Source organism: Kitasatospora sp. NPDC001540 (assembly GCF_042894345.1).
Classification (GTDB): Bacteria; Actinomycetota; Actinomycetes; order Streptomycetales; family Streptomycetaceae; genus Kitasatospora; species Kitasatospora phosalacinea_C.
The window spans coordinates 1-112,033 of the sequence record NZ_JBIAVO010000012.1 but is presented as its reverse complement, the minus strand read 5'-3'; the positions used below and the strand labels follow the sequence as shown (position 1 = coordinate 112,033).

Here is a 112,033-nt window from a genome sequence, read left to right as displayed (position 1 = left end):
TGGAGGTGCTGGCCAAGAAGAAGAACCTCCGGGTGCTGCGCGCCCCCGGGGCGCCCGCCGACGCGCTGGAGTCCCGCCGGATCTCCGGCGGCCTGCTGCTCCAGCAGGTCGACCGGGTCGACGCGGCCGGTGACGACCCGTCCACCTGGACGCTGGCCACCGGCGAGGCGCTGTCCGCCGAGGAGCTCGCCGAGCTGTCCTTCGCCTGGCGGGCCTGCCGGGCCGTCAAGTCCAACGCGATCCTGCTCGCCAAGGACGGCGCCTCGGTCGGCGTCGGCATGGGCCAGGTCAACCGGGTCGACTCCTGCAAGCTCGCCGTCGAGCGGGCCGGGGAGCGCGCCCGGGGCTCCTACGCCGCCTCCGACGCGTTCTTCCCGTTCGCCGACGGCCTGGAGATCCTGCTCGCCGCGGGCGTCAAGGCCGTGGTGCAGCCCGGCGGTTCGATCCGCGACGAGGAGGTGGTCGCGGCGGCCGAGAAGGCGGGCGTGACCATGTACCTCACCGGCACCCGGCACTTCTTCCACTGACCGGTCGGCCACGCGCGAGGGCCCCGCACTCCGAACTCGGAGTGCGGGGCCCTCGGGCGTCGCGGCGCGGTTACCTCTTGACCACCAGGGTGCCGGCGGCCCGGTCGTGCCAGCCCTGCAGCTTGCCCGAGTTGTCGAAGAACGGCGACACCCAGACCAGCAGCATGCCGATGAAGCAGACCAGGTAGCCCACCCACGGGATGACGAAGCGGACGAACCCGGCGCCCAGGCCCGGGTGCTGGCCGGTGTTCTCGCGCACCACGCGCAGGCCCAGCGCCATCTTGCCGACGGTCGCGCCCGCCAGGCTGATCAGCAGCCACTCGTAGAGCAGGCTGAACGCGATGATCACCGCGAACATGATGAAGAACGCGGCGACCGCGCTGTTGCTGGCGTCCGCCACGCAGCTGTCGTAGTTCGAGCTGGTGTAGTCGCACTTGTCGGCCTTGTTGGCCAGGCCGACCGCGCCGGCCAGGCCCGCGAACATGGCGATGGTGATGACCACACCGGTGACCAGGGCGTCCAGCAGGCGGGCCAGGAAACGCATGCCCATGGTCGCGACCTGCACGGTGCCCAGGTTCGGGACGTTGATGTAGCCGTTGTTGGCCTGGAGCGTGCCGGGCGCCGGCGGGTAGCCGTAGTTGGCCTGCGGCGGCACCTGCTGCGGGTAGCCGTAGGGCTGCTGCGGCTGCCCCTGCTGCGGGTAGCCGTAGCCCGGGGGCGGCGGCGCCTGCTGCGGGTAGCCGTAGCCGGGCGGCGGGGGCTGCTGGCCGTACGGGTTGTTCGGGTCGGGCGGGTAGCTCAACGGTGCCTCCGGGCAGGAAGGAGCGTGGACGGGACAGGGAAAACGCGGGGACGGGCGGGCAGGGACACCGACCGCGGGGCAGAGTAGCGAACCACTCCGACGGAACGCAGGTCAACGCTCACAGCCGCACCGCCCGTTCAAGGCCGCACGGTGCCCGCCGGACGCCACCGGCGGGACGCCGCAGCAGCGGCGGGCGGGCGCGGGGCGGACGCCCCGACGGCGTTCACGGCCCGGCGGGGGCGCGGTACGACGCGGCGGCAGCCGTGCCGCGGACGCCCTGCGGCCCCGGCTGGTGCGGTTCGCTCACTGTCGTTCTTCCCCCGGCTGTCGTCCCCCGCCGGCGACAGCCCGTCACCAGGGCCCGGCACGGCAGGGATTGCCCCGCCATCGTCGTCCGTACCACGCCGCGCTGTCCAGCCGCCTCCCGCAACCCGGACCGGACCGTGGCGGAACCGCAACGGGCCCGGTACGCTCCGTGGTCCCGCGCCGACCCCCGGTGGCGGTCGGCGGCGCGCGGGTCCGGCAGGCGGTCCGGCGGCGCGGCCCGCACCCCGGATCCGGGAGAATGGGTCCATGACTGCCCAGATTCTCGATGGCAAGGCCACCGCGGCCGCGATCAAGTCCGAACTCGCCGTCCGCGTGGCGGCCCTCAAGGAGCGGGGCGTCGTCCCCGGCCTCGGCACCGTCCTGGTCGGCGACGACCCGGGCAGCCGGTGGTACGTCAACGGCAAGCACCGGGACTGCGCGGAGATCGGCATCGCCTCCATCCAGCGCGAACTGCCCGCCACCGCCACCCAGGAGGACGTCGAGAACGTCGTCCGCGAGCTCAACGCCGACCCGTCCTGCACCGGCTACATCGTCCAACTGCCGCTCCCCAAGGGCCTGGACGCCAACCGCGTGCTCGAACTCATGGACCCGGACAAGGACGCCGACGGCCTGCACCCGACCTCGCTCGGCCGCCTCGTCCTCGGCATCGACGGCCCGCTGCCCTGCACCCCGCTCGGCATCGTCGAGCTGCTGCGCCGCCACGAGGTCGCCATCGACGGCGCCGAGGTCGTCGTGGTCGGCCGCGGCATCACCGTCGGCCGCTCCATCGGCCTGCTGCTCACCCGCCGCAGCGAGAACGCCACCGTGACGCTCTGCCACACCGGCACCCGCGACCTGGCCGCGCACCTGCGCAACGCCGACGTGATCGTCGCCGCCGCCGGCGTCCCGCACCTGGTCAAGCCCGAGGACGTCAAGCCTGGCGCGGCCGTCCTCGACGTCGGCGTCTCGCGCAGCGAGGGCAAGATCGTCGGCGACGTGCACCCCGGCGTCGCCGAGGTGGCCGGCTGGATCTCCCCCAACCCCGGCGGCGTGGGCCCGATGACCCGCGCGATGCTCCTCAACAACATCGTCGAGGCGGCCGAGCGCCGCGCCGGCGTCTGACACCGGTGCCCGGCGTCACGCGGCGCGGCCGTCGCCGCCCACCCGTCACCACCCAGGGCACCCTGCCCCCGGAGGGCTCGGCGGCCGCGCTCGGCCGCGGCCACACCCTGCCGTTGCGGCAGTGGCCGATCACGCTGGTCCTCCTCGTCGCCGCGGCGGGCCTGCTCGTCACCTGGCAGGGCCACTTCCGCCTCGGCCTGCTCGCGGTCGGCGCGGCCCCGCTGCTCGGCGCCCTGCTCAGGCTGGGCCTGCCCGACGTCGGCATGCTCGCCGTCCGCAGCCGGTTCACCGACGTCGCGCTGATGTTCGTGCTCGGCGGCGTGATCGTCCTGCTCACGCTGGTGGCCCAGCCCGACCCGTGGCTGCGGGTGCCGGTGCTGGAGAACATCGGACGGCTCATCGGGCACCCCATGGGGTGACCGGTGGGCGAGGCAGGGGGCGCGGGGAGCCGCGCGCGGCGGCTCTGCCCGCGCCCCTGGCTTCGCGCCCTCCGGCCTTGCGATAGCCTTGCCCAGGTCTCTCGATATCGAGAGATCATCCTCGGCCCCAGCGCGCCGGTGTGCCTGGGGCACCTGGCGATCGCAGGAGAAGGCTGAAATGACTCGCACCCCCGTCAATGTCACCGTCACCGGAGCCGCCGGCCAGATCGGCTACGCGCTGCTGTTCCGCATCGCCTCCGGTCACCTGCTGGGTGCCGACGTCCCCGTGAACCTGCGCCTGCTGGAGATCCCGCAGGGCGTGAAGGCGGCCGAGGGCGTCGCCATGGAGCTGGACGACTGCGCGTTCCCGCTGCTGCGCGACATCACCATCACCGACCAGGCGAACGTCGCCTTCGACGGCGCCAACGTCGCGCTGCTGGTCGGCGCCCGTCCGCGCACCGCGGGCATGGAGCGCGGCGACCTGCTCTCCGCCAACGGCGGCATCTTCGGCCCGCAGGGCAAGGCGATCAACGACAACGCCGCGGACGACATCAAGGTCCTGGTGGTCGGCAACCCGGCCAACACCAACGCCCTGATCGCCCAGCGCAACGCACCGGACGTGCCGGCCGAGCGCTTCACCGCGATGACCCGCCTGGACCACAACCGCGCCGTCGCCCAGCTGGCGAAGAAGGCCGGCGTGACGGTCGAGGACGTCAAGAAGGTCACCATCTGGGGCAACCACTCGGCCACCCAGTACCCGGACCTGTTCCACGCCGAGATCTCCGGCAAGGCCGCCTTCGACGCCGTCGGCGCCGACCAGGAGTGGGTCGAGAACTTCTTCATCCCGAAGGTCGCCAAGCGCGGCGCCGAGATCATCGAGGTCCGCGGCGCCTCCTCGGCCGCCTCGGCCGCGAACGCCGCCATCGACCACGTGTACACCTGGGTCAACGGCACCCCGGCGGGCGACTGGACCTCGATGGGCATCGTCTCGGACGGCTCGTACGGCGTGCCGGAGGGCCTGATCTCCTCCTTCCCGGTCACCACCAAGGACGGCAAGTTCGAGATCGTCCAGGGCCTGGACCTCTCGGAGTTCGACCGCAAGCGGATCGACGCCTCGGTCGGCGAGCTCGCCGAGGAGCGCGACGCGGTCAAGGAGCTCGGCCTCATCTGAGCGCCGCCGCAGGATGGCTGAACGGCCGGGTGCCCTCGGGGCGCCCGGCCGTTGCGCTGCGGGCGCCCTACACTCGGGCCGTGAGCGAAACCCTGCAGGACGCCGCGCTCGTCCTGGTGTTCATCATGTTGGGCGGCCTGTTCAACGTCGCGGAGATCGCGCTGATCTCGCTGCGCGAGGGGCAGATCCGCACCCTGGAGGCGGCGGGGACGCGGCGGGCCTCGCGGGCCGCGCACCTGGCGGCCGACCCGAACCGGTTCCTGGCGGCGGTGCAGGTCGGGGTGACCTGCATGGGCTTCCTGTCGGCGGCCTTCGGCGCGGACACCCTGGCGGGCAAGCTGGCGCCGGTGTTCGTCCGGGCGGGCCTGTCGGAGGGCGTCGCGGACGCGGTGGCGCTGGTCGGCCTGACCCTGGTGATCTCGTACGCCTCGCTGGTGCTGGGCGAGTTGACGCCCAAGCGGATCGGCCTGCAGCGGGCCGAGTCGATCGCGCTGCTGGCCGCGCCGGTGGTGGACGTGATGTCGGTGGTGCTGCGGCCGGTGATCTGGCTGCTGGGGCACTCGACCAACCTGATGGTGCGGCTGCTGGGCGGCGACCCGAGCGCCGGGCGCGGGGTGATGAGCCCGGAGGAGCTGCGCGGCCTGGTCGCCGCCAACACCGAACTCGGCTCGGACGAACGCGAGTTGATCAACGAGGTGTTCGCGGCGGGGGAGCGCCAGCTGCGCGAGGTGATGGTGCCGCGCACCGAGGTGACCTTCCTGGACGGCGACCGCGCGGTGGCCGAGGTCCGGCACGAGACCGACTCCGCGCCGCACTCCCGCTACCCGGTGGTGGACGGCTCGTACGACGCGGTGACCGGCTTCGTGCACGTCCGCGACCTCTACGGGGCGCGTGGCGAACAGGCCGTCCGGGTGCGGGAGTTAGCCCGCCCGGTGAAGCTGCTCCCGGCCACCAAGCGGGTGCTGGAGGCGATGGGCGAGATGCGCCGGGAGGGCCACCACCTGGCGATCGTGGTCGACGAGTACGGCGGCACCGCGGGCATCGTCACCCTGGAGGACCTGGTCGAGGAGGTGGTCGGCGAGATCCGCGACGAGTACGACGCCCAGGACACCACCGCCACCCGGCGGCTGGCGGGCGGCGGCATGGAGATCGACGGGCTGCTGAACCTCCCCGACTTCGCCCAGGAGACCGGGCTGACCCTGCCCGAGGGCCCGTACGAGACGGTCGCCGGGTTCGTGGTGCGCGAGCTGGGGCGGCTGCCGCACAAGGGCGACCAGGTGCTCACCGACACCGGGGCGCGGCTGACCGTGGCCCGCCTCGACGGGCGGCGGATCGAGCGGCTGCGGGTGAGCACCGTCACACCCGCCGACCCGGCGGGCCCGGAGGTTTCCTGACCGACCCCGGGAACTGGAACAATGGCCCCATGGTCAACGCAGCGGTCACCGGTCCCGTGAAGGACCGTCCCCGGGTGCTCTCCGGCATCCAGCCCACCTCGGGCTCCTTCCACCTGGGCAACTACCTCGGCGCGGTGCGCCAGTGGGTCGACCTGCAGGAGGCCAACGACGCCTTCTACATGGTCGTCGACCTGCACGCGATCACCGTCGAGCAGGACCCGGCGGTGCTGCGCCAGAACACCCGGGTCTCCGCCGCCCAGCTGCTCGGCGCGGGCCTGGACCCGGAGCGCTGCACCCTGTTCGTGCAGTCGCAGGTGCCCGAGCACGCGCAGCTGGCCTGGGTGATGAACTGCCTCACCGGCTTCGGCGAGGCCTCCCGGATGACCCAGTTCAAGGACAAGTCGGCCAAGCAGGGCAGCGACCGCACCACGGTCGGCCTGTTCACCTACCCGGTGCTGATGGTCGCCGACGTGCTGCTCTACCAGGCCGACGCGGTGCCGGTCGGCGAGGACCAGCGCCAGCACCTGGAGCTCACCCGCGACCTCGCGGACCGCTTCAACACCCGCTACGGCCGGACCTTCACGGTGCCCGAGCCCTACATCCTCAAGGCCACCGCGAAGATCCAGGACCTGCAGGACCCGGCCGCGAAGATGAGCAAGTCCGCGGCCACCGACAAGGGCCTGGTCAACCTGCTCGACCCGCCGAAGGCGAGCGCCAAGAAGTTCAAGAGCGCCGTCACCGACACCGACACCGTGGTCAGCTACGACGAGGCGGCCAAGCCCGGCGTCTCCAACCTGCTGCGGATCCACTCCGCGCTCAGCGGGCTGTCGATCGACGAACTGGTCGCGCACTTCGAGGGCAAGATGTACGGCGCCCTGAAGACCGAGCTGGCCGACCTGTTCACCGAGTGGGTCACCCCGTTCCAGGCCCGCACCCAGCAGTACCTGGACGACCCGGCCGAACTCGACCGCGTCCTCGCGCTGGGGGCCGAGAAGGCCCGCGCGGTGGCGTCCGAGACGCTCGCCGAGGTGTACGACCGGGTCGGCTTCCTGGCGCCCAAGCGCTGATGCCGACGGCTGCCGCTCCCGGTGGTGACGGCCTCGACGAGGCCGTCACCATCGGCGTGTCCATACACGTCCCGGAGCCGTACGGCAGCCGGCTGCAGGACGCCCGGGCCGGGTACGGCGACCCGCTGGCCAGGTCGATACCGACCCACGTCACCCTGCTGCCGCCGACCGAGACCCACCCGGGGCGGCTGTCCGACATCGAGCGCCACCTGCGGGCGGTGGCCGCCGGACAGCGGCCGTTCCGGATGCTGCTGCAGGGCAGCGGCACCTTCCGCCCGGTCTCCCCGGTGGTGTTCGTCCGGGTCGAGGAGGGGGCCCAGGAGTGCCGGGTGCTGGAGGCGGAGGTCCGCTCCGGCCCGCTGGCCCGCGAGCTGGCCTTCCCCTACCACCCGCACGTCACCGTCGCGCACGGCCTGTCCGAGGCGGACCTGGACGTGGCGTACGAGCGCTCCAAGGGTTTCCGGGCGGTCTTCGAGGTCACCGAGTTCGTGCTGTCGCGATTCGGGGCGGACGAGGTCTGGCGCCCCCGGTCGGCGTTCCGCTTCGGCGGCGCCTGACCGTTCACCTGCGGGTTCTGGCAGTTGACTGGGAATTGTCCGGTTTTGCTTCGTCTGCGATTCCACTGTTGTTAGCGTCGCCGTGGTTCCGGCGGGCTCAGGAGTGACATGGCGACCAGGCAGGCAGTTCCCCGATCCGTTCGGCAGGCGGTCGGCCGGGCCATGCGCCGGTGCGGACTGCTGTCCCCGCCCCCGCCGCCCGCCCCGGTCGACCCGCAGCGCCTGCGCGAGGACGAACTGGCCGGGGCCCACCCCGCGCTGGTGCGCCACCGCGGCCGGTTGGCCGAGGTCCCCGACGACCTGCTCGACCCGCGGGCCAGGGAGGCCAACCTGGCCGCCGTGGCCGAGGCGCTGGACGCCGCGGGCGTCCGCTACCTGCTGATCCCCGACCGCGGCACCCGCCACCGCCTGGGCGTGCCGCCGGGGTGGCGCGCGGCCGCGCTGGCCGCCGTCGCCGAGGCCTTCCGGGGAACTCCCGGGTACGCCGCGATGCTCGGCCACGGCCGGGTGCACGGCACCGTCCTCGCCGAGTTCCTCCCGGGTGCCGTCGCCGAGCACGAGGCGCCCCCGCCGCCGCCCCGGACCCCCGAGGGCGAGGAGCCGCCCCCGCCGCCCCCGGCCCCGGAGCCGGTCAAGGGCGTGCGCCTGTACCGGCCGGTGGTGACGAGCGGCCGCACCCTGTACTACGGCGAGGAGCACGGCTGCGACCTGGAGTTCTGGGACGCCGCGGAGGCCTCCACCGGAGGCGTCGCCTCGATCGGTGAGACCCCGTACGGGTGGTGGCTGCCGTCGATGGAGGCGGCCGGCACCGTCCGGGTCGGCGAGCGCGACTACCCCGTCGCCGAGGCGTTCCTGCACCACCTGCCGGAGGACGTCCGCTTCCCGGTGGACGCCGTGTTCACCTGGGTCGACGACGGCGACCCGGCCTGGCGGCGCCGCCGCGCCGCGGCCCGCGCCCGACTGCTCGGCGACGGCGGGCCCGCCGAGCGCGACGACGACGACCACCGCTACCGCAACCGCGACGAACTGCGCTACGCCCTGCGCTCGATCGCCATGTACGCCCCGTGGATCCGCCGGATCTTCCTGGTCACCGACGACCAGGTGCCGCACTGGCTGGACACCGGGGTGCCCGGGCTGACCGTCGTCCCGCACCGGGACGTGCCGCCCGGGGGGCCGGTGTTCAACTCGCACGCCATCGAGACCGGGCCGCACCGCGTCCCCGGCCTGGCCGAGCACTTCCTGTACTTCAACGACGACATGTTCCTGGGCCGTCCGGTCCGTCCCGAGGACTTCTTCCTCGGCAACGGCCGGCCGAAGGCGTGCCGGGACAGCAGGGTCGTCCCGCCGTCCGGGGCGCCCGGCCGGCCCGACGTGTACACCGCCTCGCAGCAGAACACCCGGCGGCTGCTGGAGGACGCCCACGGCCGCTCCTTCACCCGCGTGCTCGCCCACGTGCCGTACCCGCTGCGGCGCAGCCTGCTGCAGGCGTCCGAGCGGTGCCGGGGCGCGGAGCTGGCCGCCACCGGCCGCTCGGCCTTCCGGGCCGCCACCGACGTCGCCCCCGTCACCCTGGCGCTCTACCACGCCCAGCTGTCCGGCGGCGCCGTCGACGGCGCGCTGCGGCACCGCTACCTGGCGGTCGACCGGGCCGACGGCCGGGACCGGCTGGAGCGGCTGCTCGCCGACCGCGACCACGACGCGTTCTGCCTGGCGGACGGGGCCGGCGACGGCAGCCCCGTCGAGGAGCAGGACCGGGCGGTGGCGGCGTTCCTCGACGCGTACTCCCCGGTGCCCGGACCCTTCGAGCGGCCCGGCCAGGGCTCAGCCGCCGGCGCCGAGGGCGAGCATCCGGTCGACCGCGCGGGCGGCGGCCCCGCCGTCGTCCAGGGGGCAGAACCGCTCCCGGAACCGTCGGCGGGCGTCCCGGTGCCGCGCCTGGTCGAGGTCCCGTAGCGCCGCCACCAGCCGCTCGGAGCAGGACAGCAGCGGGCCGGGCGCCCAGCGCTCGAAGTCGAAGGTGAAGCCGCGCAGGGTGTCCCGGTAGTGCGCCAGGTCGTAGGTGAAGAACAGCATCGGGCGGTCGGTCAGCGCGAAGTCGAACATCACCGAGGAGTAGTCGGTGACCAGCACGTCCGCGACCAGCAGCAGGTCCTGCACGTCCGGGTAGTCGGCGACGTCGCGGACGAAGCCGTCGTCCGGCAGCGCCCCGCCGACGTGCACGTGCGGGCGCAGCAGCAGCACGTGGTCGCGGCCCAGCGCGGCCCGGGCGGCGGCCAGGTCGAGCCGCAGGTCGAGGGCGTGCCGCCCGCCCGGGCCGGGCCGGTCGTCGCGCCAGGTCGGGGCGTACAGCACCACCCGGCGGCCGGGGGGCAGCCGGAGCCGGCGGCGGACCGCGGCGGCCTCGGCCGGGTCCGGGCGGGCCAGCCGGTCGTTGCGCGGGTAGCCGGCTTCCAGCACCTCGCCCCGGTACCGGAAGGAGTCGCGCAGCTCCGGGGTGGCGAAGGGGCTGGGCGACACCAGCAGGCTCCACTGCCGCACCTCGTGCTCCAGCCGCCGCAGGTACCCGTCGTCGGCGGCCCAGCCGGGCGGCAGCCGGTGCGCGATCCGCTTCAGCGGGGTGCCGTGCCACAGCTGGACCACCACCTGGCCCTCGCGGCGGCGCAGGAACTCGGGGAAGTGCGTGTTGCCGACCAGGTAGCGGCAGGTGGCCAGGGCCTCGTACCACTCGGGGCTCCACTGGCGCACCGCGCGGACGCCCGGCGGGGGCTGCTCCTGGGCGTCCTCGACCGTCCACAGGTGTTCCAGGGCGGTGCCGCGGCGGACGAGCTCGGCGTGTACGGCGCGCGGGTTGCAGGCGTACCCGCGGCCGCCGAACACGTCGTACAGCACCGCTTCGCGCAGCGGCCGTCGGCGGGCGGCCGGGTAGGCGACGGTGCGCAGCCGGTGCTGGCGGTACGCGCTCCGTTCGGCGGCGGACAGGACCGGGAGGCTGTCCACGATCAGGGTGTCGTGCCAGCGGCGCTGGAGCAGGAAGGACTTGCCGCCCACCGCGGCCCGGGCGGGCAGCAGCGGGAGCACCGAGGGGTGCAGCCGCACCGGCCGCCCCTCGCCGTCCGGGCCGGACGGCCGCAGCAGGGCCTCCCAGACGCCCTTGGCGAGCGGCCGGGGCGTGCCGTCCGGCCCGGGGGGCGCGAGCGGCAGCCGGGCGGTGAACCGGCCGTCCGCGGCCGGGTGGACGGGCGCGCGGCGCTCGCGGCCGTCGCCGGTGTGCCGCAGGACCAGTTCCAGCGGGTGGTCCGCGGCCCCGGGGAACTCGCCGGACAGCTCGAAGGCGGCGTCGGCGGGGGAGATCCGGTCGACCCGCGGTTCGGCGGACCGTACGTGGAACTGCAGCCTGTCGTCGGCGAGTTGCTTGGCCTGCAGGGTCAGTTCCCCGTCGGGGAGCGGGAGTTGGCTGGGGATGCCGGGCGGTCGCCGCAGCAGCAGCGGGACGGGCCCGCCGGGCAGTTCCAGCGCGGCGTCCCAGTGCCCGGGGGAGGGGCGCGGGACGGTGCCGACCACGGCGGTGAACTCGTTCCCCCGCCAACGGGCCTGGGTCTGGATCAGTTCTCCGGTGTCGCGGTGCCGCAGCACCAGCGGCCCGTCGGCGCCGTCGGCCGCGGTGCCGCGCAGTTCGAAGCCGTCGGGGCGGGCCAGGCAGGAGGTGACCTGGGCGGTCGGCCGGTGCGCGGTCAGGTGCAGGGCGCCGTCGGCGGTCGAGGCGGCCAGGTGGACGCCGGTGGCGCTCCAGCCGGCCGGCGGGTACTCGCCGCCGCCGCACCAGTACGGGGTGAGCGGAGCGCGGGCCAGGAGCCGGCCGCAGGCGACGGCGGCCTCGACCCGCCAGGTGGTGCCCGCCCGGCCGGGGCGCGGGCGCAGCGCGGCGGGGTCGAGGACGGCGGTGAAGCCGGTCCAGTCGAGGCCGTGCCGGGTCTGCGTGCTGTCGTCGGTGGCCTCGGGGAGGTAGCGGGGGGTGGTGCGCAGTCTGACGGCGCGCCGGGAGCCGTCGAGGGGGCGCAGTTCCAGGACGATCCGGATCTGGTCGGGCCGCTCCCCGGGGTGGCCGGCCAGTCGGCCCTCGCCGTGCAGCACCAGGACGCCGCCGTCCCAGGCGGCGTGGCGCAAGGTGGCGAGGGCGGCGGGGAGGGGCATTTGCGATATCCCAGCGCAGGGGTCCGGGAAATGTCAATTCCACCCACTCCGCAGAGAGTGGGTGGAATTGAAATAATTTTACATTACTTACCTATTTTGAATGGTTCATTCGGTCGGGGCGACGGAGCCCTGCCCGCCCTCGGCCAGCAGCGCGTCCACCACCCGGGCCGAGGCCCGGCCGTCGTCCAGGTCCGCGTACGCCTCGCGGAAGGCCGCGTACTTGTCCGCGTACTCGACGGCGATCCTGGACACGTCGCCGAGCGCCGCGACGACCTCGGCGGAGGTGCGCAGCAGCGGACCGGGCGCCTGGGCCTCGAAGTCGAGGCTGAAACCGCGCAGGTTGTCGCGGTAGTGCTCCAGGTCGTAGGCGAAGAACAGCACCGGCCGACCGGTGTTCACGAAGTCGAACACCGAGGCGGAGTAGTCGGTCACCAGCACGTCGGCGATCAGCAGCAGCTCCGCCGTGTCGGGGTAGGTGCTGACGTCCCACACGTAGCCGTTCCCGGCCTCGGCGATCTGCCCGCGCACCACCTCGTGGCTGCGCACCAGCAGCACCTGGTCCTCGCCCAGCGCGGCGCGGGCCGCCTCCAGGTCGAGCTGCAGGTTGAACTGGTAGCCGCCGTCGGGCAGTCGGCGGTCCTCCCGGAAGGTCGGCGCGTACAGCACGACCTGCTTGCCCTCGGGCAGGCCCAGCTGCTCGCGCACCCGCTCGGCGGTCTTCTCCCGGTCGGCGGCGAACAGCAGGTCGTTGCGCGGGGCGCCGCTCTCCAGCACCTTGCCCTCGTACCCGAAGGCGCGCCGCAGCACCGGCACCGACCAGCGGTTGCCCGCGGTCAGCAGGCTCCACTGCGGCACCTCCTCCTTGAGGTGCTCCAGGTACCCGGAGTCGGTGAACCAGACCTTCTCGAAGTCGGTGCCGATCCGCTTCAGCGGCACGCCCTGCCAGGTCTGCAGGACGACCTGGCCGGGGCGGCGGCGGAAGTACGTGGGCAGGTGGGTGGAGGTCACGACGTACTTCGCGGTGGCCAGCGCCTCGAACCACTCGGGGGAGCGGTGCCGGACGCACTCGGCGGTCTGCGGCAGCTCGGCCTGCAGGTCGTCGGAGGTCCACAGGTGGCGCAGCGGCAGGCCGCGGCGGACCAGCTCCTCGTGCACGGCCCGCGGCGAGTCGCCGTACAGGCCGCCGTCGACGGTCCACCAGTCCTCCCGCACGGTGTGGTACAGCACCGTGTCGGTCAGCGGGGCGTCCGAGCGGTCGGCGTAGGCGAGCCGCAGCTGCCGCTGCCGGTAGCCGCTGCGCTCGGCGGAGGACAGCGGGTCGTGCGACTCCAGCGTGAGGGTGTCGAACAGGCGGCGCTCCAGGTCGACCTTCTTGCCGCGGGCCTCGACCTCCAGCGGCAGCGTGTCGAACGTCCGGTGGGAGAGCACCGCGGCGGGCCACAGGCTGTCGATCGGGGCGTCGGCCGGGCGGAACAGCACCGTCCAGGTGCCCTTGTGCAGCGGCACCCGCCCGGCGAAGGACGCGGTCGGGACGGCGGGCAGCGCGGCCCGGAACCGTCCGTCGGCGATCTCCATCGGGTAGGCGTGCTCCTCCTGGCGCTTGGGGTGCCGGATCACCAGCTCGTAGCGGTGGGTGCCGGGCAGCGGGAAGGAGCCGCTGAGCACGAAGCCCTCGCCGTCGGTGGCGCGCGCCACCTCCTCGATCACCGGCTGCAGCACCTGGTCGCACAGCTGCAGGTAGCCGGACGGGGAGGGCTTGGCGTACAGCGCGCGGCCGTCGCCGGGCAGCGGCGCGTGCAGCTGGACCGGGGCGGCCCGGTCGTCCAGCACCACGGGCAGCGTGCTGCCGTCGGTGAGCTTCAGCTCCAGGTCCCAGCGGTCCCGGGTGCGCTCCTCGGCGGTCGGGTCGAGGGCGTCCCAGGCCTCCCGGACGGCGGCCAGCTCGGACAGCCGCACCCGCGCGGCGAACGGCAGGTCGCGCCCGGCCGGGGTGCCGAGCTCCAGCTCGGCGAACAGCTCGCGGTCGGACTCGACGTGCTTGAGCCTCAGCTCGGCGCCCGCCAGGTCGGGGCCGGAGCGGACCAGGCCGCGCAGCTCCAGGGTGCCGTCCTGCACCGAGGCCGCGACCGCGCGGGCGCGCACCCGCTCCACCCGCAGCAGCAGGTGCCCGTCGCGCGACCAGGGCACGATCCGGACGTCGTCCTCGACCCAGTGCACCGGCGGGTACTCGTTGCGGTCGTGCCAGCCGACCGACACCCGGCCCTTGTACACGCCGCCCTTGCCGACCCCGGCCACCAGCACCCGCCAGGAGCCGTCCTTCCACGCCCCGCGGGACTTCAGCCGCTGCGGGTCGATGGACGCGCTGAAGCCCGCCCAGTCGCAGCTGTACAGGTCGTGCGGGGAGCTGGCGGTGGCCTCCGGGGAGTACTGCGCCTTGGTCTGCACGGCCACCACGCCGCGGCCCTTGGCCTCGCGCAGGACCAGCGCCTTGACCATGTCGTGCTTGTGCTCGGCGCCCAGGTGCTCGGGGAAGGCGTGGCCGCTGAGCCTCAGCTTGCCGCCCTCCCAGCGGGCCTCGTACAGCCGCGAGCGCATCACCAGGGCGTTCTTCAGCCGCAGCACGTCCGCCGGGACGCTCTTGCGGCCGCCGCGCAGGAACGGGTAGTCGGCGTACGGGCGGAGCAGGCCGCGGGCCGGGGCGGCGCCGTTGCTGTCCTTCTCGAAGCGGAGCTGCTCGATCAGCTCCTCCAGCCGGTTCTGCAGGGTCAGGTGGTACTTCAGCCGCAGCGGGGCGCGCAGCTTGCGGACCTGCTCGGGCCCGATGGCGCGCAGCAGCCGGCCGACCGACTCCAGGTAGGCGGCGTTGTACTCCGGGTCGTTCTCCAGCACCGAGCCGAAGAACATCGGGATCTCCTCGACGAGGTTGTTCTCGTCGTAGGTGCGCAGGTACTTGCGGAACTTCGGGTCGCTCTGCGCCGAGAGCCACTCCCGGACCAGCTCCATCGACCTGACCCGGTCGATGACGCCCTTCGGGTTGGTCTTCATCTGGGTGATCGACATCTCGCCGACCTCCCGCTCGCGCCAGTGGTAGATCGGCTCGGCGAGCACGTCGACCCGGCGGGCCAGGAAGTGGTGCGGCACGCTGACCGGCGCGTCCTCGTACAGGATGCCCTCGGGGTACAGCACGCCCGCCTCGTCGAAGAAGGAGCGGCGGTAGACCTTGTTCCAGGCGGTGCGGTCGGTGATCAGCGCCGGGATCTCGGTGATGTGGGTGCGCAGCCGGGTCGCCGCGAACGGCTTGCGGTGGCCGCCGGACTGGTAGTGGCCGACCGCGCGGAAGCGCAGCACGTTGCCGGTGCAGAAGTCCGAGCCGGTCTCGTCCAGGGTGCCGATCATCAGCTCGTACGCGGACGGCGGCATGGTGTCGTCGCTGTCCACGAAGGCCAGGAACTCGCTGCCCTCGGAGATGTTCCGGTAGCCGGTGTTGCGGGCCGCCCCCAGGCCCTTGTTCACCTGCTGCACCAGCCGGAACCGGGCGTCCTTGGCGGCGTAGGCCCGCGCGATCTCCGCGCTGGAGTCCTTGGAGCCGTCGTCGACCATGACGCACTCGAAGTCCGCGAAGGTCTGGGCGGCGATGGAGTCCAGGCACTCCTCGAGGTAGCGCTCGACGTTGTAGATCGGAACGACGACGGAGAGACGGGGGGCCATCGGAAGCGCGGTGCCTTTCCTCGGAGGGTGCGGCCGGCGAGTCCGTCGAAACGTGCGAAAGCGGACGGTCACCGGCGGCGATCCTACCCCTCCGGGCTTGCTAGTCTGCGCCAGGCCAGGTCAGGTCGGGAGAGTGAAGAGATGCCGCGGTTCAGTGTGGTGGTGCCGGTGCACGCCGTCGAGGAGTACCTCCCGGCGTGCCTGGAGTCGGTGCTGACACAGTCCTTCGCCGACTTCGAGCTGATCGCGGTGGACGACCGCTCGCCCGACGGCTGCGGCGCCCTCCTGGACGCGGCCGCCGCCCGCGACCCGCGGGTCACCGTCCGCCACCTGCCCGAGAACGTCGGCCTCGGACCGGCCCGCGACGCGGGCGCGGAACTCGCCACCGGCGAGTACCTGCTCTTCCTGGACAGCGACGACACCCTCGTTCCCGGCCTGCTCGCCGAGGTCGACGCCCGGCTGCGCGCCACCGACGACCCCGACCTGCTGGTGTTCGACTACGCCCGCACCTACTGGGACGGCCGGGTGGCCCGCTCCGCCTCCGCCCCGGTCTTCGCCCGGCCCGGTCCCGAGGTGTTCACCCTGGACGAACGGCCCGACCTGCTCGACCTGCTGCAGGTGGCCTGGAACAAGGCGTACCGCCGCGGCTTCCTGACCGACCACGGCCTGTCCTTCCCGCCCGGCTACTACGAGGACACGCCGTTCACCTACCCGGCGCTGCTCGCCGCCGGGCGGATCACCCTGCTCGACGTGGTCGGCGTCCACTACCGGCAGCGCCGCGAGGGCGGCAACATCCTCGCCACCGCCTCCCGCAAGCACTTCGACGTGTTCGCCCAGTACGACCGGGTGTTCGCCTTCCTCGACGCCCGCCCCGACCTGGACCGCTGGCGCCCCGCCGTCTACCGGATGATGCTCGGCCACCTCGCCACCGTGGTCTCCAAGCCCGGCCGCGTCCCGGCCGGGGACCGCCGCGAGTTCTTCCGCCGCGCCGCCGAGCACTGCGCCCGGTACCGCCCCGCCGGCTACCGGCCCGCCCCCGGCCGGGAGGGACTGCGCGGCGAGCTGCTCGCCCACGGCAACTACCTCGGCTTCCAGGGCCTGCGGGTGCTCTCCCGGGCCCGCCGGGCCGTCCGGCGCTGAGCCCCGCCGTCCGGCGCCGGGTCCCCGCCGTCCGGCGCCGGGTCCGGACGGGCGACGCGCCGCCGGACCGCCCGGCTCCGCCCTCGGCGGCCCGGACGGCGGTATACAGCCAGGCGTGGACTTCCTCACCAAGCTGCCCGTGGTCGGCCCGCCGGTCGCCCGCCTGCTGCGCAGCCGCCCCTACCGGGTGTACCTGCTGTTCGACGACGTCCAGGGCAACCGGCTGGCCGGCGCGGTCACCTTCTTCGGGTTCCTGGCGCTGTTCCCGCTGCTCACCGTGGCCCTGGCGATCGCCCTGGCCACCCTCTCCGACGCCCGGGTCCGCCAGCTCCAGGACAAGATCACCGAGCAGCTGCCCGGCCTCGCCGACTCGCTCGACCTGAACGCCATGGTCGCCAACGCGGGCACCGTCGGGCTGGTCTCCGGCGCGCTGCTGCTGGTCTCCGGCCTCGGCTGGGTCGACACCATGCGCGGCGCCGTGCGCGCCGCGTGGCGGCTGCCGGACGACGGCGGCAACCCGGTGCTGGTCAAGGCCCGCGACTGCGTGGTGCTGCTCGGACTCGGCCTGGTCTGCCTGGCCTCGCTGGCCGCCTCCGCGGTCGCCACCACCCTCGCCCACCGGCTCGCCGACGGCCTCGGCCTGGACGGCGGGGCGGCCCGCTGGCTGCTGTCCGCGCTGGGCTTCCTGATCGCGGTCTGCGCCGACCTGCTGCTGTTCGCCTACCTGCTCGGCCCGTTCCCGCGGATCCGCGGCCAGCACCGCCGGGCCCTGCTGGAGGGCGCGCTGATCGGCGCGGTCGGCTTCGAACTGCTGAAGCTGCTGCTCTCCTCGTACCTGGGCTCGGTGGCCGGCCGCAGCCTGTACGGGGCGTTCGGCGTGCCGGTGGCGCTGCTGCTGTGGATCGACTTCGTCGCCCGGCTGCTGATGTACTGCGCGGCCTGGACGGCCCTCGCCGACCCGGAGGAGGCCAGGTCGCGCGCCGTCCGGCAGGCCGAGCGGGCCCTCGAAACCGCTGGGAAGACATCCCCCCCAGCCACTGTCCGGCATCCGGACGAGTGACTATGATCCCGCTCACACCCCGTCCGGCTTCGGCCGCCGACCGCACCCCGCGGCGTTCCGCACGCCCCGGCCCGCACCCAGGAGACCGTGTGTCCGCTCTAGACACCAGCGCCGCTCCCACCGCTCCCGCCACCCCCGACGACGTGCCCGGGTGGTTCTTCCGGGTCGACCAGGAGGTGTTCTCCCACCTGCTGGACCGGCAGACCGCCGCCGGGACCAGCGGCGACCTGCTGGAGATGGGCGCCTACCTGGGCCGCTCGGCGATCCTGCTCGGCAACCACCTGCAGAGCGGCGAGACCTTCACGGTCTGCGACCTGTTCGACCTCGACGCGCCCGACGACGAGAACTCCGCCGAGATGAGCATGTCCTACCGCGACACCCTCACCCGGCGCGCCTTCGAGACCAACTACCGGGCCTTCCACGCCGAGCTCCCGGTGATCGTCCAGGCCCCCACCTCGGTGCTCTCCGACGGCCGGATCGCCGCCGACAGCTGCCGCTTCGTCCACATCGACGCCTCCCACCTGTACGAGCACGTGGCGGGCGACATCCTGGTCGCCCGCGACGCGCTCGCCAAGAACGGCGTCGTCGCCCTCGACGACTACCGCGCCCCGCACACCCCCGGCGTGGCCGCCGCGGTCTGGGAGGCCGTGTTCACCCTCGGGCTGCGGCCGGTGCTGATGACCCCCGAGAAGTTCTACGGCACCTGGGGCGACCCGGAGGCCGTCCGCGCCGACCTGCTGGCCCGGGACTGGCGGGCCGAGGGCTTCCGGCTCGACGAGGAGCACCTCGCCGGGCAGGTCTGCCACCGCCTCGCCTGGGACGAGCCGGAGACGCCCCCGCAGGCCCGCCGACCGCGCTCGCTGTCCCGCCGGGTCGCCCTCGACGTGCTGCCGCCGTTCGCCGCCCGCGCGGTGCGCCGCGCCCTGCGCAACGGACGCAGGGCCGCCTGACGCGCCGCCCGGCCCCGCCCGCTCAGTCCTCCGCGCGGGCGGCGGCCCGGCGGCGCAGCGCCCGCAGCCGCAGCAGTCCCACCGCCGCGACCGCCGCGCACAGCCCCACCGCCGACCAGGTCACCGGGCCCGGCCCGGAGGCCGCCGCGTGCGCCGCCCGCCCGCTGTCCGGACCGGGCGCCGCGCCCGCACTCGTGCCCGCGCCCGCGCCCGCGCTCGGCCCGTCCGCGACCGGCTTCGCGGCGGGCGCCGGGGAGGACTGCTCCGCGCCGCGGTCCTCGGCCAGCACCCCCACCGGCTCGACCTTGCCCGCCGCGGCGAAGCCCCAGTCGAGCAGCGCCGCCGCCTCGTCGTACACCTTCGGGCTCTCCGCCGGGTGCATCACCGTCACCAGCAGCGTCCGCCCGTCGCGTTCGGCCGCGCCGGTGTAGGTCGCGCCCGCGTTGGTGGTGTAGCCGTTCTTCACCCCGATCAGCCCCGGGTACTTGCCCAGCAGCCGGTCGGTGTTGGCGATGCCGAAGCTGCCGCGCTGCCCGGTCTTCTTGTCCACCGCGCCCGGGAACTGCGCCGAGCGGGTCGCGCAGTACGCCCGGAACTCCGGATTGCGCAGGCCCGCCCGGGCGAACAGGGTCAGGTCGTACGCCGAGGTGACCTGCCCGTCCATGTCGTAGCCGTCCGGGCTGACCACGTGGGTGTCCCGGGCCTGCAACTGCTCCGCCCGGGCCTGCATGTCGGCCACCGTCTTCGCCACGCCGCCGTTCATGTTCGCCAGCACGTGCACCGCGTCGTTGCCGGAGGAGAGGAACACCCCGCGCCACAGGTCCTCGACCTTATAGTCCAGGTCCTCCTTGATGCCGACCAGGCTGCTGCCCGCCCCCATCCCCTGCAGCTCCGACCAGGTCACCCGGTGGACGTCCGAGGCGTTGAAGCGGGGCAGCACGGTGTCCGCGAACAGCATCTTCAGGGTCGACGCGGGCGGGAGTTGCGCGTGCGCGTTGAACGAGGCCAGCACCTGACCGCTGCCCGCGTCCGCGACCACCCAGGACTTCCCGGTCAGGTCCTTCGGCAGCGCCGGGGCCCCCGCCGCCACCTGCACCCCCGCCGCGCCCAGCCGCTCCCCGCCGACCACCGCGGACGGCGGCGGCGCGTCCCCCGCCGCGGCGGGTCCGGCGGACAGGACGGGCACCAGCAGCAGGGCGGCAGCGGACGAACCGTGGAGAATCCGGCGGATTATCAGCATTCCGGGAAAGTAACCCGCCCGGGCCCGGCCCCCCTCCGACACGACCGCACGCCACCACGAACGTGTACCGCCCGCTGCTCCGATCGGCGGGCCCCGCATACTGGACGGGCACCCCGTCTGCCGCGAAGGACCCGCCATGAAGCTCAGCCGCCCGGTCTCCTGGTTCCTCACCGCCTTCGGCGTCTGGTCGGTCTTCATCTGGACCACCTTCGTCAAGAACCTCTGGAAGGACTCCGGCGGCCAGGCCTTCGTGAACGGCGACCACTCCCAGCCCACCGCCTTCTTCTGGGTCCACCTGCTGCTCGCCGTCACCTCCCTGCTGCTCGGCCTCGCCATCGGCTGGATCGGCGTCCGCGGCCTGCGCGCCCTGCGCCGCCAGGCGTCCACCGCCACCGCCACCGGCGCCGAGTAACCGCGGCCCGGACGCGGCCGGGGCGGGGCCAATCCGTTTGCGTCCCACCCCCGTTCCGGAGCAGGATTCCCCGCCGGGCGACGATCTCGTACGCCCGCACACCGTCTTCCTGGGGGATCCTTGTCCCGTTCCGTCCCGCCGCGGCTGCTCGCCGCGTGCGCCACGGCCGTCCTCGCCGCGGGCCTGTTCGCCGCGCCCGCCGCGCAGGCCGAACCCGGCCCGGCCGTCACCGGCCCGACCGTCCTGCCCGGCACCTACCTGGACACCGGCCGCACCGACGGCTGCAACGCCACCGGCACGCCCGGCTGGATCGGCATCAGCTACCCCGGCCCCGAGCTGTCCGCGCGCACCACGGCGCCCGCCGCCCGCTTCAAGGTGTGGGACGCCACCGGCGCGAAGGTCCTCGACACCACCGCCGACGCCGACCTCGGCGCCGTCCGGACCTCCGCCGCCGGTCTCCCCGACGGCGCCGGCTACACCTGGCAGGTCTGGCCGCAGTACCGGCCGGGCTCCGGTGAGCCCACCGGGACCTGCCGCTTCGGTGTCGACACCACTCGGCCCGCCGCGCCCACCGTCCACTCGGACGACTTCCCCGACAGCGGCGGCGGCAAGTACGCCGGGCAGCCCGGCACGTTCACCTTCTCCGCCTCCGACACCGGCTCCGGCCTGGCCTGCTTCCGCTACGCGCTGGACGGCACGGCGGGCGTCGGCGGCTGCGACCCGGCCGACCCCGACGTGGTCCTGCCGAACGCCGACGGCACCGCCACCGTGACCCTCAAGCCCGCCGGGTGGGGCACCCACGACCTCCAGGTGCAGGCCGTCGACCACGCGGGCAACGCCACCTATCCGGTTCGCTACGGCTTCTTCGCACCGTCCAACCCCAACCCGCCCAAGGCCCTCGGCGACGTGGACAACGACGGCGTCCCCGACATCCTGCTGCCGGACTCCCGGGGCAACCTGCTGGTGATCAGCGGCGACGCCGCGGGCACCACCCCCACCACCGTCGTCCCCGCCGAGCGCGCCCCGCTCGACGGCGGCTGGAGCGGTCTGCAGGTGGTCCACCGGGGCTGGGGCAACAGCGCACCGGCCGACACGGTCTTCGTCCGCGGCGCCGCCCCCGGCAACAACGGCTACCTCTACATGTACGCCAACCAGGGCGCGTTCCCGATCGGCACGCGCAGCCCCGCCCTGGTCGAGCACGCCAGTTCCTGCAGCGACCTCGCCAACCTCCCGACCGACTGCCCGGACGGGAGCAGCGACACCTACCGGGACGTCCGGCAGCTGGTCGCGTTCGGCTCGATCGACCAGGCCCGGCCCTACGGCCTCAACCTGCTGGACGTCGAGCAGGGCGACCTGTGGCTGCAGCGCGACCCCTCCCGGTTCGGCAGGCCCGCCACCCGCCTGACCACCAGCGGCGCCTGGAACGGCTACGACCTGATCGCCCCCGGCCCCGACGCCGCCGGCAACCTCGCCCTGTGGTCCCGCGAGCAGTCCACCGGCCTGCTGCGCGCGCACGCCGTGCCGAAGCTCGCCGCCGGCGGCTACGACTTCTCCGGCCTCGCCGACCCGGCCGCGGGCACCGTCCTCGGCACCTTCCCGGTCGCCGACTACCCGACCCTCGGCAGCTCCGGCGACCTCGACGGCGACGGGCAGCCCGACCTGTACGCCGTCACCGCCGACCGGCACCTGCTCGCCTACCACGGCGCCGCCGCCCCGAAGGACCGCGGCCCGCTCGCCTGACCGCCACCGGGGCCCGGGGCGTTCCACCGCCCCGGGCCCCGGACGGGGGCCCACCGTCGGGCCCGGCCACTGACAGGCGCATATGCATGCCCTCTTCAAATGGCCGAATCCCGCTGCTAGCCTGCCCGGCACCAACTGTGGGGGAGGGCTTCGGCGTGAGCACCAGTACCACCCTCGACGAGGTGCGCCCGGAGTGGGCGCGGCGCCAGGAGCGGGCACGGCGGCACCGGCGGGCCAAGTCCCGGCTGCGGCTGCCGTTCGCGGTGGCGGCGGCCTGCTGGGCGGTGCTGCTGCTGTGGTGGGCGGCGACGTACCCGGCGTACACCGGGACGGCGCCCGACGGGTCGGCACCGCTGTACGCGGCGGCCGTCCGGGCCGTGCACGCCGGGCCCGCGACGCTGCTGCAGACCGCGGCGGCGGCCTTCGCGCTCGGGTACCTGGTGGCCGCGCTCGCCCGGTTCGGGGTGCGCGGACGCCACAGCGGGCCGGTCGCCCTCGCGCTGGCCGCGCTCCCGCCGACCGCGACCCTGGTGGTCTCGGCCACGCCCGGAGCGGTCGCCACCGTCGCCGCGCTGCTGCTCACCGGGGCGGGGCTGCGGCTGCTGGTCCGGCGGGCCGAGGGCGGCCTGCACCTCGGCGGGCCCGTCCAACGGCTGGATCTGGCCGTGCTGTTCTCGGCCGTCTGCGCCCTCGGGCTGACCGGCACCCGGGGCGCCGGGACGGCGCTGGTCGCGGTCGCGGTGCTGCTGCCGGCCCTGCCCGGGGCGCGGGTGCGCCTGGTGCTGCTGGCCGCGTTCGCGCTCGCGGTGCCGGTCGCGCTCGGCCTGCTCGGCCACCCCGCCGACCGCGGCGGCGACCTGCACACCCTGCGGGCCGCCGACCTGGCCCTGGCCCAGCACCGCGCCCCCACCCCGCTCGGCCCCGCCCTGACCGCCGTCGCCCCGCCCGCGGCCTGGGAGGCGGCGGGCGCCGACTGCTCCGCGAGCGCCGCCCTCACCGGGCCGTGGGACGCCGCCGCGGCCCGCCGCGCGGAGGGCGAACTCACCGCCGCCTGGCGCCGTTTGCTGCGCGACCACCCCGACCGGGTGCTGGACGCCCGGCTCTGCCGGGGGCGGCTCGCCTGGGGCGTCTGGGCGGGCAGCAGCGGCCCGCACGCCGCCACCGAGGTGCCCGGCCCGGCGGCCGGCTCCCGCGGCCTGTGGCACCCCCTGCACGCCGCCGCGAGCTGGAGCCGCACCCTGCTGCGCGCCCCGCAGCTCGACTGGCTGCTGTGGCGCGGCGCCCTGTGGGCCTACCTGGGCCTGGCCGCCGTCGTCCTGTACGCCTGGCGGCACCGGCTGCCCGCCCTCGTCCCGGTGGCGGGCGCGGCCGTCCTCGGCACCCAGCTCGCGCTCACCGCCTCCGCCGCCGACCAGGACTACCGCACCATGGCCGCCGCCCTGTTCCTCGGCCCGCTGCTGCTCACCCTCGCCACCGTCCGCACCCGCCGCCCCGCCTGACCGCGCCCGGCAACGCCGAGGGGCCCGCCCGGAACTCCGGACGGGCCCCTCGGACGGAAGGACTAGAAGCGACGCGTGACGAGCGCGCGCTTCACCTCCTGGATCGCCTTGGTGACCTCGATGCCGCGCGGGCAGGCCTCCGAGCAGTTGAAGGTGGTGCGGCAACGCCACACGCCCTCACGGTCGTTGAGGATCTCCAGGCGCTGCTCGCCGCCCTCGTCGCGCGAGTCGAAGATGAAGCGGTGCGCGTTGACGATCGCCGCCGGGCCGAAGTACTGGCCGTCGTTCCAGAACACCGGGCACGAGGAGGTGCACGCGGCGCACAGGATGCACTTGGTGGTGTCGTCGAAGCGCTCGCGGTCGGCCTGCGTCTGCAGGCGCTCGCGGGTCGGCTCGTTCCCCGAGGTGATCAGGAACGGCATGACGTCCTTGTACGCCTGGAAGAACGGGTCCATGTCCACGATCAGGTCCTTGAGGACCGCCAGGCCCTTGATGGCCTCGATCGTGATCGGCTTCTCCGGGTTGACGTCCTTGATCAGGGTCTTGCACGCCAGCCGGTTGCGCCCGTTGATCCGCATGGCGTCCGAACCGCAGATGCCGTGCGCGCAGGAGCGGCGGTACGTCAGGGTGCCGTCCTGCTCCCACTTGATCTTGTTGAGCGCGTCCAGGACGCGCTCCTTCGGGTCCATCAGGAGCTGGTAGTCCACCCACACCGGCTCCGGGTGCTCCTCCGGGTTGAACCGGCGGATCCGGAAGGTGACGTTGATCAGCTGGACGCTGCCCGACTCGGCCGCGTCCAGCGCGGCGGAGTGCGTCTCGACGGTCGGAGTGGACATCAGTACTTACGCTCCATCGGCTGGTAGCGGGTCTGCACGACCGGCTTGTAGTCGAGGCGGATGGAGGTGGTGCCGTCCTCGGCCACCTCGCGGTACGCCATGGTGTGCTGCATGAACTTCACGTCGTCGCGGGTCGGGAAGTCCTCGCGGTAGTGACCGCCGCGGGACTCCTCGCGGGCCAGCGCGGAGACGACCAGGACCTCGGCCAGGTCGAGCAGGTTGCCCAGCTCGACGGCCTCCAGCAGGTCGGTGTTGTAGCGCGCGCCCTTGTCCGCGATCGAGACGTTCTTGAAGCGCTCCTTGAGCGCCGACACGTCCTCGAGCGCCTGCTGCAGGGTCTTGCCGGTGCGGTAGACGGACACGTTGGTGTCCATCGACTCCTGCAGCTCCTGGCGGATCTTGGCGACCGACTCGGTGCCGGTGGACTCCCGCAGGCCCTCCACCAGCGCCTCGACCAGCGCGCCCGGGTTCTCCGGGAGCGGCACGAAGTCGTGCTTCTCGGCGTACTCGGCGGCGGCGATGCCCGCCCGGCGGCCGAACACGTTGATGTCCAGCAGCGAGTTGGTGCCCAGGCGGTTGGCGCCGTGCACCGACACGCACGCGACCTCGCCCGCGGCGTACAGGCCCGGGACGACGTCGGTGTTGTTCCTCAGGACCTCACCCTCGACGTTGGTCGGGATGCCGCCCATCGCGTAGTGCGCGGTGGGCTGGATCGGGATCGGGTCCGTGTAGGGCTCGATGCCGAGGTAGGTGCGCGCGAACTCGGTGATGTCCGGCAGCTTGGCGTCCAGCTGCTCCGGCGGCAGGTGGGTCAGGTCCAGGTAGACGTGGTCGCCGTCGGGGCCGCAGCCGCGGCCGGCCCGGATCTCCGAGTAGATCGCCCGGGAGCACACGTCACGGGACGCGAGGTCCTTCATGACGGGGGCGTAGCGCTCCATGAAGCGCTCGCCGTCCTTGTTGCGCAGGATGCCGCCCTCGCCGCGGGCGCCCTCGGTGAGCAGGATGCCCATCCGCCAGATGCCCGTCGGGTGGAACTGGAAGAACTCCATGTCCTCCAGCGGCAGGCCCCGGCGCAGTGCCACGGCCTGGCCGTCGCCGGTCAGGGTGTGCGCGTTCGAGGTGACCTTGAACATCTTGCCGGTGCCGCCGGAGGCGAACACCACGGCCTTGGCCTGGAAGACGTGGATCTCGCCGGTGGCGAGCTCGTAGGCCACCACGCCCGCGGTGCGGCCCTCGTTGATCAGCAGGTCGAGGACGTAGAACTCGTTGAAGAACTCGACGCCGTGCTTGACGCAGTTCTGGAACAGCGTCTGCAGGATCATGTGGCCGGTGCGGTCCGCGGCGTAGCAGGACCGGCGGACCGGGGCCTCGCCGTGGTTGCGGGAGTGGCCGCCGAAGCGGCGCTGGTCGATCCGGCCCTGGTCGGTGCGGGAGAAGGGGAGGCCCATCTTCTCCAGGTCGAGGACGGCGTCGATGGCCTCCTTGCACATGATCTCGGCGGCGTCCTGGTCGACCAGGTAGTCACCGCCCTTGACCGTGTCGAAGGTGTGCCACTCCCAGTTGTCCTCCTCGACGTTGGCGAGCGCGGCGCACATGCCGCCCTGCGCCGCGCCGGTGTGGGACCGGGTCGGGTAGAGCTTGGTCAGGACCGCGGTGCGGCTGCGCTGCGTCGACTCGATGGCCGCACGCATGCCGGCGCCGCCGGCTCCGACGATGACGGTGTCGTACTGGTGAATCTGCATGGGGGTCAGTCGCCTCTGGTGGCTCGTCAGATGTTCGGGTCGAAGGTGAAGATCACCAGGGTGCCGAGGAGGACCGTGAAGACGGTCGCGACGCCCAGGAGACCCTTCAGCCACAGACGAGTGGCGTCCTTCTCCGCGTAGTCGTTGATGACGGTGCGCATGCCGTTGGCGCCGTGCAGCATCGCCAGCCACAGCATCAGCAGGTCCCAGCCCTGCCAGAACGGGGAGGCCCAGCGGCCCGCCACGAAGGCGAAGCTGACCCGCGAGACGCCGCCGTCCAGCATCAGGTTGATCAGCAGGTGGCCGAGGACCAGCACCACCAGGACGACACCCGACAGGCGCATGAACAGCCAGGCGAGCATCTCGAAGTTGGTGCGGGTGCGGCGCGGGGTCTTCCTGGTGCGCGTCCGGGCGGGCTCCACCACGAAGGCGTCGGCGGGGTTGCCGGTGCCCAGGCCCTTGCCGGTGTGGGCGTGGACCGAGGTGACCACCAGGTCGTTGGTGTCAGTGGACATCGCGATCAGCCCCCGAACCAGGTGCGAAGGGTGTGCTCAAGGACGGGGTAGAACGAGCCGGCCATCAGGACGACCCAGATGCCCACGACGGTCCACAGCATCTGCTTCTGGTACCTCGGGCCCTTGGCCCAGAAGTCGACCGCCACGACCCGCAGGCCGTTCAGGGCGTGGAACAGGATGGCGGCCACCAGGCCGTACTCCATCAGGTTCACCAGCGGGATCTTGTACGTGGCGATCACCGAGTCGTACGCCTCGGGCGACACCCGCACCAGTGCGGTGTCGAGGACATGTGCGAACAGGAAGAAGAAGATCAGGACGCCGGTGACTCGGTGAGCCACCCAGCTCCACATGCCTTCCCGGCCGCGGTACAGCGTTCCAGCCGGCACGGAAAACCCTCCGGAAGCGGTTCGGGGGCTCGGCCGGCGTCGGTGTCGGTCGGCCCGGCCGGATACGGTCCACCGGCCGCCAGCATCCTATCGACGCGCCATCGACAACCGGCCCCGGGGGCCCCTGGTGTGATCAATCAGGCACGCACGGCCTAATCGGGGCGGGAACTGTGACGCAGGGTGACCACTCGACCGCGCTAAGGTGCGCCTCCCGCTCCCGCCGCCCCGCAGAGAGGCCCGCCGTGCGACCCCTGCCCGCCCTCGCCGCCCTCGCCGCCCTGGCCCTCGCGGCCGGCTGCGCGACCGCCCCGCCCGCCCCCTCGGCGGACACCGCCGCCGCGCCGCCCGGGTTCGGCACCGGCGCGACCCCCGAGTACGACGCCGCCGCGGTGCGCGCCCTCGCCGTCACCGACGCCGAACTCGCCCCCGGCTGGCACGTCACGCTGATGCAGCCCGGCCAGCACGACATCTCCAGCCCCCCGGAGACCGCCGACGTCCCGGCCTGCCAGCCCGTCCTGGACGCGCTCACCCCCTCCAAGGGCGCCGCCGGGCCGCTCGCCGAGGCCGACCTCGACATCGCCCGCGCCGGGGACGGTCCGGCCTCCCTCTACACCGCGATCCTGGCCTTCCGGCCCGGCCGGGCCGCCGCCGTCCACACCGGGCTCGACCGGGTCCTGGACCACTGCCGGGCGTTCGGCTCCACCGCGGGCCGCCACCGGCTCGCCCGGGTCGACACGCCCACCCCCGAAGGAGCCGACGCCGCGACCGCGTTCACCCTCACGGATGAAACCGGCGGCACCACCATCGCCCAGCGCGCCCTGGTCGCCCGCAGCGGCGACGTCCTCGCGGTCTTCACCACCCTCGACGCGACCGGCCGTCCGGCCCCGGAGCCGGACCGGGGCGTGGTGCGGGCGCAACTGGCGAAGCTGAAGGCCCGGTAGGGCCGTGGGGCTCCACCGGGCCTTCGAGGCCTTCGACGGGGGCGGGTTCAGCTCCTGACGGCCACCAGGTGCTCCAGGCGGCTGAGCGCGATCCGCCGCAACTCCTCGGCGGAGACGAGGCGTTCCTCGTCCGGGTCGTTGGCCAGCCGGGTGCGGATGGAGGTCAGCACGGTGTCGAGCATCTCCTCCGGGTCGACCCCGTCGAGGCAGACCACGAAGACGTGCCCGAAGCGGGCCTCGTAGGCGGCGTGGGCGGCGCGCAGCGCGGTGCGCGCGGCCTGGCTGCCGGGGGCGCGCATGCCGAGCAGGGGCTGGGGCATCCAGCTCTCGTCGGCGAGGGCCTCCGCGAGGTCCGCCGGGCGCAGGTCGTAGCTGGCCTCGCTGGCCGCGGCGAGCAGGGACTCGATGTCGGGGTACGGGCGGTGGGCGGTGAGGCGGAGGGCCCAGCGGTGGCTGCCGCAGCAGGCGAGCAGCGCCTCCTCCACCGCACCGGAGTCGGCTTCGTTGAATCGGTGAAGTCCCAGCAGGGACGGCTCCGTCCGCACGTCCAGGCGCTGCGGCGGGATGTCGCTGGCCAGCGGATCCTCCTCGTGAGGGCGGGAAGGGGGAATGCTCCAGAGACGGGGGGTGAACCTGGTGCGACAAGGGCGCCGCGGGTGCGGCAATGCTGCCGCTCGGGGCTGACACAGCTCGGCGGGGCAGCGCCTCCACGGTAGTTGAGCACTCATCAGTTGGGGAGGCGGCGGGCCGATTTCACTCGATCGAGCTATCAAGTTGTGACCCGCCGCCCTCTCCGTTCACGCGGAGCGGATCAACTGACCCGGTGCACCTTGTGGTTGGCGGCCTGGGCGCGGGGCCGCACCACCAGCAGGTCGATGTTCACGTGGGGCGGCCGGGTCACCGCCCAGGAGACGGTGTCGGCGACGTCCTCCGAGGTGAGCGGCTCGGCGACGCCCGCGTACACCGCCTCCGCCTTCTCCCGGTCGCCGCGGAAGCGGGTCAGCGCGAAGCCCTCGGACTTCACCATGCCGGGCGCGATCTCGATCACCCGGACCGGCTCGCCCACGAGTTCGAGGCGCAGGGTCTGCGCCACCGAGTGGACGGCGTGCTTGGCCGCCACGTACCCGCCGCCGCCCTCGTACGCGGCCAGCGCCGCCGTCGAGGACATGATCAGCACGGTGCCGTCGCCGGTGGCGCGCAGCGCGGGCAGCAGCGCCTGGGTGAGGTGCAGCACACCGATCACGTTGACCTCGTACATGGTGCGCCAGTCCGCCGGGTCGCCGTTCTCCACGCTGTCCGCGCCCAGCGCGCCGCCCGCGTTGTTGACCAGGACGTCGACCCGGCCCACCTCGGCCGCGAAGGCGTCCACCGCGGCCCGGTCGGTGACGTCCAGGGTGTGGGCGCGACCGCCGATCTCCTTCGCCAGCGCCTCGATCCGCTCGGTGCGGCGGGCGGTCAGCACCACCTCGAAGCCGTCCGCGGCCAGGCGGCGGGCGGTCGCCGCCCCGATGCCGCTGCTGGCGCCGGTGACCACGGCCACCTTCTGTTCGGTCATGTCGTGCACTCCTCGTGTGTCCGGTCGGTGCACCGATCATCCCAAGGGGTGGGGCGCGGGTGTTGTGAGCAAGCTCCCAGCCGTGGCATCTGTCTGCTCCCGGGGGGCGCGACTACATTGCGTATCCAGCTGACCCGTTAATCAGCGCTAACCCACGTACCGTTCCCCGCGGAGGACACCCATGGCAGCCGAGCCCCGCCGCACCGAGTCGGGTCTGCCGATCGAGCCGGTGTACGGCCCCGAGACCCTGGCCGACTTCGACGCCGCGACCCGCCTCGGCGCGCCCGGGCAGTACCCGTTCACCCGCGGCGTCTACCCGACCATGTACACCGGCAAGCCGTGGACGATGCGCCAGTACGCGGGCTTCGGCACCGCCGCCGAGTCCAACGCCCGCTACAAGCAGCTGATCGCCAACGGCACCATGGGCCTGTCGGTGGCCTTCGACCTGCCGACCCAGATGGGCTACGACTCGGACGCCGCGATCTCGCACGGCGAGGTCGGCAAGGTCGGCGTCGCGGTCGACAGCGTCGAGGACATGAACGTCCTGTTCGGCGGCATCCCGCTCGGCGAGGTCTCCACCTCGATGACCATCAACGCGCCCGGCTCGCTGCTGCTGCTGCTCTACCAGCTGGTCGGCGAGGCCCAGGGCGTGCCGTCGAACCGGCTCACCGGCACCATCCAGAACGACGTGCTCAAGGAGTACATCGCCCGCGGCACGTACATCTTCCCGCCCAAGCCCAGCCTGCGGCTGATCGCCGACGTGTTCCAGTACTGCCGGGCCGAGATCCCCAAGTGGAACACCATCTCCATCTCCGGCTACCACATGGCCGAGGCCGGGGCGAACCCCGCGCAGGAGATCGCCTTCACCCTCGCCAACGGCATCGAGTACGTCCGCACCGCGGTCGCCGCCGGGATGGACGTCGACGACTTCGCGCCCCGGCTCTCCTTCTTCTTCGTCTCCCGCACCACGCTGCTGGAGGAGGTCGCCAAGTTCCGTGCCGCGCGCCGGATCTGGGCCCGCGTCATGAAGGAGGAGTTCGGCGCGAGGAACCCCAAGTCGCAGATGCTGCGCTTCCACACCCAGACCGCGGGCGTCCAGCTCACCGCCCAGCAGCCCGAGGTCAACCTGGTGCGCGTCTCGGTGCAGGCGCTCGCCGCGGTGTTCGGCGGCACGCAGTCGCTGCACACCAACTCCTTCGACGAGGCGATCGCCCTGCCGACCGAGAAGTCCGCCCGGCTCGCGCTGCGCACCCAGCAGGTGCTCGCCTTCGAGACCGACGTCACCGCCACCGTCGACCCGTTCGCGGGCTCGTACGTGGTCGAGGCGATGACGGACGAACTGGAGGCCGCCGCGCTGGAGTTGATGGCCAAGGTCGAGGACATGGGCGGCGCCGTCGCCGCCATCGAACAGGGCTACCAGAAGGGCGAGATCGAGCGCACCGCGTACCGCATCCAGCAGGAGCAGGACTCCGGGGAGCGCACCGTGGTCGGCGTCAACCGCTTCCAGCTCGCCGAGGAGGAGCCCTACGAGCCGCTGCGGGTCGACCCGGCGATCGAGGCCCAGCAGGCCGAGCGGCTGGCCCGGCTGCGCGCCGACCGCGACACCTCGGCGGTCGACCGGGCGCTGTCGCAGCTGCGCAAGGCGGCGGAGGGCACCGACAACGTGCTCTACCCGATGAAGGAGGCCCTGGCGGCCCGGGCCACGGTCGGCGAGGTCTGCGACGCGCTCCGCGGGGTGTGGGGGACGTACGTGCCGGTCGACCGCTTCTGAGCGCGACGCGCCGCGGGGGCGCGGGGCGGGGGAGAAGGTGAGAACGGCGGAGGGGCTGCCGGGAGGTTTTCCCGGCAGCCCCTCCGTTGCGCGGTGGTGACTACTTCTTGATGGTGAAGGACTTGAAGAAGTTCTTGCCCGGGGAGCCCAGGCCGGTGGCCGTGTCGTAGCCGCGGTTCGCGGAGAGGCCGTAGTCGGCGCCGATCTTGTAGAGGCGCACGCGGAGCGAGCCGCTCACGACGCCGAGGTCGACGACGTTGCCGCGCTTGCTGTGGTTGGCGTCGTCGTTGACGTCGTGGAAGGCGCTGGTGCCGGCGCGGTCGTAGAGGGCCGGGTTGGCGAAGCCGAGGGCGCGGCCGCCGCGGGACTGGATGGCGTTGGCGAACATCGCGGCGGTCTCCGGGGCGGAGACCGAGGTGCCGCCGTAGCCGCCCTCGCTGTAGGTGCCGCCGTCGGTGTAGCCGACCAGGGTGGCGGCGACCAGGTCACCGCTCATCGCGATGTCGGGGGTGGCGCGCAGCGGGGTCGCGGACTTGGTGCCGTCGGCCGCGGTCTTCGCGATGTCGTCGGAGACGACGCCCTGCTGGTACCAGGGCTGGGCGAAGTCCTTGGAGACACCGCCGCCGCCGCCGAAGTAGAACTTGCCGGGGAACGGGCTCCAGGACTTCTGGTCGGCGGAGAGCACCGAGCGCAGGTCGCCCATCGAGACCTCGCTGCCGTACTTGCCGGACTTGTCGCCGAGCTGCAGGGCGGTGCCGCCGACCGAGGTGACCCACGGGGAGGCGGACGGCCAGTCGGCCTGGGCCTGGTTGGTGTCGGCCTGGCAGTTGACGCCGGTGGCGGCCGCGCCGGGGGAGCTGTCGCCGCAGTCGCCGGAGGAGAAGGTGAAGCCGATGCCGGTCACCGCGCCGAGCTGGAACACCTGGTTGTCGGCCGCGACCACGGCCGGGTCGATGTCGCCGCCGGTGCCGTGCATGATCTCGCCCCAGGAGTTGGAGACCACGTCGGCCAGGTGCTCGTCGACGACCTTGGCCATCGCGTCGTACAGGTCCTCGTCGTAGCAGGAGTTGCCGCCGACGTAGACGACCTGCGCGTCGGGCGCGAGGCCGTGCACCATCTCGACGTCGAGGGCCTCCTCGCCCGCCCAGCCGGCGGGGCCGCCGCACTCGTCCTGGTGGGTCCACTTGTCCGGGGTGACGTACTCGGTGTACTGGCCCGGTGCGAACGGCTGGTCGCCGTGCAGGGTGGAGAAGTGGTTCGCGTCCTGCTCCATGCTGGACAGGCCGTAGGCGTCGATGATCGCGACCCGGGCGCCCTTGCCGGTGACCTTGGCGTCGCTGACGCCGTACGCCTTGCGCAGCTGGGCCGGGACGTACGAGCAGGGGGCGAAGGGCTCGTTCTTCTCGTAGCCGACCGGGGCGCCCTCGGCGGTCTTGGAGCCGTAGCCGTCCTCGGAGCAGGTCGGCACCTCCGGCAGGGTGGCCGGGGCCTTCTTGTCGGGGGCGGCGAGCCGGGAGGCGGCGGCCGCGCGCTCCTCGGCGGCGCGGACCGAGGTGGCGTCCGAGCTGTTCTTGTGGATCGCGTCGGCCAGGCCGGAGACGGCGAGCACCGAGTCGGCCACCGCGGCGGGGACCTTCGCGTCGGAGGCCGGGGCGCGGTGGGTGCCGTCGGCGGTGCGGTAGTTGTGGAAACCGGTGCCGAAGGCCTTGGCCATCGCGGCGGTGGAGCCGGAGACCTGCACGTAGTGGGCGGTGGAGGCCGAGACGCTCAGGCCCGCGCCGGTCACCCAGTCGGTGACGGCCTTGACCTGCTCGGGGGTGGCGCCGAACTTCGCCCGGACCTGGTCGGCGCCGAGGTACTGGCCGTAGGAGGAGGAGTTCGGGTCGGAGACCGCCTTGGCGAGCGCGGCCAGGCCGCTGGCGTCGCGGCCGGCCAGGTAGATCCGGGCGGTGGCCGGGGCGGCGGCGTCGGCGGTGCCGGCGTCGGCCTGCGGGGTGGCCCACTCGGGGTGGGTGCCGGGCAGGGTCCGGGCGCTGTCGCCCGCCGGGGTGGCGGCGGAGGCCGGGACGGCCGCGCCGAGGGTGGTGAGGATGAGTGCGGCGGCGACGGTGGCCGGAGCGATGCTCTTGGCGAGCTTGTTGCGCGCGATGGGCACGTCGGTCCCCCCTTCTCGTTCGATGGAGCGTCAGCTGCCCCTCGTGAGGGCGTGACGGGGCGCGCCGCGGGCGGAAGACCCCCCACCGCGGCTCGGAAGTTGACTGTGCGAAAGCTGTCTATTCGGACTGATGTACGCCACTCAAGAGCAGGCCCGAAAGCTTTACCCCGGCATGACCCGATCGGGGGGAAACGTTTGGCCGCCGCGCTCCGGGGCCCGCACGGAGCAACCGCCGTGTCCGATCCCCGGTGCAGGTCGTTGCACAGCGCGGAACCCGGAGCCGGAAGGGCGGGGCGAAACGAAATGGCATACCCATCTCAGCGGCCGCTATGCACCCATCCGGTGCGGACTTCTCCGGAAGGCGGGCCAAAACCCCACCACCGGCCTACCCTTGTCAAGGTGAACGATCCCCAGTCGGCAGCCGCCGCCACCGTCACCGCCGCCCGCCCCGTCGCCGACCTGCGCGCCCGGGTGGCGTCGTACCAGGCCGAGTTGATCGAGCTGCGCCGTGACCTCCACCGGCACCCCGAGCTCGGTCGCCAGGAGTTCCGCACCACCCGCCTGCTGCGCGAGCGGCTGGTCGCCGCCGGGCTGGAGCCCCGGGTGCTGCCGGGCGGCACCGGGCTGCTGGTGGACCTCGTTCCGCCGGGCACCGCGCCCGGCACCCCGCTGCTGGCCTTCCGCGCCGACATCGACGCGCTGCCGATCGACGACGCCAAGCAGGACGTGCCGTACCGCTCCACGCTCCCCGGCCGGGCGCACGCCTGCGGGCACGACGTGCACACGGCGGTGGTGCTCGGCACCGGACTGGTGCTGGCCCAGGCGCTGGCCGCGGGCGAGCTGGCCCGCCCGGTGCGGCTGATCTTCCAGCCCGCCGAGGAGATGATGCCCGGCGGCGCGCTGGACGTGATCGCGGCGGGCGGCATGGAGGGCGTCGGCCGGATCTTCGCCGTGCACTGCGACCCCAAGGTGCCGGTCGGCCGGATCGCGCTGAAGACCGGGGCGATCACCTCGGCCTGCGACAAGGTGCGGATCGCGCTGGACGGCCCGGGCGGGCACACCGCCCGCCCGCACCTGACCACCGACCTGGTGAACGCGATCGCCAAGCTGGCCGCCGAACTGCCCGCCGCGTTCTCCCGCCGGATGGACCCGCGCTGGGGCGTCTCGCTGGTGTGGGGGCGGATCGCGGCCGGGTCCGCGCCGAACGTGATCCCGCTGCACGCCGAGCTGGAGGGCACCGTCCGCTGCCTGGAGCTGGCGGGCTGGCGGGAGGCGCCCGAGGTGCTGGAGGAGCTGGTCGCGCACCTCGCCGAGACGTACCGCGCCAAGTGGACGCTGGACTACCACCGGGGCGTCCCGCCGGTGGTCAACGAGGCCTCCTCGATCGAGCAGTTGGAGACCGCGATGAACGCCCGGTTCGCCGAGGGGCGCGGCCCGGTGGTCGAGCCGACCGAGCAGAGCCTCGGCGGCGAGGACTTCTCCTGGTACCTGGAGCACGCCCCCGGCGCGCTGGCCCGGCTCGGCGTGCGCGGCCCGCACGAGAAGGACGCGCGCGACCTCCACCAGGGCGACTTCGACGCCGACGAGCGGTCGATCGCCGTCGGCGTGGAGCTGTTCGCCTCGCTCGCCCTGGAGCACGCCCGGACCTGAGCCCGGTGCGGACCGGTCCGAACCGGGACGAATGCCGGAGTCCCTCCCCCCGGAGGGCCGCTGCGTGGTCGAATCGTCGGCGCAACGATCACCCAGGGGAGGGACCGAACCATGCGCAGCACCCGCCGCGGACTCCTGTTCGCCGCCGGAGCGGCCGGAGCCACCGCCGCCGGACTGGCCGCCCCGGCCGCGGACGCCGCCGACGCCCCGGCCGCGCCGCCGGTCGACTGGATCAGCGTCAAGGCGCACGGGGCGAAGGGCGACGCCGCCACCGACGACTGGCAGGCGATCACCGACGCCGTCGCGGCCTGCCCGCCCGGCGGGGTGGTGTACTTCCCGGCCGGGCAGTACGTGGTCACCAGGACGCTGTCGGTGCCCGCCCACGTCACGCTGGCGGGCACCACCGGCAGCCGCTGGTTCGGCTACCTGCCGAAGAACGCCCAGGGCAACCCGGTGCCGCCGGTGTTCATCAAGCCGCTGTGGGGCGGCTTCACCGGCTCCGCGCTGATCGAACTGACCGGCCACGGCGCCCGCCTGCGCGACCTGGTGCTGGCCTCCGGCCGCGCCACCAGCACCACCGGGGGGAACGTCGACGGCCTGGTCGCCAGGGGCCAGGTCAAGGCCGTCCGGCTGCAGAACGTCGGCATCTTCAACTTCCAGGGCTACGGCGTGCACACCGACAGCACCGCCGACGGCTTCCCCGGCGGCTGGGAGGTCTCCCACCTGAGCCTGGAGGCCAACAAGCTCGGCGGCTGGCGCTCGGAGAACACCGGCGGGGCGGCCTTCTCCTTCGCCGACTCGGTGCTCGACTCCTGCGAGGCCGGCGCCAACGGCGGCGACGCCTGGTCCTTCGACGGCATCGGCGCCACCGGCTTCGTCGGAGTCCGGGCCACCTGGAACGAGGGCAACGGCTTCCACCTGACCGGCAAGTGCGGAACGGTCGGCTTCACCGAGTGCCAGACCGACCGCAACCGCCGCAACGGCTGGCTGGTCGAGAGCGCCCAGAACGACCCCACCCGCGCGCCCGCCCCGCACGTCGTCACCCTGACCGGCTGCCAGGCCAGCCGCGACGGCCGCAACGACAACGCCAACCCCGGCGGCTACGCGGGCTTCCGGATCACCGCCCCGGAGGGCGGCGCCGCCCTCCCGGTCGCGCTGACCGGCTGCGCCACCCACGTCTCCGGCGACGACGTGCCCGGCGGCCTGCTCGCCCCCGACTACGGGGTGTACGCCGACCGCGCGCTGCGGGTGCTGCTCACCGGCTGCGTGCTGGTCGGCACGGTGGCCAGCGTGCGCGACGACGCGGGCGCGGTGGTGGACACCGGCACCACCATGCACAACCGCACCACCAAGGACGGCGTGTCCTACGACGTCCCCTCGCCCGCGGTCACCCCGGTCGGCAACGCCCCGCAGCCCGCCGACTCGGGCTACGGCACCTGGTCCTTCGACCCGGCCGTCGCGAGCGACCAGAGCACCCGGCTGACCTCGGGCAACGTCTACCTGGTGCGGGTGGAGACGCACCAGCCGGTCACCGTCTCGGCGGTCTCGGTGCTGCTGGCCGGGCCCGGGGCCGGGTTCACCGCGGGCAACCTGGCCGGTGTGTACGACCGCACCGGCCGGCTGCTGGCCCGCACCGCGGACCAGTCGGCGGCCTGGGCGGGCGCGGCGAACCGGCTGTGCCGGATGCCGCTGTCCGGGCCGGTCACCCTGGGCCCGGGCTTCCACTGGGTGGCACTGCTGGCCAACGCGGCCACCCCGCCGTCCTTCGCCCGCGGTTCGACCTTCCCCGACCCGGGGGCCTTCCTGAACGCCGGGCTCACCCCCGCCACCTACCGGGTCGCCCACCTGGCCGGCTCCGCCACCGCGCTGCCGGACTCCTTCGCCCCGGCGCAGAACCGGAACACCACGGTGCAGATGTTCTGGGTCGGCCTGAGCTGACCGGCCCGGGGGTGCCGCGCGGACGGGAGCGGCGCGGCACCTTCTCGGGGACCGGGGGGAGGCGTACCGTGGTGGCCCGATACCAGCCGGTAATGAACACCGGGTTGACCGTGTGTGCGGCTATGTCCGGATTTGCCTGGGCGTACGACCACATTTTGATAACAACCCGGATGCCTCCGCAGGCCGTAACACAACCGTGTTCTACGCGCGTTACGGTGGCGCTCGACCACGCCAACCGGGTGTGTGAGAAGGAGAAACTCCCTTGCGCCGTTCACTCAAGCTCGCCGCGGTCGTGCTCTCGGGTTCCCTGGGCATCGCCTCGCTCGCCGCCTGCGGCGCAAAGAGCACCGACAACAACTCCACCTCGGCCGGTGCCGGCAGCTCGTCGTTCAAGGTCGGCATGGCCTACGACATCGGCGGCCGCGGCGACCAGTCCTTCAACGACTCCGCCGCGCGCGGCCTGGACCGGGCCAAGTCCGAGCTGGGCGCGACCATCAACGAGGCCGAGGCCAAGTCCGGCGAGTCCGAGGGCGACAAGGAGCAGCGTCTCAAGTCCCTGGTGACCAGCGGCTTCAACCCGGTCATCGCGGTGGGCTTCGTCTACCAGGACGCGGTGAACAAGGTCGCCAAGGAGAACCCGAACGTCAAGTTCGCGATCATCGACTCCTCCTCGGCCGACCAGCCGGAGAACGTCACCTCGCTCACCTTCTCCGAGGAGCAGGGCTCCTACCTGGCGGGCGTGGCCGCCGCCAACAAGTCGAAGACCAAGCACGTCGGCTTCATCGGCGGCGTGCAGTCCGAGCTGATCAAGAAGTTCGAGGCCGGCTACACCGCGGGCGCCAAGTCCGTCGACCCGAACATCCAGGTCGAGGTCACCTACCTGACCACCCCGCCGGACTTCACCGGCTTCGCCGACCCGGGCAAGGGCAAGCAGGCCGCCCAGGGCCAGCTCGACAAGGGCGCGGACGTCATCTACTCGGCGGCCGGCTCCTCCGGCTCCGGTGCGATCGAGGCCGTCGCGGCCGCCGGCAAGTGGGCCATCGGCGTCGACTCCGACCAGGCCAAGCAGCCCGCCCTGGACAAGTACAAGGACCACATCCTCACCTCGATGGTGAAGAACGTGGACACCGCCGTCTTCACCTACGTCAAGTCGGTCAAGGACGGCGGCGCGCTGTCCGGCGTGAAGAACTTCGACCTGAAGGAAGGCGGCGTGTCGCTGGCCACCACCGGTGGCTACATCGACGACATCAAGGCCAAGATCGACGCCGCGACCCAGCAGATCACCAGCGGCGCCACCAAGGTTCCGACCGCTCCGTAAGGCCGATCGGGCCCGCCGCGCCCCCGTCCGCCGGGCGGCGCGACGGCGGTTCCACCAGATCGCACGGCAGGGGCCCGGACGGAATGCGCCCAGGCGCGTCCGTCCGGGCCCCTGCCGGTTCCGCACCGGCCCGCCCCCTCCCCCGGGTTTCCCCCTGAGCCCTCAGCGCGACGAAGCGCCCGACGATCAGCAGGAGATCGCCATCACCCCCTCCGACTCCGTCCCGACGGACGGCACCCCCCGCGCGGGGACGGCGACGCCTGCCGTCGAACTGCGCGGCATCACCAAGCGCTTCCCCGGCGTGGTGGCCAACCACGACATCGACATCACCGTGCAGCGGGGCACCGTGCACGCGCTGATGGGCGAGAACGGCGCGGGCAAGTCCACCCTGATGAAGATCCTGTACGGGATGCAGAAGCCGGACGAGGGCACCATCGCCGTCGACGGCGAGCAGGTGGAGTTCTCCACCCCGGCGGACGCCATCGCGCGCGGCATCGGCATGGTCCACCAGCACTTCATGCTGGCCGACAACTTCACCGTCTGGGAGAACATCGTCCTGGGCGGCGAGCACCTGCACGGCATCGGCGCCAAGGCCAAGGCCAGGATCCGCGAGCTGTCCGACCAGTACGGCCTGGGTGTGAAGCCGGACGCGCTGGTCGAGGACCTGGGCGTGGCCGACCGGCAGCGGGTGGAGATCCTCAAGGTGCTGTACCGCGGCGCCCGGATCCTGATCCTGGACGAGCCGACCGCGGTCCTCGTCCCGCAGGAGGTCGACGCGCTGTTCGACAACCTGCGGGAGCTCAAGGCCGAGGGCGTCACCGTCATCTTCATCTCGCACAAGCTGCACGAGGTGCTGTCGGTCGCCGACGCGATCAGCGTGATCCGCCGCGGCACCACCGTCGGCGACGCCGACCCGCGCCAGGTCACCGCCCGGCAGCTGGCCGAGCTGATGGTCGGCGCCGAGCTGCCCTCCCCGGAGAGCCGCGAGTCGACCGTCACCGACACCGAGATGCTCAGGGTCGAGGGCCTGCGGATCGCCAAGCCGGACGCCGAGGGCGTCGAGCGCGTCGTCCTGGACGACGTGTCGCTGCGGATCCGCAAGGGCGAGATCCTCGGCATCGCCGGCGTCGAGGGCAACGGCCAGGCCGAACTGGTCGAGGCCATCATGGGCATGCTCCCGCTGGACGCGGGCACCGTCACGCTGGACGGCACCGACCTGACCGGCACCCTGACCCGGGCCCGCCGCGAGGCCGGGATCGGGTACATCCCCGAGGACCGGCACCGGCACGGCCTGCTGCTGGAAGCCCCGCTGTGGGAGAACCGGATCCTCGGCCACGTCACCGAGCGGCCCAACTCCAAGGGCGTGCTGCTCGACCCGGCCGGCGCCCGGGCCGACACCCAGCGGATCGTCGAGGAGTACGACGTCCGCACCCCCGGCATCGAGGTCACCGCGGCCTCGCTGTCCGGCGGCAACCAGCAGAAGCTGATCATCGGCCGGGAGATGAGTCACTCCCCGAAGCTGTTGATCGCCTCCCACCCCACCCGCGGCGTGGACGTCGGCGCGCAGGCGCAGATCTGGGAGCAGATCCGCACCGCCCAGCGCGAGGGCCTGGCGGTGCTGCTGATCTCCGCCGACCTGGACGAGCTGATCGGCCTGTCCGACACCATCCGGGTGATCTACCGCGGCCGCCTGGTCGCCGACGCCGACCCGGCCACCGTCACCGCCGAGGACCTGGGCAGCGCGATGACCGGCGCCGCCACCGGCCACATCGAGTCCGACCCGGAGGCCCTCGCCGAGGCCCAGGCCGTCGCCGCCGAAGGCACCGGGGCCGCGCACGACGCCCCGGCCGACGACGCGCCGTCCGACGCCCCGTCCACCGACACCGCCGACGACGAGCAGGCGGGGGAGTAGCCACATGACCAGTCCCAACCCCCCGGTCGCACCCGCGGCCAAGCGGTCGCTGCGCGAGCGCATCGACCTGGAGCGGATCGGGCTCGCCCTGGCCGCCCCCGTGCTGGCGGTGCTGCTGTCGCTGATCATCGCGGGCGGCCTGCTGGCGGTCTCCGGCCGCGACCCGTTCGACGCGTTCTCCATCATGTGGAACTACGGCACCGCGTCCGACGGACAGGTCGCCGTGCTGAACAAGGCCACCGTGTACTACCTGGCCGCGGCCGCCGCCGCGTTCGGGTTCCGGATGAACCTGTTCAACATCGGCATCGAGGGCCAGTACAAGCTGGCCATGATGTTCGCCGCGTTCGTCGGCAGCCAGGTCGACCTGCCGGCCTTCCTGCAGATTCCGCTGCTGCTGGTCGTCGCGATGTGCGTCGGCGGCCTGTGGGCGTCGATCGCCGGTCTGCTGAAGGTCTACCGGGGCGTCAGCGAGGTCATCTCGACCATCATGCTGAACGCCATCGCCACCGCCGTGATCGGCGTGCTGCTGGTGCCCGGCATCTTCGCGCCGAAGACCAGCGGCACCACCAACTCGATCCAGACCGGGAAGATCTCCGACTCCAGCCACTTCTTCTCGTTCGAGACGCAGGGCGGCACCCTGTGGGGCTTCCTCGTGATCGCGGTGCTGGTCGGCGTGGTCTTCCAGTTCACCCTGAACCGCACCCGGTTCGGCTTCGACCTGCGCGCCACCGGGCGCTCGGAGAGCGCCGCCAGCGCCTCCGGCGTCAACGTCAAGCGCATGGTGATCACCTCGATCGTGGTCTCCGGCGCCCTGGCGGGCCTGGTCGGCCTGCCCGAACTCATGCAGAACACCCCGTACTTCGGGCAGAACGTGCAGACCGGCCTCGGCTTCATCGGCATCTCGGTGGCGCTGCTCGGCCGCAACACCCCGATCGGCATCGCGTTCTCCGCGCTGCTGTTCGCCTTCCTGGACGCCTCGGGCGCCCAGCTGCCCACCCGGGGCGACTACCCGTCCGAGATCATCCCGGTGATCCAGGGCACCATCGTCATCTGTGTCGTCGTGGCCTACGAACTGGTGCGCCGCTACGGCCTCAAGCGCCAGCAGCAGAAGGTCGGCGCCGAGCTCGCCGCGCAGGCTGCCGCGGCCGCCCAGAAGGAGGTCGCGGCATGAGCACCGCTGTCGCCGGCAAGCCCAAGTCGCCGGTCGCGTCCGCGAAGCGGACCAAGCTCACCTGGCCGGTGGTGCTGCTGCTGATCGCGCTCGCCCTGGTGCTGTTCGCCGCGGTCGGCGCGGCCACCGGCAACCACGGCCTGACCTCCTCCGGCCAGATCAGCGCCGCGCTGGCCTCCGCCGTTCCGATCGCGATGGCCGGTCTCGGCGGTCTGTGGTCGGAGCGCGCGGGCGTGGTCAACATCGGCCTCGAAGGCATGATGGTGGCCGGCACCTTCTGCGGCGCCTGGGGCGGCTTCCTGGTCAACCCGTGGGTCGGCCTGCTGGCCGGCATGGTCGGCGGCGCGCTCGGCGGCCTGCTGCACGCGCTGGTCACCGTCACCTTCGGCGTCGACCACATCGTCTCCGGCGTCGGCATCAACCTGCTGATCCCCGGCATCTGCGCGTACGTCAACCGGATCTACTACAAGGACTACGTGGCCGACGGCGCGGGCGCCAACCAGTCGCCGCCCTCGGACTCGCTGCCCACCTTCACCTTCCCCGGCCTGTCCGGCTGGCTGGGCGACGTCGAGCAGCACCACTGGTTCCTGGTCTCCGACCTGGCCGGGGTCGTCCGCGGCCTGGTCACCGACCTGTCGGTGGTCACCCTGATCGCCGCCGCGTTCCTGGTCGCCAGCTACTTCCTGCTCTGGCGGACCGTGTTCGGCCTGCGGCTGCGCTCCTGCGGCGAGAACCCGACCGCCGCCGAGTCGCTGGGCGTCAACGTCTACAAGTACAAGTACCTCGCGGTGATCTCCTCCGGCGCCTTCGCGGGCCTCGGCGGCGCGTACCTCTCGCTGGTCGCCGCGCACTTCTACCGGGACGGCCAGACCCAGGGCCGCGGCTTCATCGGCCTGGCCGCGATGATCTTCGGCAACTGGATGCCCGGCGGCCTGGCCGCGGGCGCGGGCCTGTTCGGCTTCACCGACAGCCTCCAGCTGCGCGACGCCGACTCGGTGCACGTGCTGCTGCTGGTGGTCGCCATCGCGATGGCGCTGCTGGCGCTCTGGCAGTTCTACCGCCGCAAGCTCACCGCCGGTGTGATCAGCACCGTCGTCGCGGGCGGCGTGGCCACCTGGTACGCCTGCACCGACGAGGTGCAGCGCCCGCTGATCGTCGCCACCCCGTACGTGATCACCCTGGTGGTGCTCGCGCTGGCCTCGCAGCGGCTGCGGATGCCGAAGGCCGACGGCCAGGTCTACCGCAAGGGGCAGGCCAAGTGACGGCGGCCGCGGCCGGGGAGGTCGACTGGGAGGCGCTGCGGGAGGCCGCCCGGGAGGCGATGCGGCACGCGTACGCGCCCTACAGCAAGTACCCGGTCGGAGCGGCGGCCCTGGTCGAGGACGGCCGCACGGTGGTCGGCTGCAACGTGGAGAACGCCTCGTACGGTCTGGGCCTGTGCGCCGAGTGCGGCCTGGTCTCCGCGCTGCACGCCTCCGGCGGCGGGCGGCTGGTCGCCTTCACCTGCGTGGACGGCGGCGGCGAGCTGCTGATGCCGTGCGGGCGCTGCCGCCAGCTGCTGTACGAGCACGGCGGGCCCGAGCTGCTGGTCGAACTGCCCTCCGGGGTGCGGCCGATGAGCGAGGTGCTACCGGACGCGTTCGGGCCGGAGAAGTTGTAGCTGATCGGTCGGTTACGCGCGTAGAGTGTCGCGGGAGGACATCCCGCGACACTCTTCGCATTTCCCCCCTTACGGCCACCTCTTCTGGAGCACGTGTAATGGACGCCATCTCCGTCATCCGGGCCAAGCGCGACCGGGGCGAGCTGACCGACCCCCAGATCGACTGGGTCATCGACGCCTACACCCGCGGCGAGGTCGCCGACGAGCAGATGTCCGCCCTCGCGATGGCCATCCTGCTCAACGGCATGACCCCCCGGGAGATCAGCCGCTGGACCGACGCGATGATCCGCTCCGGCGAGCGGATGGACTTCTCCTCGCTCGGCGTCCCCACCGCCGACAAGCACTCCACCGGCGGCGTCGGCGACAAGATCACCCTCCCGCTGGCCCCGCTGGTCGCCGCCTGCGGCGCCGCCGTCCCGCAGCTCTCCGGCCGCGGCCTCGGTCACACCGGCGGCACCCTCGACAAGCTGGAGTCGATCCCCGGCTGGCGGGCCCTGCTCTCCAACGAGGAGATGCTCGCCGTCCTGGGCTCCGCCGGTGCGGTCATCTGCGCCGCCGGGGACGGGCTCGCCCCCGCCGACAAGAAGCTCTACGCCCTGCGCGACGTCACCGGCACCGTCGAGGCGATCCCGCTGATCGCCTCCTCGATCATGTCCAAGAAGATCGCCGAAGGCACCGGCGCCCTCGTCCTGGACGTCAAGGTCGGCTCCGGCGCCTTCATGAAGAACCTCGACGACGCCCGCGAACTCGCCCGCACCATGGTCGGGTTGGGCCGCTCCGCCGGGGTCGCCACGGTCGCCCTGCTCACCGACATGTCCACCCCGCTCGGCCTCACCGCGGGCAACGCGCTCGAAGTCCGCGAGTCCGTCGAGGTGCTGGCCGGCGGCGGCCCCGCCGACGTCGTCGAACTCACCCTCGCCCTCGCCCGCGAGATGCTCGCCGCCGCGGGCGTCCACGGCAAGGACCCGGCCGACGCCCTGCGCGACGGCTCCGCCATGGACCACTGGCGCCGCATGATCGCCGCCCAGGGCGGCGACCCCGACGCCCCCCTCCCGGTCGCCCGCGAGCAGCACGTCGTCCCCGCCCCCGCCACCGGCGTCCTCACCGCCCTCGACGCCTACGCCGTCGGCGTCACCGCCTGGCGCCTCGGCGCCGGACGCGCCCGCAAGGAGGACCCCGTCCAGGCCGGCGCGGGCGTCGAACTCCACGCCAAGCCGGGCGACACCGTCACCGCCGGGCAGCCCCTGCTCACCCTGCACACCGACACCCCCGAGCGCTTCCCGTACGCCCTGGAGGCCCTGGAGGGCGCCGTCACCGTCGCCCCGGCGGGCACCGCGTTCACCCCGGCGCCGATCGTGCTGGACCGGATCGCGTAGTCGCGCACCGGCGTCCCGCGCGCGTCAGCCGTACGTGCGCAGGACGCCGGTGTCGAGGGTCCAGGGACCGACGGTGATCGTGTCGCCGAAGACGAAGTCGGTGCGGCGGGTGTAGTTCGGTTCGGAGTAGACGATGCCGGTGCCCGAGCGGGGGTCGACCAGGAGGTAGAGCGGGACGCCCATGGCGGCGTGGTCGCGGGCCCTGGTCCAGGGGTCGAACTCCAGGAAGTGCGGGGCGACGACCTCCACCACGAGGAGGGGGCCGGAGGCCGGGGCCGGGCGGACGGCGAGGTCGGGGCGGCGCAGGAGGCCCAGGGGCGGGTGCTCCAGGGGCGGGTCCAGGTCCACCCTTGCGAGGCCGGTGAGCTGCTCGGTCAGTTGACGCCGGATCGGTTCGACGACGGCGCCGTGCCGGGGGCCCGGCAGGAGCGCGAGGTGAACCATGCCGTCGGCGATCTCCGGGGCCCGCAGGTCCGGCACCGCGGGCACCAGGTCGGCGATCGCCCGCAGCGCCGGGTAGTTGTCGGTCATACCCGGACGGTAGCGGCCTGCTCGCGGCGGGCCGCGACGGCGCGGTGGGTGGCGTAGAGGGTGACGCCGGCCGCGCAGGCCATCGCGGTGAGGGCGACGGCGGCGGTGCCCGACCAGCCGGAGGAGTGGTAGGCGTCGGCGCCGAGGGTGCCGCCGAGGCTGTTGCCCAGGTAGTAGGCGATCAGGTAGAGCGCGGAGGCCTGGGCGCGGCCGGTGGTGGCGGTGCGGCCGACGGCGGAGGAGGCGGTGGCGTGGCCCGCGAAGAAGCCGGCGGTGATCAGGACCAGGCCGAGGACCGCGCAGAGCAGGGACCCGGCCAGGGAGAGCAGCAGACCGGCCGTGGTGGTGACGATCGCCAGGTAGAGGGTGCCGCGGCGGCCGCAGCGGGCGGTCAGGCGGCCCGCCGAGGCGGAGGACGCGGTGCCGACCAGGTAGACCACGAAGATCGACGCGGCCACCGACTGCGGCAGGTGGAAGGGCGCGGCGGTCAGCCGGTACCCGACGGTGTTGTAGACCGCGCCGAACACCGCCATGAACAGCATCCCCAGCGCGTACAGCCGCAGCAGCAGCGGGTTGCGCAGGTGACCGGCGACGGTCGCGGCCAGCGCCCGGGCGTCCACCGGGGCGCGGCGGAAGTTCCGGGCGCGCGGCACCAGGGCGCGGAAGGCCAGCGCCGCGAGCAGCGCCAGCGCCGCCGAGACCACCAGCCCCCAGCGCCAGCCCCAGGCGGCCGCGGCCCAGCCGGACACCAGCCGTCCGCCCATCCCGCCGATCGAGTTGCCCGCCACGTACAGCCCCATCGCGGAGGCCAGCGCCGCCGGGTGCACCTCCTCGGCGAGGTAGGCCATCGCGGTGGCGGGCAGCCCCGCCAGGGCCGCGCCCTGGAGTGCGCGCAGCACCACCAGCGTGCTGAGGTCCGGGGCGAACGGCAGGGCCACCGCGAGCAGCGCGGCGGCCAGGGTGGACGCCGTCATCACCGCGGTGCGCCCGTAGCGGTCGGACAGGGCGCTGGCCGGGAGCAGGGCGAGGGCGAGGCCGAGGGTGGCGGCCGAGGCCGTCCAACTGGCCTGGCCGGGCGTCAGGCCGAGGTCGGCGGAGAGGATCGGCAGCAGGCCCTGGGTGGAGTACAGCAGGACGAAGGTGGCCACGCCCGCCGCGAACAGGGCGAGGTTGGCGCGGCGGAAGTCCCGGCTGCCCGGGCGCAGGCGCAGGTCGGAGGGGGAGCTGGCGGGGGCGGGCGCGGACGCCTCGGTACTGGCGGGCTGCATGACGTCGACGCTAGGACCGCGCCGCCTGATGCGTCCAATGCATCAATGGGGGATCATTGATGCCGTGCCGCATGAGAGCAGTTCCGCGCCCGTCCGCCCCGCCGCCCTCGGCCCCGACGCCGATGTGACGCTCCTCGCACCGCAGTTGGCCGAGTTCGCGGCCGTCGCCCGGCTGGAGCACGTCACCCAGGCCGCGCAGCTCCTCGGCATGCCGCAGCCCACCCTCTCGCGCGCCGTCGCCCGGCTCGAAGCCGACCTCGGCGTCGACCTGCTCGCCCGCCAGGGCCGCACCGTCCGGCTCACCCGGGCCGGCCGGATCCTGCAGGACGCCGTCGAACGGGCCCTCGCCGAGGTCGAGCGGGGCGTCGAGGCCGCCCGCGCCGAGGCCGACCCGGCGGGCGGCCGGGTCGCCTTCGGCTTCCTGCACACCATGGGCACGGACGCCGTCCCCACCCTGCTGCGGGGCTTCCGGGCCGGGCACCCGCGGGTGCGCTTCCAGCTCGTGCAGGACTACGTCGCCGCGATGCTGGAACGCCTGCGCGCCGGGGAGCTCGACCTCTGCCTGGTCTCCCCGCTCCCGGACACCCCCGACCTGGTCGCCCGCCCGCTGGACGAGCAGCGGCTCCACCTCGTCGTCCCCGCCGACCACCGCCTCGCGGGCCGCCGCCGGATCCGGCTCGCCGAGGTCGCGGACGAGAGCTGGGTGACGGTCGAGGAGGGCTACGGGCTGCGCCACATCATGGAGGGCTTCTGCGCCGAGGCCGGGTTCGCCCCGCGGGTCGCCTTCGAGGGCGAGGAGGTCGAGACCCTCCGCGGCCTGGTCGCCGCGGGCCTCGGCGTCTCCCTCCTCCCGCCCGCGCTCGTCCCCCGCCCCGGCGTCGTCGAACTGGAGGTCACCGCTCCCCGCACCCGCCGCGCGATCGGCCTCGCCTGGCACGCCACCCGCCCGCTCACGCCTCCGGCGGCGGCCTTCCGCGACTTCGTGCTCTCGCGGCGGGGGAGCATCGTGGCGCACGACTGAGGGGTTCGGCTGCGCGGGACGGGGGAGTTCGGCGTGGTGGTAGGCAATCTACGCGCGTAGGGGCTATGCTCCGGCAATGGAGAAGCAGATCACTGCGATCGCGGGCACCACGGCCCCGCGCGTGCCCACGTCCGACCAGATCGCCCGCGCCCCGAAGGTGCTGCTGCACGACCACCTGGACGGTGGGCTGCGGCCGGAGACGGTCGTCGAACTCGCCGCCGACTGCGGCTACCAGGGCCTGCCGACCACCGACCCGAAGGAGCTCGGGGAGTGGTTCCGGGCGGCGGCCGACTCCGGTTCGCTGGAGCGGTACCTGGAGACCTTCGCGCACACCTGCGCGGTGATGCAGACCCGGGCGGCGCTGGTGCGGGTCGCGGCGGACTGCGCCGAGGACCTGGCCGCCGACGGGGTGGTGTACGCCGAGGTGCGGTACGCGCCGGAGCAGCACCTGGAGGGCGGGCTGAGCCTGGACGAGGTGGTGGAGGCCGTCAACGAGGGCTTCCGGCTGGGCGAGGCGAACGCCCGGGCGCGCGGGCACCGGATCCGGGTCGGGACGCTGCTGACCGCGATGCGGCACGCCGCCCGCTCGCAGGAGATCGCCGAGCTGGCGAACCGGCACCGGGACCGCGGCGTGGTCGGGTTCGACATCGCGGGCGCCGAGGCGGGCCACCCGCCGACCCGGCACCAGGCCGCGTTCGACTACCTCAAGGGCGAGAACAACCACTTCACCATCCACGCGGGCGAGGCCTTCGGCCTGCCGTCGATCTGGGAGGCGCTGCAGTGCTGCGGCGCGGACCGGCTCGGCCACGGCGTACGGATCGTGGACGACATCACCGTCGGCGCGGACGGCCGGGTCGAGCTGGGCCGGCTGGCCGCGTACGTGCGGGACAAGCGGATCCCGCTGGAGATGTGCCCGACCTCGAACCTGCAGACCGGCGCGGCGGCCTCGTACGCGGAGCACCCGATCGGGCTGCTGGCCCGGCTGAAGTTCCGGGTCACCGTCAACACCGACAACCGGCTGATGAGCGGCACCTCGATGAGCCGCGAGTTCGCGCACCTGGTGGACGCGTTCGACTACACCCTGGCGGACCTGGAGTGGTTCACCGTCAACGCGATGAAGTCGGCGTTCCTGCCGTTCGACGAGCGGCTGGCGATGATCAACGACGTGATCAAGCCGGGGTACGCCGAGCTGAAGGCGGAGTGGCTGTTCGGCCCGCGGGACTAGCGGCGGCGGCCGCCGGGCGCGGTTCCGGCGTCCACGGAGATGGTCTGACTTATCACTCTCCGGAGTGGTCGGGCTTTGAGCGGTGCATGGTTCGCTCACTACGGTGGGCCGGTCACTGCTGACTCGGTGTGACGGCGACGTCCCCGATCCCTCGGGCGTCCGCCGGTGCACCGGCCCGACCAGGACTGAGGACGCACACATGAAGCAGGCCACTCTCAAGGCCGCCGGTACCGCCGCGCTCGGCGTCGCCTTCGCCGCGGTCGCCGCGGGCTCCGCCGCCGCCGCGCCGGTCGCTCCCGGCGGCCTCGGACTGCCGACCAGCGCGCTCACCAACCCCGGTGTGACCGGTGCGGCCACCGGCGCGGTGAGCAAGCTCCCCGGCGGCGACCAGCTCGGCACCGTGACCGGCACCCTCAACCCGGCCGCCGGTGCCCCGGCCGCCGCCCCCGCCCCCGCCGAGGAGCAGGCCCCGCCGGTCGCCGAGCAGACCGGCCCGGGCGGCGTGGACCAGGAGCGGGGCGCCCCCGCCGCGCAGTCCGCCGCGGCCAACCGGGTCGGCGGGCTGGACTCCGTCCCCGGCGGCCAGGGCCTGGCCAAGACCCCGGTCGGCGGCGTGGTCGGCACCCTGACCAGCCTCTCCCCGACCGGTGGCGGCGCCCCGGGCCTGCCCAGCCTGCCGGGCCTGGGCGGCTGACCCGGCGGTAGGCGTGCCGGAGGGGTCGTTCCCGCGTGCGGGAACGGCCCCTCCGGCGTGCCCGGGGGCGGGGGTCAGAGCCGCCGGCCGAACCGGTCCGGCAGGCCGCGGGTCCACTCCCGCAGGTCGGGGTGCCCGTTCGCGGCGACGCGCTCCAACGCCCCGGCGAACTCCCGGCGTTCGGCGGCGTCCATCCCGTCCAGGGTGTCGCCGATCTCCTCCAGGGTCTTCAGCGCGATCCGGGGCTCCAGGCCGTCCGGGGCGCGGAGGGCGTCCTCCAGGGTGGCGACGGCCGTGCACAGCGCGCGCAGGACGTGGTCGGCGGTCATCGGTGCGGGGCCTCCTCGGATCGGGGCGCCCATGCTACGGGCGGTGGCTCACGCCTCCTGCGGGAGCAGCAGCCACAGCGCCAGGTAGACCAGGCACTGCGGGCCGGGCAGCAGGCAGGACACCAGGAAGATGACGCGGACCGTCCACGGGGTGAGGCCGAAGCGCTTGGCGAGGCCGGCGCAGACACCGGCGATGACGCGGTTGTGACGAGGACGGGCGAGGCTGCTCATCGTCTCCTCCGGGGGAGTGTGCCCGGTGCGGTCCGTCCGCCCGGTGATGTCTCCATCCTGCCGTCGCGACCTGCGACTTCACGTCCCCCGCGAAGCCGATCCGGACCCTGGCCCGCTCCCCGGGCGGGGGGACGCCGGACTCGGGGTCGGCTCCGGGGTCACCCCGAGTTTGGGCCGGCCGGCGGGACGATCAAGCGGAGGTAAAGAGGGCGGAGGCGGCGCGGGGGGCGGCCCCGCCCGCTGGGAGACTCGCGCGTCCGATCGTCCTGGAAGCGTGGGGGGACCCTGATGCGTGCGAACCGGCTGCTGGCCGTCACCGTGCTCTCCGTCCTCGGTGTCACCGGCCTGACGGCCTGCGACTCGGGCGGGGGCGACGGCAAGGAGGGCGACGCCGCGCCCGCTGCCGCCGGGACCGCCGCTGCCGCGTCCGTGGCGGGCGGTGGTCTGGAGGCGCTGTCGCCCGAGCAGGTCATGGCCGAGGTGCGGGCCGCGAGCGGGAAGCTCACCAGCGTCAAGGTGACCTACGGCGGGACGGGCAGCGTCACCGGCGCGGTCTCCTCCGACACCTCCGGCAACTGCACGGGCTCCCTCCACCTCAAGGACAAGGGCGGGTTCGAGATCGTGCGCACCGGCGGCACGACCTGGTTCAAGCCGGACGCCGAGTTCGCCGGGACCCTGACCCCCGGCACCGGCTCCGCCGTGGTCGGCAAGTGGGTGGTCGGCGCCCGGACGTCCGCCGGCTCCTTCGGCGACTTCTGCGACCTCGCCCTGTCGACGCCGAAGCAGTCCGGGCTGAACGACGACGGGACGCCGGAGAGCGGCATCACCATGGGCGGCACCCGGCAGGTCGACGGCGTCGAGGCGGTCGTCCTGGAGGTGCGGAGCGCCAAGCACACCGGCCTGCCGCTGGAGGCCGTCGTGGCCGATCAGGGCGAGCCCTACCTGCTGTCGGTGAGCAGCGGGGGCAGCAGCCTGCGGTACGGCGATTTCAACGTGCCGGTGCAGGTCACCGCCCCGCCGGCCGACCAGGTCGTCGACCCGGCGTCGCTCGGGGCCGCCGCCGAGAGCTGACCGCTCAGCCGCGCGGCGCGGCCGTCGAGCCGAGCACCGACAGCGCGGGGGCCGGGACGGGGCGCGGGCGCGTGCCCTCCCGGCCCCCGGGGCGTTCCGCGGGTTCCGGGGCCGGGGTGGTGGCGGGGGTCGCCCGGCGGCGTTCCAGGGCGCGCAGGGGCGGTACCAGCAGCAGGTGGGTCAGCGCGGCGCCCGCGGTGCCGAGCAGGATGTCGTCCACGTCCAGGACGTGGCCGGGCGCCCAGCCCTCCAGGATCTCCAGCGCGGTGCCGAGCAGCGCGGCCGCGGCGGTGGTGCGCAGGAAGGACGGCAGCCAGGACCGCCGCGGCGAACCCACCGCCAGCGGCAGCAGCACCCCGATCGGGGCCAGCGTCAGCAGCCCCGGGCCGAGTCGCCGGACGGCGGCCGCGCCGCCGAGGGACAGCGCCTGGTGCACCGAGGCGAGCGGGGTGAGGTTGGGCGGGCTGGTCCAGGCGACGGGCACCGGGCGCAGGCTCAGCCAGCCGAGCAGCAGCAGGTGGAGCCCCAGCAGCACCCGGGACGCCGCCCGCCACCGGTACGGCACCGCCCGCCCGTCCGTCGGAGGGGAGGTCGTGCGGTCGGCTGTGGCGTGGTCGCTCGGTGCGGTGGTGGGCACACTGCGGGGGACGCAGCTTCCGTCCGGGGCGGTTCCCGGGTCCCTCGTTCGGCGGACCGGCGGGCCCCGTCAGGGGTCCTCGGGGCGGGGCCCGCCGGTCTCAGCCGCAGTGGTCCGGGGCCGGGGAGGGGGCGACGAAGGCCTCGGCCGGGGAGACGGAGGCGGAGGCGGACGGGGAGGCGGCGGAGGTGGAGGCGGAGGTGGAGGCCGGGGGTTTGCCGGGGGCGGCGCCCGGGGTCGCGGCGGGGGCGGGGGTGCCCGGGGCCCTGGGGGCGAGGAGTTCGCTGGGGCAGGCGGTGCGGCTGGCCGGGGCTCCGGCGTCGACCGGGACCTCGGTGGGGCGGATGCCGCAGCCGGTCAGCAGGGCGGGGGCGAGCAGGCCGCCGGCCAGCAGGGCCAGCGGGCGGAACCGGCGGGTGCCCGGGCGGGTGGTGTTCAGGCGGGGGCTCATCGGGCCTCCTCCGGGCCGGGGGCGGGCGGTTGGGCGAGCGGGAGGGTCAGGGTGAAGACCGCGCCGACGCCGTCCGGGTTGTTGGCGGCGGTGATGGTGCCGCCGTGGATGCGGGCGTTGGCCTCGGCGATGGACAGGCCCAGGCCGCTGCCCTCGGAGCGGGCCCGGCCCTTGTCGGCCTTGTAGAAGCGGTCGAAGACGTGCGGCAGCACGTCCTCCGGGATGCCGGGGCCGCCGTCGGAGACCGAGACGACGACGGTGTGCGCCTCGTCGTCCTGCCGGACCTTCACCCGGACCGGGGAGCCGCCGTGCTTGAGCGCGTTGCCGATCAGGTTGGCGAAGACCACGTCCAGCCGACGGGGGTCGACCACGGCCAGGATGCCGCGCGGGGCGTCGAGTTCGACGGCGTCGTACCAGGCGCGGCCGTCGATGCAGGACATGATCAGGTCGGCCATGTCGACCTCGTCGGCGACCAGCTTGGCGGTGCCCGCGTCGAAGCGGGTGACCTCCATCAGGTTCTCCACCAGGTCGGACAGCCGCCGGGTCTCGGAGACCACGAGCCGCACCGCCGGTTCGATCATCGGGTCGAGGAGGTCGGCCTCGTCCTCCAGGATGTCGGTGACGGCGGTCATCGCGGTCAGCGGGGTGCGCAGTTCGTGCGACATGTCGGCGACGAAGCGCCGGGACTGCGCCTCGCGCGCGCTCAGCTCCGCGACCTGCTCCGACAGCGACTCCGCGGTCCGGTTGAACGTCCGCGCCAGTTCGGCGAGTTCGTCGTTGCCCTCGACGTCGAGCCGGGTGTCGAGCTCGCCCTCGCCCAGCCGCCGGGCGGCGTCCCCGAGGCGGCGCACCGGCCGCAGCACGGTCGCCGAGGCGGCCTGGGCCAGCAGCGCCGAGCCGACCAGGGCGAGCAGGGTGGCGATGGCCAGCGACCAGCCGAGGGTGTTCAGGTCGGCGCGCTCGTTCTGCAGCGACTTGAACACGTACGCGGTCGGCCCGCCCGGCACCACCTTCGTCCCGCCGACCACGTACGGCCCGGCGAGGTTCACCCGCTGCCAGTACAGGTGGTACTCGTACGGGTTGCCGGGGCCGGTCTCGCGCGGCTTGTTCACCGCGGTGAGCAGGGCCGCGGGCACCTGGCGGACGGTGAAGGCGATCGGGTCGGAGGAGGCGGTGCAGCCGGGCACCGAGTCGTCGACCACCACCACGTCGTAGGCCAGCCCGGAGCTGGCGACCTGGGTCGCGAGCGCGGTCAGGTCCTGGCAGGTGGGCTGCAGCGGCAGTTGCGAGACGTTCCGGGTCAGCGACCCCCGGAAGTCGTTCAGGGCGGTGTCCTGGGCGCGCTTGAGCACCGCGTCGCGGTTCAGCCAGTAGGCGATGCCGGACGCGGAGACGGCGGTCACCAGCGCGACCGCGGCGAACACCGCGATCAGCCGGACCCGCAGCGAACTGAGCCGCCGCCAGGACGCCGAACGAACCCGGCGCGGCGCGGTCTGAAGGTCGGTCAAAAAACTCTCACTGCTCGGAGGGGAGGGGTCACACGGGCGGGTCGAGACGGTACCCGACGCCCCGGACGGTGCGGATCAGGGTCGGTGCCGAGGGCACGTCCTCGACCTTCGCCCGCAGCCGCTGGACGCAGGCGTCCACCAGCCGGGAGTCGCCCAGGTAGTCGTGCTCCCACACCAGCCGCAGCAACTGCTGGCGGGACAGCGCCTGGCCGGGGCGGCGGCTGAGCTCCAGCAGCAGCCGCAGCTCGGTCGGGGTCAGCTGCAGGTCCTGCCCGTCCTTGGTGACGGTCATCGCCGAGCGGTCGATCACCAGGCCGCCGTACGCCGCCGAGTCCGAGCTCTCCCGCTCGCCGCGGCGCAGCACCGCCCGGATCCGGGCGTCCAGCACCCGCGGCTGCACCGGCTTGACCACGTAGTCGTCGGCGCCGGACTCCAGGCCCACCACCACGTCGATGTCGTCGGAGCGGGCGGTCAGCAGGATGATCGGCAGTTGGTCGGTGCGCCGGATGCGGCGGCACACCTCGAAGCCGTCGATGCCGGGCAGCATCACGTCCAGCACGATCAGGTCCGGGCGCTGCTCCTTGAACAGGCGCAGGCCGTCCTCGCCGGACGCGGCGGCGGCCACCCGGTGACCCTGGCGGGTGAGGGCGAGTTCGAGGCCGGTGCGAATGGCGTCGTCGTCCTCGATCAGAAGCAGGAAAGACACGGGGGTCATTGTGTCCCACCCGGCCACCGGAAGCACCCACCCGGGTGACCTCCGGGGCACCGGGAACCGGAGGGCACCGCTCCGGCGTCCGCAACCGAGGAGCACCCGTGTGCCCCGGAGCGGCCGCTCCTGTGACAGCTCTGTGACAGTCGACGGACACCGCCATGACGCGCGGACGGCAGGATTTTCCCTGTCGCCGCGAGACGCCCCGGAACACCGCCGGAGCCGACGCGGCGAGGAACCGCTCGTACCGACCATGGGGGTGCCCGATGACCGCAACGCTGACGACCCGAAACGCCGGGCCGCGTTCCGCCGTCCTCGGCACCAACCGGCCGCGTCACGAGGAGGAGAACGCCGGCGCCGTGCTCGTACGGGGGTGCGCGCACAACGCCGGAACCCGCCGCCCGGTCGTGGGGACCAGGAGCGGGGACACCACCCACGGCCGGTTGGGGAACCAGGCCGGGGGCCGGACGCTGCGGCTCGCGCCGCAGACCTTCCGGGGTGAGCAGGCCGACCAGGGAGGCGCGCAGGGGGAGCACCCGGCCGCCGCGACGGACGAGGCGCGCGACATCGCCGAGTTCACCGCGTACGTGCGCGAGCGCCGCGCCTCCCTGTACGCCACCGCCTACCACCTGACCGGCGACCGGTACGAGGCCGAGGACCTGCTGCAGAGCGCCCTCTTCTCCACCTACCGCGCCTGGGGCCGGATCACCGACAAGGCCGCCGTCGGCGGGTACCTCCGCCGCACCATGACCAACCTGCACATCTCCGCCTGGCGCCGCCGCAAGGTCAACGAGTACCCGACCGAGGAGCTCCCCGAGCACGCCGGCGACACCGACGCGATGGGCGGCACCGAGCTGCGCGCCGTGCTCTGGCAGGCGCTGGCCAAGCTGCCCGAGAACCAGCGCACCATGCTCGTGCTGCGCTACTACGAGGGCCGCACCGACCCGGAGATCGCCGACATCCTCGGCATCAGCGTCGGCACCGTGAAGAGCTCCATCTGGCGCGCGCTGCGCCGGATGCGCGAGGACGAGCAGCTCAACCGCTCCGGCGACACCGTGCACGCCTTCGGCGAGCTGGTCGCCTGACGCGGGACAGGACTCCCGTCGGGGGACGGGCAGTGGGGGGAAAGAGGGGGAAAGGGCACGGGACGCGGCGGCCGACTCGGGGGAGACGGCCGCGGGGGGAGTCCCGGTCCGGACGCGAGGGCGGGTTTCCGGTGCGGGGGAACGGCACCGGGGACCCGCCCTCCCGTCGTGCCCGTCGTGCGCCGGTTCAGCGGGCCCCGGCGGTGTGCAGCACGTCCTGGGCGCGGTTCAGGCCGCGCAGCACGAACGCCTCCGCGGCGTCCGCGCAGCGCTCCAGCAGCTCCGGCATCCGCTCCCGCTCCTCGTCCGAGAAGCGCTCCACCACGAAGTCGCCGACCTTCACGCCCTTCGCCGGCCGCCCCACGCCCACCCGCAGCCGGGCGTAGTCCGCGGTGCCCAGCGCCGCGTGCACCGAGCGGGCGCCGTTGTGGCCGCCCGGGCCGCCGCCGCGCTTCAACCGGGCCGTGCCGAACGGGAAGTCCAGGTCGTCCTGCACCACCAGCAGCCGCTCCACCGGCACCCCGTGCCGACGCAGCAGCGCGGCCACCGGGCGCCCCGACAGGTTGATCGACCACTGCGGCTCGGCCAGCAGCACCGTGCGGCCGCCCAGTTCGAACGAGGCGGTGCGGGTGGTCAGGCCGCGCCAGCGGGCGCCGTGCCGCTCGGCCAGCCGGTCGGCGACCAGGAAGCCCGCGTTGTGCCGCGTCCCCGCGTACCGGCGGGTCGGATTGCCCAGCCCCGCCACCAACCAGCGCTCGCCCATCGCCGCGCGCCCCCTTCAGACCAGTTCGGCGGGCAACTGGCGGGCCACCGCGGCGATCCGCCGCCCCGCCTCCACCCCTGAGCAGGCGTACGAGCCGAGCTCGACCTGCCGGGCGACGATACCCCGTTCGGCCCGCATCAGCCGCACCCCCCGGCGCACCAGGTACGGCACCGACTTGCGGCCCTCCCGGACGTCCCGGCGGAAGCGCCGCCAGGCCGTCGTGGACGGCTTGTTGCGCAGGCACAGCGCGTCGCCCAGCAGCCCCTCGGCCCGGCAGCGGCGCACCAGCTCGGCGGCGAAGATCCCCTCCGCGACGAAGCCCGCCGCGCCGTCCAGCAGCAGCACCCGGCTGCCCGCGCGCCCGTTGTCCGGGATCGAGTACACCGGCACCTCGGCCCACCCCTCGAAGGCCAGCGACCGGATCGCCGCCAGCGCCTGGTCCGCGTGCCAGGACAGCGGCGAGTCCCAGTCCGGGCCGCCCCCCTCCGGCAGCTGCGGCAGCGTCGGGTCGTCGCCGTCCTTGTAGAAGTCGTCCAGCTGCAGCACCGGCAGCCCGCTGCGCTCGGCCAGCGAGGACTTCCCCGACCCCGAGGGGCCCGACAGCAGGATGACGCGGGATATCGGGCGGCGGTTCAGCGGGATGTCACTCACGGGGAACCAGTCTGAGGCATCGGAGGGGCAGCTCGGAACCCGTCGGACGTCCCCTTCACGCTGCGTGCGGGCATGGGGACGGGCCCGCACCGGGGGGGAGAAGTGCGGGCCCGTCACGGCCGTCCGGGCCCCGGGGGGATAGGGCGCTGAGGACGGCCGGTCTGTGTGGAGTTGGCCGGTCGGGCGAGGGGCTAGATGCCCATCGGGTGCCAGACCGTCTTCGTCTCCAGGAAGGAGAGCAGCCGCCCGGTGCCGGGCGCGGCCGTCCAGTCCTCCGCGGACGGGTCGGCGGCCGGTCGGACCACTCGCTTCAATGTATCGGCCGCCGCGGCCTCCAGCGCCGCCGCCGCGCCGGGCCCCTCGGGGGCGATCGCCCCGGCCAGGTCCAGCGCGTTGACGTCCTGGTGCGAGGCCAGCGTCGGGGCGAGGTCCGCGGTGCGGCCGGAGAGCAGGTTGACCACGCCGCCCGGCACGTCGGAGGTGGCCAGCACCTCGCCCAGCGACAGCGCGGGCAGCGGGGCCCGCTCGGCCGCCGCGACCACCACGGTGTTGCCGGTGGCGATCGCCGGGGCGACCACCGACACCAGGCCCAGCAGCGAGAAGCCGTACCCCGCCTGCGGCGCCAGCACGCCCACCACCCCGGTCGGCTCCGGCGTCGACAGGTTGAAGAACGGCCCCGCCACCGGGTTGGCGCCGCCCGCGACCTGCGCGACCTTGTCGGTCCAGCCCGCGTACCAGACCCAGCGGTCGATCGCCGCGTCCACCAGCGCCGCCGCCTTCTTCGCGCCCACGCCCTCGGCCGCCGCGACCTCGGCCGCGAACTGCTCCCGGCGGCCCTGCAGCATCTCGGCCACCCGGTACAGCACCTGGCCGCGGTTGTACGCGGTGGTGCCCGACCAGCCCTTGACCGCGGCGCGGGCCGCGAGCACGGCGTCCCGGGCGTCCTTGCGGGTGCCCAGCGGGGCGTTCGCCAGCCACTGGCCCTTCGTGTCGGTCACCTCGTACACCCGCCCGCTCTCCGAGCGCGGGAACTTCCCGCCGACGTACAGCTTGTAGGTCTTGCTGACCTGAATCCGCGCAGGGGCGTCAATTCGGATGGTCGACTCAGACATCGAGGTACGCCTCCAGGCCGTGGCGACCGCCCTCGCGGCCGTAACCGGACTCCTTGTACCCGCCGAACGGCGAGGTCGGGTCGAACTTGTTGAAGGTGTTCGCCCACACCACGCCCGCCCGGAGCCGGTTCGCCATCCACAGGATGCGCGAGCCCTTCTCCGTCCAGATGCCCGCGGACAGGCCGTACGGGGTGTTGTTGGCCTTCTCCACCGCCTCGGCGGGGGTGCGGAAGGTCAGCACGGACAGCACCGGGCCGAAGATCTCCTCGCGGGCGATCCGGTGCGCCTGCGAGACGCCGGTGAACAGCGTCGGGCGGAACCAGTAGCCCGCGCCCGGGAGTTCGCACTCCGGGGCCCAGCGCTCGGCGCCCTCCTGCTCGCCCGCGGCGGCCAGCTCGGTGATCCGGGCCAGCTGCTCGGCCGAGTTGATCGCGCCGACGTCGGTGTTCTTGTCCAGCGGGTCGCCGACCCGCAGGGTGCCCATCCGGCGCTTGAGCGCGTCCAGCAGCTCGTCCTGCACCGACTCCTGCACCAGCAGGCGGCTGCCCGCGCAGCACACGTGGCCCTGGTTGAAGAAGATGCCGTTGACGATGCCCTCGACCGCCTGGTCCAGCGGCGCGTCGTCGAACACGATGTTCGCGGCCTTGCCGCCCAGCTCCAGGCTCAGCTTCTTGCGGGTGCCCGCCAGCTGCTTGGCGATGGCCCGGCCGACCGGGGTCGAGCCGGTGAAGGCGACCTTGTTCACGTCCGGGTGCGCGGTCAGCGCGGCGCCGGTGCGGCCGTCGCCGGTGACGATGTTCACCACGCCCTTCGGCAGGCCCGCCTGGCGGCAGATCTCGGCGAAGCGCAGGGCGGTCAGCGGGGTGGTCTCGGCGGGCTTCAGCACCACCGTGTTGCCGGTGGCCAGCGCCGGGGCGACCTTCCAGGCCAGCATCAGCAGCGGGAAGTTCCACGGGATGACCTGTGCGGCCACGCCCAGCGGCCGCGGGTTCGGCCCGTAGCCCGCGTAGTCGAGCTTGTCGGCCCAGCCCGCGTAGTAGAAGAAGTGCGCGGCGACCAGCGGCAGGTCGACGTCGCGGGTCTCCCGGATCGGCTTGCCGTTGTCGATCGACTCCAGGACGGCCAGCTCGCGCGAGCGCTCCTGGATGATCCGGGCGATCCGGAACAGGTACTTGGCGCGCTCGCTGCCCGGCAGCGCCGACCAGTCGGCGAACGCCTTCCGGGCCGCCCGCACCGCGCGGTCCACGTCCTCCTCGGTGCCCTGCGCGAACTCGGCGAGCACCTGCTCGGTCGCCGGGTTGACGGTCTTCAGCGCCTCCGACCCGGAGGAGTCGACGAACTCGCCGCCGACGAAGTGGCCGTAGCTGGTCGCGATCTCGCCCGCGGCGGCGGGGGACTCGGGGGCCGGGGCGTACTCGAACAGGCCGGAGCGCCGCACGGGCCCGGCCGAGGTCTCGGTCTTCTTGGTCTTGGCCATCGTCCTCAGTCCACCGTCACGTAGTCGGGACCGGAGTACCGTCCGGTGCTCAGCTTCTGGCGCTGCATCAGCAGGTCGTTCAGCAGGCTGGAGGCGCCGAACCGGAACCAGTGCGGGCTGAGCCAGTCGTCGCCCAGCGTCTCGTTCACCATCACCAGGTACTTCATCGCGTCCTTGGTGGTGCGGATGCCGCCGGCCGGCTTCACGCCGATCTGCGTGCCGGTCGCCGCGCGGAAGTCCCGCACCGCCTCCAGCATCAGCAGCGTCACCGGCGGGGTCGCGTTCACGGCGACCTTGCCGGTGGAGGTCTTGATGAAGTCCGCGCCCGCGATCATCGCCAGCCAGGACGCCCGGCGGACGTTGTCGTACGTCTGCAGCTCGCCGGTCTCGAAGATCACCTTGAGGTGGGCCGAGGTGCCGTCGGGGCGCTCGCAGGCCGCCTTGACGGCCCGGATCGTCTCGAACACCTCCAGGTAGCGGCCGGAGAGGAACGCGCCCCGGTCGATCACCATGTCGATCTCGTCCGCGCCCGCGGCGACCGCCTCGGCGGTGTCCGCCAGCTTGACCGGCAGCCCGGCCCGGCCGGAGGGGAAGGCGGTGGCCACCGAGGCGACCTGGACGCCGCTGCCGCGCAGCGCCTCCTTCGCGGTGGCGACCATGTCCGGGTACACGCAGATCGCCGCGACCCGCGGGGTGGAGCGGTCCGACGGGTCCGGGCTCAGGCCCTTCGCGCACAGCGAGCGGACCTTGCCGACCGTGTCCGCGCCCTCCAGCGTGGTCAGGTCGATCATCGAGATGGCGAGATCGATGGCGAAGGCCTTGGCGGTCGTCTTGATCGACCGCGTGCCGAGGGTCGCGGCCCGCGACTCCAGGCCGACCTGATCGACCCCGGGCAGGCCGTGCAGGAAACGGCGCAAGGTGGCCTCGGACGCCGCGACGTCCGAGAGGCCGCCGCCCGCGGCGCCGGGGGCGTTGGCTGCAAGAGTGGACATAGTCACCAGAGCAGCATATCTACGCGCGTAGGAAGCCGGTAGGGCGGGGCGATTTCGAGTCCTGACCGAAATGTGCCCCGCCCCGCCGGGCGGTTACCGCGGGAAGGGCGCGCGGGCCACCAGCAACTGCGGCAGGCCGGTCGGCGGCGGGCCGTTCAGTTCCACCGGCGGGTCGACCAGCAGCACCACCTCGTACCGCTCCGGCTCCGCCCACACCTGCGACCACCGCACCGAGGGGCAGAGCCCGTCGCGCGCGCCCAGCGGCACCCTCAGCGGCGAGTCCGGCGTCAGGTGGTAGACGTAGCCGACCGCGTCCACGCCCTGCTCGTAGCGGTCGCCGGGGCGCTTCAGCACCGGGCCGCCGCCGACCACCACGCCGTCGCGCAGGTACAGCACCTCCAGGTAGTTCGGCGGCGAGCCGATCGCCTCGAAGGCCCGGTCCGTGCGGAATCCGGCCTCGATCACCGGACCCGCGTCGTCGCCCGCCCTGCGGACCGAGGCCACCGACAGGGTGACCCCGTTCGCGGTGGCGGGCCCCGCCAGGGACGGGCGCCGGCCGCAGGCGTACGGGTCGTCCGACGGGCCGGCGGCGTCGGCCCCGCCGCCGGGGCCGGACCAGCGCACCGCGCCCAGCGCCGCCGCGGCCGCCAGGGCCAGCGCCGCGCCGCCGGTCAGCGCCCGCCGGGCCAGTCGGCCGCGGCGGACCCGGCGCACCAGCAGCGCGGTGTCCAGCTCCGGCGGGCCCGCCAGCCCGGCGGCTCCGGGCAACTGCTCGCGGAGTTCCTCGGGGTTCACGTGCCACCACCTTCCTCGGGTGCCTGTCGGTCCCTTCCCAGGGCCGTGCCCAGGCGGGCCAGCCCGTCGCTGAGGTGCCGCTTCACGGTGCCCTCGCGGCAGCCCAGCCGGTCGGCGACGCCCGCGACCGGCAGGTCCTCGTAGTAGCGCAGCACCACGCAGGCCCGCTGCGCGGGCGAGAGCGCGTCCAGCGCGGTCAGCAGCCGCAGCCGGTCGGCGACCGGCCCGCTGTGGTCGGCTCCGGCCTCCGGCCCGGCCACCTTCGGCACCAGCAGGGCGTAGCGCCGCCGCCGCCGGTGCTGGTCGAGGAAGCGGTTGAGCATCGTCCGGCGGACGTACCCCTCCAGTCGTTCGAGCTCCCAGGACCGGTGCGGCCGGGCGAAGACCCGCACCAGCGCCTCCTGCACCAGGTCCGCGGCCTCCGCCCGGTCCCCGGTCAGCAGGAAGCCGTACCGGTTCAGCTCGGCGCCGCGCGCCGCCACCAGTTCGGCGAGCAGGCCCGCCCAGTCCGCCACCGCGTCCCCCTCCGTCGTCCTCCCACCCGGTACCACGAACCGCGGGCGGTTTTCGTTGGGGGGCGGGTGCGGCGGTCGGGGCGGGCCCGGCGGGGACAATGGCGGGATGGACGGCGGAACGAAGGCGCGGGGGCGGCGGCCCGGGGGCGAGGACACCCGGGGGGCGGTGCTGGCGGCGGCCCGGGCGGAGTTCGCGGCGCGCGGCTACCAGAAGGCCAGCATGCGGGCGATCGCCCGCGGCGCGGGGGTGGACGCGGCGCTGCTGCACCACTACTTCGGCACCAAGGACCGGCTGTTCATGGCGGCGCTGGAGTTCCCGCTGGACCCGCGGGCGGTGGCGGAGAACGTGTTCGCGGGCGACCCGGCCACGGTCGGCGAGCGGGTCGCGGGCTTCGTGGTGGGGCTGTGGGAGCAGCCGGAGGTCCGGGAGCGGCTGCTGGCGCTGGTGCGGACGGCGGCGACCGACGAGGAGGTGGCGGCCCTGATGCGCGGCTTCATGGTGACCGAGCTGGTGGGCCGGGTGGCGTCCCAACTGGAGGTGGCCGAGCCGGAGTTGCGGGTGGAGATGGCGATGTCGCAGATCATCGGGCTGGCGATGGCCCGGTACGTGATCGCGGTGGAGCCGCTCGCCTCGGCACCCCCGGAGGCGATCGTCCCGCTGCTGGGACGCGCGCTCCAGGGGTGCCTGACGGGCTGAGCGGTCAGGCCTGGCCGCCGCCGAAGCGCTCGGTCCAGGCGGCCAGGTCCTCGTCGGTGATCTTGGCGAACAGCACCGGCGGGACGGTGAAGCCCGTCCCGGCCGGGACGAGGGCCAGCGCGCGGGCCTCCTCGGCGGAGACCCAGGTGCGGCTGTCGCCGTCCAGCGCGAAGGACTGCCGGATCGCCTTGGCCGCGGCCGGGATGAACGGCTCGGAGACCACCGCATACAGGTGGATCAGGTTGATCGCGATGCGCAGGGTGCGCGCGGCCGCCTCCGGGTCGGTCTTGATCGCGGTCCACGGCGCGGTGACGTCCAGGTACGCGTTGCCCGCCGACCACAGCGCGCGCAGCGCCTGCGCGGCCTTGCGGAAGTTGAGCGCGTCGAGCTGGGCCTCGTACTCGGCGAGCAGCTCGGCGATCTGGGCGCCGAGCTGCTGCTCCGCCTCGCCGTTGGCCGCGCCCGCCGGGACCTCGTCGCCGAAGCGCTTGCGGCTGAAGGAGAGCACCCGGTTAACGAAGTTGCCCAGGGTGTCGGCGAGGTCCTTGTTGACCGTCGCCGCGAAGAGGTCCCAGGTGAAGCTGGAGTCGTCGGACTCCGGGGCGTTCGCCATCAGGTAGTAGCGCCAGTAGTCGGCGGGCAGCAGCTCCAGCGCGACGTCGGTGAAGATGCCGAGCTTCTGGCTGGTGGAGAACTTGCCGCCGTAGTACGTCAGCCAGTTGAACGCCTTGACGTAGTCGACCTTCTTCCACGGCCGGCGCGAGCCCAGGATCGTGGCCGGGAACATCACCGTGTGGAACGGGACGTTGTCCTTCGCCATGAACTCGGTGTAGCGGACGGTGTCGTCCGCCTCGTACCACCAGGAGCGCCAGTCGCCGCCGGTCGCGTCCGCCCACTCCTTGGTCGCGCCGATGTACTCGATCGGGGCGTCGAACCAGACGTAGAACACCTTGCCCTCGGCGGCCAGTTCGGGCCACACGTCGGCCGGGACGGGGACGCCCCACTCCAGGTCGCGGGTGATCGCGCGGTCCTGCAGGCCCTCGGTCAGCCACTTGCGGGCGATCGAGGAGGCCAGCACCGGCCAGTTGTCGCCGTTCGCGGCGATCCAGGCCTCGACCTCGTCGGTCAGCTTCGACTGGAGGAGGAACAGGTGCTTGGTCTCGCGGACCTCCAGCTCCGAGCTGCCGCTGATCGCGGAGCGCGGCTCCAGCAGGTCGGTGGGGTCGAGCACCCGGGTGCAGTTCTCGCACTGGTCGCCGCGCGCCTTGTCGTAGCCGCAGTGCGGGCAGGTGCCGACGATGTAGCGGTCCGGCAGGAAGCGGCCGTCCGCGATCGAGTACACCTGGCGGATCGCCCGCTCCTCGATGAAGCCGTTGGCGTGCAGCTCGCGGGCGATCTCCTGGGTGATCTCCCGGTTCTGCGGGGAGGAGGAGCGGCCGAAGTAGTCGAAGGACAGCTGGAAGCCGTCGTAGACCGCCTTCTGCTGGTCGTGCGCGCGGGCGCAGAACTCGGCCACCGGCAGCCCGGCCTCCTGCGCGGCCAGCTCGGCGGGGGTGCCGTGCTCGTCGGTCGCGCAGATGTACAGCACCTCGTGGCCGCGCTGGCGCAGGTACCGGGCGTACACGTCCGCCGGGAGCATCGACCCGACCATGTTGCCCAGGTGCTTGATCCCGTTGATGTAGGGAAGCGCGCTGGTGATCAACTGCCGAGTCATCCTGGGGGACTCCCATGCTCTCCGGCGGGCGCCCCGGGGCGCCCGCGGGCTGGTTCGGAAGAGCCGGTGCGGGGCGTTTCGGCTGCCGTCCGGCCGGATGCCAATCGTACCGAACCGGGGTGTCCCGGCCGTACCGCTTATCGGGGAGCTGTCAAGGGGCCCGGCACGAGGGGGCGGACGGGCGGCCCGGGCCGGTGACGGCGTGCGCGGTGCCGGGTTCCCTCCGGGCCGCGGCGGGCGCGCGTCTTGACGGGAGGGGCGCGCGGCGCAAAACTCATCACATGATGAATTCTTCGGCGGGGTCGTCCGGCGACCCCGCGGTCCGGATCGACGGACTGGTGGTGCGGCGCGGCGGGAACACCGTGCTGCCCGGGCTCGACCTGGTGGTGGAGCGGGGCAGCGTGACCGGGTTGCTGGGGCCCAGCGGGTGCGGGAAGACCACCCTGCTGCGCAGCGTCGTCGGGGTGCAGCGGACCACCGCGGGCACCGTCACCGTGCTCGGCCGCCCGGCCGGGGCCGCCGCGCTGCGCGACCGGGTCGGCTACGTCACCCAGGCCCCCTCGGTGTACGGCGACCTGACCGTCGGCGAGAACCTCGACCACTTCGCGGCGATCCTCGGCGCCCCGCCCGGCGACCCGGCCCGGGTGATCGCCCAGGTCGGCCTGGAGGCCCACCGCCGCACCCCCGTCGCCCGGCTCTCCGGCGGCCAGCGGGCCCGCGTCTCGCTCGCCGCCGCCCTGCTCGGCCGCCCCGAGCTGCTCGTCCTGGACGAACCCACCGTCGGCCTCGACCCCGTGCTGCGGCAGGAGCTGTGGCGGCTGTTCCGGGAGCTCGCCGCGGGCGGCGCCACCCTGCTGGTCTCCAGCCACGTCATGGACGAGGCCACCCGCTGCGACCGCCTGCTGCTGATGCGCGAGGGCCGCCTGCTCGCCCACGACACCCCCGCCGCGCTGCTCGCCGCCACCGGCGCGCCCGACGTCGAGACCGCCTTCCTCACCCTCGTCCGCACCGCGCCGGAGGCCGTCCGATGAGCGCCGCCACCCGCCGTACCCTCGCCACCGCCGCCCGTGTGCTGGCCCAACTGCGGCACGACCCGCGGACGGTGGCCATGCTGCTGTTCGTGCCCTGCCTGCTGCTGGTGCTGCTGCGCTACATGTACGACGCGCAGCCCGCCACCTTCGACCGGATCGGCCCCGAGCTGCTCGGCGTCTTCCCGCTGCTGGTGATGTTCCTGGTCACCTCGGTCGCGATGCTCCGCGAACGCACCGGCGGCACCCTGGAACGCCTGCTCACCATGCCGCTCGGCAAGCTCGACCTGCTGCTCGGCTACGCGCTCGCCTTCGGCGCCGTCGCCCTGCTGCAGGCCGCCCTCGCCTCCGCGCTCGCCATCGGCGTGCTCGGCCTCGACGTCGCCGGGCCGGCCTGGATGCTGTTCGCCGTCGCGGTCGGCGACGGGCTGCTCGGCATGGCGCTGGGCCTGCTGGTCTCCGCGTTCGCCGCCACCGAGTTCCAGGCCGTCCAGTTCCTGCCCGCCGTGCTGCTGCCCCAACTGCTGCTCTGCGGGCTGTTCGTGGCCCGCGACGACATGGCGCCGGCGCTGCGGCTGCTCTCCGACGTCCTGCCGCTCTCGTACGCCGTCGACGCGATGGGACGGATCACCACGCAGGGCGGCGTCGGCGGACGCGTCCTCGCCGACCTCGCCGTGGTCGCCGGGAGCGCCCTGCTCGCCCTCGGCCTCGGCGCCGCGACGCTGCGGCGGCGCACCGACTGACGGCGGCCGGACGACGGCGGCGTTCGTGACCCTCCCGTGCCCGGGTCGTCATCGGGGCGGCCCGGGCCCTGGGGCAGAATCGACGGCATGACCGAATCCGACCGGACACCCCACCAGGGTTCCGCCGCCGACGAGCCCGTGTACGCCGACCGCGTCTACCGCTCCGTCCCCAGCGTCATCGCGGGCGTCATGATGCTCGCCGTCGCCGCCTGGCTGATCATCGACGCCGTGGTGTCCGGCACCGGGGCCACCCCGTGGGTCGCGCTCGCCGCCGCGCCCGTCTTCGCCTTCCCGGTGATCGCCTACACCCTGCGGCCCGTGGTGCGCGCCGACGACCGGCGGCTGGTCGTCCGCAACCCGCTGCGGACGATCGTCGCGCCCTGGTCCACGGTCGAGGGGCTCAAGGCCGGGTACTCGGTCGAACTCTTCGCCTCCGGACGCAAGTTCCAGGTCTGGGCGATCCCGGTCTCGATCCGCCAGCGCAAGAAGGCCACCCGCCGGGCGAGCCGCGCCGCGGCCGAGGGCGACCCCGCGCTGCGCGGCCCCGACCGCCCCGGCCGGGCCCCCCGCACGCCCCGCCCGGACGAGCTCGACCCGACCCGCGCCTGGTCCGACGCGGTCGTCAACGCGCTCCAGGAACAGGCCGAGCGCAACGCGCACAAGCCCTCGGCGAGCGGCGAGCTCCAGGCGACCTGGTGCTGGTGGATCATCGCGCCGACCCTCGCGGGGCTGGTCGCGCTGGTCTCGGTGATCGCGGCGACCTGAGAAAAGCCCTTTCGGGGGCCGCCCGAACAGAACCCGAAGCCGATGCGCGCAACGGCAGTGAACCGCCAGCAGCCCCGTGCCCGCCGTTCCCCGGGCCCCTGATCGCGCGCCTTCCCGCTCAGGGGACGAGCAGGAGGCGCCCGCGCAGGGGGCCGGATTCCAGGCGGCGGTGGGCGTCGGCGACCTGCTCGAGGGGGAGCGTTCCGGCCGTGCGGGGGGTGAGGCCGGCGGTGGCGAGGGCGGCGAGGCGGGGGCCGTCGGCGCGGATCCAGACGCGGGTGACGCGGGTGCCGCGCAGCGGGGCCGGGCCGGTGCCGAGGACGGCGACCAGGGTGCCGCCGCCGCGGACCGCGTCGAGGGCGGCGGGGCCGAGCGAGGCGGCGTCGAGGGCGGCGTCCACCCCGGAGGGGACGGCCTCGCGGACGGCCGCGGCCAGGTCCGCCGAGCGCGGGACGAAGGTCTCGGCGCCCAGCCCGCGCACCAGCGCCCCGTCGGCGTCGCCCGCCGCGGCGACCACCCGCAGTCCGGCCCGGACGGCGAGCTGGACGGCGAAGCCGCCCACCGACCCGGCCGCGCCGGTGACCAGGAGGGTCGAGCCGGGGCGCAGGTCCGCGAGGTCGAGGGCCTGGGCGGCGGTGAGGGCGCCCAGCGGCAGCCCGGCCGCGGCGACCGGGTCGAGGCCGTCGGGGAGCGGGGCCAGCGCGTCCGCGTCGAGGACGACCTGCTCGGCCTGCGCCTTGAGCGGGAGGCCCAGCCGGTCGGACAGGCCGATGACGGGCTCGCCGCGCCGGAAGCCGGTGACGCCGGGGCCGAGCGCGTCGACCGTGCCGGAGACGTCCCAGCCGAGGCCGGTGACCGCGCGGGCGGGCAGCAGCCCGGCGGCGGTCAGCGCGCCCGAGCGGGTCTGCAGGTCGACGGGGTTGACGGCGGCGGCGGTCACCCGCACGCGCACCTGGCCGGGCCCCGGTGCGGGCACCGGGACGTCGGCGACCTCCAGGACGTCGGGGCCGCCGAAGGAACGGAGGATCACTGCTCTCATGACGGCCACGCTAGGCAGCGCTACTCTCCCGGGGGAAGTAGGTACCTGGAAGTGCGTATCCCACCGGAGAGTGCCCGATGCCGACCCGTACCGCCGCCCAGCGCCGCGAGCAGGAGCGCGTCCGTTACGATGCCTACCTGGCCCAGTGCCCCGCCCGGCAACTGCTGGAGCGGATCGGTGACAAGTGGGTCAGCCTGGTCCTGAACGCCCTGGCGGACGGGCCGCTGCGCCACGGCGAACTGAACCGGATCGTGGCCGGGGTGAGCCAGAAGATGCTCACCCAGACCCTGCGCGCCCTGGAGCGCGACGGCCTGGTGACGCGGACCGTCACCCCGACGGTGCCGGTCCGCGTCGACTACGGGCTCACCGCGCTCGGCCGGTCGCTGCTCCCGGTGGTCGCCGCGGTCAAGGACTGGGCGGAGACCCACATCGAGGAGGTGCACGCCGCGCGGCGGGCCTACGACGGCTGACCCGGCGCGACCACGTACTTGCCCTCGCCGCGGCCGGTGGCGAGCAGGTCGTGGGCGGCGGGGACGGCGGCCAGGTCGGGGAGGACGGTCACCGGGGCGTCGAGGCGCCCGGTGGCGAGCAGGTCGAGGGAGCGGCGGATCGCGTCGGCGACCTTCGCGGGGGCGCCGGTGAGCAGGCCGTTGTGGCTGAAGGCGGTGAGGGTGGCGTTGGCGGCGAGCAGCCGGGGGAGGCCCGGGAGGGGGTCGGGGGTGCCGCCGCCCGCGTTGCCGAACAGGACGATGCGGCCGCCGGGGGCGAGCAGGTCGAGGTCGAGGTCGACGGCGGCGGTGCCGAGCGGGTCGAGGACGAGGTCGATGCCGCGCCCGTCGTTGTCCGCCCGCAGGCGGGCGGCCAGGTCGGCGGGGTCGGTGCCGCGGGCGTGCGCCGCGTGGTAGCCGTGGCGCAGGGCGACGGCGGTCTTCTCGGGGCGGCCGACGGTGCCGAGCAGACGGCCGCCGCCGAGGTGGGGGAGCAGGCGGGCGACGGAGGTGCCGATGCCGCCGCTGGCCGAGTGGACGAGGACGCTCTCGCCGGGGGCGAAGCGTCCGGCGTCGGTGAGCAGCAGCAGCGTGGTGGCGAGGCCGAGCGGAGTGGTGGCGGCGACGTGCAGCGGGACGCCGTCGGGGACGGGGACGGTGAGGACCGCGTCGGCGACCGCGACCTCGGCGAGGCCGCCGGCCCGGGTGGCGGCGACCACGGGGGTGCCGACGGCGAGGTGGGTGACGCCCTCGCCGAGGGCGCGGACGGTTCCGGCGACCTCCTTGCCGGGGTGGTGCGGCCAGCTGCCGGTGTAGGCGCCGTCGCCGCGGCGGGCCATCACGTCGACGAAGTTGAGCCCGGCGTAGGCGACGTCGATCGCGACCTGGCCGGGGCCGGGCCGCGGCGGTTCGATGTCCAGGACGTGGCTGTGTTCGGCGCCGCCTGCTTCGGTCATGACGAGTGCGCGCACGGTGGTCCCCCTCGATGTGTTTCGAGATACGATGTTCTACGAACGTCGAAATTAGTACCACGCAACTTCGACATCTGTCGAACATCCCAGGAGGAGGCGCCCGTGCCCCGTCCCAGCCGCCGCCGCGAGGCGCCCCAGTACCCCGACACCGCCGACATCGACCTGCTGGACGTCCTGCACGCGCTCTCCGACCCGACCCGGATGACCATCGTGCAGACCCTCAGCGCGGAACCCGAACGCGCCTGCGGCACCTTCCCGGTGGACGTCGCGCCCTCCACCCTCAGCCACCACTTCAAGGTGCTGCGCGAGGCGGGCCTGATCCGGCACCGCGAGGAGGCCAACCGCCGACTGACCACCCTGCGCGCGGCCGACCTGGAGGAGCGCTTCCCGGGCCTGCTGGGTACGGTGGTCGCCGCGTACCGGAACGGCGGCTAGCGGAGGCCGGGTTGGGGATCGACGGGGCACGGGGCGGACGCCGGGGGATCGACACCGGGCCGTGGGACGTGCGGGAGGGCGCCGGGCCGTACGGGACGGAGCTGCGCTGCGAAGTGCTCGGGGAGGACCTCACCACCGCCCGCCAGGTCCGGACGTCCTTCTCGGTGTTCGGCTGCGACGGCCCGGGCTGGGTGCTGCGGGCGGTGGCCGGCGGGGTGGGCGCCGATCGGGGCCCGGCGGACTGGGCCTACGCCTTCTTCGCCGGGACGGTGGTGGCGCCGTCCGCCGTGCCGGTCGCCGTACCCGCCTCCCCCGCCGGGTTCGGGTCCTTCCAACCCGGCCTGCACCTCGAGCCCGTCCTGCTCCGACTGCCCGACGGGGATGCGCCCGCCACCACCACCGGCCCGCTCCGCCTCGGCGACCGGTGGTGGTGACGCGCCGTCAGGCCAGGCCCGCGGCGGTGGCGAAGTCCTGCTTGAGGGCGTCGAGGAGGGCCTGGGCGCGGAGGCGGGCGGCGGGCAGGTCCGCGGCGGTGGCGACCGGGAGGACGACCTCCAGGTAGCACTTGAGCTTGGGCTCGGTGCCGGAGGGGCGGACGACGACGCGGGCGGAGGAGACGGACGGGCCGTCGAGGAGGTAGCGCAGGCCGTCGGTGGGCGGCAGGTCGGCGCTGCCCGCGGACAGGTCGTCGGCGCGGGTGACGGCCAGGCCCGCCAGTTCGACGGGGGGCTTCTCGCGCAGCGCGGCCATCGCGTCCGAGATGACGGAGAGGTCCTCGACCCGGACGGAGAGCTGGTCGGTGGCGTGCAGGCCGTGCGCGAGGGCGAGTTCGTCCAGCAGGTCGGTGAGGGTGCGGCCCTCGCGCCCCAGTCCGGCGGCGAGTTCGGCGATCTGCAGGGCGGCCGTGACGCCGTCCTTGTCGCGCACGCCGTCCGGGTCGACGCAGTAGCCGAGCGCCTCCTCGTAGCCGTAGCGGATGCCCTCGGTGCGGGAGATCCACTTGAAGCCGGTCAGCGTCTCGGCGTAGCCCAGCCCGGCCGCGGCGGCGATCTTGCCGAGCAGGGTGGAGGAGACGATGGTGGTGGCGAACACGCCCGGCGCGCCCTTGGCGGCGACGGCCGCGCCCAGCAGGGCGCCGACCTCGTCGCCGCGCAGCATCCGCCAGTCACCGTCGGCGGTGGGGACGGCGACGGCGCAGCGGTCGGCGTCCGGGTCGTTGGCGATCACCAGGTCGGGGCGGGCCGCGCGGGCGGCGGCGAAGGCGAGGTCCATCGCGCCGGGCTCCTCCGGGTTGGGGAACGCGACGGTGGGGAAGTCCGGGTCCGGCTCGGCCTGTTCGGCGACCACGGTCGGCGCGGGGAAGCCGGCGGCGGCGAACGCGGCGAGCAGCACGTTGCGGCCGACGCCGTGCAACGGGGTGTAGACGGTGGTGAGTTCGCGCGGGCCGTCGGCGTCCAGCACCGAGACGGCGCGGGCGAGGTAGGCGTCCAGCACGTCCTCGCCGAGCACCTCCCAGCCGCCCTCCGCGCGCGGGACGTCGGCGAGCGCGCCCAGCGCGTCGATCTCGGCGGCGATGTCCGCGTCCGCGGGCGGGACGATCTGCGAACCGTCGCCCAGGTACACCTTGTAGCCGTTGTCCTGCGGCGGGTTGTGGCTGGCGGTGACCACCACGCCCGCCGCCGCGCCCAGGTGCCGGATCGCGAACGCCAGGACGGGCGTCGGCAGCGCCCGCGGCAGCAGCGCGGCGCGCAGCCCGGCGCCGACCACCACGGCCGCGGTGTCCAGCGCGAAGTCGTACGACTTGTGCCGGGCGTCGTAGCCGATCACCACCAGGTCGCCCAGCCCGGGGTGCTTGCGGACGTACCCGGCCAGGCCCGCCGCGGCCCGGATCACCACGGCCCGGTTCATCCGCATCGGCCCGGCGCCCAGCTCCCCGCGCAGCCCGGCGGTGCCGAACTGCAGCCGCCCGGCGAAGCGTTCGGCCAGCCGGGACCAGGCGATCCGCTCCTCGGCCTCGGCCTCCGGCCCCTCGGCGGCCGCCAGCAGCGCGGTCAGCTCCGCGCGGGTCTCCGGGTCGGGGTCCTCGGCCAGCCAGTCGCGGGCCCGGTCGAGGAGGTCGTTGGTGGGTGCCTGCGGCATGCGGCCCGCTCCCTGGGTGTGTGAGGACGAGGGGTGAGAGAGGTGTGAGGACGAGGCGTGCGGCACGTGCCCGGGGCGCGAGGGCGGACGGGCGGCGCGGGGCGGGCGGCGGGCCCGGCCCCGGGCGGCCCGGCCCCCCGCCCGCCCGGCTGCTCCGCGCTGCTGGTCGTCACGGTCACTGATTCTCCGTCAGCCGCGCGCCCCCGCGGGGGAGTCCGGCCCCCGCCGTGGTGTCAGATCCGTTCCAGGACCTTCGCCAGCAGGGCGCCCATCCGCTCGGCGGAGGCCTTGCCGGCCGCCAGCACCTCGGCGTGGTTGAGGGGCTCGCCGGTGATGCCCGCGGCCAGGTTGGTGACCAGCGAGATGCCGAGCACCTCGGCCCCGGCCTCGCGGGCGGCGATGGCCTCCAGGGTGGTGGACATGCCGACGAGCTCGCCGCCGATCGCCCGGGCCATGTTGACCTCGGCCGGGGTCTCGTAGTGCGGGCCGCGGAACTGCACGTAGACGGCCTCGTCGAGGGACGGGTCGATCTCGCGGCAGAGGGTGCGCAGGCGCTTGGAGTACAGGTCGGTGAGGTCGACGAAGTTGGCGCCGACGATCGGGGAGTCCGCGGTCAGGTTGATGTGGTCGCTGATCAGCACCGGCTGGCCGGGGACCCAGCCCTCGCGCAGGCCGCCGCAGCCGTTGGTGAGCACGATCGTCCGGCAGCCCGCCGCGGCGGCGGTGCGCACGCCGTGCACCACGGTGGCCACGCCGTGGCCCTCGTAGTAGTGGTTGCGGCCGAGGAAGACCAGGGCCCGGCGCTCCTCGCCCGCGCCGGGGATCCGCACCGAGCGGATGGTGCCGGCGTGGCCGGCCACCGCAGGGGCGGGGAAGCCGGGGAGGTCGGTGACCGGGAACTCGGCCAGCGTCTCGCCGAGGGCGTCGGCGGCCGGCACCCAGCCGGAGCCCATCACCAGGGCGACGTCGTGGCGCTCGGCGCCGGTGAGTTCGCGCAGCCGGTCGGCGGCGCCCCGGGCGGCGGCGTAGGGGTCGGCGGAGACGACCGTCTGAGGAGATGCGTTCACGCGGTCGAGGATAGGTCAAATCTGCCTACGCGCGTAGACAGCACGCCCAGGCCATGCCGGATCGTTACCCGGATTGCACGGAAGCACGGCATTCGTCCCCGCGACGGCAAGGGTTCCCGGCGGAACCCACCACGGCCCGGCGAGGAGCGGCGCGGCCCGTCGGCAGGCGCGGCCGCCGGCGGGGGCGGCCGTCAGCAGGGGCGGCGGCGCAGGTCCAGCACGTAGTCGTCGGGGGCGCCGGCGCTCTCCGCCGCGTCCGCGATCAGGCCCAGGTAGCGGGCGGCGGGCAGCCCGCCCTCGTAGTCGTTCAGCACGTACGTCCAGACCGCGACCTCGCCGTCCAGGGTCTGCGCGCGCAGCTTCACCTTGCGGTAGATGCCGAGCTGCACGCCCTCCCAGCGGTCCAGACCGTCCTCGTCCATCGGGGCGACGTCGTAGAGCGAGACGAAGACCTGCTCCTTCTCGTCCTCCACCACGGTGGCCAGCGAGCCCTCCCAGCCGAGCTGCTCACCGCCGAAGGTCAGCCGCCAGCCGGGCAGCCAGCCGGTGCCGCGCAGCGGGGAGTGCGGGGCGCGGCGGGACATCTGCCGGGCGTCGAGGTTGGTGGCGTAGGCGGCGTAGAGCGACATGGCGCCAGCCTACGGGAGCCGGACGGTCCACCGGGCTGCGCGTCCGGAGCGGGCCTACCGTGGAAGGAGGTCTCACCCCGCGGGCGAACCCGCCGGGTCGGGGGCGGGGTGCGCGCCGGACGGGAGCGTCCTGATGCGACAACTACCGGTGGTGGCGGGTGTCCCCGTCGTGGCGGCGGTGCTGCTGGCGACCGCGGTCGGCTGCGGGTCCAACGGCGGCGGCCAGGCGGGGGCCAGCCCGCCGGGCGCGGTGACCGTCACCGCGACGCCCACCCCGACCGTCACCGTCACGCCGACCCCGACCCCGACGGTCACCGTCACCCCGCAGACGGTCACCGCCACGCCGAACCCGACCGTCACGGTCACCACCGCGAGGGGCGGCAACCCGACGTTCACCAACGCCACCGCCGTGGTCACCCAGTACTACGAGGACATCACCAACCACGACTACGCGGCGGCGTGGGCGCTGGGCGGCAAGAACATCGGCGGCAGCGACTACAACGGCTGGGTGAAGGGCTACGCCACCACGGCGCGGATCTACCTCGGCACCAGCAGCGAGTTCGGCTCCGGCCAGGTGCGCGCGGTGATCTACGCGGTGCAGACCGACGGCAGCACGAAGACCTACGAGGGCACCTACACGGTGTCCAACGGGGTGCTGGTGGCGGCCTCGATCCAGCAGACCGGCTAGCTGCGGGCCGGGCGGCGCGGCCGGGCGGCGCGACCGGAGCGGGATCGGCGCGCGACCGGCGCGGGGCAACAACAACGGCCCCGGCGTGGAATCGGTTCCGGCATGCGGGAGAATGGGGCACGTGACTCGGATCGTGATCATCGGTGGCGGACCAGGCGGATACGAGGCGGCCCTCGTGGCCGCCCAGCTCGGCGCGGAGGTGACCGTCGTCGACCGCGACGGTCTGGGCGGATCGGCGGTGCTGACGGACTGCGTGCCGTCCAAGACGCTGATCGCCACCGCCGAGGTGATGACCAGCTTCGACAGCTCCTACGAGGAACTCGGCATCCTGGTCGCGGACGGCACGCCGGACCCGGCCGACCCGGCCCGGGTGGTCGGCGTCGACCTCGGCAAGGTCAACCGGCGCGTGAAGCGCCTGGCGATCGCGCAGTCCCACGACATCACCCAGGCGGTCACCCGCGCCGGGGTCACCGTGCTGCGCGGCCGCGGCCGGCTCGGCGGCGGCGGCCAGGCGATCGACGGCTCCCGCGAGGTGCTGGTCGACCTCGCCGACGGCGGCACCGAGTCGGTGCGCGCCGACGCGGTGCTGATCGCCACCGGCGTGCGCCCGCGCGAGCTGCCCGACGCCCAGCCGGACGGCGAGCGGATCCTCGCCTGGACGCAGGTCTACGACCTGGAGGAGCTGCCGCGCGAGCTGATCGTGGTCGGCTCCGGCGTCACCGGCGCCGAGTTCGCCGGCGCCTACCAGGCGCTCGGCTCGAACGTCACGCTGGTCTCCTCGCGCGACCGGGTGCTCCCGGGCGAGGACCCGGACGCCGCCGAGGTGCTGGAGGACGTGTTCCGCCGCCGCGGCATGAACGTGATGAGCCGCTCCCGGGCCGAGAGCGCCAAGCGCATCGGCGACCGGGTCGAGGTGACCCTGGCCGACGGCAAGGTGATCACCGGCACGCACTGCCTGATGGCGGTCGGCTCCATCCCCAACACCGCGGACCTGGGCCTGGAGGAGGCCGGGGTCGCGGTCAACGACTGGGGCCAGATCAAGGTCGACCGGGTCTCCCGCACCTCCGCCCCCGGCGTGTACGCGGCGGGCGACTGCACCGGCGTCTTCATGCTGGCCTCGGTGGCCGCCATGCAGGGCCGGATCGCGATGTACCACGCGCTCGGCGACGCGGTGCAGCCGCTGAACCTGAAGACCGTGGCGTCCAACGTGTTCACCGACCCGGAGATCGCCACCGTCGGCTACACCCACGCCGACGTGACCTGCGGGAAGATGGACGCCGTCGAGGTCAAGCTCCCGCTGCGCGGCAACCCGCGGGCCAAGATGCAGGGCATCCGGGACGGCTTCGTGAAGCTGTTCGCCCGCCCCGGCACCGGCATCGTGGTCGGCGGCGTGGTGGTCGCCCCGCGCGCCTCCGAGCTGATCCACTCCATCTCGCTGGCGGTGGACAACAACCTGACGGTGGAGCAGGTCGCGAGCGCCTTCACGGTCTACCCGTCGCTGTCCGGCTCGACCGCCGAGGCGGCCCGCCAGCTGCACATCCGCAAGCGCGAGGGCGCCGGCTCCTAGGGGCGCGCGGGACGTACGGGAACGAGCCGGGCGCGCGCGGCCCGGCTCACCCGGTCGGCGGGGCGCGCATTGTACGGTCGTGCGCCGTTCCGAGGTGAGCAAATCCCGTTACCAGGTGCAAACGCCTGAAAGCAGACGGTCACTCGGGTTACCGTCGGTCCTGTGTTTGCAGCAGAACGTCGCCAGTTGATCCTAGAGATGGTGCGCGCCAACGGAGCCGTGTCGCTCCGTGAACTGGCCCGCGTCGTCCAGACCTCCGAAGTCACCGTCCGTCGGGACGTCCGGGCGCTGGAGTCCGAAGGGCTGCTCGACCGCCGCCACGGCGGAGCGGTGCTGCCCGGCGGGTTCAGCCGTGACCCGGGCTACCCGCAGAAGACCCACCTCGCCACCGCCGAGAAGAGCGCCATCGCCGACCTCGCCGCGGACCTGGTCGAGGAGGGCGACGCCATCGTGGTCGGCGCCGGCACCACCACCCAGGAGCTGGCCCGCCGGCTCGCCCGGGTGCCGGGGCTGACGGTGGTCACCAACTCGCTGCTGGTCGCCCAGGCGCTGGCGCACGCCAACCGGGTCGAGGTGGTGATGACCGGCGGCACCCTGCGCGGCTCCAACTACGCCCTGGTGGGCAGCGGCGCCGAGCAGTCGCTGGCCGGGCTGCGGGTCACCAAGGCGTTCATCTCCGGCAGCGGCCTGACCGCCGAACGCGGCCTGTCCACCGCCAACATGCTCTCCGCCTCGGTCGACCGGGCGCTGGTGCAGGCCGCCAACGAGGTGATCGTGCTGGCCGACCACACCAAGCTCGGTGCGGACAGCATGTTCCAGACCGTCGCCACCGAGGCGATCACCCGGCTGGTCACCGACGAGCGCACCCTGCTGGACGACCTCACCTCCCGCGAGCAGCACGCGCTCGCCGACTGCGGGGTGCAGGTCTCGGTCGCCTCGCTCGGCCTGACCGCCGAGTCCGGGGCGCACCCGCAGGCCGCCCGCCGCCCGTCCGGGCCGCCCGGCCTGGCCCCCGGCAGCCCGCTGCCCGGCCAGCGCCGCCCCGCCCCGCCCGGGGCGCTGCCGCCCGCCGCCCGGCTCGCCGAGCGGATCCGCTGACGGCACTCCGGCCGACCGCCCCCGGGGCGCCCCGCTGACCGGTTCCGGCCCGCCCGGCGCCGACCCCTGGCCGCCCCGACCGACCCGCTTGTAGCGTCTGCCCCCATGGACGCAGCGAGCGAAACACTCGACCGCACGACCGAACTGACGGTACGTCAGGCCCGTGGCGGCCGCGGCCCCGCGACCTGGGGGCAGCGCGCCATCCACTCCGCCCTCGCGCGGCTCGGCAGCGACGCGCCCCGCTACAACCTGCGGCTGGCCGCCCCCGTCGACCCCGGCCTGGCGCCGGACGCGGTGCTCCGCGCCTACACCGAACTGCTGCACCTGCACGACGCGTTGCGCACCCGGCTGCTCGCGGAGGACGGCGACCTGGTGCAGGTCGTCGACGCCGACGGCGTCCTCCCGGTGGCGCTGCTGCACCGGGACACGCCCGACCTGGCCGCCGCGGCCGCCGCGGAGCTGGTCGCCGGGTACGCCGCCGAGCCCTTCGACCCGGCCCGCGCGTGGCCGGTGCGACTGGCCCTGGTGCTGGTCGACGGCCTGGTCCGGCAGGCCGTGATCGTGCTCTCGCACACCGCCGCGGACGGCTGGGGGATGCGCCGGATGGTCCGCGACCTGATGCTGCTGACCGCCGGGCGCACCGCCGAAGAGCTGCGCGCCGAACGGGAGTTCACCCAGCCGCTGGAGGAGGCCGCCGAGCAGCGCTCGCCGCGCGGCCGCCGCCGGGACGCCGCCGCCCGGCGGCACTGGCGGGAGAAGCTGGCGCTGGGCCCGCGCACCCTGCTGCCCCGCCCGGCCGCCGAGCCCGACCCGGAGCGGCCCTTCCCGTACGCGGTGCTGCGCTCCCCGGCGCTGGCCGCCGCGCTGCCGGTGGCCGCGGCCCGGCTGCGCAGCAGCGACGCGACGGTGCTGCTGGCCGCCGCCGCCACCGAGTTGGCGCGGCTCGGCGGGCAGCGCGGCTTCCTGTGCCAGGTGGTGGTCGGCAACCGGTTCACCGAACAGGCCGCCGAGGCCGTCACCACGCTCGCCCAGGAGGGCCTGTTCCACCTCCCGGAGATCGCCGAGGAGTTCGCCGAGACCGTCCGCCGCGCCCAGGGCCCTGCGCTGACCGCCTACCGCCACTCCGGTTACGACAAGCCGCAGTTGGACGCCGACCTGGAGCAACTGCGCTCCGAGGGCGTCGAGTTGGCCGACCACTCGGTGTTCTGGAACGACACCCGGGATCCGCTGGCCGCGCTGATGTCCGACGGCTCGGAGCAGGCGGGTGCGGTGGAGCGGGAGTTGAGCTTCCCCGACGCGTTCCCGGCCCGCCCGGGGGTGTCCGTCGCGGTGGACGTGGTCGTGGTGCCCGGCGCGGTGGAGCTGCGGATGGTGGCGGACGGCGCGCTGCTGGACCGGGAGCGGATGGGGCAGTTCCTGTGCGGCGTCGAGGAGTTGGTGCTGGGCGCGGCCGGATGACCGGAAGGGGGGGGGGGGGGGGGGGGGGGCCCCCCCCCCCGCCCCCCCCCCCCCTTCCGTCACGCGTCCGGTGCTCAGACGTCCTTGATCTCGCAGAGCGCGGCGCCGCTGGAGACCGAGGCGCCGACCTCGGCCTTGAGGCCGACGACGGTGCCGGCCTTGTGGGCGTTGAGCGGCTGCTCCATCTTCATCGCCTCCAGGACGACGATCAGCTCGCCCGCGGCGACGACCTGGCCCTCCTCCACGGCGACCTTCACGATGGTGCCCTGCATCGGAGAGGCCAGGGTGTCGCCGGAGACCGCCGAGGCGGCCTTCTTGGTGCCCGCCCGGCGCTTGGCCTTGGCGGCGGACGCCCCGGCCACGGGGGCCGCGGCGACGCCCAGCGAGGAGGGCAGCGAGACCTCGATCCGCTTGCCGCCGACCTCGACGACCACGGTCTCGCGGCCCTCGGGCTCCTCGCCGTCGGCGCCGGCGCCGACGAACGCCGGGATGGTGTTCTCGAACTCGGTCTCGATCCACCGGGTGTAGACCGTGAACGGCTCGGTGGAGCCGGTCAGTTCGGGGGCGAAGGCGGGATCGGTCACCACGGCCTGGTGGAACGGGATGGCGGTGGCCATGCCCTCGACCTTGAACTCCTCCAGGGCGCGCTTGGCGCGCTGCAGGGCCTGCTTGCGGTCGGCGCCGGTGACGATCAGCTTGGCCAGCAGGGAATCCCAGGCGGGGCCGATCACCGAGCCGGACTCGACGCCGGCGTCCAGCCGGACGCCCGGGCCGGACGGCGGGGCGAACAGCGTGACGGTGCCGGGCGCGGGCAGGAAGTTGCGGCCCGGGTCCTCGCCGTTGATCCGGAACTCGATGGAGTGGCCGCGGATCTCCGGGTCGTCGTAGCCGAGCTCCTCGCCGTCCGCGATCCGGAACATCTCGCGGACCAGGTCGATGCCGGCGACCTCCTCGGAGACCGGGTGCTCGACCTGCAGACGGGTGTTGACCTCCAGGAAGGAGATCAGGCCGTCCTGGGAGACCAGGAACTCGCAGGTGCCGGCGCCGACGTAGCCCGCCTCGCGCAGGATCGCCTTGGAGGCGCGGTACAGCTCGGCGTTCTGCTCGGGGGTGAGGAACGGCGCGGGCGCCTCCTCGACCAGCTTCTGGTGGCGGCGCTGCAGCGAGCAGTCGCGGGTGGAGACGACCACCACGTTGCCGTGCTGGTCGGCCAGGCACTGGGTCTCCACGTGCCGCGGCTTGTCCAGGTACTGCTCGACGAAGCACTCGCCGCGGCCGAACGCGGCGACCGCCTCGCGGACCGCCGAGTCGTACAGCTCGGGGATCTCCTCCAGCGTGCGGGCGACCTTCAGGCCGCGGCCGCCGCCGCCGAACGCCGCCTTGATGGCGACCGGCAGGCCGTGCTCGGCGGCGAAGGCCACCACCTCGTCGGCGCCCGAGACCGGGTCGGCGGTGCCCGCGACCAGCGGGGCGCCGGCGCGCTGGGCGACGTGCCGGGCGGTGACCTTGTCGCCCAGGTCGCGGATGGCCTGCGGCGGCGGGCCGATCCAGGTCAGGCCGGCGTCGAGCACGGCCTGCGCGAACTCGGCGTTCTCGGACAGGAAGCCGTACCCGGGGTGGACCGCGTCCGCACCCGAGTCGGCAGCGGCCTTGAGCACCTTGGCGATGTCCAGGTAGCTGGTGGCCGGGGTGTCGCCGCCCAGCGCGTAGGCCTCGTCGGCCGCCCGCACGTGCAGCGCGTCCCGGTCAGGCTCCGCGTACACCGCGACGCTGGCGATACCGGCATCCCGGCAGGCCCGGGCGACGCGGACGGCGATTTCTCCGCGGTTGGCGATGAGCACCTTGCGCACTGTGGCTCCCTTCTCGAACCTGGTCGAGTCTATGGATTGGAGGGCGCTACCGGCGAGTAGTCCCTGGTGGTGAGCGTGCTCACACGCTCGGTGGTCCGACTCCCGTACGGGCGGCGGATGTTGGCGCCGCGCCGCAGGCAGCGGGCGCGCGGCGCCCGCGCGCCGGGGTGCGGGAGGGTCCGCGGGGGCGGGGTGGCCTTGGCCACACCGGGTCGGTTCAGACGGCCGCCGGCTGGGGACGGGTGGTCGCCGCGGCCGTCACGTCGGCCTCGAACTCGACCACGTCCGGCCCGTAGGCCCGGGCGTTCACCAGGCGCAGCACCACCGCGAAGGTCCCGTCCCGGCCGTGCCTGCGGGCCAGCGTCCGGTGGTGCGCGGCCAGGTAGCGGGCCGCCGCGTGGTTGGACACCGCGGTCTGCCCGGCTATCACGAACACCGGACGGCTGCCCGCGCGCAGGTGTATCCGGGCCAGCAGCACGTACGCCCGCTGGCCGGGCTCCTCCGCCGCCGTCCGGAACCGGAACTCGCGCGCACCGGCCAGCAGGGTCTGCACCGGGTGCCCGGCCTCCGGCGGCGGCTCGACGAACGAGACGCCGGGCAGCCAGGACGCCAGGTGCGCGGCCGTCCGCTTGTTGCTCACCGGGCCGCCCACGCAGAACTCGGTCTTGTCGCCCAGCCCCTGCCGGACCTCGTCGTGCCCGGTCAGCGTCGCCTGCGCGCCGCAGCCGCGGACCAGCGCGGCCAGCTCCATCAGCGCGTACACGTCGTCGCGGGCCACGCTCGCCCGGTCCGGCGCCCCGGCCTGGCGGTTGACCACCAGCAGTGCCTCACCGGCGGCCGGGAGGCCGAAGAAGGCCCGCTCCCGCTCCAGCCGACGCCGTCGGCGCACCGACTGGGCCAGCCAGCCGAGAACGCCACTGATCGCCGAAGCGACCACTCCCAGAACGACGTTGAGCACACCATCGGTCATCTTCCGCTCCTCGTCGCTCCTCTCCGGGTCCGGCTGCGTCAGCCTAACGGGGCCCCGGTGGCAGCGGAGTGGAACTCTGCGACAGATGTGCGGGCCCGGTTCTGTCCGTTTCCGCACCCAGGAAGTGGAATCAATGCCTCCATTTCCCTCCGGTGCTCCTGCGGCGGCGGATTGGTCCGGACCATTGACCCCGATCCGCCCGCTCCCTAGCGTCTCAGCCACAAGCGCACCATCCGCACGATTCACGGGGGAAACGTGAAGCGTTCCACGCTGCCCGTCGCGCTGGCCGCGACCGCGCTGCTGCTCACCGCCTGCTCCAGCGGCTCCGGCTCCGGCTCCGGCTCGGGCCAGGCCGCCGCTCCGCCCGGCCCGAGCGCCAACACCTACGGCTGCCTCACCCGGGACCAGGCCGCCGAGGGCGCCTTCACCCTCGACGGCGGCAGCGCCGCCGGGAACCACCTGGACGCCTACTACCGGGACTCCGACGCCGGGCACGCCAAGGTCGGCGTGATCTTCTCGCACCAGGCCGACGGCTCGCTCTGCGAATGGGCCCCGGTCCTCGACCGGTTCACCGAGGCCGGGTACGCGGTCCTCGCCGTCACCTGTTCGGGCGACGTCACCGAGGCCATCAAGGCCGCCGAACGCCACTACCAGGGCAAGGGCGTCACCCAGGTCGCCCTGGTCGGCGCCTCCAAGGGCGCCGCCGCCTCGCTGGTCGCCGCCAAGCTCGACAACCCGCTGCCGGTCAAGGCCGTGGTCTCGCTCAGCTCGCCCCGGGCGTACTCGATGTTCAACGCCCTGCTCGCGGTCACCGTGGTGAAGACGCCCAGCTACTTCGCCGCCGAGCAGCGCGACTCCCCGTTCGCCGACAACGCCCAGGCCCTCTACGACGCCTCCGTCGCCGAGGACAAGCAGCTCAAGATCTACCCCGGCGGCAACCACGGCGCCCCGCTGCTCCAGGACGGCGCCCTGCCCGACGTGCTCGGCTACCTGGCGAAGCACGCCCCCGCGGCGGGTTAGGTCCTAGGCTCCCGGCGTCCACAGGTCGGTGATGCGCACGTCCAGCTCGGCGAGCAGGCGGCGCAGCAGCGGCAGGGACAGTCCGATCACGTTGCCGGGGTCGCCGTCGATCCCCTCCACGAACGGTGCCGAACGGCCGTCCAGGGTGAACGCCCCGGCCACGTGCAGCGGTTCGCCGGAGGCGACGTACGCGGCGACCTCGGCGTCGTCCGGCGTCCCGAAGCGGACGGTGGTGGAGGCGGTCTCGGCCGCCCGCTTCCCGGTCGCGGTGTCGATCACGCAGTGGCCGGTGCGCAGCACGCCCGAACGCCCCCGCATCGACCGCCAGCGGGCCACCGCCTCCGCCGCGTCGGCCGGCTTGCCCAGCGCGACGCCGTCCAGCTCCAGCACCGAGTCGCAGCCCACCACGAGCGGCGGCTCGCCCGGCTCGGCGGCCAGCTCCCGCGCGACCTTCTCCGCCTTCGCCACCGCCAGCACCAGGGCCAGCTCCCCGGGCGTCGGGGCGCTCAGCGCGTCCTCGTCCACCCCGCTCACCCGCACCAGCGGATCCAGGCCCGCCTGCCGCAGCAGGCCCAACCGGGCGGGGGAGGCGGACGCGAGAACCAACGGGCGGCGAGCGGTCATGCGGCCAAGCCTAGCGGCCTACACCAGCACCAGGACGGCCCCCGCGAGCGCCAGCAGCGCGAGCACCAGCGCCGTCCGCCGCAGCCTGCGCAGTACTTCGCGGGCCTCTTGCGACGGCTCGTCGCGGGGGTCTGACCAGAGCACCCCACCAGCCTGCAACGGGCGGGGCGGGCGCGCCTGAGTATCCGTACTCAGTCCGGCGTACCGGAAATGGTTCGGGTGCCCGCTTGACGTCCGGGCCCCGGTTCCCTGCAATGGAGCGACTGGATTGTCGGGTCCATGATCGACGGCGTGCGGGCCGTCGGAACGCTCCTGCGCCCGACACCACGTCCCCCCACCAGGTCAGGGCACGCGCACGCCTCCAGAACCACCCCACTGGTTTCGGCAGAGGAGAAGCCCCGTGTCCCAGTTCCCCACCACCGCGCGGACCACCACCGCCGCGGTCCGTCCCCACCTCATCGCGCTGTACCGCGTCGTCGTCGGCCTGCTCTTCGCCTGCCACGGCGCCGCCTCGCTGTTCGGCGTCCTCGGCGGGGCCCACGGCGGCGGCACCATCAAGGCCGGCACCTGGCCCGGCTGGTACGCCGCCGTCATCCAACTCGCCTGCGGCGTCCTCGTGGTGCTCGGCCTCGGCACCCGCGTCGCCGCGCTCGTCGCCTCCGGCTCGATGGCCTACGCGTACTTCACCGTCCACCAGGAGAACGCGCTCTTCCCGCTCCAGAACGGCGGCGAACCCGCCGTCCTGTTCTGCTGGGCCTTCCTCCTGATCGCGGTCCTCGGCCCTGGAAGTTTCGCGCTGACCGGCCGCGAGGAATCCCAGGCGTAGGGAGCCCCGACAGGGGGGCGGGTCCGCGCTGCCGCCGGTCGGAGCCCGTCGGCGAGTCCGGGCCGCTCCGGGACGCGGTTCAACCGGGGTCGCCGGAGGAACAGGAGTCCCACGGGGCGTTCCGGGACCGGCGCGCCCCGCCCCCACGCCCCCTCGAAGGGAAGCCCCGTGAGACTCGCCCCCCACCTGCACCGCCTCGGCAACGACACCGTGGCCTGCTACCTCGTCGACACCGACGAGGGCATCACCCTGGTCGACGCCGGACTGCCCGGCCACTGGCGGGACCTGCAGCGCGAACTGCGCGCCCTGGGCAAGAGCACCGAGGACGTCCGCGGCCTGGTCCTCACCCACGGCGACTCCGACCACCTCGGGTTCGCCGAACGCCTGCGCAGCACCCACGGCGTCCCCGTGTACGTGCACGCCGCCGACGCCGAGCGCGCCCGGACCGGGAAGAAGCCCCCCGTCGAGACCGGCCCCTGGCGCCCGGGCCCGGCGCTGGGCTTCTTCGGCTACGGCCTGCGCAAGAACGGCCTGCGCACCCGGTACCTCGGCGCCGTCACCGAAGTCTCCGACGGTGACGTGCTCGACCTGCCCGGCAGCCCGGTGATCGTCGGCCTGCCGGGTCACTCCCCGGGCAGCGTGGCCGTGCACGTCCCGGTCGCCGACGCGCTCTTCGTCGGCGACGCGCTGACCACCCGCCACGTCCTCACCGGTCGCCGCGGCCCCCAGCCCGCGCCCTTCACCGACGACCCCGCCGCAGCGCTCGCCTCCCTCGACCGGATCGCCGACCTCCCGGCCTCCTGGGTCCTGCCCGGCCACGGCGCCCCCTGGCGCACCTCACCCGCCCGGGTCGCCGAAGCCGTCCGGGCGGGTGGGGGTGGGGCGTAGGCCCTCAGCGGGCCCAGAAGCTGGTCCGCCAGGCGTGCGGGCCCGGGGGCGGGAGGGGGCGGGAGGTGCGGGTGGTCCAGGCGGTGGCCGGGCCGCGGGCGGGGCCTTCGGCGGCCCGGGTCGCGGCCCGGGAATGGACCACCGCCAGGACGGTGGCCAGCTCCTCGGGGGTCGGCTGCCCGTGCAGCACCTGAATGGGCGTCATGGTGCGGTGGTCCCTTCGGGGGTCAGAGCGGGATGTTGCCGTGCTTCTTGGGCGGCAGCGCCTCCCGCTTGCCGCGCAGCGCCCGCAGCCCGCGGACGATGTGCCGCCGGGTCTCGCTGGGCGCGATGACCGCGTCGACGTAGCCGCGCTCGGCGGCCAGGTACGGGTTGAGCAGGGTGTCCTCGTACGAGGCGAGGAGCTCGGCGCGGCGCTCCTCGCCGAGGCCCTCGGCCTCGGCGGCGGCGATCTCGCGGCGGTGCAGGATGTTGACCGCGCCCTGGGCGCCCATCACGGCGATCTGGGCGGTCGGCCAGGCCAGGTTGAGGTCGGCGCCGAGGTGCTTGGAGCCCATCACGTCGTACGCGCCGCCGAAGGCCTTGCGGGTGATGACGGTGATCAGCGGCACGGTGGCCTCCGCGTAGGCGAAGATCAGCTTGGCGCCGCGCCGGATGATGCCGTCCCACTCCTGGCCGGTGCCGGGCAGGAAGCCGGGCACGTCGACGAAGGTCAGCACCGGGATGTTGAAGGCGTCGCAGGTGCGCACGAAGCGGGCGGCCTTCTCGCTGGCGGCGATGTCCAGGCAGCCGGCCAGGTCCATCGGCTGGTTGCCGACCACGCCGACCGGGTGGCCCTCGACCCGGCCGAAGCCGATCACGATGTTGCCCGCGTACAGCGGCTGGACCTCCAGGAAGTCGCCGTCGTCCAGGACGTGCTCGATCACCCGGCGGATGTCGTACGGCTGGTTCGCCGAGTCCGGGACGATGGTGTCGAGTTCGAGGTCCTCGGCGGTGACGGTGAGGTCGGCCTGCTCGGGGTAGGCGGGCGGGTCGGTGAGGTTGTTGGAGGGCAGGTACGACAGCAGCGCCTTGACGTACTCGATCGCCTCCTTCTCGTCCGCGGCCAGGTAGTGCGCGTTGCCGGACTTGGTGTTGTGGGTGCGGGCGCCGCCCAGCTCCTCCATGTCCACGGTCTCGCCGGTGACGGTCCTGATCACGTCCGGGCCGGTGATGAACATGTGCGAGGTCCGGTCGGCCATCACCACGAAGTCGGTCACCGCGGGGGAGTAGACCGCGCCGCCCGCGCACGGGCCCATGATCAGCGAGATCTGCGGGATCACGCCGGAGGCGTGCACGTTGCGGCGGAAGATCTCGCCGTACAGGCCGAGCGAGACCACGCCCTCCTGGATCCGGGCGCCGCCGGAGTCGTTGATGCCGATCATCGGGCAGCCGGTCTTCAGCGCGAAGTCCATCACCTTGACGATCTTCTCGCCGAACACCTCGCCCAGCGAGCCGCCGAAGACCGTGAAGTCCTGGGCGAACACGGCGACCTGGCGACCGTCCACGGTGCCGTAGCCGGTGACCACGCCGTCGCCGTACGGGCGGTTCTTCTCCTGGCCGAAGTTGGTGGAGCGGTGCCGGGCGAACTCGTCGAACTCCACGAAGGAGTCCTCGTCCAGCAGTTCGGCGATCCGCTCACGGGCCGTCAACTTGCCCTTGGCGTGCTGCTTCTCCACCGCCGCGGCCGAGCCGGAGTGCACCGCCTCGTCGATCCGTCGGCGGAGGTCGGCGAGCTTCCCGGCGGTGGTGTGCGGGTCCTGCGGTGCCTGGGTCATTCCGGTGGCTCTCCCTGCGTCCTCGGCCGCCGGCCCGGCGCGCGAGGGGTGCGGGCAGGGCGGCGCTGCGGTCTACCGCCCAGCAGCGTATCCAGGACGGGGACGTTCGTGGTTATGGCCATCGACACATCGTCCACCTGCCCGTTGTGCGGGACGATGATGCGGCATGTGGCCACTGCACAAGCCCCTAGGCTGGCCGGGTGACCACTCCCGACAGCCCCCGCCCCCGCCGCTCCGGCCTGCGCGGCTTCGGCCACGACGGCCCCTCCCCGTGGACCGACCTGGAGCGCCCGCCGCTGGACGAACGGGCCCTGCGGCTCGACCTGCTGCGCCCCGGGGCGCTGTGGACCTCACTCGATGTGGTGAGCGAGACCGGCTCCACCAACGCCGACCTCGCCGCCCGCGCCAGGGAGGGCGCGCCCGAGGGCGCCGTCCTGGTCGCCGAGTCGCAGCACGCCGGACGCGGCCGCCTGGACCGCCGCTGGAGCGCGCCGCCGCGCTCCGGGCTGTTCCTGTCGCTGCTGCTGCGCCCGCAGGGCGTGCCGGCGGAGCGCTACGGCTGGCTGCCGATCCTGATCGGCACCGCCGTCTCCGCCACCCTCGACCGGGTCGCCGGGGTGAGCACCGGCCTGAAGTGGCCCAACGACCTGCAGGTGGTCGTCGACGGCCAGGAGCGCAAGCTCGGCGGCATCCTCACCGAGCTGTCCGGCGGCGCCGTGGTGGCCGGGATCGGCCTGAACGTCTCGCTGCGCGCCGACGAACTGCCCGTCCCCACCGCGACCTCGCTCGCCCTGGCCGGGGCGGGGACCACCGACCGGCCCACCCTGCTGCGCGCCGTGCTGCGCGAGTTCGCCGAGCTGTACGGCGAGTGGACCGCCGCCGCGGGCGACCCGCACGCCAGCGGCCTGCTGCCCGCGTACACCGCCCGCTGCACCACGCTGAACCGGCAGGTGAGGGTCCAGCTGCCCGGCGAGCGCGAACTGCTCGGCGAGGCCGTCGCGGTGGACGGCGACGGCCGCCTGGTGGTGCGCACCCCCGACGGGGCCCGGCACCCCGTCGCCGCCGGGGACGTGGTGCACGTGCGCCCGCAGGACTGAGGGCGGCCGCGCCGGTCTCACCCTGCGGGACCGGCCGACCGGCTGCCGGGCGGATGCCCCGGATTACGCGATTCCGTGCGAACATTCCACCTGGCAGCGGTGTGAGGCTCGCCACTACCCCCGCGGTGGTCGGCTGCCCGCACCTCGAAGACGGCAAGACACAAGTGCGGCCCACCGCACGGGGACGGACCGGTGACAGACAACGGCGGCGCCACGACGGGCTCCGGGAGCGGCGCGACGGACGAGACCACCGTCGCCACCGACCTGGAGCGGCTGATCCTCGACGCGCCGCGCAAGTACACCCCGTACCAGGCCGCGCGTGCCGCGGAGGTCCCGATGGACCTCGCCACCCGGTTCTGGCGCGCCATGGGCTTCCCCGACATCGGCCAGTCCCGCGCCCTCACCGACAACGACGTGATCGCGCTGCGCCGCCTGGCCGGCCTGATCGAGTCCGGTCTGCTCAGCGAACCGATGGCGATCCAGGTCGCCCGCTCCACCGGCCAGACCACCGCCCGGCTGGCGGGCTGGCAGATGGACACCTTCCTCGACAACCTCACCCAGCCCGTCGAACCCGGCATGAGCCGCTCCGACGTCGCCTACCCGCTGGTCGAACTGCTGCTGCCCGAACTGGAGCAGTTCCTGGTCTACGTCTGGCGCCGCCAGCTCGCCGCCGTCACCGGCCGGGTCGTCCAGGCCGCCGAGGACCACGAGGTCACCTCCGGCCGCCTCGCCGTCGCCTTCGCCGACCTGGTCGGCTTCACCCGGCTCTCCCGCCGGCTGGAGGAGGAGGAGCTCGGCGAACTCGTCGAGGGCTTCGAGAACACCTGCTCCGATCTGATCGCCGGGCAGGGCGGCCGGGTGGTCAAGACCCTCGGCGACGAGATCCTGTTCGTCTCCGAGGACCCGGCCACCGTCGCCGAGATCGCCCTCTCCCTGGTCGAGACGCTCGCCAAGGAGGACAACATGCCCGCCCTGCGGGTCGGCATGGCCTTCGGCACCGTCACCTCCCGGATGGGCGACGTCTTCGGCACCACCGTCAACCTCGCCTCCCGGCTCACCTCCATCGCCCCCAAGGACGCCGTCCTGGTCGACGGCGAACTCGCCGCCGCGCTCGAACAGCACGGCACCGCGAGCCTCCCCGACGCCCCGCCCGCCCCCGGCCACCGCTTCAACCTCCAGCCGATGTGGCGCCGCCCCGTCCGCGGCCTCGGCCTGGTCGAACCCTGGCTGCTCACCCGGGTGCCCAGCACCGACTGACCTCCGCACTTCACCCGAAAACCGCACGGACCGACTTAGGCTGGGTGAAAGGGTCACGCGGTCGGAGGAGAAGGCTTACGGTGAGTGAGGCGACCATGGACGAGCGGGCCTCGTTCGAGGCGGCGGCGCCCGACCTGCGGCTGCAGGCCGTGGTGGAGCTCGCCCAGGACATGGCGGGCGCGATGACCCCGCTGGAGGCCGTCCGGGCCGCCGCCACCCGGGCGGTCTCCGCGCTCGGCGCCACCATGGCCGCCGTCTCGGTCTGGGACCGCGAGTCCGGGCGGCTGCGGGTGCTGGTCAACCACGGCGAACTCGCCCCCGGCGAGGAGGAGCTGCCGGAGGACGAGTCGTACCCGGTCGCCGACTTCCCCGAGATCGTCACCTACCTGGAGGAGCACTGGACCACCGGCCGGCTGCCCCGCGCCTGGACCCAGACCGCGGAGGACGTCGGTCCGCCCACCGGCCACCCGCCGCACGGCGGCGGCGCGTTCTGCCGCCAGCGCGCCGCCGGACTGCGCCGCCGCGGCCGCGGCTGCTGCCTGGTCGCCCCGATCGTCCTGCACGGCCAGGCCTGGGGCGAGCTCTACCTCGCCCGCGGCACCGGCATGCCGTACTTCACCGAGTCCGACGCCGAGTACGCCACCCTGCTCGCCGCCCAGGTCTCGGCCGGCCTGGCCCAGACCGAACGCGTCGCCGACCTGCGCCGCCTCGCCTTCACCGACGCCCTCACCGGCCTCGCCAACCGCCGCGCCGTCGACGCCCGCCTCGACACCGCGCTCAAGGCCCACACCCGGGAGGGCGCGGTCGTCTCCCTGGTCGTCTGCGACGTCAACGGCCTCAAGCGGGTCAACGACCAGCTCGGCCACGAGATGGGCGACCGGCTGCTCGAACGCTTCGCCCACCAGCTCTCGCTCTCCGCCGCCAAGCTCCCCGGCAGCCTGGCCGCCCGGCTCGGCGGCGACGAGTTCTGCCTGCTCGCGGAGGGCCAGTCGGCCGACGAGGTGGTCGCCGTCGCCGAGGAACTCTGCGCCCGCGCCCTGGAGTTGACCGACGGCGAGGGCGTCGCCTGCGGCATCGCCTCCACCGGCGACTCGATCGGCCCGGTCACCACCCCGGACCGCCTGTTCCGCCTCGCCGACGCCGCCCAGTACCGCGCCAAGGCCAGCCGTGCCGCTCACCCCGTCGTCGCCGGACGCAGCCACGGCCCCGCGTACGCCCCCGACCCGACCGTGCAGCTCGCCGACGCCGCCGACCCCCAGCGCAAGCCCCCCGGCGGGCGGCCGAACGGCGACCGCCGCCGCTTCCGCGGCTCCGCGCACAGCGCCGACCCCGGCCAGCTGATCACCGCCGTCCTCGCCGCCCTCGACCAGGGCGGCGGCACCCACCCCGCCGACACCCTCGGCCGGCTCGCCGTGGTCGCCGAGACCGCCGCCCGGCTGCTCAACGCCGTCGGCTGGTGGATCTCCTACGTCCCGCCCGGCTCCCCGCTGATGCGCACCGCCCGGCACGCGGTCTACCGGATGACCGGCGGCCCCGCCAGCGCCCGCGCCCAGACCCAGCGCGCCCAGATCGAGGCCCCCGACGCCGTCTTCGACCTCAGCCACTACCCCCTCACCTCCCGCACCGTCACCGGCGGCTCCTTCGCCCTCCGGGTCGGCGCCCCCGGCAACGACGCCGCCGAGGAGGCCGTCATGGTCGTCTCCGGCTACCGCGCGATGGCCGCCGCGGGCGGCTGCAACCCGGCCGGGGGCTGGCTCCTGGAACTCTTCGCCGACGACTCCACCCTCCCCCTCACCCAGGCCGCCCCCGCCCTGCGGGCCCTGGTCGCGGTCGCCCTCTCCGGCCCCTGCTCACCGCCTCCGGCGTAGGCGGACGAGGAACGGCACCAGGGCTAGCCGATCCGGTCGGCGCGGGTGTAGACGTTCGCGGTGCGCCCGCGCAGGAAGCCGACCAGGGTGAGGCCCAGTTCCCCGGCGAGGTCGACGGCCAGGGAGGAGGGGGCGGAGACGGCGGCCAGCAGCGGGATCCCGGCGAGGGCGGCCTTCTGGGTGAGCTCGAAGGAGGCGCGGCCGGAGACCGCGAGCAGGTGGCCGGTCAGCGGGAGGCGGCCCTCGCGCAGCGCCCAGCCGACGACCTTGTCGACCGCGTTGTGGCGGCCGACGTCCTCGCGGACGCACAGCGGCGTCCCGTCCGCGGCGAAGAGCCCGGCGGCGTGCAGCCCGCCGGTGGTGTCGAAGGCGCGCTGGGCGGCGCGCAGCCGGTCGGGGAGCTCGTACAGGACGGCCGCGGGCACGGTCAGCGGGTCGGGGGCGACGTCCCAGCGGGAGCGGGTGCGGACGGCGTCGACGGTGTCGCGGCCGCAGAGGCCGCACGCGCTGGTGGTGAGCAGGTTGCGGTGGGCGGAGAGCGCCGGGCGGGCGCCGCGGACGGTGGCGTCGACGACGTTGTACGTGTTGGCGCCGTCCGCGTCCGTCCCGGCGCAGTAGCGCAGCGCGGCCAGTTCCTCGGTGGCGCCGACCAGGCCCTCGCCGACCAGGAACCCGGCGACCAGGTCGAAGTCGTGGCCGGGGGTGCGCATGGTGACGGTCAGCGCCTCGCCGCCGATCCGGATCTCCAGCGGCTCCTCGGCCGCGAGGCTGTCGGGCCGCACGGAGCGCCCGCTCCCGTCCAGCCGCACCACTCGTCGTCGTTCCGTCGCCCGCGCCATGCGTCTCGCACCTCCGCGGGCCAGTCAACCACCTGCCGGGACGCGGGGGCCGCAGCCGGACCCCGGCGCTGCTTGTCACATTGCCATTCACCTGATGAGATTGTGCATATGGATATGCACAGTGTCGTCGTCCAGGTCGGCAAGGCCGACGTCAGCGCCGAGGACGTCCTCGCCGTCGCCCGCGGCGGGGCCCGGGTGGAGATCGGGCCGGACGCGCTCGCCGAGATGGCGGCGGCCCGGGCCCGGATCGACGCGCTGGCGGCCGAGCCGCGGCCGGTGTACGGGGTGTCGACCGGGTTCGGCGCGCTGGCGGTGCGGCACATCAGCCCGGAGCTGCGGGCCCAGCTGCAGCGTTCGCTGGTGCGCTCGCACGCGGCGGGCATGGGGCCGGTGGTGGAGACCGAGGTGGTCCGGGCCCTGCTGTTCCTGCGGATGAAGACCCTGGCGTCCGGCCGCACCGGCGTGCGCCCGCTGGTCGCCGAGACGATGGCCGCCCTGCTGAACGCGCGGATCACCCCGGTGGTGCGGGAGTTCGGCTCGCTGGGCTGCTCCGGCGACCTCGCGCCGCTCTCGCACTGCGCGCTGGCACTGATGGGCGAGGGCACCGCGTTCGGGCCGGACGGGGTGGAGCGGCCGACCGGCGAACTGCTCGCCGAGGCCGGGATCGCCCCCGTCGAACTGCTGGAGAAGGAGGGCCTGGCCCTCATCAACGGCACCGACGGCATGCTCGGCATGCTGGTGATGGCGCTGGCCGACCTGCGCCGCCTGTACGCCACCGCCGACGTCACCGCCGCGATGACGCTGGAGGCGCTGCTGGGCACCGACAAGGTGCTCGCCCCCGAGCTGCACGCCCCGATCCGCCCGCACCCGGGGCAGGCCGCCTCCGCCGCCAACATGCTGGCGGTGCTGCGCGGTTCGGGCCTCACCGGCCACCACCAGGACGACGCGCCGCGGGTGCAGGACGCGTACTCGATCCGCTGCGCCCCGCAGGTCGCGGGCGCCGGGCGGGACACCCTGGCGCACGCCGCGCTGGTCGCCGAGCGGGAGCTGGCCGCCTCGGTGGACAACCCGGTGGTGCTGCCCGACGGCCGGGTCGAGTCGAACGGCAACTTCCACGGCGCGCCCGTCGGCTATGTGCTGGACTTCCTGGCGATCGCCGCCGCCGACCTGGCCTCGATCTCCGAGCGGCGCACCGACCGGCTGCTCGACAAGGCCCGCTCGCACGGCCTGCCCGCCTTCCTGGCCGACGACCCGGGCGTGGACTCCGGCCTGATGATCGCCCAGTACACCCAGGCCGCGCTGGTCAGCGAGAACAAGCGGCTCGCGGTGCCCGCCTCGGTGGACTCCATCCCGTCCTCGGCGATGCAGGAGGACCACGTCTCGATGGGCTGGTCCGCGGCCCGCAAGCTGCGGCAGTCGGTGACCAACCTCGGACGCGTGCTGGCGGTGGAACTCGTCGCCGCCGCCCGGGCGTTGGAGATCCGGGAGCAGGCCGCCGAGCGGCCGGGCGTGCTCGCCCCGGCGACCGCCGCCGCCGTCGCCGCCGCCCGCGCGGCCGGGGTCGGCGGTCCCGGCCGGGACCGCTTCCTCTCCCCTGACCTGGAGGCCGCCGCCGAGCTGGTCGCCTCCGGCGCGCTGCTGGCGGCGGTCGAGGAGGTCACCGGACCGCTGGCCTGAGCCCTGGTGGGGCGGGCGGGCCGCACCCACCGGAACCGGCCCACCGGCCTCCGGACCCGCCCGTCCCGCCAGTCGAAACGCGATTGCCCACCTGCCGGGACTGCGCCACAGTCGTCCCACCGTCGAAGCCACCGGCGACCGCCCGACCGAGCGTGGAGGTACCGCACATGACCGCCCTGGACGAGACCGGCACCACCACCGGCCCCTCCGCCCGGCTGCTCCAGCTCTTCGAGGGCCACCGGCTCACCCCCACCCAGCGGCGGATCGCCCACTCGCTGGTCCGGCACGCCACCGAGGCGCCGTTCCTGTCCAGCGTCGAGGTCGCCGAGCTCGCCGGGGTCAGCCAGCCCTCGGTGACCAGGTTCGCGGTCGCGCTCGGCTACGACGGCTACCCGGCGCTGCGCAAGCAGCTGCGCGAACTCGGCGTCGGCGACGGCGGCGCGCCCGAGAGCCACGACGAGGTGGTGCGCAACGAGCACCAGCAGGCCGTCCTCGCCGAGATCGAGCACCTGCGGCACCTCGCCGAACTGCTCGCCGACCCCGCCCCGATCGTCCGGGCCGCCCGGATCCTGGCCGCCTCCCGCCCGCTGCCGGTGCTCGGCCTGCGGGCCGCCTCCGCGCAGGCCCGCGGCTTCGCGTACTTCGCGGGCAAGGTGCACCCCGACGTCCGGCTGCTCGACGAGGGCGGCTCGATGCTCGCCGACCGGCTGGAGCAGGCCGCCGCCGCCGGGGCCACCGCGCTGCTCTGCTTCGCCCTGCCGCGCTACCCGCGCGAGCTGATGGACGCCCTCGCGGTGGCCCGGGAGTGCGGGCTGACGGTGCTCACCGTCGCCGACTCGGCGTTCGCCCCGGTCGCCAAGCTCTCCGACGTGCTGCTGCCCGCCGCGGTCGGCACCGGCCTGGTCTTCGACACCGCCTGCGCGCCGATGATGCTCGGCCGCGTCCTGCTGCAGACCATGTGCGACGAACTGCCCGGCGCCGAGGCCCGGCTGGAGGCCATCGAGCAGTCCGCGACGGCCCGTCAACTCTTCCTGGACTGACACCTGTTGTTTGCCGAATGACACCTTTTCGTCGGGTTGACGACGGGTGCTGAGCGGGCATCCCTCTCTGTAGGAGAACGACAGCTTGGACGGGGGAAGTCCAATGCCACCGCCGATCCACCAGATGAGACTCACCGGACGGCTCGGTTCCGGGGCCGACGAGTGGTCCTGCCCGCTCTGCGGCCGCCGCATCGCGCTGCGCCGCCCGCCGCGCCCCGAACTGACCGTCCTCGACCCCGGCGACGAGGAGGCCGTGCACATCGGCGTCCTGGAGCCGGGCGGCGACGCGGCCGACGCCGCCGACCAGGCCGCCGCCCGCTACGGCGTCGGCCCGATCCAGCACATCCCGCGCCCCCCGGCCCGCCCCGGCCAGCCGACCCCCGAGCCCGACGCGGCCGACCGCCGCTGGCTGGCCGAGATCGGCATCGACTGGGACGGCGACGAGGCCGCCTGACGGCGCCCCCGGGCGCTAACGTGTCCGCCGGAAGGGGGCGGGCGGATGAAGGTGCGAACGATCGCCGGGTGGGGGTGCGCCGGGTTCGCGGTGCTGGCCGAGGCCGCCGCGCTCTGGGGGAGGCACGAGACCCGCTCCGGCGGCCGGACGGTGCTGGCCGACACCCTCGGGCGGGTCGGCTGGCTGGGCGTCCTCGCCCTCCCGGCGGTCCTGCTGACGTGCCTGCTGCTCGGCAACCGGCAGGGGCGGCAACTGGCGAAGGCCGGCCTGGCCCTGTGCGCCGCGGTGGCGGTGTGCCTGGGCGCGGTGGTGCTGCTGATGAGCGAGGCCCCCGTCGACTCCCCGGTGGAGAGGACCCGCACCGCCGCGCCGGGCGGCGCCGACCGCGTCCTGACGGTCATCCACCGCGGGGCGTCCACCGACGAGACCGAGTCGCAGGTCTGGGAGGTCCAGGTCGAGAACGGCTCCGGCTGGTCCCGCCGCCGCTGGACGCTGCTCACCGTCGCCGGGGCGTCCGAGGGCGGCGGCGCCTTCACCGGGGCGCACTGGGACGGCCCCGACCGGGTCACCGTCAGCACCGACCTGGGGTCCCGGACCTACGACTTCTCCGGCGGCACCCCGGTCCTGCGCGCCCCCTGACGCCGTACGCACCGCCGGGCCCGATCCCCCCGCCGGGGTCCTGGCCGCCGTGGCACTGTTTGGATATATTCAGTCTCGCTGATCGTGAATGAATTCCATCCGGCAGAGAGGCTGGACCGTGGCAGAGCAGACGAGCGGCCCGCGCGAGGTCCGCGCGGCGCGGGGGAACGGGCTGAGCACGCAGGGCTGGCAGCAGGAGGCGGCCCTGCGGATGCTGATGAACAACCTCGACCCGGAGGTCGCCGAGCACCCGTCCAAGCTGGTCGTCTACGGCGGCACCGGCAAGGCGGCCCGGGACTGGCGCTCCTTCGACGCGATGGTGCGCACCCTGCAGGGGCTCAAGCAGGACGAGACCATGCTGGTGCAGTCCGGCCGCCCGGTCGGCGTGATGCGGACCCACGAGTGGGCGCCGCGGGTGCTGATCGCCAACTCCAACCTGGTCGGCGACTGGGCGAACTGGGAGGAGTTCCGCCGCCTGGAGTCGCTCGGCCTCACCATGTACGGGCAGATGACCGCCGGGTCCTGGATCTACATCGGCACCCAGGGCATCCTGCAGGGCACCTACGAGACCTTCGCGGCGGTCGCCAACAAGAGGTTCGGCGGCAGCCTGGAGGGCACCATCACCCTCACCGCGGGCCTCGGCGGCATGGGCGGCGCCCAGCCGCTGGCCGTCACCATGAACGGCGGCGTGGCGATCTGCATCGACTGCGACCCGTCCCGGATCGCCCGCCGGATCGAGCACCGCTACCTCGACGTCGAGGCGAACGGCCTCGACCACGCCCTGCAACTGGCCACCGAGGCCCGCGACCGGCGGCAGCCGCTCTCGATCGGCCTGCTCGGCAACGCCGCCGACCTGCTGCCGCGACTGCTCGCGGCGGACGCCCCGATCGACATCGTCACCGACCAGACCAGCGCCCACGACCCGCTCGCCTACCTGCCCACCGGCGTCGCCTTCGAGGACATGGCCTCCTACGCGGCCGAGAAGCCCGCCGAGTTCACCACCCGGGCCCGCGAGTCGATGGCCCGGCACGTGGAGGCGATGGTCGGCTTCCAGGACCGCGGCGCGGAGGTCTTCGACTACGGCAACTCGATCCGCGGCGAGGCCCAACTCGCCGGTTACGACCGGGCGTTCGCCTTCCCCGGGTTCGTCCCCGCGTACATCCGGCCGCTGTTCTGCGAGGGCAAGGGCCCGTTCCGCTGGGCCGCGCTCTCCGGCGACCCGAAGGACATCCACAAGACCGACAAGGCCGTCCTCGACCTCTTCCCGGAGAACGAGTCGCTGCACCGCTGGATCACCATGGCCCAGGAGAAGGTGCACTTCCAGGGCCTGCCCGCGCGGATCTGCTGGCTCGGCTACGGCGAGCGCGACAAGGCCGGCGAGCGGTTCAACGACATGGTGGCCTCCGGCGAACTGTCCGCGCCGATCGTGATCGGCCGCGACCACCTGGACTGCGGCTCGGTCGCCTCCCCCTACCGGGAGACCGAGGCGATGCTCGACGGCTCCGACGCGATCGCCGACTGGCCGCTGCTCAACGCCATGGTCAACGTGGCCTCCGGCGCCTCCTGGGTCTCCATCCACCACGGCGGCGGCGTCGGCATCGGCCGCTCGATCCACGCCGGGCAGGTCACCGTCGCCGACGGCACCGCGCTGGCCGGGGAGAAGATCCGCCGCGTCCTGACCAACGACCCCGGCATGGGCGTCATCCGGCACGTCGACGCGGGCTACGACCGGGCGGCCGAGGTCGCGCAGGAGCGCGGGGTGCCCATCCCGATGAACGAGCACAGCCCGATGGACGAGCACGGCCCGGTGGCCGGGCGGTGAGCTTCGACGCGATGTGGGCGGAGCTGCTCCCGGTGGGCCGCTCCGCCGCCACCGGCGGCTACCGGCGGCACGCCTGGAACTCCGCCGACGCCGAGTGCCGGGCCTGGTTCGAGCAGCAGGCCCGCTCCCGCGGCCTGGCCCACCGGACGGACCGCAACGGCAACCAGTGGGCCTGGCACGGCGACCCGGCCGCCGGGAACGCCGTGGTCACCGGCTCGCACCTGGACTCCGTCCCGGACGGCGGCGCCTACGACGGGCCGCTCGGGGTGATCTCCGCCTTCGCCGCGTACGACGAACTGCGCTCCCGAGGCGCCGAGTTCACCCGTCCGCTGGCGATCGTCAACTTCGGTGACGAGGAGGGCGCCCGGTTCGGCGTCGCCTGCGTCGGTTCCCGGCTGGCCACCGGCGCGCTCGACCGGGAGGCCGCGTACGCGCTGCGCGACGCCGACGGGGTGCGGCTGCCCGACGCGATGGAACGGGCCGGGCACGACCCGGCGCTGATCGGCCCCGACCCCGAACTGCTCGGCCGGATCGGCGCGTTCGTCGAACTCCACGTCGAGCAGGGACGCTCCCTCGCCGAGGGGCAGCCGGTCGGCGTGGCCGGGGCGATCTGGCCGCACGGCCGGTGGCGGTTCGACTTCCACGGCGAGGCCAACCACGCGGGCACCACCCTGCTCGCCGACCGCCGCGACCCGATGCTGACCTACGCCACCACCGTGCTGGCCGCCCGCAAGAAGGCCCGGCTCGCCGGGGCGCTGGCCACCTTCGGCAAGGTCGCCGTCGCGCCCAACGGCACCAACGCCATCGCCTCGCTGGTCCGCGGCTGGCTGGACTCGCGCGCCCCCGACGAGCGGACCCTGCGCGAACTCGTCGACTCCATCGGGCAGTCGGCGGTGGAACGGGGCGAGCGCGACGGCGTCCGGGTCGAGCTGACCCGCGAGTCGTACACCCCCGTCGTCGACTTCGACGCCCCGCTGCGCGACCGCCTCGCCAAGCTGCTGGACGCCCCCGTCCTGCCCACCGGCGCGGGACACGACGCCGGGATCCTGGCCTCCGCCGTCCCGACCGCCATGCTGTTCGTGCGCAACCCCACCGGGGTCTCGCACTCCCCGGCCGAGCACGCCGAACGGGCCGACTGCCACGCCGGGGTCCGCGCCCTCGTCGCCGTACTGGAGGACCTCGCATGCCGTCCGTCGTGACGCACCGGGCCGAGCGGGCCGAGCACGCCGGACGGGCCGACTGCCACGCCGGGGTCCGCGCGCGGGTCGACACCTTGACCGCCGTACTGGAGGACCTCGCATGCCGCCCGTCGTGACGTACTGGGCCGAACACGCCTGGCTGCCGCACCCGAACGGCCCCGCCGTCCAGCCCGAGGTGCGGATCGCCGTCGGGCCGGACGGCCGGATCGCCGAGGTCGTCCCCCGCAGCGGGCCCTGCCCCGCCGGGGCCGTCCGGCTGGCCGGGCTCGCCCTGCCCGGGCAGGCCAACGCGCACTCGCACGCCTTCCACCGGGCGCTGCGCGCCACCGTGCAGGTCGGCTCCGGCACCTTCTGGACCTGGCGCGACACCATGTACAAGGTCGCCGCCGCGCTCGACCCCGACCGCTACCTGGCGCTCGCCACCGCCGTGTACGCCGAGATGGCGCTCGCGGGCATCACCGCCGTCGGCGAGTTCCACTACCTGCACCACGCGCCCGACGGCACCCCGTACGCGAACCCCAACGCGATGGGCGAGGCGCTGATCGAGGCCGCCGCCCGGGCCGGGATCCGGATCACCCTGCTCGACACCTGCTACCTGTCGGCCGGCTTCGGCGCCGAACCGACCCGGCACCAGCGGCGCTTCTCCGACGGCGACGCGGACGCCTGGGCCGAGCGGGCCGCCGCCCTGAAGGGCGCCGACCACGCCCGGATCGGCGCCGCCGTGCACAGCGTCCGCGCCGTCCCCGCCGAGCAGTTGGGCACCGTCGCGCAGTGGGCCGACAGCCGTCGCGCCCCGCTGCACGTGCACCTCTCCGAGCAGACCGCCGAGAACGACGCCTGCCTCGCCGCGCACGGCGTCACCCCGACCCGGCTGCTCGCCGACCACGGCGTCCTCGGCCCGCGCACCAGCGCTGTGCACGCCACCCACCTCACCGAGGAGGACGTCCGGCTGCTCGCCGACTCCTCCACCACCGTCTGCATGTGCCCCACCACCGAACGGGACCTCGCCGACGGCATCGGCCCGGCCCGGCAGCTCGCCTCCGCGGGCTGCCCGATCAGCCTCGGCTCCGACAGCCACGCCGTCATCGACCCGTTCGAGGAGGCCCGCGCCCTGGAGCTCGACGAACGCCTGCGCACCCGCACCCGCGGCCACTGGACCGCGAACGAGCTGCTGCGGGCGGGCACCGCGGACGGCCACGCCTCGCTCGGCTGGCCCGAGGCCGGCCGCCTGGAGGTCGGCGCGCTCGCCGACTTCTGCGTCCTCGCCCTCGACACCGTCCGCACCGCCGGGGCGCCGCCCCGGCTCGGCGCCGAGACCGCGGTCTTCGCGGCGGGCGCCGCCGACGTCCGCCACCTGGTGGTCGGCGGACGGCACGTGGTCGCGGACGGCGTGCACCGGCTCGTCCCGGAGACCGGCCGCGCGCTCGCCGCGGCCGTCGGCGCGCTGCGGTGACGGCCGCGCGCCGCCCACGTCCCGTCCCCGAATCCCCCCGAAGGGCCCCGCGTCCATGAGCACGCTCGTCAGCAACATCGGTTCGCTGGTCACCAACGACCCCGCCCTCGGCGAGGGCCCGCTCGGCCTGCTCGCCGACGCCGCCGTGGTGGTGGACGGCGACCGCGTCGCCTGGGTGGGGCCGAGCGCGGCCGCGCCCGCCGCCGACGAGGCGGTGGACGCGGGCGGGCGGGCGCTGCTGCCCGGGTTCGTGGACAGCCACGCGCACCTGGTGTTCGCCGGGGACCGCACCGCCGAGTTCCACGCCCGGATGTCGGGCCGGGCCTACGGCGCGGGCGGCATCCGCACCACCGTCGCCGCGACCCGGGCCGCCTCCGACGCCGAGCTGAACGCCAACCTGACCCGCTACCTGGCGGAGATGCTGCGCCAGGGCACCACCACCGTCGAGGTGAAGTCCGGCTACGGCCTGAGCACCGCCGACGAGGCCCGCTCGCTGCGGATCGCCGCGGGCCACACCGAGGAGACCACCTACCTCGGGGCGCACGTGGTGCCGCCCGAGTACGCCGACGACCCGGCCGGGTACGTGGAGCTGGTGACCGGTGAGATGCTCACCGCCTGCGCGCCCTACGCCCGCTGGGTGGACGTGTTCTGCGAGCGCGGCGCCTTCGACGGCGACCAGGCCCGGGCGGTGCTCACCGCGGGCCTCGCGCAGGGCCTGCGGCCGCGCGTCCACGCCAACCAGCTGGGCCACGGCCCCGGCGTGCAGCTCGCGGTGGAGCTGGGCGCCGCGTCCGCCGACCACTGCACCCACCTGACCGACGCGGACGTCGCCGCGCTGGCCGGGAGCGGCACGGTGGCGACCCTGCTGCCGGGCGCCGAGTTCTCCACCCGCGCGCCCTACCCGGACGCCCGGCGGCTGCTGGACGCGGGCGCCAGCGTCGCGCTGTCCACCGACTGCAACCCGGGCTCCAGCTTCACCAGCTCGATGCCGTTCTGCGTCGCCGTCGCGGTCCGCGAGATGGGCATGACCCCGGACGAGGCGGTGCACGCCGCCACCGCGGGCGGCGCGCTCGCGCTGCGCCGCACCGACGTGGGCCGGATCGCCCCCGGCGCCCGGGCGGACCTGCACCTGCTGGACGCGCCCTCGCACGTCCACCTGGCGTACCGCCCGGGCGTCCCGCTGACCGCCGCCGTCTGGCAGGGCGGGGTCAGGCGGGTCTGACGGCGGTCAGCGGGCGTCACCCATCAGCTTGCCGATCCGGCCGCGGGCGGCGAACAGGCCGACGCCCGCGGCGATCGCCAGCAGGCCCTGGACGGCGAAGTACCAGGTGGAGCCGACCACGTCGTCGCCGAGCAGCAGCTGGGCGATGGCGGCCACGCAGTCGCCCGCGGTGACGGCGAGGAACCAGACGCCCATCATCTGGCTGGCGTACTTGGCGGGCGCCAGCTTGGTGGTGACGGACAGGCCGACCGGGGAGAGGGTCAGCTCGCCGGTGGTCTGGATCAGGTAGACCACGGCCAGCCAGAGCGGCGAGACCCGGACGCCGCCGGAGGCCGCCGCCATGGCGAGCATCATCACCAGGAAGGACGCGCCGATCATCAGCAGGCCGAAGGCGAACTTCGCGGTGGTGGAGGGGTTGCGGCCGCGCCGGGCGGCGGCGTTCCACAGCCAGGCGAAGACCGGGGCCAGCGCCATGATGTACAGCGGGTTCAGCGACTGGAACCAGCTGGACGGGAAGTCGAAGCCGAACAGGCTCCCGGCGGTGTTCTCCTCGGCGAACACGCTCAGCGTGGAGCCGGACTGGTCGTAGATCATCCAGAACACCGCGGCGGCCACGAAGAACCACAGGTAGCCGCCCATCCGGGAGCGCTCCGCGCCGGTCAGGTCGCGGTCGCGGCGGATCCGGGCGAACACCAGCGCGGGGACCGCGATGCCGGCCAGCGACAGCGGCCAGATCGCCCAGGAGACGGTGAAGTGCCCGGTGCCGGCCACCACGCCGTAGAACACGGCGGCGGCGGCCAGCCAGATCCCGGCCTTGCGCAGCACCGCGCGGCGCTCGTCCCGGCTCATCGGCGCGGCGACGACGTTCGAGGCCGGGCTGAGGTGGCGGCTGCCCAGCAGGTACTGGATCAGGCCGAGCGCCATGCCGACGCCCGCCAGCGCGAAGCCCAGGTGCCAGTCGACCTGCTGGCCGACGGTGCCGATCACCAGCGGCGCGAGGAAGGCGCCGAGGTTGATGCCCATGTAGAAGATGGTGAAGCCGCCGTCGCGGCGCGAGTCGTCGTCCTTGTCGTACAGCTGCCCGACCATCGTGGAGATGTTGGCCTTCAGCAGGCCGGAGCCGATCGCGATCGGGACCAGGCCGGCGAAGAAGAACCCCTTGCTGGGGACGGCGAGCATGAAGTGCCCGACCATGATGATCAACCCGCCGAGGGCGACGGTGCGCCGGGCGCCGAGCAGCCGGTCGGCGATCCAGCCGCCGGGCAGCGCGAGCAGGTAGACCATGGCGTTGTAGACCGAGTACACGGCGGCGGCGGTGGCCGCCGGGACCTCCAGGCCGCCCTTGGCCGCCTCGGTGGTCATGTAGATCACCAGCAGCGCGCGCATGCCGTAGAAGCTGAAGCGCTCCCAGGTCTCGGTCATGAAGAGGGTGGCCAGGCCGCGGGGGTGGCCGAGGAAGGTCCGCCCCGAGGTGGGGGTGGACCGCGCCTCGGACTCCAGGGTGGTCGAAGCCATGCTGATTCCTTGCCTGTTTTCTCGGGGTTCCCACCACCCTAAGTCGCGAGTTCAAGTGATCACCGAGCGTGAATGGTATGCAGAAGGTAAAGTCTCGCGGCTATGTATCGTACATTTTGATGCCAGGGGTGGAAGATTGCCTGCGAAGCCAAGGTCGATGCGAAGAATGTCCGTGAAAGTGCAGTTGTTGCCGAAGCGGGCCCCGAAATCAAGTTGATCACTGGCTGTGACAGTGTTCACAGCGCCCCGCCCGGGCCTGTCGGGACTGCCCGGGACCCCCTGATCAGCGGCCCCCGCGCGGTCTACCATCGCCCCTATGACCTGTGTGCTGCTGGCCGAGGACGACCCGGCAATCTCCGAACCGCTGGCCCGCGCCCTGCGCCGCGAGGGCTACGAGGTGCTCGTCCGCGAGGACGGACCGGCCGCCCTGGGCGCCGGCCTCGGCGAGGACGTCGACCTGATCGTGCTCGACCTCGGACTCCCCGAGATGGACGGCCTGGAGGTGTGCCGGCGGCTGCGCGCGGACGGCAAGAGCTTCCCGGTCCTGGTGCTCACCGCCCGCGCCGACGAGGTGGACACCGTGGTCGGCCTGGACGCCGGCGCCGACGACTACGTCACCAAGCCGTTCCGGCTGGCCGAGCTGCTCGCCCGGGTCCGCGCCCTGCTCCGGCGCGGCAACGTCGACCAGCTGACCACCGGCGCGCACGGCGTGAAGATCGACATCGAGTCGCACCGCGCCTGGCTCGGCGAGGAGGAGCTCACCCTCTCCGCCAAGGAGTTCGAGCTGCTGCGGGTCCTGGTGCGGGACGCCGGACGGGTGGTCACCCGCGAGGAGATCATGCGCCAGGTCTGGGACACCACCTGGTGGACCTCCACCAAGACCCTGGACATGCACATCTCCTGGCTGCGCAAGAAGCTCGGCGACGACGCCGCGAACCCGCGCTACATCGCCACCGTGCGGGGCGTCGGCTTCCGCTTCGAGAAGAACTGACCGGAAGCACCGCAGCGAACCGGCCCCGACCGAAGGACCGCCCGGCGTGAAGCGCAGGATGATCAACTCACTGCTGGGCGTCGTCCTGGTGGTGGTCGCGGTGTTCTGCGTGCCGCTGGCCCTGATCGAGAAGCAGTCGATCGTCAACGCCGCCAACGACCGGGTGGACGCGGTGGCGGTCCGGGTGCTCGGCCTGGTCGAGAGCCGGCTCGCCGCGGGCGAGCCGGTCAGCGGCGAGAAGTTCGCCGCCGTGGTCACCGGGGATGATTACTACGTCACCGTGGACATCCCCGGACAGCCGCAGATCGCCCTCGGCCACCCCGTCCGGGGCGACGCGCTGACCGCCACCGAGACCGGCGCCAGCGGGGAGACCGTCACCGCCGTGCAGTCCCGCACCGCGCTCGACCACGAGATCGGCAACATGCTGCTGCTGCTGGGCGTGGTCGCGCTGCTCGCCGTCCAGGCCGCCGTGGCGCTCGCCGTCTGGCAGGCCAAGCGCCTGGCCCGGCCGCTCACCGACCTCGCCGAGACCGCCGAGCGGCTCGGCTCCGGCGACCCGAGGCCGCAGGGCCGCCGCTACGGCGTCCCCGAACTCGACCGGATCGCCGAGGTGCTGGACACCAGCGCCGAGCGGATCGCCCGGATGCTCACCGCCGAACGCCGCCTCGCCGCCGACGCCTCGCACCAGCTGCGCACCCCCCTCACCGCGCTCTCCATGCGGCTGGAGGAGATCACCGCGCTCGCCGAGGACCCGGGCACCGTCCGCGAGGAGGCCGCGATCGGTCTCCAGCAGGTCGAGCGGCTCACCGACGTGGTGCAGCGGCTGCTCACCAACCAGCGCGACCCCAACAGCCCCACCGCGGTGACCTTCGGGCTCGACGAGGTGGTCAAGCAGCAGGTCGAGGAGTGGGGCCCGACCCTGCGCGACGGCGGGCGGCGGCTGGTCATCGAGGGCCTGCGCGACGCCCGGGTGATCGGCACCCCCGGCACCGTCTCCCAGGTGCTCGCCACCCTGATCGAGAACTCGCTGATGCACGGCGCGGGCACCATCACGCTGCGGGTGCGCCGCTCCGGCAGCTCGGTGGTCGCCGAGGTCCAGGACGAGGGCCCGGGCGTCCCGCGGGAGCTCGGCAACCGGGTCTTCGAACGGGCGGTCAGCGGCCGCAACTCCACCGGCATCGGACTGGCCGTCGCCCGCGACCTCGCCGAGGCCGACGGCGGACGGCTCGAACTGCTGTCGCTGCGGCCGCCGGTGTTCGCGCTCTTCCTCGCCCGCGGGGACGACTAGCCTCCGGCGGTGGGTCAGTTCGCCAGCGCGGGGCGTTCCTCGGCGGCCAGCAGCAGCTCCGCCTCCTGCACCACCTCGGGCTCCTCCAGCTCCGGCATCGCCTTGAACACCCAGGTGCGGTAGGAGACGAAGCGGAAGACGGTGGCCACCACCAGGCCGAGGAACTTGCCGCCCAGCCGCTCGAAGGAGGTGTCCAGCCCGAGCACGTACTGGGTGAAGCCCAGGGTGCCGGTCTCGATCAGCATGCCGACGCCGCTGAACAGCAGGAACAGCGTGATCTCCCGCTTGCGCGAGGCGGCGTCGCGGTCCCGGTAGAGCCAGTAGCGGTAACCGAGGTAGTTGGTGGCGATCGCCACCACGGTGGCCGCGATGTTGGAGCGCAGCAAGGCCAGGCCGACGACGTTGTTGAGGATCCAGAACAGCCCGAAGTTGACCACGACGCCGGAGGCGCCGATCAGGGCGAACCCCACCGCCTCCGCGGACAGTCCGTGCAGCCGCTGGAGCAGGGAGGGGCGCGTCTCGATGGTGCTCGTCATCCGGGCTGTCTCCGTCTACGTCTACTTCACATGATCGGATGAGATAGGTGCCGTGCGATCCGGCCCACCAGGCTACCCGCACTCCGTGAGTGCTCCCGTCCGGCACGGAGCGCGGTCCGGGCGCGCAACCACCCGCGCGCACGCGGGTACGAGGGCCCCCACCGGCCCGGATATCCTGGAGCGCGTGACTGTAGCGGGCAATGCGAACTTTCCAGTGGTCGGAGTCATCGGCGGCGGGCAGCTCGCCCGCATGATGCACCAGGCGGGCATCCCGCTGGGCATCCGCTTCAAACTCCTCGCCGACACCCCCCAGGAGTCGGCCGCGCAGGTGGTCGGCACCACCGTGCTCGGCGACTACCGCGACCTCGACACGCTGCGGGCCTTCGCCGCCGACTGCGACGTGATCACCTTCGACCACGAGCACGTCCCCACCGAGCACCTGCGCACCCTGCAGGCCGAGGGCATCGCCGTCCGCCCCGGGCCGGACGCCCTGGTCAACGCCCAGGACAAGGGCGTCATGCGGGCGAAGCTCGACTCCATCGGCGTCCCCTGCCCCCGGCACCGGCTGGTCGCCGACCCGGCCGACGTCACCGCCTTCGCCGAGGAGGGCGAGGGCTACCCCGTCGTCCTGAAGACCGTCCGCGGCGGCTACGACGGCAAGGGCGTCTGGGTCGTGAAGGACGAGACCGAGGCCGCCGCCCCCTTCCTCGCGGGCGTCCCCGTCCTCGCCGAGGAGAAGGTCGACTTCCTGCGCGAGCTCGCCGCCAACGTGGTCCGCTCGCCCAGCGGCCAGGCCGTCGCCTACCCCGTCGTCGAGTCCGTCCAGGAGAACGGCGTCTGCGCCGAGGTCACCGCCCCCGCGCCCGACCTCGACCCCGCCCTCTCCGACGAGGCCCAGCAGCTCGCCCTGCGGATCGCCGGCGAGCTCGACATCACCGGCCACCTCGCCGTCGAGCTCTTCCAGACCCGCGACGGCCGCATCCTGGTCAACGAACTCGCCATGCGCCCGCACAACTCCGGCCACTGGTCCCAGGACGGCGCCGTCACCTCCCAGTTCGAGAACCACCTGCGCGCCGTCCTCGACCTCCCGCTCGGCGACCCCCGCCCCCGCGCCAGGTGGACCGTCATGGTCAACGTCCTCGGCGGCGACTACCCCGACATGTACCGCGCCTTCCTGCACTGCATGGCCCGCGACCCCGGCCTCAAGATCCACATGTACGGAAAGGACGTGAAGCCCGGCCGCAAGGTCGGCCACGTCAACGTCTTCGGGGACGACCTCGAAGACGTCCGCGAGCGCGCCCGCCACGCGGCCGCCTACCTGCGAGGAACGATCACCGAATGACCTCTCCCCTTGTCGGCATCGTGATGGGCTCCGACTCCGACTGGCCCGTGATGGAGGCCGCCGCGCAGGCGCTCGACGAGTTCGAGATCCCGTACGAGGTCGACGTGGTCTCCGCGCACCGGATGCCGCGCGAGATGGTCGCGTACGGCGAGCAGGCGCACGGGCGCGGGCTGAAGGCGATCATCGCCGGGGCCGGCGGGGCGGCGCACCTGCCGGGGATGCTGGCGTCGGTGACGCCGCTGCCGGTGATCGGGGTGCCGGTGCCGCTGCGCTACCTGGACGGGATGGACAGCCTGCTGTCGATCGTCCAGATGCCCGCCGGGGTGCCGGTGGCCACCGTCTCGGTGGCGGGGGCGCGCAACGCGGGGCTGCTCGCGGTGCGGATGCTGGCCGCGTTCGACGCCGAACTCGCCGAGAAGATGGTCGAGTTCCAGGCCGAGCTGAACAGCCAGGCCACCGAGAAGGGCCGCAAGCTGCGCGCCAAGGTCGCGGGGAACGACTCCTTCGGCTTCGGCAAGTAGTAGAACGGGGGGATGACCCCCGAACTGCTCGACCGCGCCCGGGCCGTCCTGCGCACCACGCCGGTGGTGGACGGCCACAACGACCTGCCCTGGGCGATGCGCGCCCAGGCGGGCTACGACCTCGACGCCGTCGACCTGACGGCCGACCAGAGCCACCGGCTGCACACCGACCTCGGCCGCCTGCGGGCGGGCGGGGTCGGCGCGCAGTTCTGGTCGGTGTTCGTGCCGGCCGAGCTGTCGGGGGACGGCGCGGTCAGCGCGACGCTGGAACAGGTCGACTTCGTCAAGGCGATGACCGCCCGCCACCCCGAGCACCTGCGGCTCGCGCTGACCGCCGACGAGGTGGAGGCCGCCCGCGCCGAGGGCCGGATCGCCTCGCTGATGGGCGCCGAGGGCGGCCACTCGATCAACTCCTCGCTGGCCACCCTGCGCGCGCTGTACGACCTGGGCGTGCGCTACCTGACGCTCACCCACAACTCCAACGTGCCGTGGGCGGACTCCGCGACCGACGAGCCCGTGCACGGCGGGCTGAGCCCGTTCGGCGCGGAGGTGGTGCGGGAGATGAACCGGCTCGGCATGCTGGTCGACCTCTCGCACGTCTCCGCCGACACCATGCGCGACGCGCTGCGGGTCTCCGAGGCGCCGGTGCTCTTCTCGCACTCCTCCGCCCGCGCGGTCTGCGACCACCCGCGCAACGTCCCCGACGACGTGCTGGCCCAGCTGCCCGCCAACGGCGGCGTCGCGATGGTCACCTTCGTGCCGAAGTTCGTGCTGCCCGCCGCCATCGAGTGGACGCTCGCCGCCGACGCCAACATGGAGGCCCGGGGCTTCCACCCGCTGGAGACCACCCCCGAGGCGATGGCCGTGCAGCGCTCCTACGAGGCCGAGCACCCCCGCCCGGTCGCCACCGCCGCCACCGTCGCCGACCACCTCGACCACGTGCGGGAGGTCGCGGGCATCGACCACGTCGGCCTCGGCGGCGACTACGACGGCACCCCCTTCACCCCGTCCGGCCTGGAGGACGTCTCCGGGTACCCGGTGCTGGTCGCCGAACTGCTGCGCCGCGGCTGGTCCGAGGCCGACCTCGCGAAGCTGACCTGGCACAACGCGCTGCGGGTGCTGCGCGGCGCCGAGACGGTCGCCACCCGGCTGCGGGCCGAGCGCCGCCCCTCGACCGCCACCCGCGAGCAGTTGGACGGCGCGTGAACCACCGCCCCCTTGACCCCGCCCCTGGGGCAGGCCGCAGCGTGGCCGGTGCGGAGGAGGAACGGCTGCTCACCACCGGTGAGTTCGCCCGTCGCGGCCTGCTGTCACCGAAGGCGCTGCGGCTGTACGACCGGCAGGGACTGCTGCCGCCGGACCGGATCGACCCGGACAGCGGCTACCGGTACTACCGGCCGGAACGCCTGGCCACCGCGCGGCTGATCGTCCGGCTGCGCGGTCTGGACATGCCGCTGGCCACGGTCGCCGAGGTGCTCGCCCTGCCGGGCCCCGCGGCGGCCGAACGGATCGCCGCGTACTGGGCCGCCGTCGAACGGCGGACCGCCTCGCAGCGGACGCTGGCCGACCACCTCCGCCTCCAACTCGGCGGACTGGAAGGAATCGGCACCATGTACACGGTCGAACAGCGGGACGTGCCCGAGCAGTTGGTGCTCACCGAGCGGCGCCGGGCCCGGCCGCAGGACCTGGACGACTTCATCGGCGGGGCCATCGGCCGGCTGTCGGCCCTCGCGGCGGCGGCGGGTGGCGCGGCGGGCGCGCCCTTCGTGGTCTACCACGGCCAGGTCGACGAGGACAACGACGGCCCGGTCGAGCTCTGCCTCCCCGTCGACCCGGCCGCGGCCCCCGGCCTCACCGCCCCGCACCGGATCGAGCCCGCGCACCGCGAGGCGTACACCCGGATCACCAAGGCGCAGCTCGACTACCCGCAGATCCTCAGCGCCTACGACGCGGTCTGCGAGTGGGCGGACGGCGTCGGCGCGGAGCGCACCGGCCCCGGCCGCGAGGTCTACTTCACCGACGTCATGTCGGCCGGGCCGGACGACCGGGTGTGCGACATCGCCTTCCCGATCGGAGGCTGAACGGGGGTCAGAGCCGCGGCAGTTCGATCGCCGGGCAGCGGTCCATCACCATGTCGAGCCCGGCCGCCCGGGTGCGGGCGAACGCCTCCTCGTCCACGACCCCGAGCTGGAACCAGACGGCCTTCGCACCCGCCGCCACCGCCTGGTCGGCGACCGCACCGGCCAGCTCGGAGTTGACGAACACGTCCACCACGTCGACCGGGAAGGGGATCTCGGCGAGCGAGGCGTAGCCCTGCTCGCCGAGCACCGTCTCGGCCTTCGGGTGCACCGGCACGATCCGCTTCCCGGCCCGCTGCAGCACCCGGGCCACGCCGTACGCGGCGCGCGCGGTGTTGGTGGACAGGCCGACCACGGCCCAGGTGTCGCCGGAGTCGGTGAGGATCTTCCGGACGGTGGCGTCGTCTCCGTAGCTCATGCCAGGGCCAACGGCGCCACCGCACCGCTCATTCCGCGGCCACCGCCCCGCCCGCGCGGTTCACTCCGCCGACGTCACTCCGCCGACGGCCGGCCCATCGCCCGGTAGGTCCAGCCCGCGGCGCGCCAGGCCTCGCCGTCCAGCACGTTGCGGCCGTCGACCAGGCGGCGCTCGGCGACCAGCGCGCCGACCTCGGCCGGGTCCAGCTCGCGGAACTCCTGCCACTCGGTGAGGTGCAGCACCACGTGCGCGCCCGCGACGGCCTCCAGCGGGGTGGCGGCGTAGGAGAGGCTGGGGAACATCTTGCGGGCGTTGTCCATCGCCTTCGGGTCGTAGACCGTGACCTGGGCGCCCTGCAGCTGGATCTGCCCGGCCACGTTCAGCGCGGGCGAGTCCCGGATGTCGTCCGAGTTCGGCTTGAACGCGGCGCCCAGCACGGCGACCCGGCGGCCCAGGAAGCCGCCGCCGCACTGCTCGCGGGCCAGCTCCACCATCCGGGAGCGGCGCCGCATGTTGATCGAGTCGACCTCGCGCAGGAAGGTCAGCGCCTGGTCGGCGCCCAGCTCCCCGGCCCGGGCCATGAACGCCCGGATGTCCTTGGGCAGGCAGCCGCCGCCGAAGCCCAGGCCCGCGTTCAGGAACTTCCGGCCGATCCGCTCGTCGTAGGAGAGCGCCTTGGACAGCTGCACCACGTCGGCCCCGGCGCTCTCGCAGACCTCCGCCATCGCGTTGATGAAGGAGATCTTGGTGGCCAGGAAGGAGTTCGCGGCGGCCTTCACCAGTTCGGCGGTCGGGAAGTCGGTCACCACGAACGGCACGCCGTCGGCGATCGGGCCCGCGTACACCTCGCGCAGCACCTGCTCGGCGCGCTCGCTGCGCACGCCGACCACCAGCCGGTCCGGGTGCAGGGTGTCGCCGACCGCGAAGCCCTCGCGCAGGAACTCCGGGTTCCAGGCCAGTTCGGCCCGCTCGCCGACCGGGGCCAGCGCGGCCAGCCGCTCGGCCAGCCGGTTCGCCGAGCCGACCGGCACGGTCGACTTGCCGACCACCAGCACCGGCCGCTCCAGCAGCGGGGCCAGCGAGTCGATCGCGGAGTCGACGTAGCTCATGTCGGCGGCGAACTCGCCCTTGCGCTGCGGGGTGTTCACGCAGACGAAGTGCACGTCGCCGAAGGCCGCGACCTCCTCCCAGGAGTCGGTGAAGCGCAGCCGCCCGGTCGAACCCTGGTGGCCCGCGACGTGCTTGAGCAGCAGCTCCGACAGCCCCGGCTCGTACATCGGCACCCGCCCCGCGGCGAGCGCCGCCAGCTTGTCCCGGTCGACGTCGAGACCCAGGACCTCGAACCCGAGCTCCGCCATGCACGCGGCATGCGTCGCGCCCAGGTAGCCGGTGCCGATCACCGTGATGCGGGGAGCCACGCGCGTTCCCTTCGGTCCGGGCCGTACCAGGGGGAGCGACGGCCGCAGCCACCGATGGTAGCCGTCCCGCAGAGCGCCGGGGATGCGCGGATTTCACGGTTTCCGCTCGAAGGTCCGTACGGGAGGTTCACAATGCCGCCATGACTTCCAAGGGGCGGGGCGACGAGCCGGACGAGGACCCCGGTCGGCTGAGCATCTTCGGGCGCGACGCGGACGACCCGGACGACGCGCACGACGCGGCGGACGGGGGCGAGCACGGCGAGGAGGGCGCGGACGGCGGCACAGGCGCCCCGGCCCGGCGGCGCAGGCGCGGGCGGCGGCTGCTGGTCTGGACGCTGGCGGTGCTGCTGGTGCTGTTCGGCGGGGCGTTCGGCGGCCTGCTGTGGGCCGCGGACCACTACGCCTCCTCGGTCGAGCGGATCCCGAACGCCTTCCCGACCGTGCCCGCGTCCGAGCAGCCCCCCGCCGTCCCGCACACCGGCCAGACCTTCCTGCTGGTCGGCCTGGACGCCCGCTCCGACCAGCCCACCACCGGCAAGGAGGCCAAGGCCCCGGCCTGGCAGGTGGGTGCGCAGCGCAGCGACACCATGATGCTGATGCACATCTCCGCGGACCGGAAGTCGGTCTCGCTGGTCTCGATCCCGCGCGACACCTGGGTGCCGATCCCCGGCCACGGCAAGGCGAAGATCAACGCCGCCTACTCCTGGGGCGGTCCGGCGCTGACGATCCAGACCGTCCAGGACCTCACCAGGATCAAGGTCGACCACATCGCGGTGATCGACTGGAACGGCTTCCGCGCCCTCACCGACGCGGTCGGCGGCGTCGACATCACCATCCCGCGCACCATCGAGGCCAAGGGCGACGCCCGCGAGTGGCTGGCCGGCACCCACCACATGGACGGCGCCGAGGCCCTGCTCTACGTCCGCGAACGCCACGGCCTGCCCAACGGCGACCTCGACCGCACCAAGCGCCAGCAGAACTTCCTGCGCGCCCTGATGCTCCGGACGATGAACTCCGGCACCCTCTCCAGCCCGTCCAAGCTCACCGGCCTGCTCGGCACCATCGGCGACGTCGCCAGCGTCGACGACCGCCTCAGCAACACCGACCTGTACGACCTCGCCTGGAGCCTGCGCGACGTCCGCCCCGACAACGTGCACTTCATGAACGCCCCGTTCGGCGGCTTCGACACCATCGACGGCCAGTCGGTGGTCCTGATGGACGACGGCGCCGCGGGCGTCCTGTGGAACGCCATGCGCACCGACCGGATGGACGCCTACCTCGCCGAGCACCGCACCAGCACCGACACCCTCGGCGAGGACGTCAGCTGACCGCCCCGCCCGCTGTTGCCCCGGTCACCTGCCGCCGGGGCGGCCCCGGCACCTAGGATGAGCACTACTTAACGGTAATTAACGTGAGGGGCGAGCAAGATGGCGGGCAACTCCGGGGCGGACTTCGACCTCTACCGGCTCGGCGAGGAGCACGTGATGCTCCGGGAGTCGGTGCGGGCGTTGGCGGAGGCGAAGATCGCTCCGTTCGCGGCGG

Annotated in this window: 103 protein-coding genes and 2 pseudogenes (1 of these 105 cut by a window edge); 62 read left to right on the top strand and 43 right to left on the bottom strand. The window is 73.9% G+C overall.

Annotated elements, in window-relative coordinates; all coding sequences use genetic code 11:
• Positions 1-527, top strand: partial view of a bifunctional phosphoribosylaminoimidazolecarboxamide formyltransferase/IMP cyclohydrolase gene (purH, locus tag ACFY00_RS17005; protein WP_388032172.1) — the 3' portion only. Its footprint begins 1,057 nt before the window's first position; 527 of the gene's 1,584 nt are visible here — the last part of the coding sequence; its start codon lies off the left edge, out of view; its stop codon occupies positions 525-527.
• 70 nt (positions 528-597) lie between these two features.
• Here purH and ACFY00_RS17000 read toward each other — a convergent pair whose 3' ends face one another.
• Positions 598-1,329: an RDD family protein gene (locus tag ACFY00_RS17000; protein ID WP_388032169.1), complete on the bottom strand. Its 732-nt coding sequence runs from the start codon at positions 1,327-1,329 to the stop codon at positions 598-600.
• 573 nt (positions 1,330-1,902) lie between these two features.
• On the opposite strand from ACFY00_RS17000, the gene ACFY00_RS16995 reads away from it, so the two are divergent.
• From ACFY00_RS16995 to ACFY00_RS16965, 7 genes and pseudogenes are all read left to right on the top strand, one after another.
• Positions 1,903-2,757 carry a bifunctional methylenetetrahydrofolate dehydrogenase/methenyltetrahydrofolate cyclohydrolase gene (locus tag ACFY00_RS16995; protein ID WP_388032167.1) on the top strand — a complete coding sequence of 285 codons (855 nt, stop codon included), beginning with the start codon at positions 1,903-1,905 and terminating at the stop codon, positions 2,755-2,757.
• A 5-nt stretch (positions 2,758-2,762) separates the two neighbouring features.
• Positions 2,763-3,176, top strand: coding sequence for a DUF3017 domain-containing protein (locus tag ACFY00_RS16990; protein ID WP_388032164.1), 414 nt, complete (start codon positions 2,763-2,765; stop codon positions 3,174-3,176).
• 178 nt (positions 3,177-3,354) lie between these two features.
• The gene (locus tag ACFY00_RS16985) at positions 3,355-4,347 is read left to right on the top strand and encodes a malate dehydrogenase (RefSeq protein WP_285737145.1); all 993 of its coding nucleotides are present in this window, start codon (positions 3,355-3,357) and stop codon (positions 4,345-4,347) included.
• An 80-nt stretch (positions 4,348-4,427) separates the two neighbouring features.
• Positions 4,428-5,741, top strand: a complete 1,314-nt coding sequence (locus tag ACFY00_RS16980) for a hemolysin family protein (protein WP_388032161.1) — start codon at positions 4,428-4,430, stop codon at positions 5,739-5,741.
• A 29-nt stretch (positions 5,742-5,770) separates the two neighbouring features.
• Positions 5,771-6,808, top strand: coding sequence for a tryptophan--tRNA ligase (gene trpS, locus ACFY00_RS16975; RefSeq protein WP_388032158.1), 1,038 nt, complete (start codon positions 5,771-5,773; stop codon positions 6,806-6,808).
• Positions 6,808-7,365 (top strand): 2'-5' RNA ligase family protein, encoded by a 558-nt coding sequence (locus tag ACFY00_RS16970; protein WP_388032155.1) that lies wholly within the window; start codon positions 6,808-6,810, stop codon positions 7,363-7,365. Before trpS ends, ACFY00_RS16970 begins: the two co-directional genes overlap by 1 nt.
• Before the next feature lie 108 nt (positions 7,366-7,473).
• Positions 7,474-9,171: pseudogene (locus ACFY00_RS16965) on the top strand (Stealth CR1 domain-containing protein); the annotation flags it as partial.
• Between the two features lie 15 nt (positions 9,172-9,186).
• On the opposite strand, the gene ACFY00_RS16960 reads toward ACFY00_RS16965, so the two are convergent.
• Positions 9,187-11,556 (bottom strand): CDP-glycerol glycerophosphotransferase family protein, encoded by a 2,370-nt coding sequence (locus ACFY00_RS16960; RefSeq protein WP_388032152.1) that lies wholly within the window; start codon positions 11,554-11,556, stop codon positions 9,187-9,189.
• A 105-nt stretch (positions 11,557-11,661) separates the two neighbouring features.
• The gene (locus tag ACFY00_RS16955) at positions 11,662-15,264 is read right to left on the bottom strand and encodes a CDP-glycerol glycerophosphotransferase family protein (RefSeq protein WP_388032149.1); all 3,603 of its coding nucleotides are present in this window, start codon (positions 15,262-15,264) and stop codon (positions 11,662-11,664) included.
• A 141-nt stretch (positions 15,265-15,405) separates the two neighbouring features.
• Between ACFY00_RS16955 and ACFY00_RS16950 the strand changes: the two genes are divergently transcribed.
• The 3 genes from ACFY00_RS16950 (at position 15,406) to ACFY00_RS16940 (ending at position 18,414) form a co-directional block, all read left to right on the top strand.
• Complete coding sequence (locus tag ACFY00_RS16950; protein ID WP_388032148.1) at positions 15,406-16,404, top strand: glycosyltransferase family 2 protein; 999 nt, start codon at positions 15,406-15,408, stop codon at positions 16,402-16,404.
• A 115-nt stretch (positions 16,405-16,519) separates the two neighbouring features.
• Positions 16,520-17,464 carry a YihY/virulence factor BrkB family protein gene (locus ACFY00_RS16945; RefSeq protein WP_388032145.1) on the top strand — a complete coding sequence of 315 codons (945 nt, stop codon included), beginning with the start codon at positions 16,520-16,522 and terminating at the stop codon, positions 17,462-17,464.
• Between the two features lie 89 nt (positions 17,465-17,553).
• Positions 17,554-18,414, top strand: coding sequence for a class I SAM-dependent methyltransferase (locus ACFY00_RS16940; protein ID WP_388032143.1), 861 nt, complete (start codon positions 17,554-17,556; stop codon positions 18,412-18,414).
• A gap of 22 nt (positions 18,415-18,436) precedes the next feature.
• On the opposite strand, the gene ACFY00_RS16935 is transcribed toward ACFY00_RS16940, so the two are convergent.
• Complete coding sequence (locus ACFY00_RS16935) at positions 18,437-19,654, bottom strand: D-alanyl-D-alanine carboxypeptidase family protein (RefSeq protein ID WP_388032141.1); 1,218 nt, start codon at positions 19,652-19,654, stop codon at positions 18,437-18,439.
• A gap of 136 nt (positions 19,655-19,790) precedes the next feature.
• Between ACFY00_RS16935 and ACFY00_RS16930 the strand changes: the two genes are divergently transcribed.
• The 3 genes from ACFY00_RS16930 to ACFY00_RS16920 all read left to right on the top strand — a co-directional run bounded on the left by ACFY00_RS16930 (position 19,791) and on the right by ACFY00_RS16920 (position 23,305).
• Positions 19,791-20,066 carry an SCO4848 family membrane protein gene (locus tag ACFY00_RS16930; protein WP_388032139.1) on the top strand — a complete coding sequence of 92 codons (276 nt, stop codon included), beginning with the start codon at positions 19,791-19,793 and terminating at the stop codon, positions 20,064-20,066.
• Positions 20,067-20,186: 120 nt separating this feature from the next.
• Positions 20,187-21,806, top strand: a complete 1,620-nt coding sequence (locus ACFY00_RS16925) for a hypothetical protein (protein WP_388032137.1) — start codon at positions 20,187-20,189, stop codon at positions 21,804-21,806.
• Positions 21,807-21,961: 155 nt separating this feature from the next.
• Positions 21,962-23,305: a hypothetical protein gene (locus ACFY00_RS16920; RefSeq protein WP_388032135.1), complete on the top strand. Its 1,344-nt coding sequence runs from the start codon at positions 21,962-21,964 to the stop codon at positions 23,303-23,305.
• Between the two features lie 62 nt (positions 23,306-23,367).
• Here ACFY00_RS16920 and ACFY00_RS16915 read toward each other — a convergent pair whose 3' ends face one another.
• Genes ACFY00_RS16915 through sdhC form a run of 4 tightly spaced genes read right to left on the bottom strand, consistent with a single transcriptional unit; the run spans position 23,368 to position 26,784 of the window.
• A complete protein-coding gene (locus ACFY00_RS16915; protein WP_285739934.1) occupies positions 23,368-24,141 on the bottom strand; it encodes a succinate dehydrogenase iron-sulfur subunit in 774 nt (257 codons plus the stop codon).
• Positions 24,141-25,883, bottom strand: coding sequence for a succinate dehydrogenase flavoprotein subunit (gene sdhA, locus ACFY00_RS16910; protein ID WP_388032132.1), 1,743 nt, complete (start codon positions 25,881-25,883; stop codon positions 24,141-24,143). The genes ACFY00_RS16915 and sdhA overlap by 1 nt, the downstream gene beginning before the upstream one ends.
• Before the next feature lie 26 nt (positions 25,884-25,909).
• Complete coding sequence (locus ACFY00_RS16905) at positions 25,910-26,398, bottom strand: succinate dehydrogenase hydrophobic membrane anchor subunit (protein ID WP_388032129.1); 489 nt, start codon at positions 26,396-26,398, stop codon at positions 25,910-25,912.
• Positions 26,399-26,403: 5 nt separating this feature from the next.
• Positions 26,404-26,784 (bottom strand): succinate dehydrogenase, cytochrome b556 subunit, encoded by a 381-nt coding sequence (gene sdhC / locus ACFY00_RS16900; RefSeq protein ID WP_388032127.1) that lies wholly within the window; start codon positions 26,782-26,784, stop codon positions 26,404-26,406.
• A 242-nt stretch (positions 26,785-27,026) separates the two neighbouring features.
• On the opposite strand from sdhC, the gene ACFY00_RS16895 reads away from it, so the two are divergent.
• Positions 27,027-27,725, top strand: a complete 699-nt coding sequence (locus ACFY00_RS16895) for a hypothetical protein (RefSeq protein WP_388032125.1) — start codon at positions 27,027-27,029, stop codon at positions 27,723-27,725.
• Between the two features lie 47 nt (positions 27,726-27,772).
• Here the strand turns inward: ACFY00_RS16895 and ACFY00_RS16890 are convergent, their stop codons facing one another.
• On the bottom strand, positions 27,773-28,270 hold the full coding sequence (locus ACFY00_RS16890) for a 2-oxo-4-hydroxy-4-carboxy-5-ureidoimidazoline decarboxylase (RefSeq protein ID WP_388032122.1): 498 nt from the start codon (positions 28,268-28,270) through the stop codon (positions 27,773-27,775).
• Between the two features lie 266 nt (positions 28,271-28,536).
• On the bottom strand, positions 28,537-29,280 hold the full coding sequence (locus tag ACFY00_RS16885; protein ID WP_388032120.1) for an SDR family oxidoreductase: 744 nt from the start codon (positions 29,278-29,280) through the stop codon (positions 28,537-28,539).
• Between the two features lie 181 nt (positions 29,281-29,461).
• On the opposite strand from ACFY00_RS16885, the gene ACFY00_RS16880 reads away from it, so the two are divergent.
• Complete coding sequence (locus ACFY00_RS16880; RefSeq protein WP_388032118.1) at positions 29,462-31,051, top strand: methylmalonyl-CoA mutase; 1,590 nt, start codon at positions 29,462-29,464, stop codon at positions 31,049-31,051.
• Between the two features lie 100 nt (positions 31,052-31,151).
• Here ACFY00_RS16880 and ACFY00_RS16875 read toward each other — a convergent pair whose 3' ends face one another.
• A complete protein-coding gene (locus ACFY00_RS16875; protein ID WP_388032116.1) occupies positions 31,152-33,206 on the bottom strand; it encodes a protease pro-enzyme activation domain-containing protein in 2,055 nt (684 codons plus the stop codon).
• Between the two features lie 399 nt (positions 33,207-33,605).
• Here ACFY00_RS16875 and ACFY00_RS16870 point away from each other — a divergent pair, with 399 nt between their 5' ends.
• The 8 genes from ACFY00_RS16870 to ACFY00_RS16835 all read left to right on the top strand — a co-directional run bounded on the left by ACFY00_RS16870 (position 33,606) and on the right by ACFY00_RS16835 (position 44,231).
• On the top strand, positions 33,606-34,856 hold the full coding sequence (locus tag ACFY00_RS16870; RefSeq protein ID WP_388032114.1) for an amidohydrolase: 1,251 nt from the start codon (positions 33,606-33,608) through the stop codon (positions 34,854-34,856).
• 111 nt (positions 34,857-34,967) lie between these two features.
• Complete coding sequence (locus tag ACFY00_RS16865; protein ID WP_388032111.1) at positions 34,968-36,794, top strand: glycosyl hydrolase family 28-related protein; 1,827 nt, start codon at positions 34,968-34,970, stop codon at positions 36,792-36,794.
• Between the two features lie 262 nt (positions 36,795-37,056).
• Entirely contained in the window at positions 37,057-38,112 is a 1,056-nt protein-coding gene (locus tag ACFY00_RS16860; protein ID WP_388032109.1) for a BMP family protein, read from the top strand.
• Between the two features lie 304 nt (positions 38,113-38,416).
• Complete coding sequence (locus ACFY00_RS16855; protein ID WP_388032107.1) at positions 38,417-40,024, top strand: ABC transporter ATP-binding protein; 1,608 nt, start codon at positions 38,417-38,419, stop codon at positions 40,022-40,024.
• 4 nt (positions 40,025-40,028) lie between these two features.
• Positions 40,029-41,195 carry an ABC transporter permease gene (locus ACFY00_RS16850; RefSeq protein WP_388032105.1) on the top strand — a complete coding sequence of 389 codons (1,167 nt, stop codon included), beginning with the start codon at positions 40,029-40,031 and terminating at the stop codon, positions 41,193-41,195.
• Positions 41,192-42,457, top strand: coding sequence for an ABC transporter permease (locus ACFY00_RS16845; RefSeq protein ID WP_388032103.1), 1,266 nt, complete (start codon positions 41,192-41,194; stop codon positions 42,455-42,457). Before ACFY00_RS16850 ends, ACFY00_RS16845 begins: the two co-directional genes overlap by 4 nt.
• Positions 42,454-42,855 carry a cytidine deaminase gene (locus ACFY00_RS16840; protein WP_388032101.1) on the top strand — a complete coding sequence of 134 codons (402 nt, stop codon included), beginning with the start codon at positions 42,454-42,456 and terminating at the stop codon, positions 42,853-42,855. Before ACFY00_RS16845 ends, ACFY00_RS16840 begins: the two co-directional genes overlap by 4 nt.
• 98 nt (positions 42,856-42,953) lie before the next feature.
• Positions 42,954-44,231: a thymidine phosphorylase gene (locus ACFY00_RS16835; RefSeq protein ID WP_388032098.1), complete on the top strand. Its 1,278-nt coding sequence runs from the start codon at positions 42,954-42,956 to the stop codon at positions 44,229-44,231.
• A gap of 24 nt (positions 44,232-44,255) precedes the next feature.
• On the opposite strand, the gene ACFY00_RS16830 is transcribed toward ACFY00_RS16835, so the two are convergent.
• Both ACFY00_RS16830 and ACFY00_RS16825 read right to left on the bottom strand, forming a co-directional pair.
• The gene (locus ACFY00_RS16830; RefSeq protein WP_388032096.1) at positions 44,256-44,762 is read right to left on the bottom strand and encodes a Uma2 family endonuclease; all 507 of its coding nucleotides are present in this window, start codon (positions 44,760-44,762) and stop codon (positions 44,256-44,258) included.
• Positions 44,759-46,030: an MFS transporter gene (locus ACFY00_RS16825; RefSeq protein ID WP_388032094.1), complete on the bottom strand. Its 1,272-nt coding sequence runs from the start codon at positions 46,028-46,030 to the stop codon at positions 44,759-44,761. Before ACFY00_RS16825 ends, ACFY00_RS16830 begins: the two co-directional genes overlap by 4 nt.
• A gap of 64 nt (positions 46,031-46,094) precedes the next feature.
• Here ACFY00_RS16825 and ACFY00_RS16820 point away from each other — a divergent pair, with 64 nt between their 5' ends.
• The 3 genes from ACFY00_RS16820 (at position 46,095) to ACFY00_RS16810 (ending at position 48,970) form a co-directional block, all read left to right on the top strand.
• On the top strand, positions 46,095-47,051 hold the full coding sequence (locus ACFY00_RS16820) for a LysR family transcriptional regulator (RefSeq protein ID WP_388032092.1): 957 nt from the start codon (positions 46,095-46,097) through the stop codon (positions 47,049-47,051).
• Between the two features lie 76 nt (positions 47,052-47,127).
• The gene (locus ACFY00_RS16815; protein WP_388032090.1) at positions 47,128-48,276 is read left to right on the top strand and encodes an adenosine deaminase; all 1,149 of its coding nucleotides are present in this window, start codon (positions 47,128-47,130) and stop codon (positions 48,274-48,276) included.
• 199 nt (positions 48,277-48,475) lie between these two features.
• On the top strand, positions 48,476-48,970 hold the full coding sequence (locus tag ACFY00_RS16810) for a hypothetical protein (RefSeq protein WP_388032087.1): 495 nt from the start codon (positions 48,476-48,478) through the stop codon (positions 48,968-48,970).
• Positions 48,971-49,044: 74 nt separating this feature from the next.
• Here the strand turns inward: ACFY00_RS16810 and ACFY00_RS16805 are convergent, their stop codons facing one another.
• Positions 49,045-49,299, bottom strand: coding sequence for a hypothetical protein (locus tag ACFY00_RS16805; protein WP_388032085.1), 255 nt, complete (start codon positions 49,297-49,299; stop codon positions 49,045-49,047).
• A 48-nt stretch (positions 49,300-49,347) separates the two neighbouring features.
• Positions 49,348-49,530 carry a PspC domain-containing protein gene (locus ACFY00_RS16800; protein WP_388032083.1) on the bottom strand — a complete coding sequence of 61 codons (183 nt, stop codon included), beginning with the start codon at positions 49,528-49,530 and terminating at the stop codon, positions 49,348-49,350.
• 288 nt (positions 49,531-49,818) lie between these two features.
• Here ACFY00_RS16800 and ACFY00_RS16795 point away from each other — a divergent pair, with 288 nt between their 5' ends.
• Entirely contained in the window at positions 49,819-50,601 is a 783-nt protein-coding gene (locus ACFY00_RS16795) for a hypothetical protein (RefSeq protein ID WP_388032081.1), read from the top strand.
• Between the two features lie 4 nt (positions 50,602-50,605).
• Here ACFY00_RS16795 and ACFY00_RS16790 read toward each other — a convergent pair whose 3' ends face one another.
• From ACFY00_RS16790 to ACFY00_RS16775, 4 genes are all read right to left on the bottom strand, one after another.
• Positions 50,606-51,166 (bottom strand): VanZ family protein, encoded by a 561-nt coding sequence (locus tag ACFY00_RS16790; RefSeq protein WP_388032078.1) that lies wholly within the window; start codon positions 51,164-51,166, stop codon positions 50,606-50,608.
• A gap of 172 nt (positions 51,167-51,338) precedes the next feature.
• Positions 51,339-51,689: a hypothetical protein gene (locus ACFY00_RS16785; RefSeq protein WP_388032076.1), complete on the bottom strand. Its 351-nt coding sequence runs from the start codon at positions 51,687-51,689 to the stop codon at positions 51,339-51,341.
• Positions 51,686-53,197 (bottom strand): ATP-binding protein, encoded by a 1,512-nt coding sequence (locus tag ACFY00_RS16780; RefSeq protein WP_388032074.1) that lies wholly within the window; start codon positions 53,195-53,197, stop codon positions 51,686-51,688. The genes ACFY00_RS16785 and ACFY00_RS16780 overlap by 4 nt, the downstream gene beginning before the upstream one ends.
• 28 nt (positions 53,198-53,225) lie before the next feature.
• On the bottom strand, positions 53,226-53,912 hold the full coding sequence (locus ACFY00_RS16775) for a response regulator transcription factor (RefSeq protein ID WP_030905207.1): 687 nt from the start codon (positions 53,910-53,912) through the stop codon (positions 53,226-53,228).
• A 272-nt stretch (positions 53,913-54,184) separates the two neighbouring features.
• Here ACFY00_RS16775 and ACFY00_RS16770 point away from each other — a divergent pair, with 272 nt between their 5' ends.
• Positions 54,185-54,991 carry a SigE family RNA polymerase sigma factor gene (locus ACFY00_RS16770; RefSeq protein ID WP_388032298.1) on the top strand — a complete coding sequence of 269 codons (807 nt, stop codon included), beginning with the start codon at positions 54,185-54,187 and terminating at the stop codon, positions 54,989-54,991.
• 187 nt (positions 54,992-55,178) lie between these two features.
• Here the strand turns inward: ACFY00_RS16770 and pth are convergent, their stop codons facing one another.
• From pth to ACFY00_RS16735, 7 genes are all read right to left on the bottom strand, one after another.
• A complete protein-coding gene (gene pth / locus ACFY00_RS16765; protein ID WP_388032071.1) occupies positions 55,179-55,754 on the bottom strand; it encodes an aminoacyl-tRNA hydrolase in 576 nt (191 codons plus the stop codon).
• A gap of 15 nt (positions 55,755-55,769) precedes the next feature.
• Positions 55,770-56,405: an ATP-binding protein gene (locus ACFY00_RS16760; RefSeq protein ID WP_388032068.1), complete on the bottom strand. Its 636-nt coding sequence runs from the start codon at positions 56,403-56,405 to the stop codon at positions 55,770-55,772.
• A gap of 191 nt (positions 56,406-56,596) precedes the next feature.
• The gene (locus ACFY00_RS16755; protein WP_388032066.1) at positions 56,597-57,517 is read right to left on the bottom strand and encodes an aldehyde dehydrogenase family protein; all 921 of its coding nucleotides are present in this window, start codon (positions 57,515-57,517) and stop codon (positions 56,597-56,599) included.
• Positions 57,510-58,994, bottom strand: a complete 1,485-nt coding sequence (locus ACFY00_RS16750) for an aldehyde dehydrogenase family protein (RefSeq protein ID WP_388032064.1) — start codon at positions 58,992-58,994, stop codon at positions 57,510-57,512. Before ACFY00_RS16750 ends, ACFY00_RS16755 begins: the two co-directional genes overlap by 8 nt.
• 5 nt (positions 58,995-58,999) lie before the next feature.
• Positions 59,000-59,986, bottom strand: a complete 987-nt coding sequence (gene deoC / locus ACFY00_RS16745; protein WP_388032062.1) for a deoxyribose-phosphate aldolase — start codon at positions 59,984-59,986, stop codon at positions 59,000-59,002.
• A 93-nt stretch (positions 59,987-60,079) separates the two neighbouring features.
• Positions 60,080-60,781, bottom strand: coding sequence for a hypothetical protein (locus ACFY00_RS16740; RefSeq protein WP_388032060.1), 702 nt, complete (start codon positions 60,779-60,781; stop codon positions 60,080-60,082).
• The gene (locus ACFY00_RS16735; RefSeq protein WP_388032058.1) at positions 60,778-61,296 is read right to left on the bottom strand and encodes a SigE family RNA polymerase sigma factor; all 519 of its coding nucleotides are present in this window, start codon (positions 61,294-61,296) and stop codon (positions 60,778-60,780) included. Before ACFY00_RS16735 ends, ACFY00_RS16740 begins: the two co-directional genes overlap by 4 nt.
• 106 nt (positions 61,297-61,402) lie before the next feature.
• Here ACFY00_RS16735 and ACFY00_RS16730 point away from each other — a divergent pair, with 106 nt between their 5' ends.
• The gene (locus ACFY00_RS16730) at positions 61,403-61,993 is read left to right on the top strand and encodes a TetR family transcriptional regulator (protein WP_388032055.1); all 591 of its coding nucleotides are present in this window, start codon (positions 61,403-61,405) and stop codon (positions 61,991-61,993) included.
• A 4-nt stretch (positions 61,994-61,997) separates the two neighbouring features.
• Here the strand turns inward: ACFY00_RS16730 and metG are convergent, their stop codons facing one another.
• Positions 61,998-63,707: a methionine--tRNA ligase gene (gene metG, locus ACFY00_RS16725; RefSeq protein WP_388032053.1), complete on the bottom strand. Its 1,710-nt coding sequence runs from the start codon at positions 63,705-63,707 to the stop codon at positions 61,998-62,000.
• Between the two features lie 281 nt (positions 63,708-63,988).
• Between metG and ACFY00_RS16720 the strand changes: the two genes are divergently transcribed.
• The 3 genes from ACFY00_RS16720 to ACFY00_RS16710 all read left to right on the top strand — a co-directional run bounded on the left by ACFY00_RS16720 (position 63,989) and on the right by ACFY00_RS16710 (position 66,243).
• Complete coding sequence (locus tag ACFY00_RS16720) at positions 63,989-64,738, top strand: ABC transporter ATP-binding protein (RefSeq protein ID WP_388032050.1); 750 nt, start codon at positions 63,989-63,991, stop codon at positions 64,736-64,738.
• The gene (locus ACFY00_RS16715) at positions 64,735-65,478 is read left to right on the top strand and encodes an ABC transporter permease (RefSeq protein ID WP_388032048.1); all 744 of its coding nucleotides are present in this window, start codon (positions 64,735-64,737) and stop codon (positions 65,476-65,478) included. The genes ACFY00_RS16720 and ACFY00_RS16715 overlap by 4 nt, the downstream gene beginning before the upstream one ends.
• Positions 65,479-65,565: 87 nt before the next feature.
• Positions 65,566-66,243 carry a PH domain-containing protein gene (locus ACFY00_RS16710; RefSeq protein ID WP_388032045.1) on the top strand — a complete coding sequence of 226 codons (678 nt, stop codon included), beginning with the start codon at positions 65,566-65,568 and terminating at the stop codon, positions 66,241-66,243.
• Between the two features lie 118 nt (positions 66,244-66,361).
• On the opposite strand, the gene ACFY00_RS16705 is transcribed toward ACFY00_RS16710, so the two are convergent.
• Positions 66,362-67,282, bottom strand: a complete 921-nt coding sequence (locus tag ACFY00_RS16705; protein WP_388032042.1) for an NADP-dependent oxidoreductase — start codon at positions 67,280-67,282, stop codon at positions 66,362-66,364.
• Between the two features lie 77 nt (positions 67,283-67,359).
• On the opposite strand from ACFY00_RS16705, the gene ACFY00_RS16700 reads away from it, so the two are divergent.
• A complete protein-coding gene (locus ACFY00_RS16700) occupies positions 67,360-67,752 on the top strand; it encodes a winged helix-turn-helix transcriptional regulator (RefSeq protein ID WP_388032040.1) in 393 nt (130 codons plus the stop codon).
• Here ACFY00_RS16700 and ACFY00_RS16695 read toward each other — a convergent pair.
• Entirely contained in the window at positions 67,740-68,726 is a 987-nt protein-coding gene (locus ACFY00_RS16695) for a zinc-binding alcohol dehydrogenase family protein (protein ID WP_388032038.1), read from the bottom strand. The genes ACFY00_RS16700 and ACFY00_RS16695 overlap by 13 nt on opposite strands.
• Positions 68,727-68,843: 117 nt before the next feature.
• Between ACFY00_RS16695 and ACFY00_RS16690 the strand changes: the two genes are divergently transcribed.
• The gene (locus tag ACFY00_RS16690; RefSeq protein WP_388032036.1) at positions 68,844-69,176 is read left to right on the top strand and encodes an ArsR/SmtB family transcription factor; all 333 of its coding nucleotides are present in this window, start codon (positions 68,844-68,846) and stop codon (positions 69,174-69,176) included.
• A gap of 11 nt (positions 69,177-69,187) precedes the next feature.
• On the top strand, positions 69,188-69,610 hold the full coding sequence (locus ACFY00_RS16685) for a DUF3710 domain-containing protein (protein ID WP_388032033.1): 423 nt from the start codon (positions 69,188-69,190) through the stop codon (positions 69,608-69,610).
• Positions 69,611-69,617: 7 nt separating this feature from the next.
• Here the strand turns inward: ACFY00_RS16685 and ACFY00_RS16680 are convergent, their stop codons facing one another.
• The 3 genes from ACFY00_RS16680 to ACFY00_RS16670 form a co-directional block, all read right to left on the bottom strand.
• Entirely contained in the window at positions 69,618-71,315 is a 1,698-nt protein-coding gene (locus ACFY00_RS16680; RefSeq protein WP_388032030.1) for a phospho-sugar mutase, read from the bottom strand.
• Between the two features lie 233 nt (positions 71,316-71,548).
• Positions 71,549-72,382: a purine-nucleoside phosphorylase gene (locus tag ACFY00_RS16675; protein ID WP_388032027.1), complete on the bottom strand. Its 834-nt coding sequence runs from the start codon at positions 72,380-72,382 to the stop codon at positions 71,549-71,551.
• Between the two features lie 191 nt (positions 72,383-72,573).
• Positions 72,574-73,011: a gamma-glutamylcyclotransferase gene (locus ACFY00_RS16670; RefSeq protein ID WP_030457274.1), complete on the bottom strand. Its 438-nt coding sequence runs from the start codon at positions 73,009-73,011 to the stop codon at positions 72,574-72,576.
• A 133-nt stretch (positions 73,012-73,144) separates the two neighbouring features.
• Here ACFY00_RS16670 and ACFY00_RS16665 point away from each other — a divergent pair, with 133 nt between their 5' ends.
• The 4 genes from ACFY00_RS16665 (at position 73,145) to ACFY00_RS16650 (ending at position 77,822) form a co-directional block, all read left to right on the top strand.
• The gene (locus ACFY00_RS16665) at positions 73,145-73,699 is read left to right on the top strand and encodes a hypothetical protein (RefSeq protein WP_388032024.1); all 555 of its coding nucleotides are present in this window, start codon (positions 73,145-73,147) and stop codon (positions 73,697-73,699) included.
• A 112-nt stretch (positions 73,700-73,811) separates the two neighbouring features.
• Complete coding sequence (locus tag ACFY00_RS16660) at positions 73,812-75,266, top strand: NAD(P)H-quinone dehydrogenase (RefSeq protein WP_388032022.1); 1,455 nt, start codon at positions 73,812-73,814, stop codon at positions 75,264-75,266.
• A 198-nt stretch (positions 75,267-75,464) separates the two neighbouring features.
• Positions 75,465-76,364 carry a DeoR/GlpR family DNA-binding transcription regulator gene (locus tag ACFY00_RS16655; protein WP_388032296.1) on the top strand — a complete coding sequence of 300 codons (900 nt, stop codon included), beginning with the start codon at positions 75,465-75,467 and terminating at the stop codon, positions 76,362-76,364.
• Positions 76,365-76,469: 105 nt separating this feature from the next.
• The gene (locus ACFY00_RS16650; RefSeq protein WP_388032019.1) at positions 76,470-77,822 is read left to right on the top strand and encodes a condensation domain-containing protein; all 1,353 of its coding nucleotides are present in this window, start codon (positions 76,470-76,472) and stop codon (positions 77,820-77,822) included.
• A 74-nt stretch (positions 77,823-77,896) separates the two neighbouring features.
• On the opposite strand, the gene ACFY00_RS16645 is transcribed toward ACFY00_RS16650, so the two are convergent.
• Positions 77,897-79,672, bottom strand: coding sequence for an acetyl/propionyl/methylcrotonyl-CoA carboxylase subunit alpha (locus tag ACFY00_RS16645; RefSeq protein WP_388032016.1), 1,776 nt, complete (start codon positions 79,670-79,672; stop codon positions 77,897-77,899).
• A 217-nt stretch (positions 79,673-79,889) separates the two neighbouring features.
• Positions 79,890-80,642 carry a hypothetical protein gene (locus tag ACFY00_RS16640; protein WP_388032013.1) on the bottom strand — a complete coding sequence of 251 codons (753 nt, stop codon included), beginning with the start codon at positions 80,640-80,642 and terminating at the stop codon, positions 79,890-79,892.
• Positions 80,643-80,897: 255 nt separating this feature from the next.
• Between ACFY00_RS16640 and ACFY00_RS16635 the strand changes: the two genes are divergently transcribed.
• Positions 80,898-81,662: an alpha/beta hydrolase family protein gene (locus tag ACFY00_RS16635; RefSeq protein ID WP_388032011.1), complete on the top strand. Its 765-nt coding sequence runs from the start codon at positions 80,898-80,900 to the stop codon at positions 81,660-81,662.
• Between the two features lie 3 nt (positions 81,663-81,665).
• Here the strand turns inward: ACFY00_RS16635 and ACFY00_RS16630 are convergent, their stop codons facing one another.
• Both ACFY00_RS16630 and mmpB read right to left on the bottom strand, forming a co-directional pair.
• Entirely contained in the window at positions 81,666-82,286 is a 621-nt protein-coding gene (locus ACFY00_RS16630; RefSeq protein WP_388032008.1) for a nucleoside triphosphate pyrophosphatase, read from the bottom strand.
• Positions 82,287-82,304: 18 nt separating this feature from the next.
• Positions 82,305-82,430, bottom strand: a complete 126-nt coding sequence (gene mmpB, locus ACFY00_RS16625) for a morphogenic membrane protein MmpB (RefSeq protein ID WP_376057492.1) — start codon at positions 82,428-82,430, stop codon at positions 82,305-82,307.
• Between the two features lie 256 nt (positions 82,431-82,686).
• On the opposite strand from mmpB, the gene ACFY00_RS16620 reads away from it, so the two are divergent.
• On the top strand, positions 82,687-83,112 hold the full coding sequence (locus tag ACFY00_RS16620) for a DoxX family protein (RefSeq protein ID WP_388032005.1): 426 nt from the start codon (positions 82,687-82,689) through the stop codon (positions 83,110-83,112).
• A 168-nt stretch (positions 83,113-83,280) separates the two neighbouring features.
• A complete protein-coding gene (locus ACFY00_RS16615) occupies positions 83,281-84,000 on the top strand; it encodes an MBL fold metallo-hydrolase (RefSeq protein WP_388032003.1) in 720 nt (239 codons plus the stop codon).
• Between the two features lie 4 nt (positions 84,001-84,004).
• Here the strand turns inward: ACFY00_RS16615 and ACFY00_RS16610 are convergent, their stop codons facing one another.
• Both ACFY00_RS16610 and ACFY00_RS16605 read right to left on the bottom strand, forming a co-directional pair.
• Positions 84,005-84,205 (bottom strand): acyl-CoA carboxylase subunit epsilon, encoded by a 201-nt coding sequence (locus ACFY00_RS16610; RefSeq protein WP_388032000.1) that lies wholly within the window; start codon positions 84,203-84,205, stop codon positions 84,005-84,007.
• A 22-nt stretch (positions 84,206-84,227) separates the two neighbouring features.
• Positions 84,228-85,817: an acyl-CoA carboxylase subunit beta gene (locus ACFY00_RS16605; protein ID WP_388031997.1), complete on the bottom strand. Its 1,590-nt coding sequence runs from the start codon at positions 85,815-85,817 to the stop codon at positions 84,228-84,230.
• Between the two features lie 200 nt (positions 85,818-86,017).
• On the opposite strand from ACFY00_RS16605, the gene ACFY00_RS16600 reads away from it, so the two are divergent.
• From ACFY00_RS16600 to ACFY00_RS16590, 3 genes and pseudogenes are all read left to right on the top strand, one after another.
• Positions 86,018-86,914, top strand: coding sequence for a biotin--[acetyl-CoA-carboxylase] ligase (locus tag ACFY00_RS16600; protein ID WP_388031995.1), 897 nt, complete (start codon positions 86,018-86,020; stop codon positions 86,912-86,914).
• A 192-nt stretch (positions 86,915-87,106) separates the two neighbouring features.
• Entirely contained in the window at positions 87,107-88,171 is a 1,065-nt protein-coding gene (locus ACFY00_RS16595) for an adenylate/guanylate cyclase domain-containing protein (RefSeq protein ID WP_388031992.1), read from the top strand.
• Between the two features lie 95 nt (positions 88,172-88,266).
• A pseudogene (locus ACFY00_RS16590) lies at positions 88,267-89,481 on the top strand (diguanylate cyclase domain-containing protein); the annotation flags it as partial.
• Positions 89,482-90,062: 581 nt separating this feature from the next.
• Here the strand turns inward: ACFY00_RS16590 and fdhD are convergent.
• Positions 90,063-90,878 (bottom strand): formate dehydrogenase accessory sulfurtransferase FdhD, encoded by an 816-nt coding sequence (gene fdhD, locus ACFY00_RS16585; RefSeq protein WP_388031989.1) that lies wholly within the window; start codon positions 90,876-90,878, stop codon positions 90,063-90,065.
• A gap of 114 nt (positions 90,879-90,992) precedes the next feature.
• On the opposite strand from fdhD, the gene hutH reads away from it, so the two are divergent.
• The 9 genes from hutH to hutI all read left to right on the top strand — a co-directional run bounded on the left by hutH (position 90,993) and on the right by hutI (position 100,384).
• Positions 90,993-92,555 carry a histidine ammonia-lyase gene (gene hutH, locus ACFY00_RS16580; protein ID WP_388032294.1) on the top strand — a complete coding sequence of 521 codons (1,563 nt, stop codon included), beginning with the start codon at positions 90,993-90,995 and terminating at the stop codon, positions 92,553-92,555.
• 167 nt (positions 92,556-92,722) lie between these two features.
• Positions 92,723-93,595 (top strand): MurR/RpiR family transcriptional regulator, encoded by an 873-nt coding sequence (locus ACFY00_RS16575; RefSeq protein ID WP_388031987.1) that lies wholly within the window; start codon positions 92,723-92,725, stop codon positions 93,593-93,595.
• Between the two features lie 124 nt (positions 93,596-93,719).
• A complete protein-coding gene (locus tag ACFY00_RS16570; protein WP_388031984.1) occupies positions 93,720-94,049 on the top strand; it encodes a hypothetical protein in 330 nt (109 codons plus the stop codon).
• A 45-nt stretch (positions 94,050-94,094) separates the two neighbouring features.
• On the top strand, positions 94,095-94,688 hold the full coding sequence (locus tag ACFY00_RS16565; RefSeq protein ID WP_388031981.1) for a hypothetical protein: 594 nt from the start codon (positions 94,095-94,097) through the stop codon (positions 94,686-94,688).
• Positions 94,689-94,806: 118 nt separating this feature from the next.
• Positions 94,807-96,510 carry a urocanate hydratase gene (gene hutU, locus ACFY00_RS16560; protein WP_388031979.1) on the top strand — a complete coding sequence of 568 codons (1,704 nt, stop codon included), beginning with the start codon at positions 94,807-94,809 and terminating at the stop codon, positions 96,508-96,510.
• An 11-nt stretch (positions 96,511-96,521) separates the two neighbouring features.
• Positions 96,522-97,709 (top strand): allantoate amidohydrolase, encoded by a 1,188-nt coding sequence (locus tag ACFY00_RS16555; protein WP_388032293.1) that lies wholly within the window; start codon positions 96,522-96,524, stop codon positions 97,707-97,709.
• A complete protein-coding gene (locus ACFY00_RS16550; RefSeq protein ID WP_388031978.1) occupies positions 97,694-97,825 on the top strand; it encodes a hypothetical protein in 132 nt (43 codons plus the stop codon). The genes ACFY00_RS16555 and ACFY00_RS16550 overlap by 16 nt, the downstream gene beginning before the upstream one ends.
• A complete protein-coding gene (locus tag ACFY00_RS16545; RefSeq protein ID WP_388031976.1) occupies positions 97,810-99,162 on the top strand; it encodes a formimidoylglutamate deiminase in 1,353 nt (450 codons plus the stop codon). Before ACFY00_RS16550 ends, ACFY00_RS16545 begins: the two co-directional genes overlap by 16 nt.
• A 55-nt stretch (positions 99,163-99,217) precedes the next feature.
• Entirely contained in the window at positions 99,218-100,384 is a 1,167-nt protein-coding gene (gene hutI / locus ACFY00_RS16540; RefSeq protein ID WP_388031973.1) for an imidazolonepropionase, read from the top strand.
• Between the two features lie 6 nt (positions 100,385-100,390).
• Here hutI and ACFY00_RS16535 read toward each other — a convergent pair whose 3' ends face one another.
• Entirely contained in the window at positions 100,391-101,899 is a 1,509-nt protein-coding gene (locus tag ACFY00_RS16535; RefSeq protein WP_388031971.1) for a peptide MFS transporter, read from the bottom strand.
• A 316-nt stretch (positions 101,900-102,215) separates the two neighbouring features.
• On the opposite strand from ACFY00_RS16535, the gene ACFY00_RS16530 reads away from it, so the two are divergent.
• Positions 102,216-102,890 carry a response regulator transcription factor gene (locus ACFY00_RS16530; protein ID WP_285740005.1) on the top strand — a complete coding sequence of 225 codons (675 nt, stop codon included), beginning with the start codon at positions 102,216-102,218 and terminating at the stop codon, positions 102,888-102,890.
• 46 nt (positions 102,891-102,936) lie between these two features.
• Positions 102,937-104,178 carry an ATP-binding protein gene (locus ACFY00_RS16525; protein WP_388031969.1) on the top strand — a complete coding sequence of 414 codons (1,242 nt, stop codon included), beginning with the start codon at positions 102,937-102,939 and terminating at the stop codon, positions 104,176-104,178.
• Between the two features lie 14 nt (positions 104,179-104,192).
• Here the strand turns inward: ACFY00_RS16525 and ACFY00_RS16520 are convergent, their stop codons facing one another.
• Complete coding sequence (locus ACFY00_RS16520) at positions 104,193-104,714, bottom strand: GtrA family protein (RefSeq protein WP_388031967.1); 522 nt, start codon at positions 104,712-104,714, stop codon at positions 104,193-104,195.
• A 250-nt stretch (positions 104,715-104,964) separates the two neighbouring features.
• Between ACFY00_RS16520 and ACFY00_RS16515 the strand changes: the two genes are divergently transcribed.
• The 4 genes from ACFY00_RS16515 to ACFY00_RS16500 are packed head-to-tail and all read left to right on the top strand — an operon-like array spanning position 104,965 to position 108,658.
• On the top strand, positions 104,965-106,056 hold the full coding sequence (locus ACFY00_RS16515) for a 5-(carboxyamino)imidazole ribonucleotide synthase (RefSeq protein ID WP_388032291.1): 1,092 nt from the start codon (positions 104,965-104,967) through the stop codon (positions 106,054-106,056).
• Positions 106,053-106,577, top strand: coding sequence for a 5-(carboxyamino)imidazole ribonucleotide mutase (gene purE, locus ACFY00_RS16510; protein WP_030457246.1), 525 nt, complete (start codon positions 106,053-106,055; stop codon positions 106,575-106,577). Before ACFY00_RS16515 ends, purE begins: the two co-directional genes overlap by 4 nt.
• Before the next feature lie 12 nt (positions 106,578-106,589).
• Positions 106,590-107,783 (top strand): dipeptidase, encoded by a 1,194-nt coding sequence (locus tag ACFY00_RS16505; RefSeq protein ID WP_388031964.1) that lies wholly within the window; start codon positions 106,590-106,592, stop codon positions 107,781-107,783.
• Positions 107,784-107,824: 41 nt separating this feature from the next.
• Positions 107,825-108,658 carry a MerR family transcriptional regulator gene (locus ACFY00_RS16500; RefSeq protein ID WP_388031961.1) on the top strand — a complete coding sequence of 278 codons (834 nt, stop codon included), beginning with the start codon at positions 107,825-107,827 and terminating at the stop codon, positions 108,656-108,658.
• Between the two features lie 7 nt (positions 108,659-108,665).
• Here ACFY00_RS16500 and ACFY00_RS16495 read toward each other — a convergent pair whose 3' ends face one another.
• Together ACFY00_RS16495 and ACFY00_RS16490 are read right to left on the bottom strand one after the other, a co-directional pair.
• Entirely contained in the window at positions 108,666-109,073 is a 408-nt protein-coding gene (locus ACFY00_RS16495) for a CoA-binding protein (RefSeq protein ID WP_388031960.1), read from the bottom strand.
• A gap of 74 nt (positions 109,074-109,147) precedes the next feature.
• Complete coding sequence (locus ACFY00_RS16490; RefSeq protein WP_388031957.1) at positions 109,148-110,491, bottom strand: UDP-glucose dehydrogenase family protein; 1,344 nt, start codon at positions 110,489-110,491, stop codon at positions 109,148-109,150.
• A gap of 140 nt (positions 110,492-110,631) precedes the next feature.
• Here ACFY00_RS16490 and ACFY00_RS16485 point away from each other — a divergent pair, with 140 nt between their 5' ends.
• Positions 110,632-111,819, top strand: a complete 1,188-nt coding sequence (locus ACFY00_RS16485) for an LCP family protein (RefSeq protein ID WP_388031955.1) — start codon at positions 110,632-110,634, stop codon at positions 111,817-111,819.
• Positions 111,820-112,033 lie beyond the last annotated feature (214 nt).

Coding starts and splice junctions, on each gene's coding strand:
- ACFY00_RS16995 (WP_388032167.1), top strand. CDS start 1,903: ATGACTGCCCAGATTCTCGATGGCAAGGCCACCGCGGCCGCGATCAAG.
- ACFY00_RS16985 (WP_285737145.1), top strand. CDS start 3,355: ATGACTCGCACCCCCGTCAATGTCACCGTCACCGGAGCCGCCGGCCAG.
- trpS (WP_388032158.1), top strand. CDS start 5,771: ATGGTCAACGCAGCGGTCACCGGTCCCGTGAAGGACCGTCCCCGGGTG.
- ACFY00_RS16970 (WP_388032155.1), top strand. CDS start 6,808: ATGCCGACGGCTGCCGCTCCCGGTGGTGACGGCCTCGACGAGGCCGTC.
- ACFY00_RS16960 (WP_388032152.1), bottom strand. CDS start 11,556: ATGCCCCTCCCCGCCGCCCTCGCCACCTTGCGCCACGCCGCCTGGGAC.
- ACFY00_RS16955 (WP_388032149.1), bottom strand. CDS start 15,264: ATGGCCCCCCGTCTCTCCGTCGTCGTTCCGATCTACAACGTCGAGCGC.
- ACFY00_RS16950 (WP_388032148.1), top strand. CDS start 15,406: ATGCCGCGGTTCAGTGTGGTGGTGCCGGTGCACGCCGTCGAGGAGTAC.
- ACFY00_RS16935 (WP_388032141.1), bottom strand. CDS start 19,654: ATGCTGATAATCCGCCGGATTCTCCACGGTTCGTCCGCTGCCGCCCTG.
- ACFY00_RS16930 (WP_388032139.1), top strand. CDS start 19,791: ATGAAGCTCAGCCGCCCGGTCTCCTGGTTCCTCACCGCCTTCGGCGTC.
- ACFY00_RS16915 (WP_285739934.1), bottom strand. CDS start 24,141: ATGTCCACTCCGACCGTCGAGACGCACTCCGCCGCGCTGGACGCGGCC.
- sdhA (WP_388032132.1), bottom strand. CDS start 25,883: ATGCAGATTCACCAGTACGACACCGTCATCGTCGGAGCCGGCGGCGCC.
- ACFY00_RS16905 (WP_388032129.1), bottom strand. CDS start 26,398: ATGTCCACTGACACCAACGACCTGGTGGTCACCTCGGTCCACGCCCAC.
- ACFY00_RS16885 (WP_388032120.1), bottom strand. CDS start 29,280: ATGACCGAACAGAAGGTGGCCGTGGTCACCGGCGCCAGCAGCGGCATC.
- ACFY00_RS16880 (WP_388032118.1), top strand. CDS start 29,462: ATGGCAGCCGAGCCCCGCCGCACCGAGTCGGGTCTGCCGATCGAGCCG.
- ACFY00_RS16865 (WP_388032111.1), top strand. CDS start 34,968: ATGCGCAGCACCCGCCGCGGACTCCTGTTCGCCGCCGGAGCGGCCGGA.
- ACFY00_RS16850 (WP_388032105.1), top strand. CDS start 40,029: ATGACCAGTCCCAACCCCCCGGTCGCACCCGCGGCCAAGCGGTCGCTG.
- ACFY00_RS16845 (WP_388032103.1), top strand. CDS start 41,192: ATGAGCACCGCTGTCGCCGGCAAGCCCAAGTCGCCGGTCGCGTCCGCG.
- ACFY00_RS16835 (WP_388032098.1), top strand. CDS start 42,954: ATGGACGCCATCTCCGTCATCCGGGCCAAGCGCGACCGGGGCGAGCTG.
- ACFY00_RS16830 (WP_388032096.1), bottom strand. CDS start 44,762: ATGACCGACAACTACCCGGCGCTGCGGGCGATCGCCGACCTGGTGCCC.
- ACFY00_RS16825 (WP_388032094.1), bottom strand. CDS start 46,030: ATGCAGCCCGCCAGTACCGAGGCGTCCGCGCCCGCCCCCGCCAGCTCC.
- ACFY00_RS16815 (WP_388032090.1), top strand. CDS start 47,128: ATGGAGAAGCAGATCACTGCGATCGCGGGCACCACGGCCCCGCGCGTG.
- ACFY00_RS16810 (WP_388032087.1), top strand. CDS start 48,476: ATGAAGCAGGCCACTCTCAAGGCCGCCGGTACCGCCGCGCTCGGCGTC.
- ACFY00_RS16805 (WP_388032085.1), bottom strand. CDS start 49,299: ATGACCGCCGACCACGTCCTGCGCGCGCTGTGCACGGCCGTCGCCACC.
- ACFY00_RS16800 (WP_388032083.1), bottom strand. CDS start 49,530: ATGAGCAGCCTCGCCCGTCCTCGTCACAACCGCGTCATCGCCGGTGTC.
- ACFY00_RS16795 (WP_388032081.1), top strand. CDS start 49,819: ATGCGTGCGAACCGGCTGCTGGCCGTCACCGTGCTCTCCGTCCTCGGT.
- ACFY00_RS16785 (WP_388032076.1), bottom strand. CDS start 51,689: ATGAGCCCCCGCCTGAACACCACCCGCCCGGGCACCCGCCGGTTCCGC.
- ACFY00_RS16775 (WP_030905207.1), bottom strand. CDS start 53,912: ATGACCCCCGTGTCTTTCCTGCTTCTGATCGAGGACGACGACGCCATT.
- pth (WP_388032071.1), bottom strand. CDS start 55,754: ATGGGCGAGCGCTGGTTGGTGGCGGGGCTGGGCAATCCGACCCGCCGG.
- ACFY00_RS16755 (WP_388032066.1), bottom strand. CDS start 57,517: ATGTCTGAGTCGACCATCCGAATTGACGCCCCTGCGCGGATTCAGGTC.
- ACFY00_RS16750 (WP_388032064.1), bottom strand. CDS start 58,994: ATGGCCAAGACCAAGAAGACCGAGACCTCGGCCGGGCCCGTGCGGCGC.
- deoC (WP_388032062.1), bottom strand. CDS start 59,986: ATGTCCACTCTTGCAGCCAACGCCCCCGGCGCCGCGGGCGGCGGCCTC.
- ACFY00_RS16730 (WP_388032055.1), top strand. CDS start 61,403: ATGGACGGCGGAACGAAGGCGCGGGGGCGGCGGCCCGGGGGCGAGGAC.
- metG (WP_388032053.1), bottom strand. CDS start 63,707: ATGACTCGGCAGTTGATCACCAGCGCGCTTCCCTACATCAACGGGATC.
- ACFY00_RS16720 (WP_388032050.1), top strand. CDS start 63,989: ATGATGAATTCTTCGGCGGGGTCGTCCGGCGACCCCGCGGTCCGGATC.
- ACFY00_RS16715 (WP_388032048.1), top strand. CDS start 64,735: ATGAGCGCCGCCACCCGCCGTACCCTCGCCACCGCCGCCCGTGTGCTG.
- ACFY00_RS16710 (WP_388032045.1), top strand. CDS start 65,566: ATGACCGAATCCGACCGGACACCCCACCAGGGTTCCGCCGCCGACGAG.
- ACFY00_RS16705 (WP_388032042.1), bottom strand. CDS start 67,282: ATGAGAGCAGTGATCCTCCGTTCCTTCGGCGGCCCCGACGTCCTGGAG.
- ACFY00_RS16700 (WP_388032040.1), top strand. CDS start 67,360: ATGCCGACCCGTACCGCCGCCCAGCGCCGCGAGCAGGAGCGCGTCCGT.
- ACFY00_RS16695 (WP_388032038.1), bottom strand. CDS start 68,726: ATGACCGAAGCAGGCGGCGCCGAACACAGCCACGTCCTGGACATCGAA.
- ACFY00_RS16680 (WP_388032030.1), bottom strand. CDS start 71,315: ATGCCGCAGGCACCCACCAACGACCTCCTCGACCGGGCCCGCGACTGG.
- ACFY00_RS16670 (WP_030457274.1), bottom strand. CDS start 73,011: ATGTCGCTCTACGCCGCCTACGCCACCAACCTCGACGCCCGGCAGATG.
- ACFY00_RS16665 (WP_388032024.1), top strand. CDS start 73,145: ATGCGACAACTACCGGTGGTGGCGGGTGTCCCCGTCGTGGCGGCGGTG.
- ACFY00_RS16660 (WP_388032022.1), top strand. CDS start 73,812: ATGGGGCACGTGACTCGGATCGTGATCATCGGTGGCGGACCAGGCGGA.
- ACFY00_RS16655 (WP_388032296.1), top strand. CDS start 75,465: ATGGTGCGCGCCAACGGAGCCGTGTCGCTCCGTGAACTGGCCCGCGTC.
- ACFY00_RS16650 (WP_388032019.1), top strand. CDS start 76,470: ATGGACGCAGCGAGCGAAACACTCGACCGCACGACCGAACTGACGGTA.
- ACFY00_RS16640 (WP_388032013.1), bottom strand. CDS start 80,642: ATGACCGATGGTGTGCTCAACGTCGTTCTGGGAGTGGTCGCTTCGGCG.
- ACFY00_RS16630 (WP_388032008.1), bottom strand. CDS start 82,286: ATGACCGCTCGCCGCCCGTTGGTTCTCGCGTCCGCCTCCCCCGCCCGG.
- ACFY00_RS16610 (WP_388032000.1), bottom strand. CDS start 84,205: ATGACGCCCATTCAGGTGCTGCACGGGCAGCCGACCCCCGAGGAGCTG.
- ACFY00_RS16605 (WP_388031997.1), bottom strand. CDS start 85,817: ATGACCCAGGCACCGCAGGACCCGCACACCACCGCCGGGAAGCTCGCC.
- fdhD (WP_388031989.1), bottom strand. CDS start 90,878: ATGGCGCGGGCGACGGAACGACGACGAGTGGTGCGGCTGGACGGGAGC.
- hutH (WP_388032294.1), top strand. CDS start 90,993: ATGCACAGTGTCGTCGTCCAGGTCGGCAAGGCCGACGTCAGCGCCGAG.
- ACFY00_RS16575 (WP_388031987.1), top strand. CDS start 92,723: ATGACCGCCCTGGACGAGACCGGCACCACCACCGGCCCCTCCGCCCGG.
- ACFY00_RS16570 (WP_388031984.1), top strand. CDS start 93,720: ATGAGACTCACCGGACGGCTCGGTTCCGGGGCCGACGAGTGGTCCTGC.
- ACFY00_RS16565 (WP_388031981.1), top strand. CDS start 94,095: ATGAAGGTGCGAACGATCGCCGGGTGGGGGTGCGCCGGGTTCGCGGTG.
- ACFY00_RS16555 (WP_388032293.1), top strand. CDS start 96,522: ATGTGGGCGGAGCTGCTCCCGGTGGGCCGCTCCGCCGCCACCGGCGGC.
- ACFY00_RS16550 (WP_388031978.1), top strand. CDS start 97,694: ATGCCGTCCGTCGTGACGCACCGGGCCGAGCGGGCCGAGCACGCCGGA.
- ACFY00_RS16545 (WP_388031976.1), top strand. CDS start 97,810: ATGCCGCCCGTCGTGACGTACTGGGCCGAACACGCCTGGCTGCCGCAC.
- hutI (WP_388031973.1), top strand. CDS start 99,218: ATGAGCACGCTCGTCAGCAACATCGGTTCGCTGGTCACCAACGACCCC.
- ACFY00_RS16535 (WP_388031971.1), bottom strand. CDS start 101,899: ATGGCTTCGACCACCCTGGAGTCCGAGGCGCGGTCCACCCCCACCTCG.
- ACFY00_RS16530 (WP_285740005.1), top strand. CDS start 102,216: ATGACCTGTGTGCTGCTGGCCGAGGACGACCCGGCAATCTCCGAACCG.
- ACFY00_RS16520 (WP_388031967.1), bottom strand. CDS start 104,714: ATGACGAGCACCATCGAGACGCGCCCCTCCCTGCTCCAGCGGCTGCAC.
- ACFY00_RS16515 (WP_388032291.1), top strand. CDS start 104,965: ATGATGCACCAGGCGGGCATCCCGCTGGGCATCCGCTTCAAACTCCTC.
- purE (WP_030457246.1), top strand. CDS start 106,053: ATGACCTCTCCCCTTGTCGGCATCGTGATGGGCTCCGACTCCGACTGG.
- ACFY00_RS16505 (WP_388031964.1), top strand. CDS start 106,590: ATGACCCCCGAACTGCTCGACCGCGCCCGGGCCGTCCTGCGCACCACG.
- ACFY00_RS16495 (WP_388031960.1), bottom strand. CDS start 109,073: ATGAGCTACGGAGACGACGCCACCGTCCGGAAGATCCTCACCGACTCC.
- ACFY00_RS16485 (WP_388031955.1), top strand. CDS start 110,632: ATGACTTCCAAGGGGCGGGGCGACGAGCCGGACGAGGACCCCGGTCGG.